Origin of the sequence: Campylobacter concisus (genome assembly GCF_003048985.1) — a bacterium.
Classification (GTDB): Bacteria; Campylobacterota; Campylobacteria; order Campylobacterales; family Campylobacteraceae; genus Campylobacter_A; species Campylobacter_A concisus_AY.
Map to the genome: position 1 here is coordinate 57,672 of NZ_PIRS01000001.1, position 115,343 is coordinate 173,014.

At 39.6% G+C, this 115,343-nt stretch carries 116 protein-coding genes, 1 other RNA gene and 4 pseudogenes (2 of these 121 cut by a window edge); 86 read left to right on the forward strand and 35 right to left on the reverse strand.

What is annotated here, in order from left to right:
* From CVS91_RS00275 to CVS91_RS00315, 9 genes are all read left to right on the forward strand, one after another.
* Nucleotides 1-1,569, forward strand: the 3' portion of a protein-coding gene (locus CVS91_RS00275) for a BCCT family transporter (protein ID WP_107829463.1). 372 nt of this gene lie to the left of the window's left edge; the window shows 1,569 of its 1,941 coding nt (coding positions 373-1,941); the start codon falls outside the window, past its left edge; the stop codon is at nt 1,567-1,569.
* 336 nt (nt 1,570-1,905) lie between these two features.
* Nucleotides 1,906-3,279 carry a sodium-dependent transporter gene (locus CVS91_RS00280; protein ID WP_107829465.1) on the forward strand — a complete coding sequence of 458 codons (1,374 nt, stop codon included), beginning with the start codon at nt 1,906-1,908 and terminating at the stop codon, nt 3,277-3,279.
* Nucleotides 3,280-3,282: 3 nt separating this feature from the next.
* Nucleotides 3,283-4,401 (forward strand): hypothetical protein, encoded by a 1,119-nt coding sequence (locus CVS91_RS00285; RefSeq protein ID WP_107829467.1) that lies wholly within the window; start codon nt 3,283-3,285, stop codon nt 4,399-4,401.
* Between the two features lie 8 nt (nt 4,402-4,409).
* Nucleotides 4,410-5,612 (forward strand): M48 family metallopeptidase, encoded by a 1,203-nt coding sequence (locus tag CVS91_RS00290; RefSeq protein WP_107829469.1) that lies wholly within the window; start codon nt 4,410-4,412, stop codon nt 5,610-5,612.
* Nucleotides 5,602-6,414: a peptide chain release factor N(5)-glutamine methyltransferase gene (gene prmC, locus CVS91_RS00295; protein ID WP_107829471.1), complete on the forward strand. Its 813-nt coding sequence runs from the start codon at nt 5,602-5,604 to the stop codon at nt 6,412-6,414. The genes CVS91_RS00290 and prmC overlap by 11 nt, the downstream gene beginning before the upstream one ends.
* 10 nt (nt 6,415-6,424) lie before the next feature.
* Nucleotides 6,425-6,904, forward strand: coding sequence for a DUF4149 domain-containing protein (locus CVS91_RS00300; protein ID WP_103632502.1), 480 nt, complete (start codon nt 6,425-6,427; stop codon nt 6,902-6,904).
* Entirely contained in the window at nt 6,888-7,670 is a 783-nt protein-coding gene (locus tag CVS91_RS00305) for a threonine/serine exporter family protein (protein ID WP_107829473.1), read from the forward strand. The genes CVS91_RS00300 and CVS91_RS00305 overlap by 17 nt, the downstream gene beginning before the upstream one ends.
* Nucleotides 7,663-8,178 carry a threonine/serine exporter family protein gene (locus CVS91_RS00310; protein WP_103598396.1) on the forward strand — a complete coding sequence of 172 codons (516 nt, stop codon included), beginning with the start codon at nt 7,663-7,665 and terminating at the stop codon, nt 8,176-8,178. Before CVS91_RS00305 ends, CVS91_RS00310 begins: the two co-directional genes overlap by 8 nt.
* Before the next feature lie 20 nt (nt 8,179-8,198).
* Nucleotides 8,199-8,588 (forward strand): YbgC/FadM family acyl-CoA thioesterase, encoded by a 390-nt coding sequence (locus tag CVS91_RS00315; protein ID WP_107829475.1) that lies wholly within the window; start codon nt 8,199-8,201, stop codon nt 8,586-8,588.
* Nucleotides 8,589-8,600: 12 nt separating this feature from the next.
* Here the strand turns inward: CVS91_RS00315 and CVS91_RS00320 are convergent, their stop codons facing one another.
* Both CVS91_RS00320 and CVS91_RS00325 read right to left on the reverse strand, forming a co-directional pair.
* Nucleotides 8,601-9,881: a hypothetical protein gene (locus tag CVS91_RS00320; protein WP_107829477.1), complete on the reverse strand. Its 1,281-nt coding sequence runs from the start codon at nt 9,879-9,881 to the stop codon at nt 8,601-8,603.
* Nucleotides 9,878-10,531, reverse strand: coding sequence for a uracil-DNA glycosylase family protein (locus tag CVS91_RS00325; RefSeq protein ID WP_087581858.1), 654 nt, complete (start codon nt 10,529-10,531; stop codon nt 9,878-9,880). The genes CVS91_RS00320 and CVS91_RS00325 overlap by 4 nt, the downstream gene beginning before the upstream one ends.
* Nucleotides 10,532-10,654: 123 nt before the next feature.
* Between CVS91_RS00325 and rpmH the strand changes: the two genes are divergently transcribed.
* The 17 genes from rpmH to CVS91_RS00410 all read left to right on the forward strand — a co-directional run bounded on the left by rpmH (nt 10,655) and on the right by CVS91_RS00410 (nt 25,994).
* Complete coding sequence (gene rpmH / locus CVS91_RS00330) at nt 10,655-10,789, forward strand: 50S ribosomal protein L34 (RefSeq protein WP_002940373.1); 135 nt, start codon at nt 10,655-10,657, stop codon at nt 10,787-10,789.
* The gene (rnpA, locus tag CVS91_RS00335) at nt 10,777-11,112 is read left to right on the forward strand and encodes a ribonuclease P protein component (RefSeq protein WP_035142427.1); all 336 of its coding nucleotides are present in this window, start codon (nt 10,777-10,779) and stop codon (nt 11,110-11,112) included. Before rpmH ends, rnpA begins: the two co-directional genes overlap by 13 nt.
* Nucleotides 11,109-11,450, forward strand: a complete 342-nt coding sequence (yidD, locus tag CVS91_RS00340; protein ID WP_002940252.1) for a membrane protein insertion efficiency factor YidD — start codon at nt 11,109-11,111, stop codon at nt 11,448-11,450. The genes rnpA and yidD overlap by 4 nt, the downstream gene beginning before the upstream one ends.
* Nucleotides 11,451-13,007: a membrane protein insertase YidC gene (gene yidC, locus CVS91_RS00345; RefSeq protein WP_107829479.1), complete on the forward strand. Its 1,557-nt coding sequence runs from the start codon at nt 11,451-11,453 to the stop codon at nt 13,005-13,007. It begins immediately after the preceding gene.
* Nucleotides 13,004-14,086 (forward strand): Jag N-terminal domain-containing protein, encoded by a 1,083-nt coding sequence (locus CVS91_RS00350; protein ID WP_107829481.1) that lies wholly within the window; start codon nt 13,004-13,006, stop codon nt 14,084-14,086. Before yidC ends, CVS91_RS00350 begins: the two co-directional genes overlap by 4 nt.
* Nucleotides 14,083-15,408 (forward strand): tRNA uridine-5-carboxymethylaminomethyl(34) synthesis GTPase MnmE, encoded by a 1,326-nt coding sequence (mnmE, locus tag CVS91_RS00355; RefSeq protein ID WP_107829483.1) that lies wholly within the window; start codon nt 14,083-14,085, stop codon nt 15,406-15,408. The genes CVS91_RS00350 and mnmE overlap by 4 nt, the downstream gene beginning before the upstream one ends.
* A gap of 42 nt (nt 15,409-15,450) precedes the next feature.
* Nucleotides 15,451-16,032 (forward strand): NAD(P)H-dependent oxidoreductase, encoded by a 582-nt coding sequence (locus CVS91_RS00360; protein WP_107829485.1) that lies wholly within the window; start codon nt 15,451-15,453, stop codon nt 16,030-16,032.
* Nucleotides 16,033-16,101: 69 nt separating this feature from the next.
* Entirely contained in the window at nt 16,102-16,821 is a 720-nt protein-coding gene (locus tag CVS91_RS00365) for a hypothetical protein (protein ID WP_107829487.1), read from the forward strand.
* 56 nt (nt 16,822-16,877) lie between these two features.
* A complete protein-coding gene (gene purL, locus CVS91_RS00370) occupies nt 16,878-19,067 on the forward strand; it encodes a phosphoribosylformylglycinamidine synthase subunit PurL (RefSeq protein ID WP_107829489.1) in 2,190 nt (729 codons plus the stop codon).
* A 3-nt stretch (nt 19,068-19,070) separates the two neighbouring features.
* Nucleotides 19,071-20,120 (forward strand): SDH family Clp fold serine proteinase, encoded by a 1,050-nt coding sequence (locus CVS91_RS00375; protein ID WP_107829491.1) that lies wholly within the window; start codon nt 19,071-19,073, stop codon nt 20,118-20,120.
* A gap of 1 nt (nt 20,121) precedes the next feature.
* Entirely contained in the window at nt 20,122-20,844 is a 723-nt protein-coding gene (locus tag CVS91_RS00380; protein WP_107829493.1) for a TerB family tellurite resistance protein, read from the forward strand.
* On the forward strand, nt 20,845-21,408 hold the full coding sequence (locus tag CVS91_RS00385; RefSeq protein WP_107829495.1) for a hypothetical protein: 564 nt from the start codon (nt 20,845-20,847) through the stop codon (nt 21,406-21,408).
* A 30-nt stretch (nt 21,409-21,438) separates the two neighbouring features.
* Nucleotides 21,439-22,971 carry a bifunctional phosphoribosylaminoimidazolecarboxamide formyltransferase/IMP cyclohydrolase gene (gene purH, locus CVS91_RS00390; RefSeq protein ID WP_107829497.1) on the forward strand — a complete coding sequence of 511 codons (1,533 nt, stop codon included), beginning with the start codon at nt 21,439-21,441 and terminating at the stop codon, nt 22,969-22,971.
* Between the two features lie 78 nt (nt 22,972-23,049).
* A complete protein-coding gene (msrB, locus tag CVS91_RS00395) occupies nt 23,050-24,090 on the forward strand; it encodes a peptide-methionine (R)-S-oxide reductase MsrB (protein ID WP_107829499.1) in 1,041 nt (346 codons plus the stop codon).
* 73 nt (nt 24,091-24,163) lie between these two features.
* A complete protein-coding gene (locus CVS91_RS00400; RefSeq protein WP_107829501.1) occupies nt 24,164-24,502 on the forward strand; it encodes a hypothetical protein in 339 nt (112 codons plus the stop codon).
* Nucleotide 24,503: 1 nt separating this feature from the next.
* On the forward strand, nt 24,504-25,694 hold the full coding sequence (locus tag CVS91_RS00405) for a peptidase M50 (protein WP_107829503.1): 1,191 nt from the start codon (nt 24,504-24,506) through the stop codon (nt 25,692-25,694).
* Nucleotides 25,695-25,697: 3 nt separating this feature from the next.
* Nucleotides 25,698-25,994, forward strand: coding sequence for a metal-sulfur cluster assembly factor (locus CVS91_RS00410; protein WP_107829505.1), 297 nt, complete (start codon nt 25,698-25,700; stop codon nt 25,992-25,994).
* Nucleotides 25,995-26,275: 281 nt separating this feature from the next.
* On the opposite strand, the gene ftsZ is transcribed toward CVS91_RS00410, so the two are convergent.
* The 4 genes from ftsZ to CVS91_RS00430 all read right to left on the reverse strand — a co-directional run bounded on the left by ftsZ (nt 26,276) and on the right by CVS91_RS00430 (nt 31,038).
* Nucleotides 26,276-27,415, reverse strand: coding sequence for a cell division protein FtsZ (gene ftsZ / locus CVS91_RS00415; RefSeq protein WP_012001610.1), 1,140 nt, complete (start codon nt 27,413-27,415; stop codon nt 26,276-26,278).
* Nucleotides 27,416-27,429: 14 nt separating this feature from the next.
* Complete coding sequence (ftsA, locus tag CVS91_RS00420; RefSeq protein WP_107829507.1) at nt 27,430-28,848, reverse strand: cell division protein FtsA; 1,419 nt, start codon at nt 28,846-28,848, stop codon at nt 27,430-27,432.
* Nucleotides 28,849-28,853: 5 nt separating this feature from the next.
* Nucleotides 28,854-30,311 (reverse strand): peptidylprolyl isomerase, encoded by a 1,458-nt coding sequence (locus tag CVS91_RS00425; RefSeq protein ID WP_107829509.1) that lies wholly within the window; start codon nt 30,309-30,311, stop codon nt 28,854-28,856.
* Nucleotides 30,312-30,450: 139 nt separating this feature from the next.
* On the reverse strand, nt 30,451-31,038 hold the full coding sequence (locus tag CVS91_RS00430) for a class II aldolase and adducin N-terminal domain-containing protein (RefSeq protein ID WP_107829511.1): 588 nt from the start codon (nt 31,036-31,038) through the stop codon (nt 30,451-30,453).
* A 126-nt stretch (nt 31,039-31,164) separates the two neighbouring features.
* On the opposite strand from CVS91_RS00430, the gene rsmH reads away from it, so the two are divergent.
* Genes rsmH through CVS91_RS00445 form a run of 3 tightly spaced genes read left to right on the forward strand, consistent with a single transcriptional unit; the run spans nt 31,165 to nt 34,324 of the window.
* Complete coding sequence (gene rsmH / locus CVS91_RS00435) at nt 31,165-32,088, forward strand: 16S rRNA (cytosine(1402)-N(4))-methyltransferase RsmH (RefSeq protein ID WP_107829513.1); 924 nt, start codon at nt 31,165-31,167, stop codon at nt 32,086-32,088.
* Nucleotides 32,089-32,090: 2 nt separating this feature from the next.
* Nucleotides 32,091-32,384 (forward strand): hypothetical protein, encoded by a 294-nt coding sequence (locus tag CVS91_RS00440; RefSeq protein ID WP_002940285.1) that lies wholly within the window; start codon nt 32,091-32,093, stop codon nt 32,382-32,384.
* A complete protein-coding gene (locus tag CVS91_RS00445; RefSeq protein ID WP_107829515.1) occupies nt 32,375-34,324 on the forward strand; it encodes an FUSC family protein in 1,950 nt (649 codons plus the stop codon). Before CVS91_RS00440 ends, CVS91_RS00445 begins: the two co-directional genes overlap by 10 nt.
* Here the strand turns inward: CVS91_RS00445 and CVS91_RS00450 are convergent.
* Nucleotides 34,303-34,809, reverse strand: a complete 507-nt coding sequence (locus CVS91_RS00450) for a hypothetical protein (protein WP_002940170.1) — start codon at nt 34,807-34,809, stop codon at nt 34,303-34,305. The genes CVS91_RS00445 and CVS91_RS00450 overlap by 22 nt on opposite strands.
* 103 nt (nt 34,810-34,912) lie before the next feature.
* Here CVS91_RS00450 and CVS91_RS00455 point away from each other — a divergent pair, with 103 nt between their 5' ends.
* Genes CVS91_RS00455 through CVS91_RS00480 form a run of 6 tightly spaced genes read left to right on the forward strand, consistent with a single transcriptional unit; the run spans nt 34,913 to nt 40,574 of the window.
* Nucleotides 34,913-35,779, forward strand: a complete 867-nt coding sequence (locus CVS91_RS00455; protein ID WP_107829517.1) for a D-amino acid aminotransferase — start codon at nt 34,913-34,915, stop codon at nt 35,777-35,779.
* Entirely contained in the window at nt 35,776-36,219 is a 444-nt protein-coding gene (locus tag CVS91_RS00460; protein WP_107829519.1) for a DUF523 domain-containing protein, read from the forward strand. Before CVS91_RS00455 ends, CVS91_RS00460 begins: the two co-directional genes overlap by 4 nt.
* Nucleotides 36,212-36,706, forward strand: coding sequence for a chemotaxis protein (locus CVS91_RS00465; protein ID WP_107829521.1), 495 nt, complete (start codon nt 36,212-36,214; stop codon nt 36,704-36,706). The genes CVS91_RS00460 and CVS91_RS00465 overlap by 8 nt, the downstream gene beginning before the upstream one ends.
* A complete protein-coding gene (locus CVS91_RS00470) occupies nt 36,703-38,718 on the forward strand; it encodes an SH3 domain-containing protein (protein WP_107829523.1) in 2,016 nt (671 codons plus the stop codon). The genes CVS91_RS00465 and CVS91_RS00470 overlap by 4 nt, the downstream gene beginning before the upstream one ends.
* Entirely contained in the window at nt 38,719-40,038 is a 1,320-nt protein-coding gene (locus CVS91_RS00475) for an ATP-dependent DNA helicase (protein ID WP_107829525.1), read from the forward strand.
* Nucleotides 40,035-40,574, forward strand: a complete 540-nt coding sequence (locus CVS91_RS00480) for a hypothetical protein (RefSeq protein ID WP_087583125.1) — start codon at nt 40,035-40,037, stop codon at nt 40,572-40,574. Before CVS91_RS00475 ends, CVS91_RS00480 begins: the two co-directional genes overlap by 4 nt.
* A 32-nt stretch (nt 40,575-40,606) precedes the next feature.
* Here the strand turns inward: CVS91_RS00480 and lolA are convergent, their stop codons facing one another.
* Complete coding sequence (lolA, locus tag CVS91_RS00485; protein WP_002940204.1) at nt 40,607-41,119, reverse strand: LolA-like outer membrane lipoprotein chaperone; 513 nt, start codon at nt 41,117-41,119, stop codon at nt 40,607-40,609.
* A gap of 97 nt (nt 41,120-41,216) precedes the next feature.
* Here lolA and secA point away from each other — a divergent pair.
* The 3 genes and pseudogenes from secA to CVS91_RS00495 form a co-directional block, all read left to right on the forward strand.
* A pseudogene (secA, locus tag CVS91_RS00490) lies at nt 41,217-43,613 on the forward strand (preprotein translocase subunit SecA); the annotation flags it as partial.
* A 108-nt stretch (nt 43,614-43,721) separates the two neighbouring features.
* Nucleotides 43,722-43,823, forward strand: a pseudogene (locus CVS91_RS10605) (SEC-C metal-binding domain-containing protein); the annotation flags it as partial.
* Nucleotides 43,824-43,874: 51 nt separating this feature from the next.
* Nucleotides 43,875-45,074: an ABC transporter permease gene (locus CVS91_RS00495; RefSeq protein WP_107829529.1), complete on the forward strand. Its 1,200-nt coding sequence runs from the start codon at nt 43,875-43,877 to the stop codon at nt 45,072-45,074.
* A 262-nt stretch (nt 45,075-45,336) separates the two neighbouring features.
* Here the strand turns inward: CVS91_RS00495 and CVS91_RS00500 are convergent, their stop codons facing one another.
* The 3 genes from CVS91_RS00500 to CVS91_RS00510 are packed head-to-tail and all read right to left on the reverse strand — an operon-like array spanning nt 45,337 to nt 48,240.
* Nucleotides 45,337-46,962 (reverse strand): cation:proton antiporter, encoded by a 1,626-nt coding sequence (locus CVS91_RS00500; RefSeq protein ID WP_107829531.1) that lies wholly within the window; start codon nt 46,960-46,962, stop codon nt 45,337-45,339.
* 3 nt (nt 46,963-46,965) lie between these two features.
* Nucleotides 46,966-47,340 carry a heat shock protein transcriptional repressor HspR gene (locus CVS91_RS00505; RefSeq protein WP_107791571.1) on the reverse strand — a complete coding sequence of 125 codons (375 nt, stop codon included), beginning with the start codon at nt 47,338-47,340 and terminating at the stop codon, nt 46,966-46,968.
* 3 nt (nt 47,341-47,343) lie between these two features.
* Nucleotides 47,344-48,240: a DnaJ family protein gene (locus tag CVS91_RS00510; RefSeq protein ID WP_009293707.1), complete on the reverse strand. Its 897-nt coding sequence runs from the start codon at nt 48,238-48,240 to the stop codon at nt 47,344-47,346.
* Between the two features lie 155 nt (nt 48,241-48,395).
* On the opposite strand from CVS91_RS00510, the gene CVS91_RS00515 reads away from it, so the two are divergent.
* The 6 genes from CVS91_RS00515 to CVS91_RS00540 all read left to right on the forward strand — a co-directional run bounded on the left by CVS91_RS00515 (nt 48,396) and on the right by CVS91_RS00540 (nt 54,394).
* Nucleotides 48,396-49,799, forward strand: coding sequence for a Do family serine endopeptidase (locus CVS91_RS00515; RefSeq protein WP_103639701.1), 1,404 nt, complete (start codon nt 48,396-48,398; stop codon nt 49,797-49,799).
* Between the two features lie 97 nt (nt 49,800-49,896).
* Nucleotides 49,897-50,574, forward strand: a complete 678-nt coding sequence (locus tag CVS91_RS00520; protein ID WP_002940190.1) for a response regulator transcription factor — start codon at nt 49,897-49,899, stop codon at nt 50,572-50,574.
* Nucleotides 50,574-51,815 (forward strand): ArsS family sensor histidine kinase, encoded by a 1,242-nt coding sequence (locus CVS91_RS00525; RefSeq protein ID WP_107829534.1) that lies wholly within the window; start codon nt 50,574-50,576, stop codon nt 51,813-51,815. The genes CVS91_RS00520 and CVS91_RS00525 overlap by 1 nt, the downstream gene beginning before the upstream one ends.
* Before the next feature lie 30 nt (nt 51,816-51,845).
* Complete coding sequence (locus tag CVS91_RS00530; RefSeq protein WP_107829536.1) at nt 51,846-52,283, forward strand: pyridoxal-5'-phosphate-dependent protein; 438 nt, start codon at nt 51,846-51,848, stop codon at nt 52,281-52,283.
* Between the two features lie 18 nt (nt 52,284-52,301).
* Nucleotides 52,302-53,744 carry a potassium/proton antiporter gene (locus CVS91_RS00535; RefSeq protein WP_107829538.1) on the forward strand — a complete coding sequence of 481 codons (1,443 nt, stop codon included), beginning with the start codon at nt 52,302-52,304 and terminating at the stop codon, nt 53,742-53,744.
* A 473-nt stretch (nt 53,745-54,217) separates the two neighbouring features.
* Complete coding sequence (locus CVS91_RS00540; protein ID WP_107829540.1) at nt 54,218-54,394, forward strand: transformation system protein; 177 nt, start codon at nt 54,218-54,220, stop codon at nt 54,392-54,394.
* 50 nt (nt 54,395-54,444) lie between these two features.
* Here the strand turns inward: CVS91_RS00540 and CVS91_RS00545 are convergent, their stop codons facing one another.
* Nucleotides 54,445-55,716, reverse strand: coding sequence for an O-acetylhomoserine aminocarboxypropyltransferase/cysteine synthase family protein (locus CVS91_RS00545; RefSeq protein WP_107829541.1), 1,272 nt, complete (start codon nt 55,714-55,716; stop codon nt 54,445-54,447).
* A 106-nt stretch (nt 55,717-55,822) separates the two neighbouring features.
* Here CVS91_RS00545 and CVS91_RS00550 point away from each other — a divergent pair, with 106 nt between their 5' ends.
* The 11 genes from CVS91_RS00550 (at nt 55,823) to CVS91_RS00600 (ending at nt 65,083) form a co-directional block, all read left to right on the forward strand.
* The gene (locus CVS91_RS00550) at nt 55,823-56,155 is read left to right on the forward strand and encodes a hypothetical protein (RefSeq protein WP_009293722.1); all 333 of its coding nucleotides are present in this window, start codon (nt 55,823-55,825) and stop codon (nt 56,153-56,155) included.
* Nucleotides 56,152-56,775: an HAD family hydrolase gene (locus tag CVS91_RS00555; protein WP_107829543.1), complete on the forward strand. Its 624-nt coding sequence runs from the start codon at nt 56,152-56,154 to the stop codon at nt 56,773-56,775. Before CVS91_RS00550 ends, CVS91_RS00555 begins: the two co-directional genes overlap by 4 nt.
* Before the next feature lie 48 nt (nt 56,776-56,823).
* Nucleotides 56,824-57,078 carry a DUF2018 family protein gene (locus CVS91_RS00560; RefSeq protein WP_103595433.1) on the forward strand — a complete coding sequence of 85 codons (255 nt, stop codon included), beginning with the start codon at nt 56,824-56,826 and terminating at the stop codon, nt 57,076-57,078.
* Nucleotides 57,071-57,502 (forward strand): hypothetical protein, encoded by a 432-nt coding sequence (locus tag CVS91_RS00565; RefSeq protein ID WP_107829545.1) that lies wholly within the window; start codon nt 57,071-57,073, stop codon nt 57,500-57,502. The genes CVS91_RS00560 and CVS91_RS00565 overlap by 8 nt, the downstream gene beginning before the upstream one ends.
* 10 nt (nt 57,503-57,512) lie before the next feature.
* Entirely contained in the window at nt 57,513-58,406 is an 894-nt protein-coding gene (locus CVS91_RS00570) for a polyprenyl synthetase family protein (RefSeq protein ID WP_107829547.1), read from the forward strand.
* Nucleotides 58,406-59,689: a glutamyl-tRNA reductase gene (hemA, locus tag CVS91_RS00575; RefSeq protein ID WP_103631231.1), complete on the forward strand. Its 1,284-nt coding sequence runs from the start codon at nt 58,406-58,408 to the stop codon at nt 59,687-59,689. The genes CVS91_RS00570 and hemA overlap by 1 nt, the downstream gene beginning before the upstream one ends.
* Nucleotides 59,679-61,379: a proline--tRNA ligase gene (locus tag CVS91_RS00580; protein WP_107829549.1), complete on the forward strand. Its 1,701-nt coding sequence runs from the start codon at nt 59,679-59,681 to the stop codon at nt 61,377-61,379. The genes hemA and CVS91_RS00580 overlap by 11 nt, the downstream gene beginning before the upstream one ends.
* Entirely contained in the window at nt 61,376-61,807 is a 432-nt protein-coding gene (locus tag CVS91_RS00585; protein WP_107829551.1) for an FxsA family protein, read from the forward strand. The genes CVS91_RS00580 and CVS91_RS00585 overlap by 4 nt, the downstream gene beginning before the upstream one ends.
* An 8-nt stretch (nt 61,808-61,815) precedes the next feature.
* On the forward strand, nt 61,816-62,745 hold the full coding sequence (gene hemC / locus CVS91_RS00590; protein ID WP_107829553.1) for a hydroxymethylbilane synthase: 930 nt from the start codon (nt 61,816-61,818) through the stop codon (nt 62,743-62,745).
* A 2-nt stretch (nt 62,746-62,747) separates the two neighbouring features.
* The gene (locus CVS91_RS00595) at nt 62,748-63,098 is read left to right on the forward strand and encodes an Imm10 family immunity protein (protein WP_107829554.1); all 351 of its coding nucleotides are present in this window, start codon (nt 62,748-62,750) and stop codon (nt 63,096-63,098) included.
* Nucleotides 63,099-63,274: 176 nt separating this feature from the next.
* Complete coding sequence (locus CVS91_RS00600; protein ID WP_107829556.1) at nt 63,275-65,083, forward strand: menaquinone biosynthesis decarboxylase; 1,809 nt, start codon at nt 63,275-63,277, stop codon at nt 65,081-65,083.
* A 451-nt stretch (nt 65,084-65,534) separates the two neighbouring features.
* Here the strand turns inward: CVS91_RS00600 and CVS91_RS00605 are convergent, their stop codons facing one another.
* Nucleotides 65,535-66,554 (reverse strand): hypothetical protein, encoded by a 1,020-nt coding sequence (locus CVS91_RS00605; RefSeq protein WP_107829558.1) that lies wholly within the window; start codon nt 66,552-66,554, stop codon nt 65,535-65,537.
* A 63-nt stretch (nt 66,555-66,617) separates the two neighbouring features.
* Between CVS91_RS00605 and CVS91_RS00610 the strand changes: the two genes are divergently transcribed.
* The gene (locus tag CVS91_RS00610; protein WP_107829560.1) at nt 66,618-67,439 is read left to right on the forward strand and encodes a thiamine-phosphate kinase; all 822 of its coding nucleotides are present in this window, start codon (nt 66,618-66,620) and stop codon (nt 67,437-67,439) included.
* Nucleotides 67,417-68,541, forward strand: coding sequence for a tRNA pseudouridine(13) synthase TruD (gene truD, locus CVS91_RS00615; protein ID WP_107829562.1), 1,125 nt, complete (start codon nt 67,417-67,419; stop codon nt 68,539-68,541). Before CVS91_RS00610 ends, truD begins: the two co-directional genes overlap by 23 nt.
* A 112-nt stretch (nt 68,542-68,653) precedes the next feature.
* Here truD and CVS91_RS10610 read toward each other — a convergent pair.
* Nucleotides 68,654-69,709: pseudogene (locus CVS91_RS10610) on the reverse strand (methyl-accepting chemotaxis protein); the annotation flags it as partial.
* 24 nt (nt 69,710-69,733) lie between these two features.
* Nucleotides 69,734-70,624 (reverse strand): annotated as a pseudogene (locus CVS91_RS10615) (Cache 3/Cache 2 fusion domain-containing protein); the annotation flags it as partial.
* Between the two features lie 506 nt (nt 70,625-71,130).
* Here CVS91_RS10615 and rnpB point away from each other — a divergent pair.
* Nucleotides 71,131-71,457, forward strand: an RNA gene (gene rnpB / locus CVS91_RS00625) — RNase P RNA component class A.
* A gap of 101 nt (nt 71,458-71,558) precedes the next feature.
* Here the strand turns inward: rnpB and CVS91_RS00630 are convergent.
* From CVS91_RS00630 to CVS91_RS00645, 4 genes are read right to left on the reverse strand one after another with little or no spacing between them, the layout of a single operon-like run.
* The gene (locus CVS91_RS00630; RefSeq protein ID WP_021085119.1) at nt 71,559-71,786 is read right to left on the reverse strand and encodes a hypothetical protein; all 228 of its coding nucleotides are present in this window, start codon (nt 71,784-71,786) and stop codon (nt 71,559-71,561) included.
* A complete protein-coding gene (gene fliS, locus CVS91_RS00635; RefSeq protein ID WP_009293744.1) occupies nt 71,779-72,150 on the reverse strand; it encodes a flagellar export chaperone FliS in 372 nt (123 codons plus the stop codon). Before fliS ends, CVS91_RS00630 begins: the two co-directional genes overlap by 8 nt.
* 9 nt (nt 72,151-72,159) lie before the next feature.
* Complete coding sequence (gene fliD / locus CVS91_RS00640) at nt 72,160-73,920, reverse strand: flagellar filament capping protein FliD (RefSeq protein WP_107829566.1); 1,761 nt, start codon at nt 73,918-73,920, stop codon at nt 72,160-72,162.
* A 2-nt stretch (nt 73,921-73,922) separates the two neighbouring features.
* Complete coding sequence (locus CVS91_RS00645) at nt 73,923-74,318, reverse strand: FlaG family protein (RefSeq protein ID WP_107829568.1); 396 nt, start codon at nt 74,316-74,318, stop codon at nt 73,923-73,925.
* 119 nt (nt 74,319-74,437) lie between these two features.
* Between CVS91_RS00645 and CVS91_RS00650 the strand changes: the two genes are divergently transcribed.
* The 14 genes from CVS91_RS00650 to CVS91_RS00715 all read left to right on the forward strand — a co-directional run bounded on the left by CVS91_RS00650 (nt 74,438) and on the right by CVS91_RS00715 (nt 85,900).
* On the forward strand, nt 74,438-74,782 hold the full coding sequence (locus CVS91_RS00650) for a hypothetical protein (protein ID WP_012001654.1): 345 nt from the start codon (nt 74,438-74,440) through the stop codon (nt 74,780-74,782).
* Entirely contained in the window at nt 74,779-75,345 is a 567-nt protein-coding gene (gene rsmD / locus CVS91_RS00655; RefSeq protein WP_012001655.1) for a 16S rRNA (guanine(966)-N(2))-methyltransferase RsmD, read from the forward strand. Before CVS91_RS00650 ends, rsmD begins: the two co-directional genes overlap by 4 nt.
* A gap of 56 nt (nt 75,346-75,401) precedes the next feature.
* On the forward strand, nt 75,402-76,454 hold the full coding sequence (locus CVS91_RS00660; RefSeq protein ID WP_107829570.1) for a flagellar basal body P-ring protein FlgI: 1,053 nt from the start codon (nt 75,402-75,404) through the stop codon (nt 76,452-76,454).
* Nucleotides 76,454-76,753, forward strand: coding sequence for a rod-binding protein (locus CVS91_RS00665; protein ID WP_002942304.1), 300 nt, complete (start codon nt 76,454-76,456; stop codon nt 76,751-76,753). The genes CVS91_RS00660 and CVS91_RS00665 overlap by 1 nt, the downstream gene beginning before the upstream one ends.
* Before the next feature lie 58 nt (nt 76,754-76,811).
* Nucleotides 76,812-77,015 carry a flagellar biosynthesis anti-sigma factor FlgM gene (locus CVS91_RS00670; protein WP_199906211.1) on the forward strand — a complete coding sequence of 68 codons (204 nt, stop codon included), beginning with the start codon at nt 76,812-76,814 and terminating at the stop codon, nt 77,013-77,015.
* Nucleotides 77,016-77,031: 16 nt separating this feature from the next.
* The gene (locus tag CVS91_RS00675; RefSeq protein ID WP_002942314.1) at nt 77,032-77,463 is read left to right on the forward strand and encodes a flagellar export chaperone FlgN; all 432 of its coding nucleotides are present in this window, start codon (nt 77,032-77,034) and stop codon (nt 77,461-77,463) included.
* A 3-nt stretch (nt 77,464-77,466) separates the two neighbouring features.
* Nucleotides 77,467-79,338, forward strand: a complete 1,872-nt coding sequence (gene flgK, locus CVS91_RS00680; RefSeq protein WP_002942291.1) for a flagellar hook-associated protein FlgK — start codon at nt 77,467-77,469, stop codon at nt 79,336-79,338.
* On the forward strand, nt 79,335-80,102 hold the full coding sequence (locus tag CVS91_RS00685; RefSeq protein WP_107829572.1) for a TIGR02757 family protein: 768 nt from the start codon (nt 79,335-79,337) through the stop codon (nt 80,100-80,102). Before flgK ends, CVS91_RS00685 begins: the two co-directional genes overlap by 4 nt.
* A gap of 66 nt (nt 80,103-80,168) precedes the next feature.
* Nucleotides 80,169-80,705 (forward strand): superoxide dismutase family protein, encoded by a 537-nt coding sequence (locus tag CVS91_RS00690; protein ID WP_107829574.1) that lies wholly within the window; start codon nt 80,169-80,171, stop codon nt 80,703-80,705.
* A 144-nt stretch (nt 80,706-80,849) separates the two neighbouring features.
* Nucleotides 80,850-81,611: a TSUP family transporter gene (locus tag CVS91_RS00695; protein ID WP_107829576.1), complete on the forward strand. Its 762-nt coding sequence runs from the start codon at nt 80,850-80,852 to the stop codon at nt 81,609-81,611.
* 65 nt (nt 81,612-81,676) lie between these two features.
* Entirely contained in the window at nt 81,677-82,360 is a 684-nt protein-coding gene (locus CVS91_RS00700) for a F0F1 ATP synthase subunit A (protein WP_002942300.1), read from the forward strand.
* Between the two features lie 163 nt (nt 82,361-82,523).
* Nucleotides 82,524-83,945, forward strand: a complete 1,422-nt coding sequence (gene gatB / locus CVS91_RS00705; protein WP_107829578.1) for an Asp-tRNA(Asn)/Glu-tRNA(Gln) amidotransferase subunit GatB — start codon at nt 82,524-82,526, stop codon at nt 83,943-83,945.
* A gap of 12 nt (nt 83,946-83,957) precedes the next feature.
* On the forward strand, nt 83,958-84,848 hold the full coding sequence (locus CVS91_RS00710) for an NAD(P)H-dependent glycerol-3-phosphate dehydrogenase (RefSeq protein ID WP_103607466.1): 891 nt from the start codon (nt 83,958-83,960) through the stop codon (nt 84,846-84,848).
* Nucleotides 84,845-85,900 (forward strand): glycoside hydrolase family 3 N-terminal domain-containing protein, encoded by a 1,056-nt coding sequence (locus CVS91_RS00715; RefSeq protein WP_107829580.1) that lies wholly within the window; start codon nt 84,845-84,847, stop codon nt 85,898-85,900. The genes CVS91_RS00710 and CVS91_RS00715 overlap by 4 nt, the downstream gene beginning before the upstream one ends.
* A 109-nt stretch (nt 85,901-86,009) precedes the next feature.
* On the opposite strand, the gene CVS91_RS00720 is transcribed toward CVS91_RS00715, so the two are convergent.
* The 3 genes from CVS91_RS00720 to rarD (CVS91_RS00730) are packed head-to-tail and all read right to left on the reverse strand — an operon-like array spanning nt 86,010 to nt 88,213.
* The gene (locus CVS91_RS00720; RefSeq protein WP_107829582.1) at nt 86,010-86,462 is read right to left on the reverse strand and encodes an aryl-sulfate sulfotransferase; all 453 of its coding nucleotides are present in this window, start codon (nt 86,460-86,462) and stop codon (nt 86,010-86,012) included.
* Nucleotides 86,455-87,342, reverse strand: coding sequence for an EamA family transporter RarD (gene rarD, locus CVS91_RS00725; RefSeq protein WP_103574178.1), 888 nt, complete (start codon nt 87,340-87,342; stop codon nt 86,455-86,457). The genes CVS91_RS00720 and rarD (CVS91_RS00725) overlap by 8 nt, the downstream gene beginning before the upstream one ends.
* A complete protein-coding gene (rarD, locus tag CVS91_RS00730) occupies nt 87,326-88,213 on the reverse strand; it encodes an EamA family transporter RarD (protein ID WP_009293763.1) in 888 nt (295 codons plus the stop codon). The genes rarD (CVS91_RS00725) and rarD (CVS91_RS00730) overlap by 17 nt, the downstream gene beginning before the upstream one ends.
* A 141-nt stretch (nt 88,214-88,354) precedes the next feature.
* Between rarD (CVS91_RS00730) and CVS91_RS00735 the strand changes: the two genes are divergently transcribed.
* From CVS91_RS00735 to mnmH, 9 genes are read left to right on the forward strand one after another with little or no spacing between them, the layout of a single operon-like run.
* On the forward strand, nt 88,355-89,695 hold the full coding sequence (locus CVS91_RS00735; RefSeq protein WP_107829584.1) for a class II 3-deoxy-7-phosphoheptulonate synthase: 1,341 nt from the start codon (nt 88,355-88,357) through the stop codon (nt 89,693-89,695).
* Between the two features lie 24 nt (nt 89,696-89,719).
* On the forward strand, nt 89,720-90,682 hold the full coding sequence (locus CVS91_RS00740) for an NAD(P)/FAD-dependent oxidoreductase (protein WP_002942343.1): 963 nt from the start codon (nt 89,720-89,722) through the stop codon (nt 90,680-90,682).
* On the forward strand, nt 90,679-92,931 hold the full coding sequence (locus tag CVS91_RS00745) for a vesicular transport factor Uso1p (protein WP_107829586.1): 2,253 nt from the start codon (nt 90,679-90,681) through the stop codon (nt 92,929-92,931). The genes CVS91_RS00740 and CVS91_RS00745 overlap by 4 nt, the downstream gene beginning before the upstream one ends.
* The gene (locus CVS91_RS00750) at nt 92,928-93,635 is read left to right on the forward strand and encodes a tRNA1(Val) (adenine(37)-N6)-methyltransferase (protein WP_107829588.1); all 708 of its coding nucleotides are present in this window, start codon (nt 92,928-92,930) and stop codon (nt 93,633-93,635) included. The genes CVS91_RS00745 and CVS91_RS00750 overlap by 4 nt, the downstream gene beginning before the upstream one ends.
* Entirely contained in the window at nt 93,632-93,997 is a 366-nt protein-coding gene (locus tag CVS91_RS00755; RefSeq protein ID WP_107829590.1) for a YkgJ family cysteine cluster protein, read from the forward strand. Before CVS91_RS00750 ends, CVS91_RS00755 begins: the two co-directional genes overlap by 4 nt.
* Complete coding sequence (locus CVS91_RS00760; protein WP_107829592.1) at nt 93,976-95,238, forward strand: tetratricopeptide repeat protein; 1,263 nt, start codon at nt 93,976-93,978, stop codon at nt 95,236-95,238. The genes CVS91_RS00755 and CVS91_RS00760 overlap by 22 nt, the downstream gene beginning before the upstream one ends.
* Entirely contained in the window at nt 95,235-96,020 is a 786-nt protein-coding gene (gene trpC / locus CVS91_RS00765) for an indole-3-glycerol phosphate synthase TrpC (protein WP_107829593.1), read from the forward strand. Before CVS91_RS00760 ends, trpC begins: the two co-directional genes overlap by 4 nt.
* Nucleotides 96,020-96,505: an HIT family protein gene (locus tag CVS91_RS00770; protein ID WP_002942290.1), complete on the forward strand. Its 486-nt coding sequence runs from the start codon at nt 96,020-96,022 to the stop codon at nt 96,503-96,505. Before trpC ends, CVS91_RS00770 begins: the two co-directional genes overlap by 1 nt.
* A complete protein-coding gene (gene mnmH, locus CVS91_RS00775; RefSeq protein ID WP_107829595.1) occupies nt 96,492-97,499 on the forward strand; it encodes a tRNA 2-selenouridine(34) synthase MnmH in 1,008 nt (335 codons plus the stop codon). Before CVS91_RS00770 ends, mnmH begins: the two co-directional genes overlap by 14 nt.
* A 107-nt stretch (nt 97,500-97,606) precedes the next feature.
* Here the strand turns inward: mnmH and CVS91_RS10545 are convergent, their stop codons facing one another.
* The gene (locus CVS91_RS10545; RefSeq protein ID WP_107829597.1) at nt 97,607-97,936 is read right to left on the reverse strand and encodes a PT domain-containing protein; all 330 of its coding nucleotides are present in this window, start codon (nt 97,934-97,936) and stop codon (nt 97,607-97,609) included.
* 156 nt (nt 97,937-98,092) lie between these two features.
* Between CVS91_RS10545 and CVS91_RS00785 the strand changes: the two genes are divergently transcribed.
* From CVS91_RS00785 to lpxD, 3 genes are read left to right on the forward strand one after another with little or no spacing between them, the layout of a single operon-like run.
* Nucleotides 98,093-99,787: an acetolactate synthase large subunit gene (locus CVS91_RS00785; protein WP_234409642.1), complete on the forward strand. Its 1,695-nt coding sequence runs from the start codon at nt 98,093-98,095 to the stop codon at nt 99,785-99,787.
* Nucleotides 99,788-99,792: 5 nt separating this feature from the next.
* On the forward strand, nt 99,793-100,254 hold the full coding sequence (gene ilvN / locus CVS91_RS00790; RefSeq protein ID WP_223227413.1) for an acetolactate synthase small subunit: 462 nt from the start codon (nt 99,793-99,795) through the stop codon (nt 100,252-100,254).
* Complete coding sequence (lpxD, locus tag CVS91_RS00795) at nt 100,254-101,207, forward strand: UDP-3-O-(3-hydroxymyristoyl)glucosamine N-acyltransferase (protein ID WP_107829602.1); 954 nt, start codon at nt 100,254-100,256, stop codon at nt 101,205-101,207. Before ilvN ends, lpxD begins: the two co-directional genes overlap by 1 nt.
* Nucleotides 101,208-101,354: 147 nt before the next feature.
* On the opposite strand, the gene CVS91_RS00800 is transcribed toward lpxD, so the two are convergent.
* Nucleotides 101,355-102,893 carry an inorganic phosphate transporter gene (locus CVS91_RS00800; RefSeq protein WP_021086805.1) on the reverse strand — a complete coding sequence of 513 codons (1,539 nt, stop codon included), beginning with the start codon at nt 102,891-102,893 and terminating at the stop codon, nt 101,355-101,357.
* 130 nt (nt 102,894-103,023) lie between these two features.
* Between CVS91_RS00800 and CVS91_RS00805 the strand changes: the two genes are divergently transcribed.
* Both CVS91_RS00805 and CVS91_RS00810 read left to right on the forward strand, forming a co-directional pair.
* On the forward strand, nt 103,024-103,926 hold the full coding sequence (locus CVS91_RS00805) for a disulfide bond formation protein DsbA (protein WP_107829604.1): 903 nt from the start codon (nt 103,024-103,026) through the stop codon (nt 103,924-103,926).
* A gap of 30 nt (nt 103,927-103,956) precedes the next feature.
* On the forward strand, nt 103,957-104,388 hold the full coding sequence (locus CVS91_RS00810; RefSeq protein ID WP_009293851.1) for a GatB/YqeY domain-containing protein: 432 nt from the start codon (nt 103,957-103,959) through the stop codon (nt 104,386-104,388).
* 779 nt (nt 104,389-105,167) lie between these two features.
* On the opposite strand, the gene CVS91_RS00815 is transcribed toward CVS91_RS00810, so the two are convergent.
* The 11 genes in view from CVS91_RS00815 to CVS91_RS00865 are tightly spaced (at most 27 nt apart) and all read right to left on the reverse strand, a layout consistent with a single transcriptional unit that may run on beyond the window.
* Complete coding sequence (locus tag CVS91_RS00815; RefSeq protein ID WP_103597589.1) at nt 105,168-106,424, reverse strand: methyl-accepting chemotaxis protein; 1,257 nt, start codon at nt 106,422-106,424, stop codon at nt 105,168-105,170.
* A 1-nt stretch (nt 106,425) separates the two neighbouring features.
* Entirely contained in the window at nt 106,426-106,926 is a 501-nt protein-coding gene (locus CVS91_RS00820) for a PAS domain-containing protein (RefSeq protein WP_107829606.1), read from the reverse strand.
* A gap of 27 nt (nt 106,927-106,953) precedes the next feature.
* Nucleotides 106,954-108,189: a type II secretion system F family protein gene (locus CVS91_RS00825; RefSeq protein WP_107829608.1), complete on the reverse strand. Its 1,236-nt coding sequence runs from the start codon at nt 108,187-108,189 to the stop codon at nt 106,954-106,956.
* Nucleotides 108,186-109,937 carry a GspE/PulE family protein gene (locus CVS91_RS00830; RefSeq protein WP_107829610.1) on the reverse strand — a complete coding sequence of 584 codons (1,752 nt, stop codon included), beginning with the start codon at nt 109,935-109,937 and terminating at the stop codon, nt 108,186-108,188. Before CVS91_RS00830 ends, CVS91_RS00825 begins: the two co-directional genes overlap by 4 nt.
* On the reverse strand, nt 109,937-110,476 hold the full coding sequence (locus CVS91_RS00835) for a hypothetical protein (protein WP_012001749.1): 540 nt from the start codon (nt 110,474-110,476) through the stop codon (nt 109,937-109,939). Before CVS91_RS00835 ends, CVS91_RS00830 begins: the two co-directional genes overlap by 1 nt.
* On the reverse strand, nt 110,473-111,339 hold the full coding sequence (locus CVS91_RS00840; RefSeq protein WP_107829612.1) for a CDC27 family protein: 867 nt from the start codon (nt 111,337-111,339) through the stop codon (nt 110,473-110,475). Before CVS91_RS00840 ends, CVS91_RS00835 begins: the two co-directional genes overlap by 4 nt.
* A complete protein-coding gene (locus tag CVS91_RS00845; RefSeq protein WP_002940497.1) occupies nt 111,332-112,159 on the reverse strand; it encodes an ATP-binding protein in 828 nt (275 codons plus the stop codon). Before CVS91_RS00845 ends, CVS91_RS00840 begins: the two co-directional genes overlap by 8 nt.
* Nucleotides 112,152-113,681 carry a pilus (MSHA type) biogenesis protein MshL gene (mshL, locus tag CVS91_RS00850; RefSeq protein ID WP_107829614.1) on the reverse strand — a complete coding sequence of 510 codons (1,530 nt, stop codon included), beginning with the start codon at nt 113,679-113,681 and terminating at the stop codon, nt 112,152-112,154. The genes CVS91_RS00845 and mshL overlap by 8 nt, the downstream gene beginning before the upstream one ends.
* Nucleotides 113,659-114,069 carry a hypothetical protein gene (locus CVS91_RS00855; RefSeq protein WP_107829616.1) on the reverse strand — a complete coding sequence of 137 codons (411 nt, stop codon included), beginning with the start codon at nt 114,067-114,069 and terminating at the stop codon, nt 113,659-113,661. The genes mshL and CVS91_RS00855 overlap by 23 nt, the downstream gene beginning before the upstream one ends.
* The gene (locus tag CVS91_RS00860; protein ID WP_012001744.1) at nt 114,069-114,716 is read right to left on the reverse strand and encodes a hypothetical protein; all 648 of its coding nucleotides are present in this window, start codon (nt 114,714-114,716) and stop codon (nt 114,069-114,071) included. The genes CVS91_RS00855 and CVS91_RS00860 overlap by 1 nt, the downstream gene beginning before the upstream one ends.
* Nucleotides 114,713-115,343 carry the end of a C4-dicarboxylate ABC transporter gene (locus CVS91_RS00865; RefSeq protein WP_107829618.1) on the reverse strand. 893 nt of this gene lie beyond the right edge of the window, so the window shows 631 of its 1,524 coding nt (coding positions 894-1,524); the start codon falls outside the window, past its right edge — the gene reads right to left on this strand; the stop codon is at nt 114,713-114,715. The genes CVS91_RS00860 and CVS91_RS00865 overlap by 4 nt, the downstream gene beginning before the upstream one ends.

Sequence of the window (115,343 nt, forward strand, 5' to 3'; positions counted from 1 at the left end):
GCGCAAACTATCGCAGCGCAAAAGCTTGCGTTGAATATCACATTTTTTCACTGGGGCATGGGCGCATGGTCAGTTTATGCTATCGTAGCGCTAATTCTAGCCTTTTTCTCGTATAGACACGGCTTGCCACTAACGCTTAGATCGGCGTTTTATCCGATCATCGGAGATAAAATTTACGGCAAGATAGGTAGCGCCATCGATACATTTGCCGTCGTGGCGACGCTTTTTGGCGTGGCGACGTCGCTGGGATACGGCGTACTTCAGGTAAATGCCGGACTTACACACGTTTTTGGCCTGCCAACTATGCACATCACGCTTTTAATAGTGCTTTGCCTAGCTGCGACCATCTCAGCGGCAAGTGGCGTAGATAAGGGTATCAAAATCTTATCAAACGCAAATATCGCGCTAGCTATATGTTTTATGTTTTTGATACTATTTTTGGGCGATACGACGCAGCTTTTAAAGTCGTTTGTGCAAAACAGTGGCGACTACGTCTCTACGCTCATTTCAAACACTTTTAACCTCTACGCCTATGAGAGGCAAAACGAGAGCTGGCTTGGCGGCTGGACGCTGCTATACTGGGCTTGGTGGCTATCTTGGTCGCCGTTTGTGGGGCTATTTATCGCTAAAATTTCAAAGGGCAGGACGATAAGAGAATTTGTGATCGGCGTGCTTTTAGTGCCAACTGGCTTTACTTTTGCCTGGATGAGCTTTTTTGGTAACTCAGCGATTGCGCTTGTTCAAAATGGCTTTAGCGAGCTAGCGACCACGGTAAATTCTGACTCAGCCTCAGCACTTTTTATGTTTTTAGAAAAATTTAGCTTCTCAGGCGTGCTAAGCACCATCGCAGTCTTTATGATCGTCATATTTTTTGTCACTTCCGCCGACTCTGCGGCGATCGTTATGAACATGCTTTGCTCAAATGGCAAGGATGATACACCAGTTTGGCAAAAGGTCTTTTGGGGCGTTACAGTGGGCGTCGTGGCGGCATTTTTGATGCTAGCTGGTGGTCTTGGCTCACTTCAGGCACTTACGATTACGACAGCACTGCCATTTTCCATAGTGCTACTTGGCGCCATTTACGGGCTATTTAAGGCGTTACGTGTGGATCTAACCAAAAAAGAGACAAATAACTTTAGCAACATGCCCATTAGTGATCTTTCAAAGCCGTGGCAAGAACGTCTAAGTGCGATCATTACGCTACCAGGCAAGAAAGATGGCAAGAAATTTTTAAATGAAGTCGTGCTAAAAGCTTTTAATGAGCTAAAAGAGGAATTTGCCAAAAACGGCCTTGAAGCAAAGGTCACAAATGGCGAAAATTTTGTAAATTTAAATGTCGGACTTGGCGACGAGATGGACTTTAGATATGGCGTCTATCTCACCAAGAGCCAGAGCCCAGACTACACCAGGGAGCTTGAGGGCGACGATCTTTACTATAGGGCTGAAGTCTATCTAAAAGAGGGCGGTCAGGACTACGACGTGCTTGGCTGGAGCGAAGCTACGCTGATAAACGACGTCATCGAGCAATACCGCAAACACATGCAGTTTTTACACGTTGTTAGAGAGTAAATTTGAGTGAAATTTGATTGATTTTCAACAAAACGCATGCGGCACGATAGTGCTATCGCATGCACCTCTAACGTTGTCGGGGGTTAGGGGATTGTTAAAGGGGGAAGGGAGCTCTTTTGCTTCGCGAGCTCGCAACTGCAAGCAGACCGTAACCCAAGTCCCCTTGTCTCCCTTTTGAATAAAAAGAATTTTACCCATAAAAATAAAAATAAATTCCGTCCAAAAAAGTCCTAAAATTTAGCAAAAAAGTCAAATTTACACGCAAGCATCGCCTTTTGCTAGCAAAATTTAATCATTTTTTTTATATAATCCAAATTTTTCACAAAGGTAGATAATATGGATAGAAAATCGTGGAGTTCGAGACTTACATACATTTTAGCTGTTGCAGGGGCTACGGTCGGCTTTGGCGCGACGTGGCGGTTTCCTTACTTGGTCGGTCAAAACGGCGGTGGGGCCTATGTTTTGGTATTTTGCATAGCGATGATAGTCATTGGTATTCCTATGATTTTGGTTGAAAATGCCATCGGCAGGCGTCTAAAATGCAACGCCGTTGATGCATTTGGTGGCACAGTAAATGGCAAAAAGATCAGCAAAAAGTGGCAGATAGTGGGCTGGATGGGGCTTGTTGGCGCATTTGGCATCATGGCTTATTATATGGTTATCGGAGGCTGGGTCTTAAACTATATCGCTCAAATTTCATTTGGCTTGCTTGATCTCTCGCACATCGTGAGCTTTGAGCAAACTAGCGCATTTTACGAGCAAAATATCGTTAGCAATCCGCTAGCCATCAGCTTTGCGACTCTTGTTTTTGTTCTGGTTAATTACGCTATCTTGGTGCAAGGTGCAGTTGGCGGTATCGAGCGTTCGGCAAAATATCTAATGCCGCTTCTTTTTATCCTAATGCTCGTCATGATCGCTAAAAACATCACGCTTGAAGGTGCTATGGAGGGTGTGAAATTTTATCTAACGCCTGATTTTTCAAAGATAAGCTTAAAGCTTTTTGTCGAGGTTTTGGGGCAGGTTTTCTTTGCGCTTTCGCTTGGATTTGGCGTGATGATAACGCTCTCAAGCTTTGTTAAAAAGGACGAAGGGCTGGTTAAAATTTCTATCATCACAGGCATCTTAAACACCGTCATAGCCGTGCTTGCTGGCTTTATGATATTCCCGTCGCTCTTTAGCTACGGCGTCTCACCAGATAGTGGTCCTAGCCTAGTTTTCAAGTCGCTTCCGATCGTCTTTTCGCACATGCCGTTTGGCGGATTTTTCGCGGTGGCGTTTTTCGCGCTTCTTATGATCGCTGCGCTTACGACGTCGTTACCGATATATGAAGTGATCATTACTACGCTACAAGAAAAATTTAAGATAAAGCGCAAAAAAGCGATATTTTTAGTGCTTAGCGTCATTTTCGTGCTAGGTAATTTACCATCACTAATGGCTACAAATTTACTAAGCCACGTCACAGTTTTTGGTAAAAATATCTTTGACGCATACGACGCGATAAGTGCTACGATATTTTTCGTGCTAACCTCACTTGGATGCGCGATATTTGTCGGCTGGGTGCTAAAAGATGAAGCGAAAAAAGAGATATTGCAAGGCAGTGAAAAGTATGCAAAACTTATAAACATTTGGTTTTTCTACATCAAATTTATCGTGCCTTTTGTCATTTTGGTGCTATTTATCAGTAGCTTTTACGACAACTTTTTGAAGTGAAATATGCGCGAGCTTGTAAATTTTAATAGCACTGAGCGCCTAAGACTTAGCGTAGAGGATAAAGCTTTGGTTAGCGTGAGTCTAAAAGGCGCTAAAACAAAGCAGAGCAAGAAAGAATTTGCAAGCGAGCAAGAGGCTAAAAAAGCCTGCGTAAAAAAAGAGTGGGAGAGCCTAAAAAAAGGCTTTGTTCTGAAAGATAGCGAGGCAAAAACAGGTGAAGCGTGCTTGCACGTTTATATCGGTGGTGGATATACTGGAGCGCTCTCGTTTGCCAGCTTAAGAGATGAAATTTATGTTTATAAAAGTGGTGGTCAAAAAGATGGCGGCAAGCCTAGTGATCTTTTAGTAAGACTAGATAAAAGCGGTGCTATAAAAGAGCAGATCGCCTTGCCAAAGCCACTTGTGTGGGACGCCCACTGCGTAGGTGAAAATTTACTCTTAGACCTTGATCATGAAATTTACATTTTTGAGCCAAATGGAGCTAAATTTCGTGAAATTTTAGCCGAGCAAAATGTTAAGAAAAATAGCGAGATAGCGAGCTTTATCTGTGCTTCAAATAATATGGCTATTTTTGGTATGTTTGGGCAAATTTTTGCCTTTAAAAATGGCGAAATTTCAAAGATCGGTGAGTATAAATGTAGCGAAAAAAGCCACGTGCCGATACTTTGCGCAGCTCTTAGTATTGACGCTAGCGTGCTTGCGCTTTGCACCAAAGAAAATGAGCTGCAAATTTTAAACGCAAAAAATGGTGAAATTTTAAGCGAGCTAAGAGCCGAATTTGGCGCGCTTGATAAAATTTGCTTTTTGGACGAAAAGATACTTTTGGTTAGGCAGTATCTTGAAAACAAGCTATTTTGCCTTGATATAAAGAGCGCAAAAGTGACAAAACAGCCTTGGATAAAGGACGAGTATCTAAGAGCGAGCGAGTTTTGCATTGACGCCGTAGCTGACAAGCTTGTGGTGATAGATCAAAGCAGAGCCTACGCCGTCGATCTACAAAGTGGCGATGTGATGGCGGAATTTACGCTAGATCATGTCGTAAAGAGCTGTGAGGCTAAATTTATAGATGGCAAGCTCGCAGTTAGAACGGACTATGGCTGCTTTAGTCTTTATGAAATTTAAGGGAGAATATGTTTTATACACTTTTATTTATCTATATTTTTTATGTGATTATTAAGCTTTTTTTGGCGAATTTACAGATCAGCTTTGTAAGAGTTGAAGCTAAAAAAGAGCCTGTTGTGCTTGAGGCGAGCGAGTACAAAAACGCCGCAGTTGCCGCCGTGACAAATCAAAAATTTGAAATTTTTAGCCTCATCTATCACGCCGTCATTTTCTTTGTGTGGATCAGCTTTGGGCTAAAAATGCTCTCAGACGCTTGCCTAAAAGAGGGCAGCACATCTGAAAACATCCTCTTTGTGATGAGCTTTTTGCTGATCTCGTCGCTGCTTGATCTGCCGCTAAGCATCTATGAAAGCTTTGTCAAAGATAAAAAGCTTGGCTTTTCAAACATGAGCGCAAAGATATTTTTGGTTGATACTATAAAGTCGCTGGCTCTTATGCTCATTTTTGGCTCGGCCTTCGTCTGGCTCGTGCTTTTATGTATAAATTTTCTTGGAAATTTTTGGTGGTTTTGGGCGTTTTTGCTAAGTTTTGGCATCGCAATAATTATAAATTTGATATATCCAACGCTCATCGCGCCTATTTTTAATAAGATGTCGCCGCTTGAAGACGGCGAGCTAAAGGGCAAGATAGAGGGTCTGCTTAAAAAATGTGGCTTTAAAAGTAGCGGTGTCTTTACGATAGACGCTAGCAAGCGAGACAACCGCTTAAACGCCTATTTTGGCGGGCTTGGAGCGACAAAGCGAGTGGTGCTTTTTGACACACTCATAAAAAAGCTAAGCACCGAGGAGATCGTGGCTGTTTTAGGTCACGAGCTTGGGCACTTTAAGCATAAAGATATCCTAAAAATGATAGCGCTAAGTGCGGTCATGCTCTTTTGTCTATTTTTCATCTTTGGAAACGTTGGCGCAAGCGCTTATGAGGCGATAGGACTAGGGCAAAATGGCGCTAGTATCATCATCTTTTTGGTGCTTTTCTCGCCTATTTTTAGTTTTCTTTTCTCGCCGATCATCTCGCACTTTAGCCGTAAAAATGAATTTGGCGCAGATAGATTTTCAAAAGAAATTTCAAACAAAACCGACATGATAAACGCCCTAACCAAGCTTGGCAGCGAAAACAAAGCGTTTCCAAAGTCACACTGGCTTTACTCATTTGTCTATCACTCGCACCCAAGCCTTTTTGAGCGGATAAATGAGCTAGAAAATGAGAGTTGAAGAGGCTTTAAAGCAGGCAAATTTAAGGCTAAAGCCACTTTGCGAGAATCCAAGCAGGGTGGCTAAAATTTTGCTCATGAGCTACCTTGATGTGAGCATCGAGTGGATATTTTTAAACCAAAAGAGCGAATTTGACGAGAGCGGCTACTTTGCCCTTGTAGAGCGCTTTGAAAACTATGAGCCACTTGAGTACATTACCGGCAAGGCTGGCTTTTATGGGCTGGAGTTTGAGGTAGAAAGCGGGGTTTTGATACCGCGCCCAGAGACTGAAAATTTAGTTGATAAAGTGCTTGAGATTGCAAGCAGCTATAAAGCGCCAAAGATCGCTGAGATCGGCACTGGCAGCGGGATAATAAGTGTCATGCTAGCCCTTAAAACAAACGCTAAAATAGTAGCCACCGATATAAATGAAAGGGCTCTAAATTTGGCTAAAAAAAATGCGCTTAAATTTAATGTAAGCGAGAAGATCGACTTTGTAAAGTGCTCTTACATAGATGAAATTTCAGGTGATATCGACATCTTGGTCTCAAACCCGCCTTATATCGCGCGAGACTATAAACTTGATAAATTTGTGATAAACGAGCCGCATGAGGCACTATTTGGCGGCGAGATCGGAGATGAAATTTTAAAAAACATCATCCTTATCGCTAGAAATCGCAGCATAAAAAATATCGCCTGCGAAATGGGCTATGATCAAAGAGCGAGCATGGAGATGGCGCTAAAATTTAATGGCTATAAAAGCGCTTTTTACAAGGATTTAGCGGGCTTTGACAGGGGCTTTTGCGCGAGATTAAAACTATAAAGGAGAGAGGTTGAGAAGTATCTATTTTTTACTATTAGCAGCGGTGATCGGCACTGAACTAACGCTTGGCATTTTGGTCGCACCAGTCATATTTTTCCCGCAAAACATCATAGGCGAAGGGGTGCTCACGCATTTTATGAGCGGGCAGATGATGACAAAGATATTTTTAAAATTTAACTATGTTTTGCTATTTGTAAGCGCATTTATGGCAGTTAGCGAGCTCTTTGATCTAAGAAAAAAGATTGCATTTTCACTAAAATTTAGCACATTTATGCTCTCGTTTTTAAACTTAGCCCTAGCGCTAAGCTTTGTCTTTATCTTCACGCCTTTTATCGTGCAGGCTCAGGGCCTTGGCGCAGAGGCGACGCAGACGGCGGAGTTTGCCAAGATGCACAGCACAAGCGAATATGTGATGAAAGTGATGCTTGTTTTGCAGCTCATTTTGTTTTTTGTGAAATTTAAGATCAGTCAAAATGAACGCCAAGCCTAATATCCAAATCTTAACGAATTTTTTAGCCGAATATACGACAGCTATGGTGAGTGCTGGCACATACACTGCGCGCGTAGAAAAGTGCGTAGACCGCATAGCCAATCACTACGGATACGACGTTAGCGTGACCATTTTCGTAAAGTATTTTACTATTAGTGTGATGGACTCGGTTGATAACTCCCTGCGCCGAACTTATGTGAGAAAGATCCCTCTAGGGCACGTTAGTTTTAACAGAATTTCCGAACTATCATCGCTTAGCTGGCAAATTTTAGATGAGGGCTTGAGCTTAGATGAAGCTAAAGAGAGTTTTGATAGTGTGATGAGTGTTGGTGCAAATAAATTTGCTAGCTCGCTTATCTTAATAAGCCTTGCAAATGCGGCATTTTGCAGACTTTTTGGAGGCGATGCTGGCTCAGTTGTTTGTATATTTTTTGCAACGCTTGTTGGCTACACTCTTAAATTTGCCCTTGCAAAAATGGGCGTAAATTTAAAAATCCAATACGTCCTGACATCCTTTGTCGTCTCATTTATAGCCTATCTTGGCGTATCTTACGGACTTACGCACACAAGCGACGTGGCGATAGGCTCGTCTGTGCTCTTTATGATGCCTGGCGTTTTTCTCATAAATTCAGTCTTTGACATCCTAAACGACAACACCCTTGTTGGCATCAGTAGAGCCATAAGCACGGGCATCCTCATACTTTGCATGGCTGTTGGCGTCTATATCACGCTAACGCTTAGCAGCGCGGAGATATTAAATGTTTGAGCTTTTAAGTGAAACGCTTGTAGATGCTGGCTTTGCTGCGGTGGCTGGACTTGGCTTTGCCTATGCTAGCTCGCCTCCAAAAAGAACTCTCATATTTTGTGCCTTGCTTGCTGCATTTGCGCATGCTAGCCGCTTTTGGATCATGCAGATGGGATTTTTTAACATCAGTGTCGCAACGCTCATCGTCTCTTTTATGAGTGGAATTTTAGGCATGCTCTTTGCCAAACGGCTCAAGGTGCCAGCTGAGATCATCGCATTTCCAGCGCTTTTGCCGATGGTGCCAGGAGTTTTTGCATATAAAGGGATATTGGCTCTTTTTTCATTTTTAAATGAGACAAGCATCGCTAAGAAAAATGAGTATTTGATCATATTTTTTGATAATGCTATCACGACTACGACAGTCTCGCTAGCACTAGGTGTGGGCGTTTCGGTGGTGCTTACCTTGTTTTATGATCAATCACTTATGATAACTAGAGGGGCTAAACGAGAGCCTAGCAAGAGCAAATGAAAATTTAAAGGAGCTTTGCAGTGAAGATAAGAATTTATTACGAAGATACCGATGCAGGCGGCATCGTCTATCATACAAATTATATTAAATATTGCGAGCGAGCCAGAAGCGAAGCGTTTTTTGAAGCTGGGCTAAATTTCACAAAAGAGGGCGGATACTTTGTCGTTTTGGCACTTGAAGCTAAATTTCTCGCTTCAGCAGTGCTTGGCGATGAGGTTTTTGTGAGGACAAAACTCATAGAACTTAAAAAAGCAAGCCTTGTTTTAGAGCAAGAAATTTATAAATTTGAAGAAAAAGATGCCGAAAAAGTGCTCTTTAAAGCGACTATCACGCTAGCTTTTATGAAAGAGGGCAGGCTAGCAAAGATAGATGAGAGCATGAAAACTTTTATAAATGAGGTTAAATTCTAGCAAGCAAAACTGCTAAATCCCGCTTGTGCTGTTTTGCTCCTGCGAATTTACCTCATTAAAGTGATCGCTTTTTGTATCATAAATTTTCACATCATATAAAACTTGCGCGCCTTCAACTCTCTCAGCAAAAATTTTGCTGGCACTTTTGTTTATGAAATTTGTATAGATATACTCCACTCCCAAGGCACTTGAGTAGCCGATCTGTGAGTATCTAAAATCAACTCCAAAAAGATCTCCAAGACCTAAAAAACTCTCATCAAGCGAGTTTAGCGAATTTGCCACAAAGAGGTTTTGTCTATCTCTTTGCGTGATAGTGCTAAAGATATTTGGCAAGAAATTTATCTGCGTGCTTAAAAGCGCGTAAGGCTTTATCTCAAAGCCTCTCATCTGCGTTGCCACAAGGGAGGCTTTGACGATAGGGATGTTTAAAAAGACGCTTGCGTTATCAAATTTAGACTTTTTGCTTAAAGTGTTGTTTAAATTTATATCTTTGCCAGTGATCGAGCTCTCGTAGTAGTCGCTACTTTGCATGCGCACATACTCGTTTAGCTTTTGTGCTAGCGCGCTGCCATCGTCAAAGGCGACTATTTTTTCGTTGGCAAAAGCGAGCAGGGCTGAAATTTGCGCTTTGTAATCAACTCCGCCAAAGATCAAATTTGGCTTTGGAGCTGCCACAAAAGAGCTATGAACGCTAGGGATGTAGATGAGCTCGTTTGGCAATATTAGAGAATTTACTATGTTCGCGCCATTTTGAGTAAGGGCTGCTATGAAGTAGATAAAGCCCTCGTTTCTAGCGTTTTGAAGCGCGTTTTGAAGGCTAGGCAAACTCTCGTCGCTACTATTTATAAATTTCACTTCGACATTTGCATCTTGCTTTAAGATATAGCTTAGAATCGCGTTTGATACGACATTTGCGTATGATTTTATAACCTTTTGAGGGATGATGACTGCTATCTTGTCGCTTTGCGCAAGCTTTAAAACCATCTCTCCGCCAAGCGAAGCGTAAAGGTCTAAAAGTGCCTTGTCATCTATCTTTGCTGGCTCAAATCTCGCCATAAAACTAGCTAGCATATCGCTCTTAATAAGCTCATTTAGGCAAGAACTATCACAAAATTCTGGCTCTAAATTTATGTAAGCGATCTTTGCTGGCGGTATGCTTGAGAGGCTTTGATTTTTAGTGATGTTGCTTTCAAATTTTGCCTCGGTGATCTCGTCTTGCATCTCGCTTAATGCTTCATTTTGCGCTGCAAAAAGGCTTACAAATATAACTAAAAAAAGAAAAATTCTTTTCATATCACTCCCTTGATTTTTTTCAAATCATCTATAAAATTTTCTTCAAAACTTGGATTTTTACTGATCCACTCTGGTGAAAAGGTTGGCATTATAAACCTATCATCATCTTTTAAAATGCTCCCTCTTATGCTTGAAAATCCGCCCTTTGAGAGCAAATTTGGATAAAGATGCATGAAAGCTTCCTCTCCTAAAGTGATGATAATTTTTGGCTTAATAAGTCTTATCTCTTCTAAAAGATATGGCCTACAAAGCTCAAACGAGCTCTTTAACGCTGGATTTTTCGCGTCACTATTTGAAATTTCACAGCGCAAAAGCAAGCTTATATAGACACTATCTTTTTCTAAATTTAAGCCATTATTTATAGCATTTTCTAAAATTTTGCCACTTGCGCCTTCAAAATAATCATCTTTTTTGCAAAGCGATACGAACATTATCTTGCTATTTTTATCGCCAAAGCCAGTAAAAACGCACTTTGAGCTATTTCTTAAAAAGCAAAGAGAACACTTTTTTATCTCACTATTTAGCTCGTCTATGCTGTTATAATCTTGATATTTACTTAAATTAAGAAAATTTTCATCTATAAAATTGTAACCGATCGCTTTTAAAAAAAGTAATTTTTCTAAGAGATCTTTATTTTTATGAAATTTCATTTTTGGATTATAACTTGATTTACTTAAAGTTTAAATTATAGTTTTTTCGGGCTGATTTATTCAAAGGAATTTAAGTATTGCTTTGATAAAATCCCACTTTTTATATTAACTTTAAGGATAGAAATGAAAAGGACTTATCAACCTCATAAAACCCCTAAAAAACGCACTCACGGCTTTCGTTTAAGAATGAAAACTAAAAATGGCCGTAAGGTTATCAACGCTAGACGTGCTAAAGGTAGAAAAAGATTGGCTGCTTAGCTGGTTTTGAGTCACTAAGTGACTCGAGAGAATTTTCTCAGGTTTATAAGGAGGCCAGCAAATGGCACTGCGACGCTTGCGTAGTTTTTTATAAACCTACAATTGAAAAAAAATTAGCAGTTGTTGCTAGCAAAAAAGTAGGAAAAGCAGTAGTTAGAAATAGAGCAAAGAGACTTTTAAGAGCTGCTTTTTTTTCTATTTCTAATGAGCTAAAAGATGGCACTTACATTATGGTCGCAAAAAATGGAATTACAGAAATTTCATTTGACAAAATTTGTAAAAATTTGAGCTGGTCTACAAAAAAAATGGGATGTCTAAAATGAAAAAATTTGCGATTAAATTTATCGCTTTTTATCAAAAATATATTTCCATACTTCTGCCAAAAAGCTGTCGCTACTATCCGACTTGCTCACAATACGCCATTTGGGAATTTCAAACAAACAGCTTTTTCTCTGCTTTTTTTGCAACATTCATGCGAATTTTAAGATGCAATCAACTTTTCAAAGGCGGTATCAACTACCCAATCATCCGCAAAAAATTTAACTCATGTTTTATATTTCAAAAAAGCGATACCAAAAATGTAAATTTCTGGTTTATCCCTTGCCAAAATAGTAAATTTTATGTCGTAAAAGTATTAGATAAATTAAAGGAAAAAAATTAAATGGAACAGATGTCTATGCAAAAAAGGTTGCTTCTTGCAGCACTTTTGTCAATCGTATTTTTCATAGTATATGACTTTTTTATGCCAAAAAGAGCTCCACTAGAGCAAAACCAGACAACGATCTCTCAAACAATGGATCAAAGCAAAGCCCCAGCCTCTACTAACGATACTCCAAAATCAAATGAAAATTTAGCTTCAAACGAAATAATCGCTACCATCAAAGGTCAAAGCTACGAAGCAAAGATAGATAAGCTAGGTAGGATTGCAAAATTTTATTTAACCGAAGATAAGTACAAAACAGAAGATGGCAACAAAATCGAGCTTGTTTCACAAAATCCACTGCCGCTTGAGCTTAGATTTAACGATAGCACTTTGAATGCTGATGCTTTTAAGGTTGCATATAGCAGTGACGCTAGCGAGGTAGATGCTAGCAGCGAGCCTAAAACTATAAAACTCACTCAAAATTTAGATGGTGTTACAGTCACAAAAAATATCAAATTTTATCCAAATGGTCGTTACGAGGTTGAAGTAAATTTAAGTAAAAGTGTTGATTATTTCATCACTCCTGGCTTTAGACCAAATATCGCGATAGATAGCTACACAGTTCATGGTGTTATGCTTAGAAATACAGACGATAGCCTAAATATCATAGAAGATGGCGATGCAAAAGAGGTTAAAAACTATGCAAACACAACTATAGCGGCTGCATCTGATAGATACTACACAGCGCTATTTTACTCATTTAACAAGCCGTTTGAAGCTATTGTGGATAAAGATGCAAATAACAATCCTATCGTCTTTGTAAAGACAAACGATAGTCTAAAATTAGGCGCTTACATCGGACCAAAAGAGCATAAAATTTTAAGCTCGATGGACGAGAGGCTAAATGACGTTATCGAGTATGGTTGGTTTACATTTATAGCAAAGCCGATGTTTGCATTCTTAAATTTCTTACATAACTACATTGGCAACTGGGGTTGGGCGATAGTTGTGCTAACGCTTGTCATAAGGATAGTTTTATTCCCACTTACATATAAGGGTATGCTATCGATGAATAAGCTAAAAGAGCTTGCTCCAAAGGTAAAAGAGATCCAAACAAAATATAAAGACGATAAGCAAAAGATGCAAGTCCATATGATGGAGCTATACAAAAAACATGGCGCAAACCCGATGGGTGGCTGCTTGCCGATCTTGCTTCAAATTCCGGTATTTTTTGCGATCTACCGCGTTTTACTAAATGCGATCGAGCTAAAAGGTGCTCCTTGGATACTTTGGATACACGATCTTTCGGTAATGGATCCATACTTTGTATTGCCTATCTTGATGGGTCTAACGATGTTTTTACAACAAAAACTTACACCAACGACATTTACTGATCCTATGCAAGAAAAGGTTATGAAATTCTTGCCTTTGATCTTTACATTTTTCTTTGTGACATTCCCAGCAGGTCTTACGCTTTACTGGTTTGTAAATAATGTTTGTTCAGTCGTTCAACAAGTTTTTGTAAATAAACTTTTTGAAAAACATAAAAAAGCTGCGGAGGTAAAGGCTCAATGAAGATAGAAGCAAATACCCTCCAAGAGGCATTTCAAAAGGCAGCCGAGCAGCTTAACTGTTCAGTTACTGAGCTTGATATAAAGGTCTTGCAGCATCCAAGTAGCGGATTTTTTGGATTTTTCAAAAAGACTGCGATCATTGAGGCAAATTTAGAAAATCAGTCAAAACCACAGCATAAACCAAAAAATGATAGAAATTTTGCTAAAAAAAGTGATGAAAGTGAGCCTGTAAAAGAGGAGAAAAAACAGAGTAAAAAACACGATCATAATGATAAAAAGCGAAATCCTAAAAAGCATAAAGATGAGAAAAATGAGGCTAAGTCTGAGCAAAAAGAGCATAAAAATGAAAAGCCAAATTTGAGTGAAAAAAACTCAGCTCTTGCTAAAGATGCCTTTGCTGAAAAGGGCGAAAAAGAGGCAGATGAGCCAGGATATGTTATAAAAAGACTTGATGAGCCAAAAGAGCCAAAAGAGACTAAAGTGGCAAAAGAGCCACAAGCTAGCAAAAGTGCTCCTAAAAATATCCTAGATACCTCAATCATCGAAAATTTCAACCAAACTGATGAAGAGAGCGCGCCTCAAGCTTTGCCAAAAGAGAAAAAAGAGAAGGTTGTAATCGATTTCGATAAAATTTTGCCTGAGATAAAAGAGGGTATGACACGTCTCTTTAAAGCAAGCTGCTTTGAGATAGACAAGGTAGAAGTTAGCAAATTTAACGATGAGACCGTGCTTATAGAGCTAGACGGTGCTGATGCGGCACTGCTTATAGGCAAAGAGGGTTATAGATATAAAGCGATCTCTTATATGCTCTATAACTGGTTAAATTCAAAATACAACCTCGCTATCCGCCTAGAGATCGCGCAATTTTTGCAAAATCAAGAAGCGATGATGGATCAATATCTAAATGGTGTGATCGAGCGTGTGCAAAATAGCGGTAGAGCCCAAACAAAGCCACTTGATGGAGTTTTGGTCAAGATCGCGCTTGAGAAACTTCGCGAGAAATTCCCAGATAAATATGTCGGCATAAAAAGCGGCAATGACGGCAAATTTGTCGTTGTAAATGACTTTTTTAAAAAATGAGTGAAACTATCGCAGCCCTTGCCACAGCTTATGGCATCGGCTCAGTTTCTATCGTAAGGCTTAGCGGCAAGGACGCCCTGGCCACCTCTTTAAAACTACTTAAACTTTCAAATTTAGAGCCAAGATACGCAAAACTAGCCAAAATTTACTCCCTTGATGATGAAATTTTAGACGAGGGCATCGTTATATATTTTAAGGCTCCTGCAAGCTTTACTGGCGAAGATATCGTCGAGTTTCAAACTCATGGCGGCGTGATGGTGAGCGAGAGAATTTTAAATGAGCTAATAAGAGCTGGCGCTAGGCTGGCAATGCCTGGTGAGTTTAGCAAGCGAGCATTTTTAAATGGCAAAATGGATCTAGCCAAGGCCGAGGCGATGCAAGGGCTCATCACTTCAAAAAGTGAGATCGCTGCTAAAATTTTGACCCGCCAAATGCAAGGTGATCTTAGTAAATTTGTAGGCGAGATCAGGGGTGAAGTGGTCAAAACTCTTGCCTTTGTTGAGACGATGATTGACTATGCTGATGATGATCTGCCAGCAAATTTGCTAGAGCAGACTAAGCAGATGCTTTTAAAAAATAGCGAGAAGCTAGAGCGTATAGCAACTCTTAGCGAGCAAAGAAGGGGACTGATCGATGGCTTTAAGATCGCTATCGTTGGTAAGCCAAATGTTGGCAAAAGCTCCATTTTAAACTCGTTTTTGGCATACGAAAGAGCGATCGTTAGCGATGAGGCTGGCACAACTAGAGATAGGATAGAAGAAAATTTCAAGATCGGCTCGCATCTAGTTCGCATAATAGACACCGCAGGCATTAGAAAAGATGCCGGAAAGATCGAGCAAATCGGCATAAACTACTCGATCTCTGCCATAAACGAGGCCGACATTATCCTAGCTGTCTTTGACGGCTCATCTTTAAGCGACGAGCAAGACAAAGAGATAATCAGGCTCGTCTCTAACTCAAACAAAAAAGCCTTTTTTATCTTAAACAAAAGCGATCTTGCGTTTAAATTTGACATAGAGTTAGAAGGCGCTATCAAAATTTCTGCAAAAACCGATACAAGCGTAGTTTTAAAAGAGCTTGAGGGCTATCTTAAGACACAAGACACCGACGAGATCATGCTAAGCTCAAACCGCCAAATTTTAAGCTGCAAAGAGGCGAGCGAGGCTTTAAAAAGAGCGTTTTTAAGGCTAAATGAAGAGGAGCTAGAAATTTTTGCTTACGAGCTAAATACCGCGATAAAGGCGCTTGCAAGTATCACAAAGCCATTTGAGAGAAGCGAAATTTTAGATGAGATGTTTAGCCATTTTTGTTTAGGAAAATGATACTTTTTTTGGTTAAAATTTGCGCTTTTTAAAGGAGAAAAAATGAAAATTTTACTTATAAATGGTGGCAAAAAATTTGGCCATTCAGATGGCAGGCTCAATCAAACACTTCACGATCTTGCGTGCGAAAAACTAGCAAAAATGGGTCACGAGGTAAAGCAAACCGTGATAGATCAAGGCTATGACATCGAGGCTGAAGTTGAGAAATTTCTCTGGATGGATGCGGTAGTTTGGCAGATGCCAGCTTGGTGGATGGGCGAGCCTTGGATAGTGAAAAAGTATATCGACGAGGTCTTTACAGCAGGTCATAGCAAGCTTTATACGAGTGATGGCAGGCATAGGGTGGATCCAACTAAAAACTACGGTAAAGGCGGCTTACTAAATGAAAAGAAATTTATGCTAAGTCTTACTTGGAATGCCCCAGCCGAGGCATTTAGCGATCCAAACGAGTTTTTTGAAGCGCGTGGGATTGATGGAGTTTATTTTCATTTTAGAAAGGCAAATGAATTTATGGGCTTAAAGTCGCTTCCGCACTTTATCTGCTGCGATGTTATCAAGATGCCAGACGTGCCAAGATACCTAAAAGAGTATGAGGCGCATCTTGAAAAAGTTTTTAAAGCGTAAAATACTTCTACCGCCCTCTAGCCTTTTGCGCTAGGGGGCATCTAAATTTATATCTTTTGTGTGGGGAAAATGAGGACAAAATTTCTATTTTTAGCTGCTACTATCTTATTTGCAGGGTGCGCTGGCAAGCAAATTTTAAAGCCAAGCGAAAAGTCAAATTTGCTCTACCTTGAAAATAATGAAACCCTGCACGAAATGAAATTTTATAAGCTTCAAAATAGCCTAGATGACTTTAATAAATTTGCAAACATTGTCGGCAAGGCTGAGATAAAAGTAGCCAGCGCAAATGCAGGATTTAGCGCTCTTGGTGATCTTATGCAAGGCAGCGCGGCAGACAAAATGGTGCTTGTTAAAAATTTTGGCACAAATCATGAGCTCATCTTATCAAATGCTAGTGACATAGAGGAGCTAGTAAATGCAAAAAATATCAAATTTTATGAAATCTCAAATGGCGCTATCAAAAGCGTGGTTTATAACACAAAGAGCATGCCAGTTTGCGAAGCTTTTGTGAGCGGCAAAGAGGCGATAAAAGTAAAAAGCGTAACAAATCACCCTTTGAAAAATGGCTTTTTTGCAGTGATCTTAAACTCAGATATATCTAATGAACAAGGCTTTTTTCTAAGAGAGACGAGATATTATTTCAACCTTTCAAGCGAAGATGAAGAGAAGATTAAGGCTGAGACGCTAACGCAAAATTTTTATAAAACATTTATCGAAAGTGACCTTGTAAAACAAGGCGAAATTCTCTCAAATGTGCTTTGTTTTAGTAAATTCCAAAAGGCTTTTTAGTAACTTTTTATAAGCAAGGTTGTAAAATAGCTTAAAATTCTTAAAAGGTTACATCAATGGATAAAGCTACCATACAAGCACATAAAATCAGCGACGAAGAGTATGAGGAGATCTTAAAAATTTTAGGCCGTGAGCCAAATTTACTAGAGCTTGGCATATTTTCAGCTATGTGGAGCGAGCACTGCAGCTACAAATCAAGCAAAAAATACCTAAACGGCTTTCCGACAAAGGCACCTTGGGTCATCCAAGGACCTGGTGAAAATGCTGGCGTCATCGACGTTGGCGACGGGGTTGCAGCTGTGTTTAAGATGGAGAGTCACAACCACCCAAGCTTTATCGAGCCGTTTCAGGGCGCTGCAACTGGCGTTGGTGGAATTTTAAGAGACGTCTTTACGATGGGCGCAAGAGTCGTTGCGAACATGAACTCGCTTCGTTTTGGCGAGATAAGAGGCGAGGGCGAGCTAGCTAAAAAACATAGATATTTGCTAAAAGGAAGTGTTGCTGGCATAGGGCATTACGGCAACTGCATGGGTATCCCAACGATCGGCGGCGAAACTACCTTTGATCCTAGCTTTAATGGCAATATCCTAATCAACGCCTTCGCGCTTGGCCTTTGCAAAAGTGATGAAATTTTCTACGGTAAGGCTGAAGGCGTGGGCAACCCAGTCATTTACGTGGGCTCAAAGACCGGTAGAGACGGACTTGGCGGCGCTGTTATGGCGAGCGATAGCTTTAACGATGAAAATAAATCACTTCGTCCAACGGTGCAAGTAGGCGACCCATTTGCTGAGAAGCTGCTCATGGAGGCGTGCCTAGAGCTCTTTAAAAAAGACTACATCATCGGTATCCAAGATATGGGCGCAGCAGGACTTACAAGCTCTAGCTTTGAGATGGCAGGCAGAAGTGGCAGCGGCATGAAGATGTATCTAGACCGCGTGCCGATGCGCGAAGTTGGCATGACGCCTTATGAGCTAATGTTAAGCGAGTCTCAAGAGCGTATGCTAATATGCGCCAAAAAAGGCTATGAGCAAAAGGTTCTTGAAATTTTTAGAAAGTGGGACCTTGACGCCGAGATCATCGGTGAGGTCACAAGTAGTGGTGTGATGCAGCTTTACTGGCATGGTGAGCTTGCAGGCGAAATCCCTATCGGCCCACTTAGCGAAGCAGCTCCAGTGCTTGATCGTCCAGTCGCACGTCCAAAATACCTTGATGAGATAGCAAATTTAGAAATTCCAAATAATGTTGATAACAAAACTGCATTTTTCAAGCTTTTAAAAGAGCCAGAGGTGCTAAATAAAAGCTTCATCTACGACCAATACGACGCAAATATCCAGACAAACACGATAAAACAGCCAGGTCACTTAGGTGCTGCAAGTATCAGAGTAAAAGGCACTAAAAAGGCCGTCTCTATGGCTGCTCAGTGCGATCCTAGAGCAAATTTCGTTGATCCAAAAGTTGGTGCTGCAAGAGCAGTTGCTGCAGCTGGTAGAAAGGTAGCGATGAGCGGCGCTGTGCCACTTGCGATCACTGACTGCTTAAACTACGGCAACCCGCAAAATCCAGAGGTTATGTGGCAGTTCAAAGAGGGATGTGAAGGCATAAAAGAGGCTTGCCGTGAGCTAAATACGCCAGTTGTGAGCGGCAACGTGAGCCTTTATAACGACACTGACGGCGTTAGCGTCTATCCAACGCCAGCCATCGTCACGGTTGGTGTAAATGAAGATGCAAATTTAAATCTAAAAAGCACATTTTTAAGCGAGGGCAGGGCGATTTACTTGCTTGGCGAGACAAGTGGAGAATTTGCAGCTTCGCTTTACGCAAAGGCGCTATTTGACGTGGTTGGCGGTAAGCTAAAAGAGGTTGATTATAAAGCTGAGCGAGCCCTTTGGGACCTAGTGATAGAGGCAAATAAAGAGCAAATTTTAGAGTTTGCAAATAGCGTGGGTGTGGGCGGTCTTGCTATCACGCTGGCAAAAATGGCTAGCATCTCAAACATCGGCGTAAATTGTGAAGTTAAATTTAAAGAGCCAAATTCCATCTTTGATGAGAGCTTTTCAAGAGCGGTTGTGGGTGTGAAAGACGAGGCTAAATTTGAAGCGCTTGCGACTAAATTTGGTGTGAAATTTGAAAAGATCGGCGTTAGCGGAGGCAAGAGATTTAAGCTAAATGAGATAGATGAGAGCTTAGAGGACGTAAGAGAAATTTATCTAAATGAGTTTGCGAAAATCGTAAAAAAGGAGGACTAAGAGATGTTTTCTAAAAAGGAAAAAACAAGCGGGGAAAAGGAAGTAGAGCAAAACGAGAAAAAGGGCGTGGCGAAACCGCCAGTGCTCTTTAGCGATACTCAAAATTTGATAAGTACGATAGAAAAAAGGCTAAATGCCCCTTTGATAACCTACTATAACTCAAACGCTGGTAATGTCTGCGGCAACGATGCAAGCGCTATGTATGAAATTTTAAAGGGTAAAAAGATAGACACTGCCTATCTTTTCATAAAAAGTGATGGTGGAAGCGGTATAGCTGCACTTAGGATCATTAGCACGCTTAGAAACTACTGCAAAAATTTAATAGCACTGATCCCATCAAACTGCGCTTCAGCTGCTACGATGATGGCGCTTGGCGCAAACGAGATCGTGATGGGTCCGCTTGCCTATCTAACTCCAGTTGATACCTCTTTAAAACACGAGCTAAGCCCTACAAACAAGGGCAACGAGCTTGTTAGCGTCTCTATGGACGAGCTTAGCCGTGTAGTCAAGCTTTGGAAAGAGCAGGACAAAGATAGACCAAACGACACAAACCCATATAACTCGCTATATGAGTATATCCACCCGCTAGTTTTTGGTGCGGTTGATCGCGCTAGTTCGCTCTCTCTTAAAATTTGCTCTGAGCTACTTAGATATCACATTGAAGATGATAAAAAGATCGTTGAAATTTCAGAGCGACTAAACGCAGACTACCCAGCACATGAGTATCCGATACTTTTTCGTGAGGCGCAGGAGATCGGCCTGCATGTCAAAAAAATGGACGATGATCTAAACGAGATGCTTCAGGAGCTTACGCTGCTTTACTCAGAGATGGGACAGCGAGCCTTTACCGACTACGATGAGAACAGCTATCATGATAACAACATCGCAAATATCATCGAGACAAATGGCAAGCAAATTTACTATCAGATCGATAAAGACTGGTTTTATCGCCCTGAGGAGCGCCGCTGGAACGTGATGAATGACGAGAGCTCATGGCGCAAAAATGAGCTGGTAAATGGCAAGATAAAAAATACAATCTATCACTTGTGGTAATATGTCTGGAGTCCTGTTTTTACTGATATTAGGCGGTGCGATATTTTTATTTATGAATGTCCAAAGTAGTAACCGCAAGAAACAAGCAAATGTAGATGAGGCTAAATTTCTAGTCTCACTGCTTGCAAAAGTCGCTAAAAGTGACGGCAGAGTTAGCGAGCTAGAGGCTAGGCTGATCACTCAAGTGCTTGATGATCTAAGCCAGAAAGTTAGCGGCGTACGTGAGTATCTAAAAGAGGTTTATAACAGCCAAAAAGAAAATGTAGATAACGCCTATGAAACCGCCAGAAACTACAAGCGCGCGTTTAATCTAAACTACGATACCTGCGTGGCTAGGCTCACTTTTTTTCTAAATTTAGCCTATATAGACGGAGAATTTAACAAAAGCGAGCAAGACGTCATAAGAAATATCGCTTATGGATTTGGCATCGATAAAGAGACGCTTGATGAGATAATCTTTAAATTTGATAGCTTTTATGGCTCGAGGTTTGGGGCAAATCACGATGAGATAAGCCAAGAAAACGATGCATTTGAGGTTTTAGGACTTAGTAAAAATGCAAGCCTCGATGAGGTAAAAGCTCGCTACAAAGAGCTTGTGAGGCAGTATCACCCTGACATTTTGATGGGCAGAGGCGAGAGTAAAGAGGTGATAGAGCGCTCTACTAAGAAGCTTCAGGAGATAAATGAGGCTTATGGGAGATTAAAAGAGAAATTTGGAGTTTAGATGAAGAAATTTGTGATTTTACTTTTGGCTGTGGCTGGCTTTTGCAGAGAGCTAAACGTGAGCGATCTTGATGGAAATGAGATCAAATTTGAGCTAAAAGATAGCACGCTTTTTGAAAATGGCAAAAAGATCGGCGAATACAATAAGACAAGCGCTAGCATCATCCTAGCTGGCAGTGATGGCGTAGAGGGTGATTTTAAGGCAGTTAGAGCTAAAAATTTAAATGAGTTTAAAGAGTATATATTTTCAGATGAGGGCGGCATAAAGGTGGTGAAATTTAGCGCTAAAAACCCAATCTGCGAGGCATTTAGTAAAAAAGAGCCTGTAAATTTAAGCGTGCTAAGTTCAAGTTATTTTAGTGGCAAGCAAATTTCAAACTATGCTTTTAGTGTGGATATCGCAGGCGGCGAGTTTCAAAATTTAGTTAAAAAGAGCCACTTTGCAGTAAATGCTAGCGGCAAAAGTTTAGAAAAACTAGAAAATTTAACAGAAGAAAATATCAAAAAAGACACAGCCATGGGGCTACTTGTGCTTGAAAAAGCGATGTGTTTGGCGGAGAAGTAAAATAAATTTAATCAATCTAAAGGAGAAAAAATGAGAGCGTTGCTTAGCGTTAGCGATAAAGAGGGCATTGTAGAGTTTGCAAAGGGGCTAGAAGAGCTTGGCTGGCAGATACTTTCAACTGGTGGCACCTACAAACTTTTAAAGGCTGAGGGTGTCAAAGCCACTGAGGTTAGCGAATTTACGGGCTCACCTGAGATGTTTGAAGGCAGGGTAAAGACGCTTCATCCAAAGATCCATGGTGGCATCTTGCACAAGCGCGATGACGCTACACACGTGGCTCAGGCAAAAGAGCATGGCATCGAGGGCATCGACCTAGTTTGCGTAAATTTATATCCATTTAAAGAGACTACCATCAGGACTGATGACTTTGCCGAGATCATCGAAAATATCGACATCGGCGGCCCAGCTATGGTAAGAAGCGCTGCTAAAAACTTTAAAGATGTGCTTATAGTCACAAGCGTGCTTGACTACGATGAAATTTTAAAGCGCCTAAAAGAGAAAAGCGATGATTACGAGTTTAGAAGATCGCTGATGATAAAGGCGTTCGAGCACACAGCAGCCTATGACAGCATGATCGCAAACTATATGAATGATAGATTTAATGGCGGTTTTGGCGATGCTAGATTTATCGTGGGAAGCAAGGTTTTTGACACTAGATACGGCGAAAATCCACACCAAAAAGGCGCACTTTACGAGTTTGATTATTTCTTTTCAAACAACTTTAGAGCGCTAAAAGGCGAGGCAAGTTTCAATAATATGACCGATATAAATGGCGCTTTAATGCTTGCAACTAGCTTTGATGACGCTCCGGCAGTGGCTATCATCAAGCACGCTAACCCTTGCGGCTTTGCGGTAAAAGATACGCTGCTTGAGAGCTACGTGGCAGCGCTTAAGTGCGACCCGATATCAGCATACGGCGGCGTGGTGGCGATAAATGGCACGCTTGATGAGGAGCTAGCTAAAAAGATAAATGAAATTTACGTTGAAGTAATCATCGCTGCAAATGTCGATGATGCCGCGCTTAAAGTGTTTGAGAGCAAAAAACGCATCAAAATTTTCACTCAGGATAATAAATTTTTAGTCCGCGCAAATGATAAATTTGACTTTAAGCACATTGATGGTGGATTTGTATTTCAAGAAAGAGACTTCGTAAAAGACGAAGAGCTTGAAAATATGAAGCAAATGAGCAAGAAATTTGCAACTGGTAGCGAGCTAAAAGACGCTCAGATAGCGTGGAAGGTGGCTGCACTAACAAAGAGTAACTGCGTGGTTTATGTAAAAGATGGCGCGATGGTGGCCATTGGCATGGGTATGACTAGCCGTGTGGATGCTGCTCGTGCGGCCGTGGCAAAGGCAAAAGAGCTAAAGATCGATCTAAGTGGCTGCGTGCTTGCAAGCGAAGCGTTCTTTCCGTTTAGAGACAGCATCGACATCGCTAGCAAAGTGGGCGTAAAATGCGTCATCGAGCCAGGCGGCAGCATCAGAGATGATGAGGTGATAGAGGCTGCCGATGAGCACGGCATGTCGCTATACTTTACTGGCGTTAGACACTTCTTGCACTAAAATTTAGGGGCACTTTGCCCCTTACTTCACACTTTATAACTTTAAATTTTATATAATCCTTCAAAAAAAGGAGCTCACATGAAAAAAGTCTTAAATTTTCTCTTGGTTTTGGCGGTATTTTTGGGTGTAAATTTGATGGCAAAAGATGAGTTTTTAAAGGAGCGGACAATGGCAGGGCAAAATTTGAAAGAAATTTATTTAGCAGGTGGCTGCTTTTGGGGCATGCAGGGATATTTTAAAAAGATATTTGGCGTGGTGGATACAAAAGTGGGCTACGCAAATGGCAAGAGCGAGAGCACGAGCTACCGTGAGCTTCATGAGAGCGATCACGCCGAGACACTTTATGTGAAATTTGATGAAAACAGGGTCGCTTTAGCTGAAATTTTGGCTCATTTTTTTAGGGTGATCGACCCGACCTCGCTAAATAAACAGGGCAATGATGTCGGCAGGCAGTATAGAAGCGGGATTTACTATGTTAGCAAGGACGATCTACCAGTTATTGAGAGCTTTATAAAGATAGAGCAAAAGAAATTTAAAGATAAGATTGTAGTCGAGGTGGCGCCACTTAAGAATTTCGTCATTGCCGAGGAGTATCACCAAGACTATCTTGATAAAAACCCTTTTGGATACTGCCACATCGATCTAAATTTGGCGAGCAAGCCACTTTACGATGAGGCTAAATTTAAGCCGCTTAGCAAAGAGGAGCTAAAGAGAAATTTAAGCAGCGAGCAGTATGCCGTGACGCAGGAGGCGGCGACTGAGAGGCCATTTAGTAGCGAGTATGATAAATTTGACAAAAAGGGCATCTACGTCGATATCACCAGTGGCAAGCCACTCTTTTCAAGCGCAGATAAATTTGACGCAGGGTGTGGCTGGCCAAGCTTCACAAAGCCTATCACGACAACGGCGCTTACCTATAAAGAAGACAACTCATTTATGATGATAAGGGTCGAGGTGAAGTCGCAAAACAGCGATGCGCACCTTGGGCATGTATTTGACGATGGGCCAAGCGATAAGGGCGGGCTAAGGTATTGCATAAACGGAGCTAGCCTTAAATTTATACCGCTTGAGGATATGGCTAGGCTTGGATATGAGGAGTTTATCCCCTATGTAAAATAGCTTTTGTTGAAGCAAATCAATGTTTTGAGAAGTTTAATCAGAGTATAATTCTCCAAAATCAAAAGGAGAAAAAATGAGTGAATTTTTCAAAAATGCAGAGCAGTTTAACGTAGAGGGCGCGACGGTGCCATTTTATAAATTTAGTGAAAATGGAGTAAACTTTGTGGGCTTTGACTCACGTCCTTGCGTGCCGCCCGAGCCTATGATGAATGCGCTTTTGGCGATAAAATTTGCTGATAAAAACACAAAGATCGTGATGGTAAATCACAAATTTCCAGCTGGACTCATCCCAAAGATAGAAAATAGCTTTGACATTAAGCGCGAGGACCTTGAAGGCGGAGCTGTAAAGATGACTTTTAGCCTAAAAGAGGGTGCAAGTATCGAAAACATAGACAACAGCCTTTGCCACTAAGATGCTTTTAAACACCTATGCGCCGCCATTTAAGCTAGTTGGCGGCTACTTTATCGCTGGCATTTTTTTCTTAGCGCTTAGCCTTGGGGCTTTTTTTTACGCTGATTTTGAGGCGATTAGCTCGCTAAACACGGCTGGCTTTTTGCATATATTTTTCGTGGGCTTTGTGATGAGTATCATCATCGGAGCTCTCTATCAGCTAACTTCGGTCATCTTAGAAAAGCCATTTTTCACGGTAAAAGGGGCTATTTTAAATTTAGCCATTTTTTGTTTGTCGCTACTTGCTATGAGCTATGCGATGATATTTGGCGAGGCCAAAATTTTGCAAATCAGCGGAGTTTTTCTCTTTGGCACACTTCTCTTTTTTGGCTCGACCTATGCGCTAAGCTTTATGGGTAATGAAAAAAGAAGCTTTGCGGCCTTTGCGCTCTTTGCCTCGGCGATATTTTTGCTAGTTGGTATAACGCTTGGATTTTGCTTGGTGATGATACTTGGCGGCACGCTTATGCTTGATTTTATGATGACGCTAAAATTTCACGTATATTTCGTGCTGGGTTTTGTATTTTTAGTGATACTTGGGGCTGCAAGCGTGCTTTTACCGATGTTTGCTTTGGCTCATGATCTTAAATTTACGCTTAGCAAGGCTTCGCTTGCCTGCTATATTTTGGCTGGCGTTTTGCTAATGATTAATGAAAATTTAGCTATTTTTGCAGTGGTTGTGGCGCTTTTACTTTTTATGGCTCAGGGCTTTTATATCTTAAAAAAGCGCGTGAGAAAGGCGTATGATTACTGGAATGTTAATATCGCTCTTTCGCTGCTTGCCTTGTTTGTGGCTACTATATTTATGTTTTTTGAAAAGCTAAATTTGGCCGCATTTTTTATGATATATGGCTTTTTGTTTGCCTTTATCGTGGCTCATCTATATAAGATCGCGCCATTTCTCATCTGGTATCACTATGTAGCACCATTTGTTGGCAAGGCAAAAGTGCCACTACTTGATGCAATGATACTAAAAAAGGCGGCTTATTACGCCATAGCTTTTAATGCCATTTCACTTGCGTGCTACTTTTTGGCAGTTAGCTTTGAGATGAGAAATTTGGTCTATGCAAGTATGATTTTTATGGCTTTAAGCATCATTTTACTTGCTGTAAATATGATAAATGTTTTTAAATTTACTGGTTTTAAAGGATAAAAAATGAAAGAAAAAATTTATGATGCTCTGTCAAATATCGTCGATCCCGAGGTTGGCTTTGATATTGTTTCGCTTGGGTTGATATACGACGTAAATTGCGATGAAAACGGTAAAACAAAGGTGACGATGACGCTTTCAACCAAGTCTTGTCCGCTTCATGAGATGATACTTGGCTGGGTTGAAACGGCTGTGCTTGGTGTAGAGGGTGTAAAAGAGTGTGAGATCGACCTAGTTTGGGAGCCTGAGTGGAATATCCAAATGGCAAGTGACTTTGTAAAAGCACAACTTGGAGTGCAATAATAAATTTGGCTAGAAATTTAGCTTAGCCAGCAAATTTCTAGCTTTTCTTCTTAAATTTCTACTTTAAATTTTAAAAATATCATAAAGCGTAGTTAAATTTGTTTTGGAGCGCTTAAATTCTTGAATAAATTTACAAATAAATTTATGTAAGTAAAAACTAAAAATGCGAGTTATAGAATATAATTTTAGGTATTTGCTAGATAATGGTTAAAATTTGAATATATAAAAAGGTAAATTGCAAGATGAACTTGCAATTTAACAGGAGAATTTTTAGTTAGGACTTAGTCCATTTGGTGGCGAAGATATGATGGGATATCTAGCTGAGAGATATACTCATCACTGTTATATCCACCGCTTACTCTTCTTTTTAAAACGATATTTTTATTTAGAAGATCGTTTTCAGGCTCTTGGGCTATTTTTTTTTCTTCGCTTTCTTTTTCTGCACCTTTAAAACCTGTTGCGATGATAGTAACTTCGACTTTATTGTCTTCTATGTTTTCATCAGTTGTTGTACCAAAGATTACATCAGCATCATCATCAGAAGCCTCTTCAATCATTGACATCGCACTATGAAGATCATCAAGTGAGCAGTTTGGATGCATTTTAAAATGAACTAAAACGCCAAGCGCTCCGTTTATGTTCATGTTGTCAAGTAGTGGAGATTGGATAGCATTTTTTATAGCTTCTTGAGCTGCACCCTCGCCATAAGCCTCGCCAACGCCCATTAAAGCGTGACCTCTGTGGCTCATAACTGTTTTTACGTCAGCAAAGTCAAGGTTGATATCGCTAACACCAGAGTCAAGCACGATAGAGCACATACCATTTACCGCTCTTGCAAGCACTTCATCAACCATTTTAAAGCTCTCTTTGATGCCTGATTTTTTATCTATCAAAGTTAAAAGTCTGTCGTTTGGTATGATAACGATAGAGTCGCTCTCTTTTCTAAGCTCGCTTAGACCTATATCTGCTAGCTTGCTACGTTTTTTACCCTCAAATGAAAAAGGCATAGTCACAACAGCAACTGTTAGCGCACCTATCTCTTTTGCTGCTTGTGCAACAACTGGAGCAGCACCTGTACCTGTACCACCGCCAAGGCCTGAAGCGATAAACACAACATCAGAAGTCTCAAGAGCACTTTTTATCTCTTCGTAGCTCTCTTGTGCAGCTTCTTTGCCAACTTCTGGTCTCATACCAGCGCCAAGACCTTTTGTCTTTTTCTCACCAAGCTGTATCTTTGTGTGCGCAGGAGAATTATCAAGTGCCTTAGCATCTGTGTTTGCTATCATTAGATCGATGTCTAAATTTGGATTCTCTCTGATGATGTGGTTTATCATATTACCACCGCCACCACCTACGCCTACTACCTTTATCTTTGCGCTATATAGGCTTTTGTTCTCTTCGATTGTGAAACTGTTGCTCATTGTAAAAATTCTCCTCAAAATAGTTGCGTCATGCTGTGCCAAAATTTCTTTAAAGCACTTGGTTTTTTTTCTTGCTTACTTATATCAGCGATATTTGCAAGCTCATTTTTGTTGTTTGTTTGCTCTAAATTTATATCCATATTTACAAGCTCAATACCCTCTTCAAAATCATCTTTATCCTGTTTTTTTGCTTCAAATTTCTCTTTTTTCTCTTCTTCAAAAATGTTGAAATTTGTTTTTGGCTTTGATCTTAACTCACCTTTATATCTCATCTTTTTTTCTGAGTCTATCTCATAAGGTGTAAATTCACCAGCGCCATACATGCAAAGTCCTATGGCACAAGAATTTGCTGGATCTCTTAAAATCTCATATAAACCATCCATCTCTTTTGGCCTAGCGATCCTGACTGGCATGTTGTCAAATATCGCAGAAGCTAGATCTTTTAGTCCATCAAGCTTTGTCATGCCGCCGGTTAGTACTATGCCAGCGCCAACTAGATCTTTATATCCACTATCTTCAAGCATATTTGCAAGCACCATCACAGTCTCTTCTGCTCTAGCTGAGATGACATTTGATATAACATCAAGTGAAACTTCGTGAGTTTTTTGCTCATCGCCAAGTCTTGGAAGCTCAATAAGATCTACTGATTTATTTACTAGCTTGCCATATTCTAGTTTTATCTCTTCAGCTTTTGGCAAAGGAGTATGAAGCGCCATTGAAAGATCTATAGTTATATTTGCAGAGCCAACGTGTAGATATGAGTTATATCTTAGTGAATTTCCAGCGTGCACTACCATATTACATGTCTCACCGCCCATATCTATAAGTGCAACACCAAGTTCTTTTTCGTCTTTTGTTAGTGTTGCTATGGCTGAAGCGTAACCAGAAAGAACTACATTATCAACCTGCACACCTGCTAAATTTATAGCTTTTCTTAGATTGCTTAGTTGTGATTTTTGAATACTTATGATATGCGTTTGCACTTCAAGTCTAGTGCCATTCATGCCAATAGGATCTTCTATAAATTCTTGTCCATCCACCTTAAAGTTGTAAGGTAAGACATGAAGTTTTTCATATTCTGGGGAAGTCTCGGCATTGTGATCTGCCATCTGCATGGCACGCTCTATCTCTTTTATGCCTATTTCATGATTTGGTATATTTACTACGCCACTACTATTTACACTTTTAGTATATTTTCCAGATATCGAAACTACTACTCTTTCGTAGTGTGTGCCCGCAACTTTTTGTGCTTCTATGAGTGCATTTTTTATAGATTTTGCAGCTAGTTCAATGTTGTTTATAGCACCCTTTTTTATACCTTGTGCTTTTTCTGTGCCTATTCCTATTATTTTTATGCCATCATCATTGTGCTCTGCTATAACAGCGCAAATTTGAAATGATCCGACATCTATGCCTAAAATTCTAGTACTCAAAATTTTTACCTTTTGACATATTCTTTAACTTCATAATATTTTAGAAGTTTGTTTGTTAAATCTTTTATCAACTCGTTGTTTTTAAGCATTGCAACATTTTGTTGTGTTATTTGCTTATAGTTGTTATTTATATTGTTAGTAAGCAATCTTTGTTCCAAAATATCGTACACTACGGCTTTGTCATCTAATATAACATAACCTTTTGTGTTGTTAGTGTCAAAAAGTTGAGATATAAAAGCTCTTGTGTCACTCTCGTTTAAGCCCGCAATAGAGCCATTTACCTCTCTGCTAACAAAGCCAACATCTGTGCCTTTGAAGTTTTGTAGAGTATCTTTTGCTTTTGCTGTTAAAATTTCTTTTTCTTTTTTGCTTTTATAAATTTCAAGTACATTAGCTCTTGCTTGTTCAAAGCTCATAGGTTGTGGAGGAGTTATACTTTTTATTCTAGCTATCAAATAGCCATCTTTATAGATAAATGGTTTTATCACTTCACCAACTTTTGCGCCCTTTATCTCATCAAGTGAAAAAGTAGCGTTGTCCTCATTTACACTTATAAAACCATTAGTTGCAAGTTCAGCTTTTTTAACAGCGACATACTTTTCTAAAGCATTAGTTTTACTTTGCTCTATGTTGTAGTCTTTATTAACTTCAGCTTTTACCTCGCTAAAAGGTTTTATCTTGTCATCAGAACCCTTATATTTATCTTGGTTCTCGTTATAGTAAGATTTTAAAACGCTTTCGTTTGCGTCACTTTTTTCTGAGTCGACAAAGTATGTATCTATACCATAAAGTGTCTTTGTCATATAGTTATTTTTATTTATCTCCCAAAGATCTTTTAGCTCTTTCTCATCTACTTTGATATCGTTTTGATCAGCATTTACTACTTGCACAGCTAATTTATCTTGCATGAAAAAGCTAGCTTCCATCATGGCGATATCTTCTTTACTTGCAGGTAAATTTAAAATAGTTCTAAGTTTATCTAGTAAGATAGTTAGTTTTAGATTGTCTTCAAAATCAGTTGGGTTTATCCTAGCTCTTCTTAGCACATCGTAGTATAAATTTTTGTCAAAAACGCCGTCTTTTTGAAATGTTGGATCGACGATTATATATTTTAAAACATCGTCTTTATTAACGCTAAGACCGATGTCATCTGCAAAATTTAAAAGTAAATTTTCTTGAATAGCAGCTTGAAGTGCAGCATTTTCTAAGCCTAACTCTTCAGCTTTCTCTTGAGTTAATTTGCCTTCAAATACGTTGTTGTAGTACTGATATAACCTATCATATTTTTGTTGCAACTCTTGAACGCTTATATTTCTATGTCCTACTTTGGCTACCGAAGTAGCTCTGTTGCTGTTTAGATCGTATGCGCCCCAGCCGACAAAACCAGCACCGACGAAAGCTATCGTGCTTACCCAAATTGTCACGACTAGGTATTTTTTATGTTTTTGCATCCAAGATAACATTAAGTTCTTCCTTTAAAATACTAACAAAGCTTGTGCGATATTTTATAGAAATTTGGCTTAAATAAGCTTAAAATGGGGCTTTATAAAAACGTTTCTTGCTAAATTTTTACTAACATTTTTTATCTTTGTTAGCAAAAATTTAAATGCTAAAATCGCTGTAACCACCAGTAAAATGAAGCAGTTTGCAGCTATTTTCTAACAAAGCTATATCTTTTGCAAGTAGCTGAGGGCTCCTGCTATACGCGTAAACGCCGTATCCTTTGATCACGACAACGTTAGTATTTTTCTCTATCATCGCTCTATAAATTTCTGTCTCAGCACGCTCATACCAGTCGTCAAACTGCTTTGGATCATAGACTAAAATTTCATTAAATCTCATGCACCCAAAATAGTCTTTTGGTGCGATCTTTTCATGTTTCATTGCATAAGCTGTCACGTATGGAGGCATGGTATAGCAGACAAATTTTGCTTCATTTATGTTTTTGTAGATATTTAAGTGTATATCAGCATCTAAACTCGCATCATTCCATCGGTAGTCCTTTTTTGATGAAAGAAGCGTTAGATCACTATCTTGCAAGTCGTCAAAAATGGCACTTTGCTTGTTGATGATGAATTGATTTTTTTCTACCCTCGCTGAGATAGAACCATGAAAAACACCAAAAAAATTCTTTCTAAACATCGAAAGAGATATCTTTTTTATCTCATTTGTTGAGTGCAATAAGTCCATTTTTTCTCCTATGTTTGGGTGATTATATTTAAGCTATCTTAAAATTTGTGTAAAATTTTATGTAATGATAGCTTTTTAAGTAAAATTTCGATAAATTTTCACACTAATTTCATTAAAGAGGCAGTGTTGCAAAGTCCGCATATTAGCGTTTTACTTGACGAAGTTTTATCTTTTTTTAAAGACATGCGTGGAAATTTTATAGATTGCACGCTTGGATATGCTGGACATTCTAGTGCTATTTTGTCTCAAAATGAAAATTTAAATTTGATCGCTTGCGATAGAGACAATGAAGCTATAAATTTCTCGCTCAAAAAACTTGAGCCATTTGGCAGCAGAGTGAAAATTTATAAGAGCAATTTTTCTGAGCTTATTAGCAAACTTAGCAGCGATGAAATTTCAAACGTTAGAGGAATTTTAGCCGACATTGGCGTTAGTTCACTTCAGATAGACAAAGATGATAGGGGCTTTAGTATAGGCTCAAACACGCTTGATATGCGTATGGATAAAGAGCGAGGTTTTAGCGCCTATGAGGTGGTAAATGGCTACTCATTTGATGAGCTTGTTAGGATATTTAGGGATTACGGCGAGCTAAAAAATGCCACTGGGGTCGCAAATAAGATAATAAATGCTAGAAATTTAGGCAAGATAACAAGCGCAAAAGAGCTTGCAAATATAATAGGCACAGCTCAGATAAAAGGGCGCGGCGTTAGCCCTGCGATCCTTGCCTTTCAGGCGATCAGGATAGAAGTAAATGGCGAGCTAGATGAGCTAACAAATTTGCTTGATAGTATAGAAAAGGGCGGGTTTAAAGATTGCTTGGTGGCGATTATAACATTTCACTCGCTTGAAGATAGGATCGTAAAAGAGCGCTTCAAAAAGTGGGCAAATAGCTGTATCTGTCCGCCTGGCATCTACCGATGTGAGTGCGGAAACAACCACGAACTGGGCGAAATTTTAACCAAAAAACCACTAACAGCAAGCCAAAGTGAGCTAGCGCAAAACTCACGAAGCAGAAGCGCAAAACTGCGTGTTTTTAAGATAAAAGGATGAAGATGCAAGAAAAAGAAGAGCTGCTAACACTTCACGACGAGGAGCAAAAACGTGAGGTAAATTTAAGCTTTAAGACGCTAGTGATGGTCTATCTGGCGGTTTTTATAGCGCTGGCTCTATTTTTGCCAAAAATTTATATAGCAAATCAAATTTATTATATAAGTAGAGATATCGCCGACATCAGCGGCAAACGAGATATGCTCCTTGAAGAAAACAGAGCTCTTAGCATAAAGCTTGAAAATTTGCGTTATAAAAATCAAATTTTAAACAATATGCAAGAGCGTCAATGGAAATAATTAAGAAATTTAAAAGCTTTATCCGCTACTACGACCCTGCAAATTTCCAGCTCATCTACTCGCTAAAAGCTGCCACAACCATCGCTTTTAACTGCTTTTTGTGCTTTTACTTCTTTCATCTAAGCGGCGCTATCATGGCTGTAAATATCACGATGGGTATCTTCTTTCTTGGAGAGCTTGAGTGCAAAGATAGGAGCAAATTTGCATTTTTACTACTTTACATCGCGCTTTCTTGTGCTTTTATGCCCTTTGTTGATCCATTTATCAGCCTTGGCGTTTGGCTCTCGCTTATCGTATTTGTCTGGATATTTGTGGTAGGCATTAGCCAAATTTATAGCTCAAATTTAAACAAAATTTTACTCGCTGTAAATGCAACAGGGCTAGTTGCCTTTGTGACAAAGGCCGCAGTTGGGCTAAATGTGGTTGAAAGCATCGGCGGTCTGGTGCTCGCTGGCGTGCTAAGCATCATCATAAAATTTGAAAATTTTGGCAAATACGGAAAATTTACTAAAAAGAGCATCAGCTTTTTACTAGACAGCTCCATCTTATCGAGCAAGGCGCTTGGCACGAGCCATTTTTACGCAAGTATTGCAGATTTGATGAGCTTGATTGATAAATCAAAAGAAATTTTTGCAAACAAAAGCCTAAAGATAAAAGATGTTAAGCTAGTTAGAAATCAAGCCAAAGCGCTATTTTATTTTTATAAAGTTGAAGAGATAGCTCTTTTGCTTCGAACATTGGGCGCTTCGTTTGAAAGGATCGAGGACAAAGCGCTTTTAAATGAGGTAAAAAATGAGATCGCTTACAACCTTTTTGAGCTTAAAAAAATTTTCAAAAATCAAACTCCAAAACTAAAATTTGATGCGCTAAATTTAGCTAAAAACTCAAATTTTAAAATTTTTGCAAGCTCGCTTGGCGTGCTTTATGATAAATTTTTGCTTATAAAAGAGGGCGGCGAGGACAAACTCTCGTTTAATAACACAAAAAAGATCACGCTAAAAGAGGCGTTTAAAAAGCTAAATTTAAAAAATGAAATATTAAAAGAGTCTTTAAGGCTTGCCATTTGCATGTCGCTAGCCATTTTTATAGCGCAGGCGATGCATATAAATCATGGAATTTGGATCGCCATAGCGGTGATGAGCCTAAACAAAAACGACGAAGATGCTTTGAAAAATGCTGGCAGAGATAGTCTTCTTGGCGGAGTTATCGGCTTTTTTATCGCGCTTGTTTTTGTGAAATTTATGGGTGAGTCATACGCATTTTACGTGGTTGTCTTTATCGGTATGTTTTTGGTTTATTATCTTAAATCTTACAAACAAATCGTCTTTGCAACGGCTTTTATGTTTGAATTTACAGCCATTTTTTCGCTTATAAAAAGAGACTTTTTGGCTCTTATGGTCGATAGATTGCTTGACGTGGCAGCTGGCTTTTTGATAGTTTTTCTCACTTACTTGCTAACTAGGAAAAATGACTATACAGCGATAAAAGATAGCTTAAGCAGTGCCTTGATAGGTTTTAGAAATTTAGTGCAAATTTCTCTAAATGAGTCAAACAAAGATGCTTTTAGCACGGATGAAAAAAGGGTTTTAGGCTCGCTAAATGAGCTAAACTACGCTATAAAAGTTAGTAAAAATTTAGACGATGATAATATGAAAAATGCAAAATTTATAGCTAGCAAGCTTGATGATATAAATAGCGATCTGGTTAAGCTTAGAAATTATCTGAATTTAGATGAGTTAAAAGAGAAAAACGCCTTGCAAAATGATGTAAAAATCATCTCAGATAGGTTTTTGATGTTAGATAAAAAGATCAAAAAACTTCCATATTATTTCATAAACGAGATAGAAGCGAAGCTGCTTTGCAAAGACGAAAACGTTAAAAAGCTAATTTTACGAGTTGCTTTAAAACAAAATGAAATTTACTCAGCGCTCTCTTTTTGAGAGATTAGCTTTTCATATATATATTGTTCTAAATCTTTTTTTGAAACATCATTTTTAAGAGCGGTGTTGTAAATTTCTTCAACCTTGCTTGAATACTTTTCATATCCAAAATATGGAAAATGCACGCTCCAAGCCTTTTTTATAAGATCCAAGCTTATCTCTCTTCTTGCCCAAACCTTAAACATATCAAAGCCGATAAAAACAGCTGAAGTGACGATGGTAGTTGCTATTATCGAGATGTGCGCGTCAGCCTTTGCTAAAAAGTGGTGCGTGATGATAAGAAGCGGAAACAAGACTACAAAGCAGATAAGTGCGTAAATTTGATAGAGCTTCACGTGGTTAAATCTAAAATTTAGCTTTGCGCCATCAACTAGCATACCTTCGTTAAAAAGGGCATTTGCTTCAAGTAAATCTCTAAATAAAACTGGCTGTTTTGAGACGAAAAAAATATTTTTAATGATAGTGTTTCTTAGATTTTCTTTCATTTTTTATAGACTTTTTACCTTAAAAATTTCAGCTCATTGTATCTAAAAATCTATAAATTCAAACAAAATTAGATACAATTTGCACAAACTTAAGGAGCTAAAAATGGCAGATAAAGCTTTAGAAACGGTCTTTTTAAATGGCGAGTTTTTGCCAAAAGATGAGGCAAAAGTTAGTGCATTTGATAGAGGATTTATATTTGGCGATGGAATTTATGAAGTGGTGCCTGTGATAAATTCAAAAATGGTTGATAAAGAGGGCTTTTGGGCGAGGTTTGAGAGAAGCTTAAACGAGATATATATAAGCCTGCCTTACGAAAAAGATAAATTTGAAGCGATCTTAAATGAGATGATCGCCAAAAATGCCTTAAAAGAGGGTGGAATTTACATGCAAGTAACAAGAGGCGTGGCGTTTAGAAATTTCTATTTTATGGAAAATTTAACCCCAAGCGTCTTCATCTTTTGCTACGAGAGTGAAATTTTAAACAACCCAGCTGCAAAAACTGGCATAAAAGTGGTAAGCGTCGAGGACATCAGGTGGAAGAGGCGCGACATAAAGTCGATCTCTCTTCTAGCTCAGTGCTACGCTAAAAATGAGGCTCACAAAAAGGGCGCAGACGAGGGCTTTATGGTGGAAAACGGCTTTGTCACAGAGGGCTGTAGCTCGAGCGCTTTTATCATCAAGGATAAAGCTCTCATCACCAAGCCACTTTCAAATGAAATTTTGCCAGGGATCCGCCGTATGAGGCTTTTAAGGATCGCTAAAGATATCGGACTAAAGATAGAGGAGCGTAAATTTAGCATGGACGAGGTTTACGCGGCTGATGAAGTCTTTATCTCGGCTGCTACGCTCATACTTTTGCCAGTCATCTATGCTGACGGCAAGGCGATAAACGGCGCAAAAGTGGGCGAAATCTCAAGCAAACTTCGTGAAATTTATGCTAGCGAGCTTTTAAAAGAAGCCGGACTTTGAGAGAAAAGGTCTTAATAAGCGCTTGTCTTGCTGGTATAAACTGCAAATTTAACGGCGAAAATAACATTTTGGATAGAGACGTTTTAGATGAAATTTCGAAAAAATATCATTTGCTTTTTGTCTGTCCAGAGGTCTTTGGCGGACTTAGCACGCCAAGAGAGCCAGCTGAGATGAAAGGTGGCTTAGTCGTTACAAAAACAGCTAAAGATGTGAGCGAAAATTTTAAATTTGGGGCTGAGATTTGCCTAAAGATAGCTAAGCTAAATGGCTGCAAAAAGGCTATTTTAAAAGCTAGAAGTCCAAGCTGCGGGAGCGGGCAAATTTATGATGGAAGCTTCACTAAAAAGCTAATCTTTGGTGACGGCGTAGCGGCAAAACTGCTAAAAGAAAATGAAATTTTAGTTTTTAGCGAAGATGAGATAGGGCGGCTTGATGTTTGAGAAGCTAAAAGAGAACATCTTGCTCGAGGTGATCTTTAAATACATCATCTTGCTGCTACTTTTTGCCTGCGTGGTGGGGCTTTTTGCGAGCGGCGTGCTCTTTTTAAAGGGAGAGATGAGCGAGTTTTCGCTAAATTTGCACATTTTCTTTGGCTTTAGCTTGGTTGTCCTCACCATAATCCACAGCTACGTCAAGAAGAAAAAACTAAAAAAGCTAAGCCTTGAGTTTAAAAATATCTTAAAGCATAAGCCAGTGCAGATGGACTGCAACACGACAAGGTTTTTAAACGCACTAAATGATGTCAAAGTTGGGGAAATTTCAAAGAAATTTGGCTCAGATATTGTAGAAATTTTAAGATCAAACGATATAAAGGTCAAGGATCAAAACGAGACGATGAAACAAATTTGCAAAAACAACGATGAAAAGATGTTTTATATCTTTGTTTTGATCGTCGAAGCTATATTTAAGGATAAGGAAGAAATTTGAAAAAAGGTATATTTTTAGCACTTAGTGTTGCTTTGTTTTTGGGTTGTTCGCAGACAACAAAGCCAGAGCCAAACAAGCAGCAAAATGCTCTGCCAGACGAAAATGTCTATAAGCCAAATGAACGCATCAGCTTGCTTGAATTTGAAGTAAAACAAGACGCCTCGTCGCTACCTCAAAATATGCAAAGTGCGAGTTTTGCTCAAGATGAAATTTTAAAAAGAAGATTTAAGGTTTTTACTCTAAGAGGCGTGAAATTTAACCCAAACGACGCTTTTTGGGCGTTTAATGTATATAAACCAAGCGAGAAGAGAAAGTATTTTGGCTCAAATTTTAGGCAGATACCTCAAAGCTGGTTTGACGCACAAAAGGAGAATGCAAATTTCGCTGGCTTTTTGCAAATTTCAGCTTACGCTCTAACTTCAGCAAACACAGCTGTAAGAAATTTCCCAACCGACGAGCCGATATTTTTAAATCCGCAAACTCCAGGTGAGGGCTATCCGTTTGACTATCTGCAAGAATCAACCCTAAGCATCGCTCATCCGCTCTTTGTATCGCACCTCTCAAAGGATAGGGCATGGGCGTTTGTGAGTGATGATGCGGTTTGGGGCTGGGTGAAGGTTGAAGATATCAAATTTATAAGCGACGAAGAGGCGCTTGCCTATCAAAAATCAAGCTTTGTAACGATAAAAACCGACAAGATGCCAGTTTATGACAAGGGCGGAAACTTTTTATTTTACTCACGTGTTGGCGCGATACTGCCAGTTTTGGCGCAAGATGACAAAAACTACTACGGCAAAATTTATGTAAGAAATATGCTTAGGGAGTTTGTCCTCCCAAAGTCTTTTAGCGCCCTTTTTCCACTTAAATTTAACGATTCAAATTTAAAGACGATTCTTAGCTCGCTTCTTACTCAGCCTTATGGCTGGGGCGGGGTGGATAAGCTAAGAGACTGCTCGCTTTTTACAAAAGACTTGCTAGCAAGCTTTGGCGTGTGGTTGCCAAGAAATTCAAGGGCGCAGGCAAATATGGGAGAAAAGATCAATCTAAAAGGCCTTAGCAACGCTGCAAAGAGCAAAGAGATAAAAGAAAAGGGCGTGCCATATCTCACGCTCGTGCATCTACCAGGTCACATCATGCTCTATGCTGGATACAAGGGCGATGATATCTACGTCGTGCATGATGCTTGGGGACTAAAGACTGCAAATAATGGCCGTGCGCTAATTGGAGCGACCGCGATAACTACGCTAAACATCGGACAAAACAGAAGCGACATACAAAGTGCAAATTTGCTAATTTCTAAGGTTGATTCTATAAATGTGATGAGACCTGAGCAAGGGATGCTAGATAAGGCTAGAAAGATCTCAGCTTTACAGCGAGCTTATGGCGTAAAGATCGAAGAAAATTTGGTTAAATTTAGTGATGGCACGAGTTTGGTCTATGATGATTTTAAACAAAAAGATGAAGAGTGCAGCACTGGGGCTGACATAGAGGATATGAACGCGCTTGATTACGCTGCGTTTTCGCCACTTAGCGCAGCTCTAAGTGATGCTGGCAGATGCAGAAACTACGAGCTTCTAGGCAAAATTTATGGCTCAAGTGAGAGCGCAGTAAGGGCAAATTTGGTTGATGTCATCTGGCTAAAGGATTTTTTAAATTTGCCTTTAAAATTTAACTCTAAAAATGGCGCCGCAGCTGCCTTGCAGGATGTGAGCAACGAGCTAAACGAAATGGCAAAGAGCGATCCAAATTTACTTGAGTACCTAAAAGATCCAGGCGGGACATTTAAGTGGCGCATCATCGCTGGCACAAACCGCCTAAGCGCGCACAGCTACGGCATCGCGATCGATATAAATGTAAAAAAGAGCCACTACTGGCAGTGGAGCAAGGGCTATGAGAATTTGATCCCTGAAAAGATCGTGCGAGTTTTCGAGAAGCATAAATTTATCTGGGGCGGACGCTGGAAGCACTTTGATACGATGCATTTTGAGTATCGCCCAGAGATGTTTGAGTAGATGAAAGATCAAATTTTAGAAATTTTATCTCGCTCAAATGTCTTTTTAACAGGCGGTGGCGGTGTTGGCAAGAGCTATCTGACCGCCTCCATCATCAGACACTACAAAGAAAATTTCAAAAACGTCATCATCCTTGGCTCAACTGGCATAAGCGCTGTTAGTCTTGGGGGCGTGAGCTTGCATAGCTTTTTTAAATTTGGCTACTGCAAGGACTACGAGGAGCTAAGACGGCTTGACTACCGCCAAAAAGATAAGCTAAGCAAGCTACGAAATATGCTAGATGCTTGCGATCTGCTTGTAATAGACGAAATTTCGATGGTTAGCTCAAACGTGATGGAGATGATAAGATACCGCTTGCTTACATCTAAATTTAAAGGCAGGGTGCTCATAGTGGGCGACTTTTATCAGCTACCACCCGTGCAAAAAGAGCAAAATGAGAGCAAGCTTTTTAACTTTTTATACGCCTTTAACTCCAGTGCGTGGGAGGATATGAAATTTACAAATGTCGAGCTTTTGCTCTCAAAACGCACAAATGATCTTAAATTTTATGAAATTCTCTCTCGTCTTAGAGTTGGTGAGCTAGATGATGAGATGATGGCCTACATCGAGAGCTTGCGAGTGGATGCCATAGAGCCAGATAGCGAGACTAGCGTGCTTTTTGGCAGAAACGCCGAGGCTGAGATGCTAAATCAAAAGAGGCTTCTTGCGCTTAATGCACCGCTTGAAATTTCAAACTCGGACGTGCTTGTTATGGATGAAAATTTAGATAAAAAAGAGTTTGAAAAGTGGGCAAATACGCTAAATATCTCGCGAAATTTAGAGATGAAGATAGGCGCAAAAATCATCTTTACTTCAAATAAATGGGGCGAGTACTATAACGGTGAGCAGGGCAAGATCATGCAAATTTTAAAAGAAAATGGCGCCATATCAAGCGTGATCGTGCAAAAAGATAGTGGCGAGATCTGCGAGATAGAAAAGTGCGCTTATAACTTTTGCGCGCTAAATTTAAACGAAGACGAGATCGAGGAGAACGTGCAGGCTTCGCTTTATCAGTTTCCATTTAAACTCGCCTATGCGCTAACTATCCACAAGTCTCAAGGCATGAGCATAAATTCGCTCATTTGCAACATCAACCACATCTTTGCCAAAGGACAGCTCTACGTCGCACTTTCTCGCGCGGTAAATCCTAAAAATTTAAAACTTTTTTATGATAAGAAAAGTGATTTTAGGCAGCATTTAAGAAAAGTGGTTAAAATTGACGACGAAGTTAAGAAATTTTACCAAGAAAACGTATTTTTGCATATTAAGGAGAGTTTATGAAAAAGCTATTTTTAAGCCTTGTTTTTGGCGTTTTTGCATTTGCAGACGTGCTAAAAGTGAGTGACTTTCAAACAGATATCTACTCAAAAGCTGGACAAAATTTAACAAAAAAGATAAGCATGAACCTTGAAGTTGTCGGACGTGATGTGGAGGAGAATGAAGCCTACGTGCTTGATGCGCTAAACGTCGTTGTTGGTAGTTTTTACGTGGAGGATATCCTAACCTCAATGGGAAAAGAGAAATTTAAAGAGCTCTTTATGAAATACGCAGCCAAAAAGCACTCACTTGATATCGATGACGTGCTTATTTTAAATATCAAAGTGATAAATAATCTAGAGCTAAGCGAGATCATAAAAGCGATAAAAAGCCAAAATTTGTGCTCTGATTCAAGCGTAAATGAAGATGTGATGACAAAGCCAGAAAAGAAGAAAAAAGGCAATGAGATCATCGTCGCACCTGATCCAAATGACGTGGTGCAAAAGCCGATCGATCTAAATAATGTGCAAGAATTTGGAAAAGACTTCGGAGAGAAATAAAAAAGATAAATTTGGCTAAAAGCTAGCCAAATTTATTGATTTACGATGTCGTAACCTTGTGGGATGACTGGAGTTAGCGTCTCTTTTGGTATGAGCGCGTCTTTTACTGGGTTGCTTAGAGTGATTTTTATCTTATTTGAGAGCTTGTCTTTATAATCAATCGTCGTTGGAAGCGTGTTTTTGATCGTTATAAAGTACTCAACCCCGTCATATATCGCCTTATAAAGTGTCGGCTGAATTTGCTCTGCATGAGCTAAGACCTGCGTCAAATTTGGCGTGTCATCTAGTCTTGAAATGATGGCTTGCTCAAGCTCATCCTCGATCACGACCACCTTGTCTTTGTCAAAGTAAATTCTCTTTGGTGTTGGACTTTCATATATCCAAAGTGCGGTGTTGTCGCTTTTAGCGTAAAATCTACCTTTATAATTTACACTCTTGCCCTCGCTAAAGACAGTTTGCGTAAAGTCACTTTGCAGGCTTTTAAAATTTAAGCCAGCGCCAAATGAGCAAACTGCAACAAGAGAAGCTATCAAAAATTTTCTCATTTTTTATCCTTTTTTGGCGTATTCTAGCCCAGTTTAATTAAATAAATAGTTAAACTATGCTAAGATCCAAAGTTTAAAAATTTAGGAAGGTAAAGTAATGATTTCATCGGTATTTAGAAAGATTTTTGGCACGAAAAACGATAGAGAAGTCAAAAAATACATAAAACGTGTGGCGCAGATAAACGCGCTAGAGCCTACTTATGAGAAGATGAGCGACGATGAGCTTAAGATCAAATTTAACGAGCTAAAAGCCCAAGTCGTAGAAGAGAAAGTCACTTTAGATCAAATTTTAAATGATGTCTTTGCGTTAGTTAGAGAGGCTAGCAAAAGGGTGCTTAAGATGCGCCATTTTGACGTGCAGCTAATTGGCGGCATGGTGCTAAACGATGGCAGGATCGCTGAGATGAAGACAGGCGAGGGTAAGACTTTGGTTGCGACTTTGCCAGTTATATTAAATGCGATGAGCGGCAAGGGCGTGCACGTTGTAACTGTAAATGACTACCTTGCAAAGCGTGACGCGACGCAAATGGGCGAGCTTTATAACTTTTTAGGCTTAAGTGTTGATGTGATACTAAGTGGCGGATACGACGATGAAGTAAGACAAGCTGCCTATAACGCCGACATAACATACGGCACAAACTCAGAATTTGGCTTTGACTATCTGCGTGATAATATGAAATTTGAAGCTGGTCAAAAGGTGCAAAGAGGCCATAACTTCGTTATTGTCGATGAGGTCGATAGTATCTTGATAGATGAGGCTAGAACACCGCTTATAATCTCTGGTCCAACAAACCGCACGCTTGATGGCTACATAAGAGCTGATCAAGTCGCAAAACAGCTTACCAGAGGCACTCCAGCTGATCCAAACGTGCCAGGCTCAAAGCCAACGGGGGATTTTATAGTAGATGAAAAAAATAGAACGATAATGATCACAGAAGCTGGCATAAGCAAGGCCGAAAAGCTCTTTGGAGTTGAAAATTTATATAACCTTGAAAACGCCGTGCTAAGCCACCACCTAGATCAAGCTCTAAAAGCACACAACCTTTTTGAAAAAGACGTTCATTATGTCGTAAAAGATGGTGAGGTCGTTATAGTTGATGAATTTACAGGACGTCTAAGTGAGGGTAGGCGCTTTAGCGAGGGGCTTCACCAAGCGCTCGAGGCAAAAGAGGGTGTGAAAATTCAAGAAGAGAGCCAAACGCTAGCTGATACAACCTACCAAAACTACTTTAGGATGTATAAAAAGCTTGCAGGTATGACTGGTACAGCTCAGACAGAGGCTACCGAGTTTTCTCAAATTTATAATCTTGAAGTTATCTCGATCCCGACAAACGTGCTAGTTAAGAGGATCGATCAAAACGATCTTATCTATAAAACTCAAAACGAGAAATTTAAAGCAGTTATCGATGAAGTCAAAAAAGCTCACGAGAAAGGTCAGCCAGTGCTTGTAGGAACTGCAAGTATCGAGCGTAGTGAGGTGCTTCATGAGATGCTTAAAAAAGCTGGCATCCCACACTCTGTGCTAAATGCTAAAAACCATGAAAAAGAGGCCGAGATCATCGCGCAAGCTGGTGTAAAAGGCGCTGTGACTATCGCTACAAACATGGCTGGACGTGGTGTTGATATTAGGATCGATGATGAGGTTAGAAATTTAGGCGGTCTATATATCATCGGCACCGAAAGGCACGAAAGTAGAAGGATAGATAATCAGCTTCGTGGCCGTGCTGGACGTCAGGGCGATCCTGGCATGAGTAGATTTTACCTAAGCTTAGAGGACAATCTTTTAAGGATTTTTGGTAGCGACCGCATAAAAGCGATCATGGATAGGCTTGGTATCGACGAGGGCGAAAGCATCGAGAGCCGCATGGTGACAAGAGCTGTTGAAAATGCTCAAAAGAAAGTCGAGAGCTTGCACTTTGAGGCTAGAAAACACTTGCTCGAGTATGATGACGTGGCAAATGAGCAAAGAAAGACTATCTATAAATATCGCGATGAGCTACTTGATAAAAACTACGATATGAGCGAGAAGATAGCTCAAAATAGAGTTGAATACGCTACAAATTTACTTGATACGGCTGAAATTTTCCATGGCGGCTTGAAAGATGACTATGACATTAAAAATTTATGCTCTATTATCCTTGCGGATTGTGGCGAAGAGATCGACGAGAGCGAGCTAAAAGGGCTAGAGTATAACGAACTAGTAGAAAAAATAGCGCAAATTTTAGAGGTTAGATATAACGAAAAGATGAGCGTGCTAAATGAAGAGCAAAGAAAAGATATAGAGAAAATTTTATACCTTCAAGTGCTTGATAATGCGTGGAGAGAGCACCTCTATCAGATGGATATCCTAAAAACTGGCATCGGCCTAAGAGGGTATAATCAAAAAGATCCGCTAGTTGAATATAAAAAAGAGAGCTACAACCTCTTTATGGAGCTAGTTGGCAGACTAAAAACTGAGAGCGTTAAAACGCTTCAAATCGTTAGATTTAAGAGCCGTGAGGAGCAAGAAGAGCAAGCTAGGATGATGCTTGAAGCTAGTCAAAATGCTGAAAATGAGCCTCTAAATTACAACAACCAAGGCGAAGATGAAAATTTCACGCCAGAAAAAAAGATACCAAGAAACGCTCCATGCCCTTGCGGAAGCGGTAAAAAATATAAAGATTGCCACGGCAAAAGTGGCCCTAAAAAAGGCATATTTGCTTAAAATTTCTACTTTTAAGGCGCCAAAGCGCCTTAATCTTTTAAAGGCTATTTAATGACAAGCTTACCAAAGTATCTACTTTTTAAATATTTAAGATTTGATAAAACTCAGCCATTTATCGCTCTAAGTGCGTTGCTTGCCTTTCTTGGTGTTAGCATCGGTCTTATGGTTTTGATCGTTGCGATGGCTATTATGAACGGATTTGACAAAGAATTTGAGCGCAAACTTTTTACGATGAACTATCCTATAACCGTTCAAAGCGCCTTTAAAGGATCGATCGATGATGGCTTTGTAGATGAGCTAAAGGCTAAATTTAGCGACCTTAAATTTAGTCCATATATCAGCACGCAGGTCATCTACCGCTCGGCAAATGCGCTTGAAGGCGGACTAATTTATGGCGTAAATTTTAAAGATGAAAAGCAAATAAACTCAGTCGTAAATGAAGCTTTAAAAGACAAAGAGCTAGATGGTTTTGAGATACTTGTGGGAAGCGGCATAACGAGCGAGTTTAGACTAAGAAACGATGAAAAACTAACGCTTATCTTTACAAAGGCTGATCCAGCCGGCTTTTCGCTAACGCCAAAGATGAAGCGCTTTGACATAGGCGGCTCATTTACATCTGGGCTAATCGCCTACGATAAGGCGTTTTCATATACTTCAGTTGATGCATTAAGGAAAATTTTGGACTATCCAAAGGGCGTTTATGATGGAATTCACATCTTTTCAAACAAGCCATTTGATGATATAAAAAGGGTGCGCGAGGGGCTTCCAGCAGGCACGGTTGCCATTGGCTGGTGGGAGCAAAATGGTAACTTTTTCTCAGCGCTCGCACTTGAAAAAAGAGCACTTTTTATAGTTTTGATGCTTATTATCCTTGTAGCGTCGCTAAATATCATAAGCTCACTGCTAATGACCGTGATGAACCGCAGGCAGGAGATCGCCTTACTTTTAGCACTTGGAGCTAGCAAAGGCGAGATAAAAAGAAGCTTCTTTTATCAAGGGCTAGTTATCGGCGGAGGTGGCATTATATTTGGCCTAGTGCTTGGCTTTTTGGGGCTATTTTTACTTGGAAATTTCAACATCATAGACCTGCCAGCTGACGTTTATGGCTCAAGCAAACTACCACTTGAACTCTCAACTATTGATCTTGTGCTTATCGTAGTTGGCGCTGTGTTTATCGTGGCTATCTCGTCTTACTATCCAGCCAAAAAAGCCACAGAGGTAAATGTCCTTCAAACTTTAAGAAATGAGTAAAGTCTGGCAAAGCTAGGCTTTAAATTTGATTTTTAAAAGCATATTATTGTCTAATATGCTTTTATTTTAATTTGCAATAAATTCTATTTTTATCTTTTAATAGCTCATCAATTTTTAATTCTTTGCCATTTATGTCTAAATGATACTGCGGCTAGACAAATTTTTAGCTTCTTTTTTTCTTATATAATCAACAATATTGCTAATAGTTTTATCAATTTATTTAAACGAACTTAAAAAAGCGTGTTTTAAGAAGCTAAATTTACTACGCTCTTACGTCGTGATCGATCTTGCACTGAAGGGCTTCATGAACAAGGGTTTTTGCCATGACGCGCTCTTCGCTTATAAGGTGGAAATTCTCGCCTAGCTCGCCAAAGATATCTTTGTTGCCCTCGCCATTTGCTTTGATGATAGTCTGGATATTTGCGCCGTAGTCTTTGATCTTTTGCGCGATTAGCTCAACTCTTTGCTCGTTGCTAACTGTTATGATAACGGCCGCTGCGTCGTTTAGGCAGGCATTTTCAAGAGTGTTGCTTTGAAGCACGTTTCCTAAAAATACATTTTCCCCGCGGCTCCTACCAAGCTCAACTAGGCTGATGTCATTATCAAGCACGATGTATAAAAGCTTTGTCTCTTTTAGTCTTAAAACTACCTCTTGACCGAGCCTATCGTAGCCAAAGACTACGATGTGATTTTTTAGTTTTTGTGGCTTTAAGGTCTCGTTTAACTCAACTACCACCTCACGCTCTACAAGATCAGCTAAGACGTCAAGCTTTTTAAGTATAAAAGGTGTCGCAAACATCGATATGACAGAGGCTGCGATGAAAATTTGAGCAGTTTGGATATCTAGTAAATTTCTTGTAGTCATCAGACCAAAAACAGCCAGTGCAAATTCGCCTATCTGACAGACGCTAAGTGCGGTCTTAGCAGCGACCCTGCGTTTTAAGTAGATATTTAAAACGGTAAAAACGACGATGGCTTTTACGACCATTATGCTAAAGACTAGCCCTAGAACTAGCCAGATATTTGAAAGCACGACTACAAAATTTATCTGCATGCCAACGGTTATGAAAAATAGTCCAAGAAGTAGATCTCTAAAAGGTATGAGATCGACCTCGATCTGGTGCTTATACTGCGTCTCCGCCATCATCATACCAGCTAAGAATGCGCCAAGCGAGTATGAAAAGCCAAAGAGGTGAGCCAGTGTACTAGAGCCAACAACCATGAAGAGAATGGTAGCTATGAAAACCTCTTGCGAATTTGTCTGAACGACCTTATAAAATATCCAGTTGATGACATATTTGCCGAGCAAAAATAGCACAACTATAAGTATAACCGCACTCGTAAATGTCTTTAGTAAAAGCTCATTTATCGAGGCATCTTGCGAGCTAAACATATCTATCATAAGCAAGATCGGGATGACGGCGATATCTTGAAATAGCAAAATTCCAAGTGCCTTTCTACCATAAATTTTACTCACATCGCCGTTGTCATTTAGGGTTTTTAGCACGATCGCAGTTGAAGATAGAGCAAAGGCAAGACCTGCGATAAGCGCTGTTTCGTCCTTTAGATGAAGCGCGTAGTAGAGCATCACGCCCATCACAAAGCCACTTAGGCAAACTTGCAGACCGCCATTTAGAAAGACCTCTTTTTTCATGCTCATCAGGTGTTTAAAGCTAAACTCAAGTCCGATCGTAAACATCAAAAATGCGATACCAAATTCCGCGATATGAGAAATTTCATCGTTGCTTTTTAGGTTGAAAAATTCTGATATAAGCGTGCCGGTTACGATGTAGCCGATGATGGTTGGTATCTGAAATTTCTTAAAAATGACATTTAACGCGACTGAGATCGCAGCGACAAGCAAGAAGCCTTCTAAAATTTGTTCCATATATTATTTTTTGCCTTCGTAAAATACAAGATCAAAGCTATTTTTTCTCTTTACCAGCGATCTTTTGGTGCTAGTTTGACTGGTAGCTTCGTGTAATTTTTTATTTAACTCATCAATAGTTGCTTCTAAATCGTCAATTTTCTCTTTTAACTGAAGTATCACATCAACACCTGCTAAATTTACGCCAAGCTCACGGGTCAAATTTAGTATCGTTTTTACACGATCAACGTCTTTTTGCGAGTAGAGCCTCATCTTGCCATCTGTTCTTGAGGGTTCAACTAGTCCCTCTCTTTCGTATTGTCTTAAAGTTTGTGGATGTATGCTTAAAACCTTTGCTACAACGCTTATTAAAAAAAGTGGTTCTTCGTAATTTTGCATTTTTTACTCCGGTAATTTTTCTTTTAACTCTTTTACTAAGCCCTCGTCAAGCTCACTGATATTTGGAAGTTTTACCCTAGCTTTTAAGTAAAGATCGCCATAAATTCCGCTCTTTCTGTTTTGCACGCCGTATCCTTTTAGACGGATCTTCGTGCCTGTTTTTGAGTTTTCAGCGATCTTAATGGTTACATCTTTTTTATATGTATGCACATTTATCTTACCGCCAAAGAGCATAGTTTTTAGTGGAATTTCTACATCTTTATAAAGATCATCGCCAACTCTTTCATACTCGTCGCTTGGTTCAACGCTAATGGCAAGTATAAGATCGCCAGTTTGACCGCCAGCACTCTTGCCTTTGCCTTTTATGCGAAGTTTTTCGCCGCCTTCTATACCGCTTGGGATCTTTATCTTGATGCTTTCGCCATTAAAATTTATCTTATGTTCGCCGCCAGTTACAGCCACGTCAAATGGTATAGAAATTTTAGCATTTACATCTAGATCAGCTCCGCCAAAGCCAAATCCGCCTCCACCAAAGCCTTCAAATCCTTCAAAACCTCCGCCAAAGCCACCGCTAAATTTAGCGCCACCTCCGCCAAATCCGCCTGAGAAGATATTTTTCAAGATATCGTTTAGATCGCCCATATCGGCTGAACCTCTGGCAAAGTCGTGGAAATTTTGACCGCCAAACATATTATCGCCGTATTGATCATACTGGGCACGTTTTTTCTCGTCACTTAAAATTTCATAAGCAGCGTTTATCTCTTTAAATTTATCCTCTGCTCCAGGGTCTTTGTTGATGTCTGGGTGGTACTTTCTAGCAAGTTTTCTATAAGCTTTTTTTATCTCGTCGCTTGATGCGCCTTTTGAAACTCCTAAAGTTTCATATAAGCTTTCGCTCATATATTCTCCTTATGTTTTTTGACATGGATTATATCACAAAACTTTAGTCTATGCAAGTCAAGTTTATTTTTATTTACAAAGGAGAAAAAAGCGTTAAGATTTTATTTTTAAGCTCTATTTATAATTTCAAGATATTTTCAATTTAAAGGAAAAAAATGAAAAAATTTATGCTAATTTCATTAGCAGCGGCTTCTTTGCTAATGGGAGCTGATATTAAATTTAACGAAGCAAACCAAGATGTAACTAGAGTTTCGCCGTTAAGTGATAAAAATAGTGTGCTTTCATACTATGACTCTATCGCTCAGGCAAAACTTTCAGTTGTAAATATCTCAACTACAAAAACAGTAAGCAACGCTGGCATCGAGCAGATGTTTAACGACCCGTTTTTTAATGAATTTTTTGGATTTAACTTTGCAAAACCAAAAGAGAAAGAAAAGACAACCTCTCTTGGCTCTGGCGTCATCATCTCAAATGACGGCTACATCGTTACAAACAACCACGTCATCGAAGATAGCGACCAGATCGTTGTGACCTTGGCAAAGGGTGGCAAGGAGTATAAAGCGAAGCTAATAGGCAGCGATCCAAAGACCGATCTAGCCGTTATAAAGATAGAGGCAAATGGGCTAAATGCGATCACATTTGCTGACTCGTCAAAGCTACTTGACGCGGATGTCGTCTTTGCCATAGGCAATCCTTTTGGCGTAGGCGAGAGCATCACTCAAGGCATCGTCTCAGGGCTAAACAAAGATGATATCGGGCTTAATCAATATGAAAATTTCATCCAAACAGACGCCTCTATAAACCCTGGTAACTCAGGTGGCGCTTTGGTTGATAGCAGGGGCTATTTAGTCGGTATAAACTCAGCCATACTTTCAAAAAGTGGTGGCAACAACGGCATAGGCTTTGCGATCCCATCAAATATGGTAAAAGATATCGCTAAAAAGCTAATAACTGACGGTAAGATCGAGCGTGGATTTATCGGCGTTACGATAGCAAATTTAACCGATGAGCAAAAAGAGCTTTATACAAATAAAGAGGGTGCGCTAATAAGCGGCGTAGAGCAGGGCATGCCAGCAGATGAAGCAGGGCTAAAAAGAGGCGACTTGGTTATTTCAGCAAACGGCAAAGCTATCAAAAATGCAAATGATCTTAAAAATTTCATCGGCTCACTAACCCCAAATAGCAGCGTTGATATAACTTACGAGCGATCAAATAAAATCATGAATACAAAAATCAAGCTTGTAAATATGGATCACAACGCAAAAGATGCGACAAAAAGCGTCATCATCGAAGGTCTTAGCGTTAGTAATCTAAGCGATGAGATAAGATTTAAGTATAAGATCAGCCCAGATACTCAAGGCGTGCTTGTAACTGACGTAAAATCTGGCTCAAAAGCTGAAGACTTTGGCTTTGAAAGAGGCGACGTGATCGTTCAAGTTGGCGAAGAGAGCATAAAAGATATTCAAACATTTGCAAGCACTGTTAAAAATGCAAAAGGCAAAAAGACGCTAGTGTGGATAAACCGCGGTGGCATCATGCAAGGTCTTGTTATAAAATAACTACTTAAGAGCTGAAATTTCAGCTCTTAACTCTTTTAAATTTTTAAAACCTTTATCTGCTATAATCCTTAAAAATAAATTTACAACAGGAAAGATCATGACTAGAATTTTAATGATAGAAGATGATATGGAGCTTGCTGAAATTTTAACTGAATACCTAGAAAACTACGACATAAAAGTAACGACGGCCGAGGAGCCATATATCGGACTATCTACTTTAAATACAAGTGAATTTGACCTAGTTATCCTTGATCTTACGCTCCCTGGCATGGACGGACTAGAGGTGTGCAAAGAGATAAGAAAAAAGCACAACATCCCTATAATCATCTCAAGCGCAAGGCACGATATAACGGACAAAGTAAATGCCCTAGATAACGGCGCGGATGACTATCTACCAAAGCCTTATGACCCACAAGAGCTTCTTGCTCGCATAAAAAGCCATCTAAGAAGGCAGAGCATAGCTCCTGCAAATGAGGCAAGAAATTTAAATAAAGACTTGGTTTTAAAAGAATTTGAGCGAGAAATTTTATTTAAAGGCAGCGTTTTAAATTTAACCGCAGCGGAGTATGACATCTTAAAATATCTGCTTCAAAAAGAGGGTGGGGCGGTCACTAGAGAGGAGCTCATCTACAACTGCGAGAGCATAAATGAAGATAGCTCAAACAAAAGTATCGACGTTATCATCGGCAGAATTCGCCAAAAACTAAATGAAAATCCAAAAGAGCCAAAATACATCCATGCGATCCGCGGCATCGGCTATAAGTTGGTCCTTTGATGCCAAGATCTTCTATATTTATCACGATAACGTTTATCTTTGGACTCGCGCTCGTTTCGATATTTCTAGCCTTTTTGTGGCTCATGAGCTTTGATAAACAAAACTACACAAGGGAGCTAAATAACAAATACTCAAACGTCGCTAGGACAAATTTGCTCTACATGGGTGGCATCATAAATAAAGCTCAGTACGACCGTCAGCTCTCAAACATCGACATGCCAGAGATCACAGCTAAAAATGAAAAAGAAGAAATTTTAAAAAATGCAGCCGTTTTAGAAGAAATTTCAAGCGATCTAGGATCAAGTGCGATCTTACTTTATGATAAGCATCACTACCTAAAGATCGAGCATTTAGATGAGCTAAAGCTTTTGATGGATAAAGAATTTCAACCTTACAGATACGAGGTGATAAAGGCTGTGTTTGCCGTAGTTGCAGTCATCTTGCTGGCTGCTTATATCTTTGTCATCTATAAGATAAAACCGCTAAGAAAGCTAAAGCGTCAGATCGTGAAATTTGCAAATGGCGAGCTAAACGGCGTGCAAAATGTCGGCAACGGCAAGGATGAAATTTCTGAGGTTTCAGAGGCATTTTATGAGGCTGTTTGTCAGATCAAGGCACTAAATGACTCAAGGCATCTTTTCTTAAGAAATATCATGCACGAGCTAAAAACGCCTATCACAAAGGGGCTGATCGCTGCTCAAATGATAGAAAAAAGTAAAAATCAAGAGAGGCTCATCTCAGTTTTTCATAAGCTTGAAAATTTGATAAATGAGCTTGCGGCGATCGAGCAGATCACTTCAAAGATAGGACTTACCAATAAAACGCCTTGCCTTATGAGGGATCTCATCGATGAGGCTATCGATATAGCGATGGTTGAAAAGGAGCATGTTGGCATTAGCGAGCTTGATGAGGTTAGGGTGATGGTTGATTTTAAGCTATTTTCAGTCGCTATAAAAAATATGATAGATAATGGCATAAAGTACTCAACCGATAAGCACGTAAATATCATGGTTAGCAAGGATCATATGAAATTTATAACTCAAGGCGAGAAGCTAAAAAACGATCTTGACTTTTACATCCAGCCATTTATCAAGGGCGAGGATGCGCAAAAGAGCTTTGGTCTAGGTTTATATATAGTTAGCAACATCCTTGAGGCTCATGGACTAAAATTTGGCTATGAATACAAAAATGGAATGAATGTCTTTATTTTTGAAAATTTACAAGATATAATAGCGGCGTAAAATCAAAACCGCAAAAAAAGGAGTGTAAAAATGGCGGCAAAAATCTTCTCAGCAGTTGATATTTTATCAATAATCGATCTTGAGATAGCAATAATCAAACGCTACAAAAACGTAAAGGACTATGCGAAAAATTTATCTTTGATATATTTTTCTTTGCCAAATAGTAAAGAATATGGCGAAATTTTTGAGAAAATTTTAAGACAAACTGACGTCGTTATAAGAGAAAATGAGCACTATGTAGTCGTGCTTCACGGCACAAACGAGAGAGGTGCTAGCGAGCTACTAACTGGCATACAAGAGTTTTTAAACGCTGAGCCGATCGATCTAGTAGTTACCTATCCAAAAGATGGCAAAGATGCAAAAGAGCTTGCTATAAAACTTCAAGATGAGATAAAAGATAACTACGGTGTCTTGCTTGAGATGCTTGTAAATCAAGATAAATTTGAAGTTTTTGAAGACATCGTTTGATCTAAATTTGGAGGATGAATGGAAAATTTACTACTGTTTTTTGCAGTTTTGCTTATAACTAGCATTTTATTTAGCAAAATCTCTGATAAATTTGGAATTCCTTCTTTAATAATATTTCTGGGTGTCGGCATGCTAGCAGGCTCAGACGGCCTGCTGGGTGTAAATTTTGATGATCAGGTGGTTGCTCAAAATGTCGGCATGCTAGCACTCATCTTTATACTCTACGCTGGCGGGCTTGACACTGACTTTGCAGCGATAAAGCCAGTCTTTGGCAGAGGTCTAACCCTAGCCACACTTGGTGTTTTTCTAACAGCACTTGCGATCGCTCCAGTTGCAAAATATCTGCTTGATTTTACATGGGCAGAGGCTTTTTTGCTAGGCTCCATCATCTCATCAACCGACGCAGCAGCAGTCTTTGCCATACTAAGAGCGAAGAAAATTTCACTAAAAAATGGCATAGCACCGCTTCTTGAGCTAGAGTCTGGCTCAAACGATCCGATGGCGATATTTTTAACTATGACGATCATTCAGATGATCTCGCTAAATAGCACGCCAACAGCGACTGAGTGGGCAATCACGCTGGTTAAGCAGTTTGGCATCGGCATAAGCATGGGCTATCTTTTTGGCGTTGCTTTGCCAGCCATCTTTAATAGACTTCGCCTAAAAAGCTGGGGACTTTATCCAGTTTTTTCTATCGCTTGGATACTACTTTTATACACGATTTGTTTCAAGATCGGTGGAAACGGCTATCTGGCTGTTTATATAGCGGGAATTTTTATAAATAAAAAAGAGTTTTCGCATAAGAAAAATTTGATCGGCTTTCACGACGGTATCGCTTGGATGATGCAGATAGTTGTCTTTTTGACGCTTGGCCTTTTGGTAAATCCTTCACAACTTCCTGCAACTGCGCTGTTAGCGCTTGTTTTGGCCTTGTGGCTTATGTTTTTTGCAAGACCACTTGGTGTTTTTGCCTCGCTTGCCTTTTCTAAATTTAAGATAAATGAACAAATTTTCATCTCATGGGTTGGGCTAAGAGGCGTCGTGCCTATCGTGCTTGCGACCTATGTTTATGTAGATGGTATTCCAGACTCGGGTATGATTTTTAACATTATATTTTTCATGGTTCTGATTTCGATTTTGATACAGGGCATGTCGCTTGGCTTTGCAGCTGATAAATTTAAGGTCAAAGAGAGCGAGCAAGAGGATGTTAAAACAGTAGAAAACTCTCCGATCTTAAGCTACACACTTCACCAGCACACCATTCACGATGGCTCAAAACTAATTGGCAAAGATTTGGCTCAGCTTGAGCTTCCAACTGAGTTTTTAATAATCCTAATAAAGCGTAAAAACGAGTATCAAAAGCCAACTGGCTCAACAATCTTTGAAGAAAATGATCTGTTGCTGATACAATGCGAAAATCAAGTGCTTTATCAAGATACGATTAAGTATTTAACCTATTAAAATTTTGATAAAACTTGCCACATTTCATTTCTCTTTGTAAATTTTAAAACTTTACTCACTCGCCTTAGCAGACTACTAAATTTAGGCTACACTTCGTTTAGCACTAAATTTAGAGCCGTGATATGCTCGCTCATAAATTTTAAAATTTGCCAGAGTTTTTAATAGCATGAGGTGCGTTAGCACCTTTGTGTGCTACCTCTAACGTGTGAGGGGTTTTGGGGATTTAAAAAGGTGGATAAGAGGACGGCCTCGTAACTTGAGTCCCCTTGTCTCCCTTTTGAATAGAAGTATCACAAATGGGATTTTATTTTTTTACAAATTTTTGAAATTCCATTCACTCGCAAGAGTTGGCTACTAAAATTTGACTTCGCTTGCAACTTAGCTCAAATTTTAGAGCCAAAACAAATCCGTTCAGTATCATTTTATTTCGCTTTTTATAAAATCACCAAAACACTAGCAAAATGGGAGGCAAAATGCTTGATGATATCATCCTTGCTGTCTTAGTATATTTTGCAACATTCTTATTTATGCTTTTTATGCTCGCCTTTTTTGCATTTTGGTATATAAGCGTGCCGCTACTTGTCATCTACATCGTTATAAAATTTATAAGGCAAGCAAAAGAGTGCGAGAGGATATACGGCAAGCTTTGAGTAAATTTTAAATTTCTAGCCCAAAATGAGCTAGAAAAAAATAGAAAATTCTATTCTAAGGCTTGAGCCAGATCAGCTATCAGATCCTCGGCGTTTTCAAGACCTATGCTAACTCTTATCAGCTCTTTTGTGATGCCAGCTTTGATGAGCTCTTCGCTGCTTAGTTGCTGGTGAGTTGTCGAGGCTGGATGCGTGATGAGCGACTTTGTATCGCCGATATTTACCACGATCTTAAAGAGTTTTACGCGCTCTAGCATCTTTTTTGCACGCTCAAAGCTATCAGTCTCAAAGCAAAATAGCCCATTAGCCATGCCATCTTTAAAGTATCTTTGCGCCTTTGCGTGATCTACGTTGTCGGCAAGCCCTGGATAAGCCACGCTTTTTATATGTTTGTGAGAGTTTAGAAATTTAGCCACTTTTAGCGCGTTTTGCGAGTGTCTTTCAACCCTAACGGCAAGCGTTTCAAGCCCTTGTATGAGCTGCCAAGAGTTAAACGGAGAGATCACAGCGCCGATGTCGCGCACGATAGCAAGCCTCATTCTTAGCGTGTAGATGTCAAAACGATCCGTCATATCAGCATATACGATGTCGTGATAGCTCGCATCTGGCACGTTAAAGTGCTCATATCGTTTGTTGCCTTTTAGTTTTTCGTTTAGGTGATTTGCACTGACGACCACACCTGCTAGGCTAAGGCCCTGACCGCTCATATATTTGCTAGCGCTATGCACGCAAACATCGACGCCGTGGCGAAGTGGCTGAAAGATGATAGGCGTTGGCACGGTGTTATCAGTGATGCTGATGATGCCATATTTGTTTGCGATTTCTACGATTTTTTCGATGTTTGGGATAGAAATTTGCGGATTTGAAAGCGTTTCAAAAAATATAGCCCTAGTTTTTTCGTCTATCAGACTCTCCAGATCATCAGCTGTGTCGCTGTCAAAGACTCTAGCCTCTATGCCAAATCTTTTCAGCGTGTGCGTAAAAAGCACCGTCGTGCCACCATAAATTTTCTTAGCGATGATGATATTATCGCCAGCTTGGGCTAAATTTATGATGCTGTAAAACAAAGCTGACTGACCGCTTGCAGTCGCTATCGCAGCGGCTCCGCCCTCAAGTGCAGCGACCCTTTTTTCAAAGATATCTGTCGTTGGGTTGCTAAGTCTTGTGTAGATGTAGCCACTATCTTTTAGATCAAACCTAGCAGCGGCTGTCTCAGCACTTCCAAAGTCATAAGCCGTGCTTTGAAAAATAGGCACAGCCATCGTGCCAAAGCCCTCGTTTGTATCGTAGCCTACGTGGATCGCAGCGGTTTCTTGCTTCATTTTTGCTCCTTGTTTAAGTAATTTTGGCGTAAATTATACATTAGCAAAGCCAAAATTTAGGGGATAAAATCAAATTTTGATATAATTTGCCAAAAAAAGGAAAAATTTGAACCAAGTCACGGACAAATTTAAACGTGTAAAATATCTTCGCGCGCTAGAAAAATTTGCAAAATCAGCGATAAATGGACTAAAAAGAGATGACTTTGATGAGACTGAGTTTCGCCAAAGAGTTGAGAAAAACGCGAAAGTCATCGAAAAAGTCGAGGCTGTTTATCTTGATCAGCCATACTCAAAGGCGCTAGAAAATTTTATAAATTTGCTTATCAAAAATGCCCCAAAAGATGAGCTTTTAAAGGCGGCAAATCTACTTGATAAGCTAAAAAATCAAAAGACATATAAAAAAGAAAAGCATAAAAATAAATTTAAGGATGAGGATTGAAAGTAGTTATTTTTGATATGGACGGCACGGTGATCGATAGCGGCGAGGCGATATATAAAACGGTAAATGAAGTAAGGGGCGAGCTAAATTTATCGCCACTTGAAAAGGAATTTATCATAAAAGCGATCAACGAACCAGGTAGAAATTTAGCCCTTGAGTTTTACGGCATCGACACGCCAAGCAGGAGCTTAAAAGAGGGCTTTGAAGAGAAATTTAAGAAATTTTACGATGAGTGTGCGAGCACGTATGATGGCGTAAAAGAGCTTTTGCAAAAGTGTAGAGATGCTCACTACAAGGTCGTTTTAGCAAGCAACGCACCACATGATACGCTAGAGAAAATTTTAAAGAAAAATGAAATTTATGAGCTATTTGACGAGGTCATCGGCGCTAGCAAGGAGATACCGCAAAAGCCAGATCCTGCGATGCTTCACCTAGCTGTTAGTAAAACTGGAGCCGATAAAGCGATCTTTATAGGAGATAGCCTAAAAGACGAGCTAGCCGCCAAAAATGCAAATATACCTTACGTGCAAGTTTGCTGGGGATTTGGCGAGGAGAGCAAAACTGCGACCTATAACGCTAAAAATGTTGGCGAGGCTTGGGAGATAATATTAAATTTTTAACTTAGTTTTAATTGGCTATAATCTTAAGAAATTTTCAAAGAAACAGCGATGATAGATATATTTGAGGGCAGTGCGAGAGATAAATTTTATGACATTTTGTTTAACGCAAATGCCGTTTTGGTTAAAAACGAGATAGATAAAATTTTTGAGAAATTTGTGGCTATGAGCGAGCTTTGCGAAAAGCATGGCGTTAATGAGGATGAGATCAGAAATTTTATAGCCTCAGAGCAAGATAAAATTTATAACGGAGTAAATGACCTATATATCGAGCTTAGCGGAGAAATTTTAAGCCAAAATGAGTAAGATTTTTGCACTCATTGCTTTGCTAGTCGCTCTTGTCTTTGCAAAAGAGCCAAATTTTGACCCAAATTCGGTGCATACATTTGAGCTTAAAAAAGATGAGTGGGCACGCGTCTTTATAACCGAGAAAAAAACTCAAAGAGTTGAGACGTTTGACTTTCGTTGGACGCTATTTGATAGCACAAATATCACTGTGCAAAGCTTTTTTAGGCGCTATCCAAGGCAGATGGTCTTTTCGCTAAGACAAGGACAAAACACCTACATGCAGCGAGTTTTGCCTGATTTTGTGATGCCGCCAAACGAGAGCGTGAGCCTTTATATATCATTTATTGATTTTAGGGATAAAAAGGCGCATTTTAGGGTGGCGCTGCTAGATGAGAGCAAGCGTGTGGATGTGGGTTTTAGAGATCCGCACGAGGATAAATAGAAGGATAAAAATGGATAAAATCGATGAAATAATGAGCAAATTTATAAGCGAGCTTGGCTACAAAGAGGCGTTTGAGATGTTTTTAAAGATAAGCTCAGGCAAGAAGCTACGCTCAAAACTTCTTTTAAAGATCGCAGGCGAGAGTGAAATTTCGCTCAAACTTTGCGCTATCATCGAGCTCATCCACCTTGCAAGCTTATTGCACGACGACGTCATAGACGAGGCAAATATAAGGCGTGGCAAACCAAGCATAAACGCACTTTTTGGCAGTAAAAACTCAGTCATGCTAGGCGACATCCTCTACTCAAAGGCCTATTTTGAGCTTACAAAATTTGATCCAAGCATCGCAGCTGTCATCTCAGATGCAGTCAGTAAGCTAAGCATCGGCGAGATGATGGATGTGAAAATGGCTGAAAATTTTAACGAAAACGAGCAAGAATATTTAAAAATGATCTATTATAAAACAGCTGTTTTGATAGAAGCCACGGCTATTTGTGGGGCAAAGCTAGCTGGCAAAGATAGCGAGAAATTTGGCATTTATGGCAAAAATTTAGGTCTTGCATTTCAGATCGTTGATGATATATTAGACATCACTCAAGATGAAAAAACGCTTGGCAAACCAGCACTTAACGACTTTGTCGAGGGCAAAACGACGCTTCCTTACATATATCTTTATAAGAGCCTGGACGAGGCTGGTAAAGCAAAGCTTAGATCGCTTTGGGCAAAGAAGTTAAATTCGGACGAAATTTCATGGCTAAAAGAAAATTTTGATAAAACTAGCTCGCTTAGTAAAGCTATAAATGAAGCCAAAAGGCTTGGAAGTGAGGCGATAGAAGCGATAAAAGAGTATAAAAACGCCGAGCTTGAAGGGATCATAAAAAGCATGATAGAGAGGGAATTTTGATGCACTATTTAGACATAAGTTTTACATATAAAAATACTGATATTTCGGTCAGAGAGAAGCTTGCATTTGATAGTGACGAGAAAAAAGAGCAAATTTTAAAGCTGATAAACTCAAACAAAAACATAAAAGAGAGCATGGTGCTAAACACCTGCAACCGCGTCGAGATCATAGCTAGCGTAGAGGATGTAAAGGCCGCTACCGCTCACATAATCAGGTGTATGTCGATATTTTCAGGCGTTTTTGAAGATGAGCTTTATGAGAGAGCTGACATCTATGAAAACAGCGGTGCTGCACACCACCTATTTGCCGTGGCAAGCTCGCTTGATAGCCTAGTCGTTGGCGAAACGCAGATCGTTGGCCAACTAAAAAATGCCTTTAAATTTGCCTATGACAACAACTCATGTGGCGAAGATATCAGCAAGATCATACACTACGCATGTAAGTGCGCTGCTAAGGTTAGAAACGAAACTCAAATTTCTAAAAACCCGATCTCAGTTTCAAGCGTCGCCGTAGCAAAAGCAAAAGAAATTTTTGGCACGCTTGAGGGCAAAACGGCTATCGTCGTGGGCGCTGGCGAGATGGGCGAGCTAGCAGCAAAGCACCTCATATCAAGTGGCGCAGAGGTGATCATTATAAACAGAAGCTCCGAGCGCGTTGAGCAGTTAGTTGATAGCTTAGGAGATAGCGCGAGCTGGGATAGCATTTTAAAACTAAAAGAGTATGTAAATAGCTACGATCTCATCTTCTCAAGCACTGCAGCCCCACACGCCATCATCACAGGAGAGATCATCGAGCCAAGAGAATTTCACAGATACTTTTTTGATATCGCCGTGCCAAGAGACATCGATCTTTTAAACACAGAGCTTATCAGCGTCTATACGGTCGATAGCTTAGAGGAGATCGTGCGTAAAAATTTAGCTCTAAGAGAGGAGCAGGCACAAAAGGCCTACTCGATCGTCGGTCAAGATACGAGCGAGTTTTTAAAGACTTTAAAAGAAGATATGAGCGTGCCTCTTATAAAATCAATCCGCAAGCAGGCTGAAATTTGCGCAAAAAATGAGCTAGAAAAGGCGATGAAAAAGGGCTATTTAAAACATAGCGATTACGATGAGGCGCAAAAGCTCATTCATCAAGTCTTTAAAGCCTTTTTGCACCAGCCAACGATGAAGCTAAAAGGGCTTGCAGACGAGGAGAGAGCGAGTGAGCTTTCAAACGGAGTTAAATTTTTATTTGACATAAAAGATGAACAAAATTTTCAAGCAGGAGATATAGATGAGATTTAGTAAATTTTACGCCCCAACGACCAAAGAAGCGCCAAAAGATGCATCTTTACCAAGTCATCAGTTTTTGATAAGAGGCGGCTTTGTCGAGCAGATCGGCTCTGGACTTTACAACTATCTACCGCTTGGAAAGATCATGCATGATAAAATTTCACGCGTGGTGAAAGAGGAGATGAACGAGGCTGGAGCGCTAGAGGTGAGCTTTAGCGTGGTCACTTCAGGCGAGCTTTGGAAGCAAAGTGGCCGCTACAACGTCTTTGGCAAGGAGCTTTTGCGCTTTAAAGATAGAAAAGATAATGACTTTGTCATAAGTCCGACAAACGAAGAGGCAGCCGTTGCTTTGGTGCGTGGCAAGGTGACTAGCTACAAGCAGCTACCACTAAATTTATACCAGATAAACACCAAATTTCGTGACGAGGCAAGACCACGCTTTGGCTTGCTAAGAGGGCGCGAATTTACGATGAAAGATGGTTATAGCTTTCACTCTAGCAAAGAGGATCTAAAACGCGAATTTGACCTTATGGAGGCAACTTACAGCAAAATTTTTACTCGTCTAGGACTAAATTTTAGAGCTGTTGAGGCTGATAGCGGAGCCATAGGAGGAAGTGGCAGTAAAGAATTTATGGTGCTTGCAAGTAACGGAGAGGACGACATACTTTGCTGCGAGGCTTGCAGATACGCTGCAAACGTTGAGGCTGCAAGGCGCAAACCAAGAGTTAGCGATGCCGAGGCGCCAGAGGCAGACGCGGCTAAATTTCTAACGCCAAATGCAAAAACTATAAAAGATGTGGCGGAATTTTTCAAAGTTAGCGAGTTTTACTGCATAAAAGCTGTTATGAAAAAGGCGATCTATGAGGATAAAGAGGAGGTCGTGGTCTTTTTTGTAAGGGGTGATGATGAGCTTCAAGAGACAAAGGCGCAAAACGCTTGCAAGGCGCTTGAGCTTGTAGATGCTAGCGAGGCTGACGTGGCTAAAGCTGGATTATCTGCTGGATTTTGCGGGCCAGTTGGGCTAAAAGATGTGAAATTTTTTATAGATAACGAGCTAAGGGGCGCAAATAACATGATATGCGGCGCTAACGAGAAGGACTATCACTTTGTTGGCGTTAGTGTTAGCGGATTTAACGAAGAGAGATTTAAAGACCTTGTAAAGGTAAAAGAGGGCGATAAATGCCCAGTTTGTGGCGGAAATTTAAAACTTAGCAAAGGCATAGAAGTCGGTCATATCTTTCAGCTAGGCGATAAATATTCAGCTGCGATGAATGCGACATACCTTGATGAAAACGGCAAGGCAAAGCCATTTTTGATGGGCTGCTACGGCATTGGCATAAGCAGGCTTATCGCTGTGATGATAGAGGCTAGCCACGATGAGAAGGGCTGCATCTGGAAAAAAGAGTGCGCGCCATTTGATGTGGAGATCATCATCTCAAATTTAAAAGATGAGGCTGGTGTGAAATTTGCGTTTGAGCTTTATGAGAGCCTTAAAAAAGCTGGCGTTAGCGTCATAATTGATGATAGAAACGAGAGATTTGGCGTTAAGATGAATGATTTTGAACTTATCGGCTTCCCTTATGCGCTGCTTGTGGGTAAAGAATTTGCAAATGGCAAGGTCGAGTTTATTACAAGAGATGGGCTAAGCAAAGAGACGATAGAGGCAAACGACGCCTTTAGAAAGATAAAAGAAAGCTTATGAGATTTTTTGCATTTTTGTTTTTTTTGATAGAAGTGGTATTTATCTATCTTTTTGTTGATAAATTTGGCTTTTTGAACTACTTTCTTGAGGTGCTAGTCTCTGGATTTGTGGGTATCGCACTTCTTTTAAATAGTGGATTTTCTAGCTTAAATTCGCCACAAACGGCATTTGCTAGCTTTCTTGGTGGAAATTTATTTAGCCAGCTAGGGCTTGGCTTTGGCGGAGCGCTGCTATTTTTGCCAGGAATTTTAACGGATATTTTTGGCATAGCCGTGGTCGTTTTTTCTTTAGTGTTTAAGAAAAATGCAGCGAAAAATGAGAGCTATCAGGAGTTTAAATTTCAAAACTTTAGCGAGCAGCGCAGTAAAAAAGATGAGGGCGAGATCATCGACGTTGAGGTCATCGAAGAGCCAAAAAGAGTAAATTAGGAGAGATGATGAAAGAGATAAAAATAGCAACTAGAAAGAGCATCTTAGCGCTTTGGCAAAGCGAGCATATCAAGGCTAGGATCGAGGCGCAGCACAAGGGCATTAAGGTCGTGCTTGAGGGCATGAAGACAAAGGGCGACGTGATACTTGACACACCACTTGCAAAGATCGGCGGCAAAGGGCTTTTTACAAAAGAGCTTGAAGATAGCATGCTAAAAGGCGAGACTGACATCGCCGTGCATAGCCTAAAAGACGTGCCAGTAGTCTTTCCGGAAGGGCTTAAACTAGCGGCCATTTGCTCACGCGAGGACACGAGAGATGCGATGATAAGTGAGAAATTTGCTAAATTTAGCGACCTACCGCACGGCGCAAAAGTTGGCACAACGAGCCTACGCCGCAAGATGCAGCTACTTATCATGAGGCCTGATCTTGAGATCATCTCGCTTCGTGGAAACGTGCAAACACGCCTACGCAAGCTAAAAGATGGCGAATTTGACGCGATCATTTTGGCGATGGCTGGCATAAACCGCCTAAATATCAAGGCTGAAGTGGCACACATCTACACATTTGGCTTTGATGAGATGATACCTGCGATGGGTCAGGGTGCTCTTGGCGTCGAGGCTAGGGACGAGAAGCAAATTTTAGAGCAGATTGACTTTCTAAATGACGAAAATGCGGTCATCGAAACGACCATAGAGCGTGACTTCATAAGTGTTTTAGAGGGCGGCTGCCAAGTGCCAATAGGCATAAGCGCAAGGCTAAAGGGCGATGAAATTTCTATCGATGCGATCGTTGGTCTGCCTGATGGAAGCGAGTTTATAAAAGATAGCTTAAAGACTAGCAAGGATAAATTTCAAAGTGTCGGCAAGGAGCTAGCGCATAAATTTATAGAAAAAGGGGCTAAAAAGCTACTAAAACGCGCTGAAGAGATGGCGTAAGCGTGTTTGAGCTAAACTTTAAAGCAAAAGCCATAAGTGCTACCAAAAATAGCAAAGATAACTACTATATGATCGGTCTTGCAGACGACAAATATAACTACAAAAACTACATAATCTTTCAAAGACCGATCAAGCTAAAAAAGGGCGACGACGAAAACGCCGACATAAATGGCCTATATGCAGAGTGCAATGGCGACATTTGCTACAACGCTTGCAAACGAGTAAAGATCACTGATAAGAGCATCATTTTTGAGGTGCAAGATAGTCTCATTTGCGTAGATACCGAGGGCGTAAAGCTTAATGAGCGCTTTATGAAATATAGCAAAGAGATATTTGGCGAGCTGCTAGAGTAGTCCTAAATTTAATCATTCGCCTGCTTTGCCACCATTTTTTAGCCGAGATGATAAGAGTTGCCTTTGCGATAAAAAAACAGACACACACAAACTGCCTTTGCGTGCAATAACAAAATATTAGCATCGCCTTTTTTATCAAATTTTAGCTATCATCCTTAAAAATTTAAGGGAAAAATATGGACTACATCAAGCTTTTAAAAGATAACGGCCTACTTAGGGTGATCGAGGAGCCAGTAGATATCGACCTAGAGATCGCACACGCTAGCTACATCGAGGTCAAGCGTGAAGGCTCACAAGCGCTTCTTTTTACAAACCCAGTCTGCAAAAAAACTGGACGTAAATTTGCCCCAGTGCTTACAAATATCTACGGCTCAAAAAGGGCGCTTGAGTTGATATTTGGCGTGCAGCCCGATGAGGTCGCAGCTGAGATAGAGAAGCTTTTAAAACCCAAAAAACCTGAAAATTTCAAAGAGAAGCTTGACTTTTTGGCCTATCTTTTTAGCATGAGAAAAATTTTTACCAAAAGGCTAAAAGGTGAGGGTGAGTGCCAGCAGGTCAAATTTATGGGCGAGCAGGCTGATCTTTTGAGCCTGCCTGCGCTAAAAACATGGCCGCATGACGGAGGTGCTTTTATCACGATGGGGCAGGTCTATACGCAAAGTTTAGATGGTGCGCTGCAAAATTTAGGCATGTATAGACTGCAAATTTATGATAAAAATCGCCTTGGCATGCACTGGCAGATCCACAAAGACGGCGCAAATTTCTTTCACGAGTATAAGCGCGCAGGCCGTAAGATGCCAGTCTCTGTGGCAATAGGCGGCGATCCACTCTACATCTGGTGCGGTCAAGCGCCACTGCCAAAGGGCGTCTTTGAGCTGCTGCTTTACGGCTTTATCCGCAAAGAGCCAGCCAAGCTTGTAAAGTCGCTAACTAATGAAATTTACGTCCCGCACGACGCCGACTACGTGATCGAGGGTTTTGTGGATACGACTAAGAGCGAGCTTGAGGGGCCATTTGGCGATCACACTGGTTTTTACACGCCGGTTGAGCCGTTTCCAGTGATGGAGGTCACGGCGATAACGAGCAAGCAAGACCCTGTCTTTCATGCGACCGTGGTTGGCAAGCCGCCGCTTGAGGATAAGTATATGGGCTGGGCGACTGAGCGCATATTCTTGCCACTTTTGCGAACGACCGTGCCAGAGCTACTAGACTACAATATGCCTGAAAATGGCGTCTTTCACAATCTTATCTTAGCCAAGATCAACGCCCTTTATCCAGCTCACGCAAAGCAGGCGATGCACGCATTTTGGGGAGTTGGGCAGATGAGCTTTGTAAAGCACGCGATCTTTGTGGGTAGCGATGCACCAGAGCTAGCAGAATACGACAAATTTGCGGACTTTGTGCTTGATAAATTTGGCAGTGAGAGTGTACTGATAAGCCAAGGCGTGTGCGACCAGCTCGATCACGCCAGTCCAAACTCGTGCTTTGGCGGTAAGCTAGGCATCGACGCGACGCAGGATTTTTGTAAATTTAGCCCTGCGGTCTTAAGCGATGATGAGCTTTTGGCCAAATTTCAAAGCGTTTCGCCAAATATTAAGGAGCTTAGGCAGTTTAAAAAGCAGAGTAAAACGCCTATTTGTGTGATTAAATTTGAAAAAGATCGCCCTGTAAAAGAGCTATTTTCTAAGCTTTTGGTATTTAGGGAGTTTTTCAAGCTTCTAGTCGTAGTGGATATGCAAAACTACCTAGAAAACCCATATATGCTGCTTTGGCGTGTGACAAATAATATAGATGCCTTGCGTGATATCTACATAGATGGCGAAAATTTCTGCGTGGATGCGACGAGCAAGAGTGAGCTTGAGGGCTACACACGTGGCTGGCCTATGCAAACTGACTGTGAGCGTGAAGTAGTGGCTGATCTTGTGAAGCGTGGTGTGGTAAAAGATGAGCCAGAGCTATTTCATAAATTTGAGATATTTAGGTAGGGTTGTTTTAAATTTACCCAGCTTTTGGCTAGCTCAAATTTGCTTGAAAATTTAAAAGATTAGTTTTTGCACTTAAAAATAACTTAGTTTAAGGTTACCCTTATATCCCAAGATAAATTTTCTTGCCATTTTATGAAAATTTCTAGTTAAATTTATCTGTTTTATCTGGGGTTTTGGTTGGCTTAAAACTCTTAAATTTTAGATTTATCTAAAATTAGATCGTAAAACTGCTATCTGATTTTAAAATACTTCTTGATTTGAGCGCTCTTAGTTTTTGTTGCTTTAGTGGCAAATTTATGGTGTATTTTAGCTAGCCATTAAAACATCGCCTAATATTACAAGCGTTTAAAATAGCTTATTTTTGTTTTTTAGAAAAATTATAAATCCTAAATACAAGATTTAAAATCGCACGAGTGCCATAAAAATTTAAATTTGACGTAGTAAATTTAGCTCATAAATTTACCAAACCGACCTTTAAAGCATGCTCTTTTAGCCCACTTGGTATCTCGCCATTTTCAAGTGCCATTAGCTCGCTTACTCTTAGGACATAAAAGTCTTGCAAGCTTCTGTTGGCACTTTTCTCAAGCTTTTTTGCTAGCGTGTCAAAGATATAAAACTCCGCCTCATTGCTAGCTAGCAAAAAGTCAGCCCCACTATCAAATGCAGCAAAAACTATCTTGCTAGCAAGTTTGCAAGCTAGCTCTTCATCGGCCTTTAAAAGATCATATCCACAAGGCGTTTTAGCGTTTAGCTCTATAAAATTTGCCTTGTATGCGCTTAAATTTTCAGGCAGTTTATCTTTTATGGCTATCTTAAATTCTTTAAATTTGCTAAGTTTTTCTATCTTTTTAAGCTCGTTTTCATATTTTGGCGCAGCTTTTACGCCTAAAATTTCTTTGAAAAAATTAATCGCCTCGCTATAAATTTCGCTTTCTTCAAAGAGTAAATCATCAAGCTCGCAGGCTATCAAAATGCCGTTTTTACCGCCAACTAGCTTTAAAATTTCATCGTTTTTTTCGTTTTTATAAAGATGATGAGCTAGTATTATCGCGGCAGCTCCTATAAAATTTGGCTCGTAGTCTTTTACAAAATCAGCGTAAAAATAGGGCTTAAAGTTAGCGTAAAGCTCTTTGTCGGCTCTTTTACAAAAGCTAGCAAATGGCTCAAATTTCGCCCAAAAGTCATCATCATTTATGGCTAGATCTAAAACCGCTCTTTTTTCATCAAGCGGGGCTATGCAAAGCTCGCTACCAAATTTTTGAGCTAAATTTGCAAGTGGCTGGGCGGTGCTAACTACGACGTCATTTACCTTGACAAAGCCCTCAAATGGGCTAAAGTAGGGGTCTATGCTCTTTACGTGGGCAAAAAGCTCGTTTAAGTTTGCAAAGTCTGAAATCTCTAAAAAATAGGGCTTAAAATATGCCAAAACATCTCTTTTCGCGTCAAATCTAAAAATCTCAACTCTTTGCATCTCTATCCTTTTTTTGGGCTTATTTTATCCTAAATTTAAAAGGAGTTTCATTATAATAGCTCAATGGATAAAGAAAATTTTACGATTGCATGCTTTAGTAACGAATATATCGGCGATGATGCGGCGGTTGCCGGCAAAATGGTCTTTAGCAAGGACATTTTTGCGCAAAATTCGCACTTTAAGCTTGGCTGGCTAAGCCTTGCAGAGATCGGCTACAAGGCGATGATCGTAAATTTTTCAGATACGATCGTGATGAACGCAAAGCCTAAATTTGCCCTTCTTGGGCTTAGTCTGCCAAAGAGCTTCACGCCGCGCCAGATCAGCGAGCTAAGTAGGGGCATAAATAGGGCGTGCGAAGAGTTTGGCGTAAAGATAATAGGCGGCGACACGATAAGTAGCTCCATTTTAAACATAAGCGTCAGCGTGATCGGCGAGCTAAAGGGCAGGGCTGTGCTTAGAAAAAATGCTAAATTTGGCGATCTTATTGCATTTACAGGCAAGCTTGGAGGCAGCCAAAAGGGGTTAAACTCGCTTTTAAGACTGGCTCAAATTTCTAAAAACTCACGCTTTAAAAAGCCTGTTTTAAGAGATAAATTTTTTTATAAAGCAGCTCATCTTATAAACTCCGCCATGGATATCTCAGATGGGCTAAAAACCGACCTTGGCAAGCTTTTAAAGGCTAGCAAAAAGGGCGCTAAATTTACAAAAAAACTAAGCAAATTTGAGCTTAGTAGCGGCGAGGAGTACGAGGTTTTATTTACCTTTAGCCATAAAAATTTAAGCGCCATTAAAAGGATCGCCGCAAAAACTAGGACAAAGATCAACATCTTTGCAAAAATTTCACACAAAAGGTTAAGACAAAATGCAAGAAGCCACCACTTTTAAGCCGCTCTATGCGCTTACTCATGCGCCCATCGAGGCATATTTTTCTAAAAATTCAGATGATTTTGTCGTGCGCGAGATACCACTTTATGAATTTAGCGGTGACGGCGAGCACTTGATCGTTGAAATTTCTAAAAAAGATATGACGACAAGCGACGCTTTGCACGCCTTAAGCGAGGTTACAGGGGCTAAGATGCGCGACTTTGGCTATGCTGGACTAAAGGACAAGCAGGGCATGACGACGCAGTTTATCTCGATGCCTCGTAAATTTGAGAGCGCGCTTGCAAACTTTAGCCATGAAAAGATGAAAATTTTAAATTTAAACGTGCATAAAAATAAGCTTCGCATCGGACATCTAAAGGGCAATAGCTTTTTCATCCGCCTAAAAAAGGTGCTGCCAAGTAGTGCTAAAAAGCTTGAGCAGGCATTTACAAATATCGATAAAATGGGCTATGCAAACTACTTTGGCTACCAGCGCTTTGGTAAATTTGGCGACAATGCTGCAACTGGGCTGGAGCTACTTAAAAATGGCACGATAAATGGCAAAAAGAGCAAAAATGTAAAGCTAAATGACTTTTTGATCTCAGCCTATCAAAGCGATCTTTTTAACCGCTATCTTAGCAAAAGGGTCGAAATTTCAAGGTTTGTAAGCGACTTTAGCCTAAGTGAGCTAGGTGAAATTTATAAAAACTTTAGCAAAGATGAACTAAAAGCGATGAAAGCGCAGGAGAGCTTTTTTAAGCTGCTTCCTGGAGAGGTTTTGGGGCACTATCCATTTGGCAAGCTCTTTTTGTGTGAAAATTTAGATCAAGAGGCGCAAAGATTTGCTAAGCGCGATATCACAAGCCTTGGACTTATAGTCGGCGCAAAGGCCTATGAGGCAAGTGGCGTGGCAAAAGAGCTTGAGGATGAAATTTTCGCTGAGGCGTTTTCGCTTACTTCAAAGATCGCTGGTTCAAGGCGCTTTAACTGGGCGTATCTTGAAAATACAAGCTACAAATACAACGAAGAAAACGCTCATTTTAGCTTAAATTTCACACTTCAAAAGGGCTCATACGCCACGGTTGTGTTAGAAGAAATTTTGCATAAAAATATATTCGAATAGGGTAATTTTAAAGATAGATTTAAAAGGCTGGCTAGCTAAATTTAGCTAGTTTAAATTTAAAAAGGTCTAGCCAAAGCTAGACCTAAAAACATTAAATTTAAGAGGTAAAAACTTAAGTTCTAAATACGCTTAGTTTTGTATTTAGCGCATCTGTCATCTTATTTAGATGCTCAGCTGCAGAAGCTATCTCTTCGACGCTTCTAGCATTTTCAGATGAAATTTGATTGATCTCTGAGATGCCATCCATGATCTCATTTACGTTTTTACCTGTTGCGATGTAGTCTTGCATAGTCTTATCAGACATCGCTATGGCGTTATTCATCGTTGCGCTCATATTATTTATAGTCTTTTCAACGTCGCTTGCCACATGGGTTAGCTCTTGAATTTGTTTAGAGTTGATGCCCATTTGCTCGCTGCTATCATTGATCGCTTGAACGATAACGTTGATAGTTGCATTTATCTCTGTTAGAGACTTTTGAGTTCTCTCAGCTAGCTGTCTAACTTCATCAGCAACGACTGCAAAGCCACGTCCATGCTCGCCAGCACGAGCTGCTTCGATGGCTGCGTTAAGTGCAAGTAAATTTGTCTGATCAGCGATGTCATTTATAACAACAAGCACTGATTTTACCTGCTCAGCGTCACGGCTAAGCTGTTCGATCTTGCCAGCCATTTGATTTTCAACATTAGCAGAATCAACAATCTGAGATGATAGAGATCTGATAGCCTCAGTAGCTGTTTTTATATGAGTGCTTGCCTTTTGAAGGTCATCTTTGCCAGCTTGAGCAATTGAAAGTGACTCTTTCATGCTTTCTTGCATAGACTTGCATCTTTGATTTGTCTCTTCAACGATCTGGGTTGATTCTTCTACGCGTTTGCCTGTTTGAAGTGAGGTAGAGCTTAGCTCATTTGCGACTGAGCTGTTTTCGCTTGAAAGGTTTTTAGTGTCGCTTATAAGCACTCTTATGCGCTCTATGAAGTTATTTATATCATTACTTATTTTAGCTATCTCATCTTTGCCGTAGATTGGGATTTTAAGAGTAAAGTCAGATGTTATAGCATTTAAATTTGCTCCTAGTCTATCGATAGGATTTGCAACTAGCTTTTTAAGCAAGAAGATAGATACTATGATAAGAAGCAATGTAACTATAATGCTTGCTATGATGAAGTTTTTACTAACCACTTTTAGAGGTGTTAAAAAGTCATCAGTAACAGCTGAGCCAAGCACTATCCAGTTTAGCTTATCAAATGGCTCAAAAGCAACTATTCGTTCAACACCACCAGTATTAGCGAATTCAACACCTTCTTTTTGTTTCGCTATTTTTTCCATAGCAGCTTTAACATCACTGCTTAGCTCTTTACCAGCTTGAGTTGGGTGGATCTCAAATTTATTAGTTTTTGTGTTGTAGATAGAGAAATACCCATGCTCGCCTAACTTCATTTGTGCCATTGTTTTTTCAAGATCCTCTAGACCTTCAGTGAAGTCGTAACCTATAAATAAAACCGCTACAACCTCGCCGTTTTGAACGACTGGCTCATAAACACACATATAGTTTCTACCAAAAATATTTAAAGCACCCACATATGTTTCTTTGTTCATCATCTTTGGATATATTGTTTTGTTTAGCATACCAAGTGCTCTACTGCCATCATCTAGTAAAAGTGAGGTAGATACAGCAGCAAATTCATTGCCTGATTTTGCAAAGATGGTTGGGATGCCACCGTTTGTTAGCTTTTTGATCTTATCAGATATCTCGTGGTTGTTATTTAACACGCCCATTTTATCCGAGATAAGCTCTAAAGCATCGTCATTTTCTGTTTTTATGGTTTGGCTAGTGGCTCTTATATTGCCTAAAGCTTCTTTTAGGACATGCATATATAGTTTTGCATTATCTTCGTTATCTTCATCAAATAGCTCAACTGTATCCATCGCAAGCGCAACGTTTTGTTTAACTGTAGTTACAACTCCATCCTTTATCTCACGCTCTAAGACATGTGATATAAAAAATACAAAGCAAGCCATGCAAATGGCAAGAACTAAAGCGATGATCGCTGAGACCTTGACTAAGATGCTACGCAAATTCATCTATATCCTCCTTGGTTTAGATTTTTGAGCTTATTATACAAATTTTTTCTCGTAAAACATATAGAATTTTAAGGAAAAATAACGAATTTTAAATTTTTGTTTGCTTTATATTTGTAATTATAACTTTTATGAAACTGGAGTAAAAATTTATAAAAAATTGCTATTTAAATTTAGCTTTTTAAGCAAAATTTATAGTTTGGCAAAAGCAAGAAATTTGCGCTTTTGAGGGATTAAAATTTAAATTTTTATCGTTTTATTGATTTGTTGTCTATTTTATTAGATTGGTTTAAGCTTCAAAGCAAAATAACAAAAAAGTGAAATTTGGAGCGTTTTACTCTTGTTTTTGTAAAGAAATTTTAAAAAGATTAAATAAAAAAATTAATTTCATACCAAGTTGTGACAAAATTTATGCTCAAAAATCAAAAAAATTCCTAGATAAATTTGCAAAATTTAATGAAAAATTTGGTCGCAGGGTAAATTTATATATTTTTAAATATAATCACGCTCTGGCACGGTAAGCGGTCGCTTTTGCATCTTGCAAAAGAGGAAAGTCCGAGCTGCGATAAGACAAAGTTCCATCTAACGGATGGCTAGGGAAACCTAAGGGATAGTGTAACAGAAAGCAAACTTCCGCCTTGGCGGTAAAGGTGAAACGGCGGGGTAAGAGCCCACCGGCGCGCTTGGTAACTTGCGTGACTATATAAACCCAACTTGCAGTAAGAAGGGATGGTTTTGGTCTTATATTAAAACCCTTCGCTAGAGCTTGTTTGTAAAAGCAAGCGTAGATAAATGATCGCTCAAGACAGAACTCGGCTTAACGCCGTGCCTTTGCTTAAATTTAGAGTAAATTTCAAGTAGCAAGCAGTTGGTAAATTTAAAAGATTTTCAAGACAAAACCGGCAAATTTGCCGTGCCTTGAAAGTTTGAGATTAGATTAATTTTTTACGTATTTTTGAGCTTTTTGTAGTTTTGTAAGCTCGTTTTGGATGTGTGAAGATTTAGTTTTAAAAAGCTCTATCGCACCGCCTATTAGCGCTTGTGCTTCTTGAGCCGAAGCTAAGCTTTTAAACATATCTTCGCTAAAGCTTTGTGATAGTGCAGCTAGCTTTCTTGTATCTTCGTTTATTAATGCTAGCTTAAATTCATTGATCCAGCTATTCACCTGATGTTACCTCCCTCCATGCTTCTGATAACTGCTTTACGACATTTGTTACTTCATTTAGCGCATTAATATCGTTTTGGATATTTGCCATAGCAAGAAGCTGCATCTGCCTTGTATAAAGTCCGCTAAGATAGTGAGCCACGTCGCCTTGAGAATAATCAAGCGAGTTTAAAAGCTCGACAAAGATAGCGTTTGCTCTGTTTATATAATAGACTTTTTTCTCTATATCTCCAGCTTCGATCGCTTTTTTTGTGCGAAATATAAATTTCAAAATTCCGTCATAAAGCATTTCTATTAATTTAGTCGGGGACTCGATGCCCCCGAAACTCGACTGTGCGTATGCACTATATGCACTTTGATTCATTTTTCTCTCTTATTTTCTACTGTTTATCTCAGCATCTATCATTGATTTTAGAGTTGAGAACTGATTTTCTAAACTTGCGATGATAGAGTTATACTTGATGAAGCGCTCTTGCATCGTTGTATACTTCTCATCTAAAAGCTTTTGTGTAGCCTCTTTGTTGTCTGCAATTGATTTGTTTTCATCTCTTAGCTGATTTTGCATAGCAATCATTGTGCCATCTTTGCCAACGACACCATCAAGCATCTTATTAAGTCTTGTAAATAGACCATCTGTCTTTTTGGTCACTGGATTTACAGTTGCTTCGCTCATGCCTAGGCTTGCAAGGGCTGTGCTGTTGCCTTTTATCTCCAAACTTTGACCGTCATTTCTTTTTAGGATTATTCTCTTGCCACTTTGATCAAGGCTAGCTGTGACACCCTCAATACCTGCGTCATTTATAGCTTGTTGAAGCTTTAGAGCATTGTCCTCAGCTGATGAGCCAGCTGCGGTAGAGAAAATAACTGACTTGCCATTTATCGTAAGATCGTCAGCTGCTATGTTTAGAGCACCAGCACTAACTAGTGAATTTCCCATGTGAGTTATCGGCTCAGTCTTGTTTGATCCCATGAAAAATTTCTGAATTTCTTCAGGGTCTTTGCTAAGAGCAGCGTTAAATTTATTTAGATCAAGCTGAAGCTGACCGTCTTTATCTGGCACTATACCAAATTTACTTAGCGCTTTGCCTTCGCTATCTTGACCATTTACTAGACGTCCGATGTTCGATCTAAGGCTTGAAATTTCACTCACACCTTGGAAAGTGCCAGCGCCTTTTTCTTCGTCATATTTTGTAGCGATCTCAAGGTTCATGGTCATTAGGTTGTAGTCTTTTATAAACTCTTCAACCGCTTTTATGACTTCGTCCGTATTTTGTGAAATGCTTACATTTGTCTTGCCAGTCTCATTTAGCGTGATATTTACGCCCGGTCTTAGATCATCAAAGCTATTTTTGCTTCTTTTGATATTTACGCCATTATATGTAAATTCCGCATCTTGCGCTTTTAGAATTCTATTTTTCTCCAAATTTGATGTCATCTTTGGCGAGCCATCAGGATTTGTTAGCGCTGTGCCGTGCTCGTCTGTGTCTTGAAACTGCGTATCATCCCAGCCAAGCTTGTCTAAGATGCCAGCAGTGTCGTTTGAAAATTTGATAGTCTGCGTAGCGCCAGTGCTGCCTGATTGAAGCATTATTTGATTTGGTTTATCGCCACCAACATTTAAAATTCTAGCTTGCAATTTACCGCCACTTACGTCATTTATCTTATCAACGATATCTTGATATGTTGTCGATCTTGTCACGCCGATAGAGAATTTTTGTCCGTCTATCTCAACGTCAAACGAGCCAGTATTTGTCGCACCCACCATGCTTGAAGAATTTTTGAAATTCTTGCTTTGAAATGTATCTTTTTGAGCAAGTTTTTGCACATCGATACTAAAACTTTGCACGCTAACGCCGTTTGCTGCAGAAGCAGTGACGCTTTTGCCAGCGTTATTTGTATTTCTTTTTAGATAAAGTGCTTCGCCGCCAAGTGTCTTGCCACTAACATTTACGTTGCTAACAAGAGTTTTTAGCGCCGCAAGATCCTTTTGCTTAAGCTCATTTTTCTCTAGCCTTGTTGTAAGTGGCTTGATCTGTCCAGCCTCATCAGCCTCTTTTAGTTTCTTGATAAGCTCATCGTTTAGGCCGCTATTTTTTGTACCGATGCCTAAATTTGTTACGTTACCTACTGCCATTTTTAACTCTCCTTGTCAAAAAGTATTCCGATACTTTCTTTGAAATACTCGCTGATTTTTATAGCTTCTTTGCTCGGAAGCTGTGTTATCTCTTCGCCTGTTTTGGCGTCTTTTACTTGCACTACCATTAAATTTAACTTCTCGTTGTAAGCAAATCTTACATTAGTATCGAGCTGCTGCATCTGATAGTTTAGCCTATCAGTGACCTCTCTTGTCTTTCTAGCAAGATCCTCGTTGCTAAGTCCGTCAAGCTCGTTAGCCTCCTTTGACTTGCCGTTTTTATCTGCATTTACTTTGACATCAGAGTGCTCGATAGGTCTGCTATCAATTTGACGCTGAGCCGATGTACTCATGCTTGCATCAAGTGTTTGATTTGCCGCTGCTTTGAAAATTTCCATAGTTTTACTCCTTAAAACTTACGCTAGCTTCTACATCGGTAAAATTTTAAATTCCTTTAGTATTTATATAAATTTTTGATTATTTAGGTTAAAATCGAGCAAAATTTATAGGACGGGATATGAAAATTTCATTTGAATGCGACTGCATTTTGCTGCAAAAGACCTTGCTGCTTTTTTGTGGAAATTTAGCCGCTCATCATAAGGATTGTGATTTTGTAGTAAGTGACCGCGAGATCGTCACAAAAAAACCGCTATTTATAATAGGTAAGAACGCTCATCTTTCTCATCCATTTACAAGAGCCACTCTTCTTGATACGCTTGAGGAGTTTTACTCAGCCACGCAAATTTCAAAGGCAAAAGAGCCAGATCAGATAGTAAATGAAAAGAGTTTGGAGCAAAAAGTATCACTTTTAATCGATAAATTTAAAGCTGATCTGCTTGAAATTTTAAGGGCAAATCAGTGAAACTTTATACCAAAATTTCAAGTGGTAAATTTAAAGGCAAAAGACTTGAGCTACCAAGTCTAAGTACGACTAGAAGCACAAAAAGCATCGTAAAAGAGTCCTTTTTTAACGTCATCAGAGATGAAATTTACTCGCTTACATTTATAGAGGGCTTTGGCGGAAGCGGCGTGATGGCAAGCGAGGCTGTTAGTAACGGAGCGCGCGAGGCTATCGCTATCGAAAAAGATAGAGCCGCTTTTAAGATCACGCAAAGCAACCTTGCAAGCCTGCAAAGTCCAAATTTAAAAGCTATAAATGGCGATAGTTTTGCGCTTTTGCCTGATCTTGTAAATTCGCAAAATGGCAAGGTTTTACTCTATCTTGATCCACCATTTGACATAAGGGCTGGCTTTGATGATATCTACGAAAAGCTTGTAAATTTGATCTCGCAGCTAAAAAAAGAGAAAATTTATATGATAGTTTTTGAGCATAACAGCGACTTTAAATTTGGCGATGAAATTTCTGCGTATAAGCTCGTTAAATTTAAAAAATTTGGAGCCACTTCTCTCTCTTATTTTCAGTAAATTTTGGAACATCTTTTGCTTTAAAAACCTAAAATAGCTAAATTTTAGGAAAAAATATGAATAAATTTTTATCTTTTGTAGCAGCTTCAGTGATAGCTACTTCAGCTTTTGCTACGCAGATAAAAGAGCTTGCAAACATCGTTGGCGTAAGGGACAACCAGCTAATAGGCTATGGTTTAGTCGTCGGACTAAACGGCACAGGGGATGGCTCAACGTCAAAATTTACGATCCAGTCGCTATCAAACATGCTTCAAGGTGTAAATGTCAAGATAAATCCAGATGATATCAAGTCTAAAAACGCAGCTGCTGTTATGGTGACAGCAAAATTGCCTGCATTTGCAAGGCATGGCGACAAGCTTGATATTGAGATCTCATCTATTGGCGATGCAAAAAGCTTGCAAGGTGGCACACTTCTTATGACTCCACTAAAAGGCGTTGATGGCGATATCTACGCTTTGGCTCAAGGACCTCTAAGTATCGGTGGCAAGAGCGCAGGCAGAACTGGCGGCAATCACCCAACCGTTGGCACTATCTTAAATGGCGCCCTTGTGGAGCGCGAGGTCACTTACGATATCTACAACCAAGACAGCATAAAACTAAGCCTAAAAGATACAAATTTTAAAACCGCTCTTGATATCCAAAACGCCATAAACGCAAACATTTCAGACGATACTGCAAAGGCGATCGATCCAAGAACGGTCATCGTTAAAAAGCCAGATGACGTTAGCATCATCGAGCTTGCAAGCGCTGTGCTTGATCTTGATGTGGAGTATAAGCCAGATGAGAAGATCGTAGTTGATGAGAGAACTGGCACGATAGTTAGCGGTATAAACGCGGTAGTTAGTCCTGTCGTGATAACTCATGGCGCCATAACTATAAAGATAGAGCCAAACAGCTACGAAGAGGCGGCGCAAAATGATGTAAATATAGGTAGTGACACCTCGGTGGCTCCTAGTCAAAATTTACTTAAAATTTCAGGCGATAAAACAACCGTTGCAAACGTAACAAGAGCGTTAAACAAGCTTGGAGCAACACCAAGTGACATCATCTCGATACTTGAAAATTTAAAACGAGTTGGCGCGATACAAGTCGATCTGGAGATAATATAATGCAAATAGACAACACCCTAGCACTAAATTCATATAACGACATCTCGGCAAACAAGATAAAAAATGCAAATGCCAAACAAGATGCACTTTTGAAAGAGCAAACTGATGCTTTTGAAGCATTTATGGTAAAAGCTGTTCTTGATATCGCTTTAAAAGAAGATGACAAGAACTCACTCTATCCAAAAGCCGCTGGCAGCGACATTTACAGGTCTATGTATAACGACGCTATGAGCAAAGCTTTGAGTGGAAATTTAGGTTTTTCAGAACTTTTATACGATTTTTTGAAGAGAGACTCTTAAGTAAATTTATATTTTGCCGATGTAGTGATATAAACATTTTATTTTAAGAGGTATGGATATGATAACTCCTTTGAACCAAAGACCAAACTACCAGGCAAATACGCTAAATAAAAATAGCGATGCTAGAGTTGAAAATGAAAACAAAGAAGTAAAAACAAACGAAAACGCAAGAGTAAAAGAGATAGCTGATGCAATAGCAAGTGGCACCTATCAGGTAGATATCTCTAAAACAGCAAAAGCTGTTGCTGATGCGTTGCTCTAAATTTAAAGGAATTTAAATGATAAAGAAGCTTTTGGACGAGGCCATAGGCGAGCTAGACGAGCTTATAAATTTAACGATGCAAGATATCGCCAATATAAAAGAGGCGAAACACTCAAGCGTTGATGAGAGCGTGAAGAAGAAAAATGCTCTCGTGCGTGCTTTTGAAGATACCAAAAGAGCTTTGGATAAAGAACTGCTAAGGGTCTCAAAAGAGAGTGGCACTACGACACTTGCAAGCGTTTTAGATGATGAAGTGAAGTCAAAGCTAGTGCTTATGCGTTCAAAGCTTGAAATTTTACATAAAGTAAATAAAGAATATGCAAGACACGTCGTTGTTGTTAAGGAGTTTTTCGACTCACTTAGCAAAAAAGTCTTTGGTACTCAGACTAATGAATACGGACAAGACGGCAGCGGCACAGATAATAATTTTTACAAATCAAGGGTTTAAAAAATGGCTAATATCTTTATGTCATTAGGCACAGGCGTTTCAGGGCTAAATGCAGCCCAAGTGCAAATAAGCACAACTGGAAACAACATCACAAACGCCGATAGTAACTACTATACAAGACAGCGTGTGGTCCAGTCAGCATCTCCAGCGATGAACACTGTCCCTGGTGGCGTTGGCACAGGCACACAAGTAGATACTGTGACAAGACTTCACGATGAGTTTGCCTATTCAAGACTAAAATATTCATCATCAAATTTAGAAAATACAGGCTACAAACAGAGAATTTTACAAGAGGCGACAAAATACTTCCCAGATCTAAAAGATAACGGCATGGTAAAAGATATACAGGAGTATTTTGCTGCGTGGAACAACTTTGCTTCAAACCCAGACGAGGGCGCTCAAAAGGTAAATTTGATAAACAAAGCTAGCGTTTTAACAGCTAGCATCAACCGCTCATCAAAGATGCTTTATGATATGCACACGCAGATAGATGAGACTATAAAGATAAATATAAACGAGATAAACTCACTTGGCAAGCAAATAGCAAATATCAATAAACAAATTCAAAGAGTTGAATCTGGTGCAGACGCTGGCATCAAGATAAATGCAAATGACCTTCGTGACAAGCGCGATGAGCTCGAGCTTGCTATGTCAAAGCTAGTAAATACAGCTGTTTATAAAAGCGATCTAAAAAGCGAGTCAAGGATAGATACTGGCATAAGCGATCAAGGAAGATACTACAACCTAAATATCGGCGGTGTGAGCATCGTTGATGGTGTAAATTTCCATGAAATTTCTATGAGCTCAACCGAGAGTGGGCAATACACGAAAATTTATTATGAAAGAGAAGATGGCAGACGCATCCCTATGGAGGAGAAGATCACAAATGGCAAAATAGGCGCTGCACTTGATCTTAGAGGCCGTAACTACGAGCCAGACAATGATAAATTTAGTGATGGTATCATCCAAAAATATATCGACAACCTAAATACATTTTCAAAAACTTTAATAACTAGCACAAACAACGTCTATGCCGAGTCTGCGGTTGAAATTTCAAACTCAGATCCGATCAGCTACCTAGAAAACGACAAGACGCTGATGAACCACGACAACAGCATAAGAAATGGCAGTTTTGATGCTATCGTTTATGACAACAAGGGTAACGTCGTAGCCAAAAAGACCATCGAGATAAACGGCACAACGACGATGAATGATACAAAATACGGCAACTCTGTTGTGCAGGATTTTAACTCAAATTCAGACGATAACAACGACAACAACATGCTAAATGACGTCGATGACTTTTTTGAAGCGTCGTATTTTTATGATAAAAACACGCATCAAGGCACATTTGCGCTCATACCAAAGCAAGCTCAAGGGCTTTATAGCATCTCAATAGTCGATCACGGCACAAATTTCCCAGGCGTTGTTGGTATCAATAGATTTTTCTCTGGTACAAACTCAAATACAATAGGCATCAATCAAAATTTCACCCAAGATCATACAAAGCTTCGTGCTTACTCAAAGCCAGTCGTGGGAAACAACGAAGTCGCAAACAAGATGATACAGCTTCAGTACCAAAAGCAGACATTTTACTCAAGTGGCACTGCGCTTGATAGAGATGAGACGATCGAGGGATATTACCGATATTTTACAACCGATATGGCGAGCGATACCGAGGCGAACAACACTATCCACGACACAAACACATCTTTGCAAAGGACTGCTGAAGAGGAATTTCAATCAACAAGCGGCGTAGATACCAACGAAGAGCTTACAAACTTAATCCGCTTTCAAGCAAGCTACGGCGCAGCTGCAAAGATCATCACGACCGTTGATCAGATGCTTGACACTCTTCTTTCACTAAAACAATGAGCGAACTAAAGAGCCTTTTAGACGCACACGTACTTAGTAAAAATACAAATTCGGGGCTATTTGACGCCCCAGATCCTCTTCAAGTAGCTACTAAATTTAAAGAGCCAAACATAGCGCTCATTTGCGCGTTATTTGCCTATGGCAACGCAAAAATGATAGTGAAATTTCTAAATTCGCTTGATTTTAACCTGCTTGATGAGAGCGAGCAAAATATCAAGAAAAATCTGTCAAATTTCAAATACCGCTTTCAAAATGAAAATGATGTGAGAGAAATTTTTATCACGCTCTCACGCCTGAAAAAAGAGGCTGACATAGAAGAAATTTTGCGCCAAGGTCTTGCAAAAAACGGCGAGATAATAGAGGGCGTAAATGAGCTTATTAAATTTATTTATGGGCTAAATTCTTACCGCTCAGACGGATATGAGTTTTTCTTTGGCAAGAGCTTTAGCAAAGAGCCACAAAGTCCATATAAGCGCTACAATATGTATCTTCGCTGGATGGTGCGAGATAGCGACATCGACCTTGGGCTATTTAAAAATTTGCCAAAAGATAGACTTTTGATGCCACTTGACGTGCATACGCATAGGGTTTCGTTAAATTTAGGACTTATAAACAGAAAGAGCTACGACTTCAAAGCGGTGATGGAGCTTACAAAAAAACTTAGAGAATTTGACGAGCTAGATCCGATAAAATACGACTTTGCGCTTTACAGGATAGGGCAGAGCAAAGAGCTAGAAACCATCGTAAAAAATCTTAAAAAATAAAAATTATTGCTAAATTTTTAAATTTAGGATAGACTTACCATACAATTTTATCCATAAGGAGTGTGTATGAAAAAAATCGTTTTACTAAGTGCTGTTCTAGGAACACTACTTTTTGCTCACGAGGGTCATCACTTTGATCCAAAGGCTGGCGAACATCTTGTGATCCCAGTTAGCGAACTAAGCGAAAAAGGCGATAAGAGCGTTGGCGAAGTAGTAGCTGTTAAGACAAACTACGGCGTTGCGTTTTTTCCAAATTTAAAAGGTCTTCCTGCAGGACTTCACGGCTTCCATGTTCATCAAAATGCTGATTGCGGCGCGACTGAAAAAGGTCTTGGCATGAAAGCAGGCGGTCACTGGGATCCAGCTGAAACAAAGATGCACTCATTTGCATGGGACGATAAGGGTCACAAGGGCGATCTACCAGCGCTTTACGTAGATGCTGAGGGCAATGCAAACTACCCAGTGCTAGCTCCAAAGATAAAAAATCTTGACGAGCTAAAAGGTCACTCACTGATGGTTCACGTCGGTGGTGACAACCACAGCGACCAGCCAAAAGCACTTGGCGGTGGCGGCGCTAGAATGCTTTGCGGCGTTATTAAATAATAAAGTCTCACAAAAAGCCTTTAAATTTATATGTTTAAAGGCTTTTTTAAATTTCGCGCTCAAATTTAACCCCAGTTTCTAAGATGAAATTTCAAAATTTTAAACTACAATCCGCTTTTTAACTTAAATTTACAAAGAACAAAAATGGAATTTGACCTACTTAGCTACACTGTCTTTTTTGTCGCCGCGTTTTTGGGTGGTTTTATCGACGCGATCGCAGGAGGCGGCGGACTGATCACTTTGCCAGCCATCATGGCTATTGGTGTGCCACCTCATCTTGCCCTTGGCACAAACAAGCTTCAAGGCGTATTTGGCAGCTTCACAGCAACGCTAAATTTCACTAAAAAAGGGCTGATTAATTACAAAGAGTGCTTTGTTGGCATAGTTTTTACATTTATCGGAGCCCTCATCGGCGCAACGCTCATCTTATTTTTAAATGCAAATTTCTTAAAAATAATCATCCCATTTTTACTAATCGCCATCTTCATCTACACGCTTTTTATGCCAAAAATAGGCGAGAGCGACAGGGCTGCAAAGATGAATGAGAGGCTATTTTACGTCGTTTTTGGACTAATTCTTGGCTTTTATGATGGCTTTTTTGGCCCAGGAGCAGGCTCGTTTTGGATGTTTGCGATGGTGGCGTTAATTGGGCTAAATTTAAAAAAGGCGGTCGCTCACACAAAGGCTTTAAATTTCACCAGCAACATCGTAGCACTTGGCGTTTTTATAGTTGGCGGGCAGATACTTTGGCTAGTTGGCTTTTTGATGGCTGTGGGGCAAATTTTAGGAGCATATTTTGGCTCAAATTTAGTCATCAAAAAAGAGGTCAAATTTATTAGAACGATGTTTTTGATAGTTGTCGCAGCGACCATTTGCAAACTACTTTTTGACTACTTCAAGGCTTAAAATTAAAAATGTTTTAACAATAATTTTGTTACAATCACGCAAAATTCTAAATCTAAGGTAAATCAATGAAAGATTTGTTTCTATTCTCAAATTTGCTAAACCATTCACATGCCTTTGTCTATGCGTTTCACTTTTGCCTTGTAGCTTTGATCATCCTCATCGTTGCCTACATCGCAAGAAGCAAAATGCAGCTTGTGCCAAGGGGCCTTCAAAACATAGTTGAGGCTTATTTAGAGGGTGTTATCTCTATGGGCAAGGATACTTTAGGTAGCGAAAAGCTAGCTAGAAAATACCTCCCACTTGTCGCAACTATCGGCTTTATCGTATTTTTCTCAAACGTCATTGGTATCATCCCTGGCTTTGAGTCACCAAGCTCAAGCTTAAATTTAACTCTAGTTTTGGCTTTGGTTGTATTTATTTATTACAACTTTGAGGGCATTAGAGAAAATGGCTTTTTCAAATACTTTGGACACTTCATGGGGCCAAATAAATTTCTAGCTCCTATAATGTTTCCAGTTGAAGTCATCTCACATCTTTCACGTGTAGTTTCGCTATCTTTCCGTCTTTTTGGTAACATCAAGGGCGATGACTTATTTTTGCTTGCGATGCTTACACTTGCGCCTTGGTTTGCTCCACTTCCAGCCTTTGCACTTCTAACACTTATGGCTGTTTTGCAAACATTTATCTTCATGATGCTAACTTACGTTTATCTAGCTGGTGCAGTCGCTATTAGCGAGCACGAGCATTAAAATTTAAAGCCATATTTTTATATGGCTTTTCTCTTTTAAATTTATTCTCCAAAAACATTTTTAACCTATATAAATAAATCACAAAAGCTCTCCTTTAGATATTTTAAAAGAAAGTATCGCTAAAATACGCACTAAAAATTTGCATAAATTTAAAGGTAAAAACATGTTTGAAGTCGTTATCGGTTTAGAAGTTCATACTCAGCTTAATACAAAAACTAAAATTTTCTGCTCTTGCTCGACTAGCTTTGGCGACGAGGCAAACACTCACGTTTGTCCGACCTGCCTAGCTTTGCCTGGAGCGCTACCTGTGCTAAACAAAGAGGCTGTCAAAAAGGCGATCAGCTTTGGCACAGCGATAAACGCTAAGATAAATAAAAAATCAGTCTTTAATAGAAAAAACTACTTCTACCCAGACCTTCCAAAGGCATATCAAATTTCACAGTTTGAGATACCTATCGTTGAAGGCGGCGAGCTCATCATCGACGTAAACGGCACTAAAAAACGCATCGGCGTAACAAGAGCGCACCTTGAAGAGGACGCTGGCAAGAACATCCACGAAGAAAACGAGAGCTTGGTCGATCTAAACAGGGCAGGTACGCCGCTTCTTGAGATAGTTAGCGAGCCAGACCTTAGAAGTAGCGACGAGGCGGTAGCTTATCTTAAAAAACTACACTCGATCCTTCGCTTTTTAAACATCAGCGACGCAAATATGCAAGAAGGTAGCTTCCGCTGCGACGCAAACGTCTCTATCCGTCCAAAAGGTGACACAAAGCTCTACACAAGGGTTGAGATAAAAAACCTAAACTCATTTAAATTTATCCAAAAAGCGATTGATTACGAAGTAGAGCGTCAAAGTGTAGCGTGGGAAGATGGCAAATATGACGAAGAGGTCTATCAAGAGACAAGGCTGTTTGACACGACAAATTTAGTGACAAGATCGATGCGTGGCAAAGAGGATAGCGCGGAGTATAGGTATTTCCCTGACCCTGACTTGCTGCCTGTTGAAGTGCCAGAAGAGATGTATAACGAAGCGATCAAAATTCCAGAGCTTGCCGAGCAAAAGGTCGCAAGATATGTTAGCGAGCTAGGCGTAAAAGAGAGCGATGCGCTAAATTTAACCCAAAGCGTTGAGATGGCTAGATATTTTGAAGAGCTGATCGCCGCTGGAATTCAGCCAAAGCTTGCTACTACGTGGCTCATAGTCGAGCTTCTTGGCCGCTTAAATAACGGCGTAACGATCGAGACAAGCCCAGTTAGCAGCGCTAAGATGATAAATTTACTAAAACGCATAGAAGATGGCACGATAAGCGGTAAAGCTGCAAAAGAGGTGCTAGACTATCTAATGGAGCATGACGCGGACGTCGATAGCGTCATCGAAAAGCTTGGCTTGAAACAAGTGAGCGACGACTCAGCGATCATCGCGATCATAGATCAAATTTTAGCTGCAAATGCCGACAAAGTCGAAGAGTATAAAAACGGCAAAGATAAGATGTTTGGCTTCTTTGTTGGTCAGGTGATGAAAGAGGGCAAAGGTGCCTTTAATCCGGGCAAGGTCAATGAGCTTTTAAAGGCCAAAATAGGCTAACAAAGGGCTAAAATGAGCATAGCAGTTATCGGAGCTGGCAAGTGGGGCAGTGCGCTATTTCACGCATTTAGTGAAAATAACGAGTGCGTCATCAGCTCAAGAACGCCAAGAGATATGCCAAATTTTGTAAGCTTAGAAAAGGCTTTGGAGTGCGAATATCTAGTCTGCACGATCCCAACGCAAGCTACAAATTTATGGCTAAAGCAAAACTACAAAAACAAAGGTCAAAAGATACTAGTCGCCAGCAAGGGCATAGACACGGCAAACCTTAAATTTCTAAATGAAATTTACGAGGATTTTGTTGATAGAGAAAATTTGGCCTTTCTTTCAGGGCCGACCTTTGCAAAAGAGATCATGCAAAAGCTGCCTTGCGCCTTGGTGGTAAATTCTAAAAATCAAAATTTAGCTTTAAAATTTGCCTCATTTTTCCCAAGCTATATGAAAGCCTACACCTCAGATGACGTGATCGGCGCTGAGGTGTGCGGAGCCTATAAAAACGTGATCGCCATAGCTGGTGGCATCTGCGACGGCCTTGGTCTTGGCAACAACGCAAGGGCGAGCCTCATTTCGAGGGGGCTTGTCGAGATGGCTAGATTTGGCAAATTTTTTGGCGCAAAAGATGAGACATTTATGGGGCTAAGCGGCGCAGGTGATCTTTTCTTAACCGCTTCGTCGATACTTTCACGCAACTACCGCGTAGGTCTTGGCATCGCAAGGCACGAGAGATTAGAGAAAATTTTAAATGAGCTTGGCGAGGTGGCAGAGGGTGTGGATACTGCAAGGGCTATTAGCAAGATCGCTAAAGAAAAGGGCATATATGTGCCTATCGCTAGTGAGGTTGAAAATATGCTAAATGGCAAAGACGTTTTTGAGAGTGTAAAATCGCTTTTGGGAAGAAGATGAGAGCTTTTAAATTTATACTTTTTGTGGCTATTTTTGCTCTGGGGTTAAACGGCGCAGAGGTGAGCCTAAGGGCCAAGGTCTCGCAGATGATAATGGTTGGCTTTAATGGAGCTAGCACAAAAGATGCTGCGTTTCGTGCGATGTTAAGCGACGCTGGATACGAGAGATTTGGCGGTGTGATGCTACTTGGCAGAAATGTCACCAGCAAAGCCCAACTAAAAGCTAGCATAAAAGCGATCAAAGAGAAAAGTCCTAAAATTTTTATCGCTATCGACGAAGAGGGCGGTAATGTGAGCCGCATGAAGGATAAGAGCTTTGACGGTCCATATCCTAGCGCATACGAGGTCGCAAGCACGCTTGATATCAAAAGTGCATACGATCTCTACTCAAAAATGGCTATAAATTTAAAAGAGTGCGGCATAAATTTAAATTTCGCCCCAGTGGTTGATCTGCATGATGAAAACTCACCGATCATCGCTGCTAAACAAAGGGCGTTTAGCGAGTATGCAAGCAAGGTGGTGATCTACGCTGATGCCTTTATGGATGCATTTAAAGAGCAGGGCATCCTAACGACACTTAAGCACTTCCCGGGACATGGCAGCTCAAAAGAGGACTCACATAAAAATAAGAGCGAAGTCACGCTAAGCAAAGATGCGCTACTGCCATACAAAGACGCTATAAGCACAGGTAGAGCGCAGATCATCATGGTCGGACACCTTTTTGTAAAGGGCATCGACGAGGACAATCCAGCCACACTTTCTAAAAAAATAATAACCGATCTCTTGCGAAATGAGCTTAAATTTAATGGCGTGGTTATCAGCGATGATATGCTGATGAAAGGCGTTGGCGACGAGACATTGGCTCAAAAAGTGGTGAAATTTATAAACGCTGGTGGCGACATCTTGCTCTTTAGCGAGTTTAAGATAAATAACCAAAGAACGGCCGATCTAGTAACTCAGATCATAATCGATGCTGTAAATGAGAAAAAGATCAGCAAAGAGCGAATCGACGCTTCATACAAGAGGATAATGGCTCTAAAAGCGAAGCTTTAAATTTGGCTCTAATGAGTTTAAATTTACTTAATTAGTAAATGTAAATTTGAGTAAAAATCAATATTCTAGATGTAAAATTTAGAGCTTGCCTAAAATGCCTGAGCCACTTTCACAACCCATCAAATTCTTTTTTTAGTTCGTCTCTTAGCTCCTCGGCTCTATCTTCGCCGTTTTTGAAATTTGCCTTCACAAAGCCATCGATCTCGTCTAAAATTTCAACTAGTTCGCTCTCCCAGTTTGCGTTTTCTTTTTTCAAAAGCACCTCGACCTTATCTCTTATCTGCTCGAGCTGATCCAATGCTTTGTCCTTGTCGCCAGCCTCATTTAGCGCATCTTCAAAGAGTATGTCTTGCCTTAGAGCGTTTATCTTTTTTTGTATGACATTGCAAAATTTAGGGTATTTCTCAGCGTTGTTTAAATTTTGTAAAACCTCTTGCGCAGCTTTTTGATATGCAGGCACCGCTCCTTCATCGTCAAGTTTTTTGGTTAGTTTTTGTATCTGAAAATATAAAATAAGCGCTGCAAAAAATGCAAGCAGCAAATAAATCGTAACGCTACTCATTTTTACTCCTTTTTCTAAATTTATCCACGCTAATTATCGCAAGCGCCAGCCAGATCATACAAAATGAGATGACTTTGTAGCCATCTAAAATTTCGCCATAAATGAAGACTGCGCAAAGGATCGCGATAGTTGGTGATATGTATTGCAAGTATCCGATAGTCGTTAAATTTATCCTTGTCGTAGCTGCGTTAAATGCGACAAGTGGCACGATGGTTACGATGCTTGAAGCGATCATTAAAAGTGAGTCCTCGTTTAGTCCAAAGTGGCTTTGCGAGTGAAAAACCAGCCATAAAACGTAGCCAAGCGCAAATGGAAACATAAAAAATGTTTCGATAAAAAGCCCGTTAAATGCGCTAATCTTCGCCATCTTTCTAACCATCGCGTAAAATCCAAACGAAAGTGGCAAGATGATAGAGACAAGTGGCAGGCCACCTTTGGCATAAATTTGCACGCAAACGGCTGCGATGACGATGCAAACGGCTATGGCGCTAGCTTTGCTTAGGCGCTCTTTAAAGATGATGACGCCAAGAAGCATGCTTATCAAGGGATTTATAAAATATCCCAAACTCGTGTCTAAAATTTTGCCACTACCCACCGCATAGACATAAACGCCCCAGTTTATGGTGATAAAAATACCACTTAAAAATAGAGCCTTTAGCGAGCGGATATCTTTAAGAAGCGCAAAAATTTCGCCCATTTTGCCATTAATGCAAAGCACTGCTGCCATCAAGAAAAATGACCAGATGATCCTGTGGGCTAAAATTTCATAAGCATCGACATCTTTGCTAAATAGGTTGAAATAAACCGCCAAAAATCCCCACATAAAAAAGGCGCTAAGCGCGAGAATAACGCCTTTTTGGCTCTCATTTAGTCTTGGTATTTTTGTCGCCTTTTATAGAATTTATACTATCTATCATCAAAAGCGTGACAGAGATGGCTAGGCAGATCATCAAAAAGTATGAGCTTTTCTCCAGTCTCTCGCCGATGGCAAATGAGACAAAAAGCATCATTATAGGCTCAAAATATGTAAGCAAACCTAGTACATTTATCGGCACGAGCGTGCTTGAGAGGATCTGGGCGATGAGGGCTATGCCGCTGATAGCACCAAGCAAGATGAGCAGATAGTAGATGTTTGGATTTTGGCTCATTACGTAGTCCATATCGGCTGTGAGCGCAAAATAAAATGAGAATAAAAACATAAAAATTATCTCGATAACAAAGCTTGAGAAATTTGCAAGGTTGTAGTACTTTCTAATGGTAAAATAGACTGGATAAAGGCAAAAAACTACAGCGCTCTCCCACGAGATGCCACCGCTTATGACCGCTGTGCTAAAGACGCCAATGGCAGCGAAAAATATCGATGCTAACTTTGTTTTTGAGAGGTGCTCTTTGAAAAATATCCGTCCAAAAAGGACCATGACTATTGGCATGATGAGGTAGCCTATCGAGACTTTTAGCGCTGCGCCGTTACTTGGAGCCCAGAGATAGAGCCACATCTGAAATGAGACGATGAGCGAGGTAGCAAGCAAAACTAGTAAAATTTTAGGTTTTAGCTTTATTTTTAGAAGTAAAAATTTGAAATTTCGCTGCTGTTTTAACAAAAAAATGGCGGCGATGACAAAAGGCATGGCAAAGATCATGCGGTATCCAATAAGAGCTTGCGTGCTGATGGGGTTCATGAGCACTGACATGTAGTAGATGCAGTTAAATAAAACTGAGGCTAAAAGCGAATAAAATATGCCTTTTATCATGAAAAATTTATGCTCTTTTTTGGGTAAATTTAAAGTAGCGATTGTATGCAAAATATCTTTAATATCCCATTAATGGCTTTTATTTTTTAAGTTTTGCGTGATATAATCAGCGCTAAATTAAGGTAAAAGATAGGAAAATTTATGACTTGGAACAGAGATAGTTGGAGAGAATTTAACATCTTGCAACAACCAACTTATCCAAATTTAAAAGAGCTAAAAGAGGCTGAAGAAAAACTAAAAGCACTTCCGCCTTTGGTATTTGCTGGTGAGGCTAGAAGTCTTAAAAATGAGCTTGCAAAAGTTTGCAATGGCGAGGCCTTTTTGCTTCAAGGTGGCGACTGCGCTGAGAGCTTTACAAATTTTAACGCAAACAACATCAGAGATATGTTTAAGGTCTTACTTCAAATGGCGATAGTTTTAACCTTTGGCGGTGGCTGTCCAGTGGTCAAAGTAGGCCGCGTGGCAGGGCAGTTTGCAAAGCCTAGAAGTAGCGATTTTGAAGAGGTAAATGGCGTTAAATTGCCAAGCTATAGAGGTGACATCATAAATGGCTTTGAATTTGACGAGCAGGCAAGAATCCCTGACCCAAAACGCATGATCGAGGCTTACTATCAAAGTGCTTCTACGATGAACCTCTTAAGAGCTTTTTCAAGAGGAGGTTTGGCTGATCTCCATCAGGTGCATAAGTGGAATTTAGGCTTTGTGAAAAAGCCAGAGATCGGCGAGAAATACGCAAAACTAGCTGATGATCTAACAAAAACTCTATCTTTTATGGCAGCTTGTGGCATCACTTCAGCAAATACCCCAGCGATAAATCAAACCGCAGTCTATACATCTCACGAGGCACTGCTTTTGCCTTATGAAGAGGCTCTAACTAGGATTGATAGCCTTAGTGGCGAGTGGTATGACTGCTCGGCTCACATGCTTTGGATAGGCGAGAGAACGCGCGGTATAAACGACGCTCACGTGCATTTTTTAAGCGGTGTGAAAAATCCTATCGGTGTAAAGATTGGACCAAGCGCAAAAGCTGAAGACGTCGTCGCGCTTGCAAATAAGCTAAATCCAGAAAATGAAGCTGGCAGACTAAATGTGATAATCAGAATGGGCGCTGATAAGATCGGCGAAAATTTACCAAAAATTTTAAGAGAGCTAAAGCGCGAGGGGCTAAATATCGTTTATAGCATCGATCCGATGCATGGCAATACTGTTAAGACCTCAAATAACTACAAAACTCGTGAATTTAGTAAAATTCTAAGCGAGGTTAGAAGCTTTTTTGAAATTCATAAAGCTGAGGGCACAAGAGCAGGTGGTGTGCATCTTGAGATGACTGGCAAAGATGTGACAGAATGCACCGGCGGCGCGCTAAACATCACTGAAAGCTCGCTAAAAGAGAGATACGAGACGCAGTGTGATCCAAGACTAAATGCTGATCAGGCTTTAGAGCTTGCATTTTTGATGGCTGATCTAGTTAAAAAAGCTTAAAATTTATAAAATTTGGAGAAAAATATGGCAAATATTTATGATCTAATAGTAGTTGGCGGCGGACCTTGTGGTATAGCTAGCGTAGTAGAGGCTAAAAGAAATGGTTTAAGTAATGTTTTGCTCCTTGAAAAGGGCGACAACCACAGCCAAACGATCAGAAAATTTTATAAAGACAATAAACGCGTTGATAAAGAGTATAAAGGGCAAGATAGCACGATACATGGGCTAGTTTCGTTTGAAGATGGCACAAAAGAGAGCACGCTTGATTATTTTGACAAACTACTTGACTCTGAGAATATCGAGGCGTTTTTTAACTCTGAGGTCGAAAGCGTAAAAAAAGAGGGAGAAATTTTTAAAGTAACTACCTCAAAAGCTGTCTATGAAGCCAAAAACGTGATGGTCTCGATCGGCAAAATGGGACGACCAAACAAACCTGACTATAAGATCCCGCCATCACTAAATTCAGTTGTAAATTTTAACCTTGATAACTGCACAAACGGCGAAAAAGTGCTAGTTGTGGGCGGTGGCAACTCCGCGGTTGAGTATGCTATCGAGCTTTGTCAGTATAACAAAACTACGATCGCTTACAGAAAAGATAAATTTAGCCGTGTAAATGAGACAAATTTAAGCGCTCTTTGGGAGCTTGAGAAGCACAATAAGATAAAAGTAAGGCTAAATCACGATATAACCGAGATCGATAATGAATCAGGCAAGGTAAGAGTGCATTATGAAAATGGCAAAATTCGTGTCTATGACAGGGTTGTCTATGCGATCGGTGGCTCAAGTCCGGTTGATTTTTTACAAAAATGTCAGATAAAAACTGATGAAAAAGGCACTCCGATAGTTGATAGCAATTACCAAAGTAGCGTGCCAGGACTATATGTGGGAGGCGACATCGTTTTAAAAAATGGTGGCTCGATAGTAGTCGGACTAAATCACGCTCATAGCGTTATCAAAGATATCTTAAAAGGCAAGGCACAAGCTTGATAAATAAAATCGCACTAGCTATTGTTTGTCTGATAGCTGGCTTTTCTCTCTCGTTCTTGAAATTTCAAAAAGAGGACGAGGCGCCAAAAGATACTAATCAAACGATTTATTCTATAAATTTTGATGATCTCCCTGAAGAAGAGAAGCAAAGATATGTAAGCAAAGACGATCTTTACGAGTATGGCGGTTACATCACGCCAAAGAGCTACATGCAAAATTTTGTTGATGACAAGGATCTAAATTTATCAGACAATGTAAAAGAGCTTCAAGAGCAAGTGCGTGAGCTAAGCAAAAAAAATGAAATTTTAGCCGCTGATAATGTCGATATGAGCGAGAAAAATTTAGACTTCATAAGCAAAATTTCAGAGATGAAAAGAAATATCGAAAATGAAAAAAACGAGATAGTTGAAAAAAATCAAAAGGCTCTTGGCGAGCTTGAGGCGCAACACTTTGAAAATATCCAAGCTTTGACAAAGCGCCTAAATGAAGCGCAAGCTGATATGATAGAGAGTTCAAAGGCCTACGAGAAAAAGATAATCGACCTTGAAAATGCGATAAATGACGCTAGAAATGGCGATGAGAGCAAACTTAAAGATGCCAAGGCCAGCTTTAATAAATTTAAAGAGAGTTTTGAGGCAAACTACACTGCTTTAAAAGAGCAAAATAACGAGCTAAACGCGACGCTTGCGCAAAAAGAAGCTCTTATAAAAGAGTATGAAAAAGCTCAAAGCGAAAAAGATAGAGGCGAGAAAAAAGAAATTTTGCTTTTAAAAGAGGAGATCGAGCGAGTTAAAAATGACGCCGACACTCAAAAATTTAGCTACGAAAAAGAGATAAATGCGCTAAATGATGGCTTTGAGACGCAAAAGAGCGTTATGGAGGATGAGCTTTCTAAAAAGGCAAATAAGATAATTGACCTGCAGGAGGCTCTTGAATCAAACAAGACCGCACTAAAAGATAGAATTTACGAGCTTGAAGAGATCAAGAAAAACCTAAACTCAAAAGATCTAATGGCGCAAAGCTATAATGGCAAAAATTTAGAGCTAAATGCCTCGCTTGCAGCACTTCATAAAAGCTTTGATGATCTAAAGCAAAAGAGTTTAAAAAGCGAGCAAGAGAACAAGCTTGCAAATGAAAATATAAGCTCGCTTAAAAAAGAGCTTGAGAGGGCAAATGCTCTAAATAAAAAGCTTGAAAAGCAAAATTTAGATGCAAACTCAACTCTAAATGAGCTAAGTAAAAAGCTAAGTTTGAGCGAAGAGAGCTTTAAAAAGAGCCAAGAGGAGCTAAAAGCACTCGATACAAAGACAACTAAATTTATAAAAACGCTATTTGATCAAAACCAAACCATCTCTTTGCAGTCACAAAAACTTGGCTCAAACGAGGGCGAGCTAAAGAATTTAAGCGCTAAGCTTGATCTAAAAGACGCGAAGATAAAAGAGCTTGAAGAAAATGTCACAAAGACAAGCCAGATGCTAATCGCCAAGCAAAATGAACTAGAAACGCAAAAAAGAACGCTAAAGATCGATATGCAAAACTATGAAATTTTGCGCCAGCAGATAAATATGCTACAAAAAAAGATAGTTGATACCTCAACCTTTTTAACCGACAACAACAAAAGTGGTGGCAAAAATTTACTAAGCTTGCAAAACGAACTAGAAAATGCAAAGCAAAAGCTAAACGAGAGCAACAAGACGATCGAACGGCTAAATTCAAAGATAAGTGAGCTAAGCTCAAGCGGTCATAAAGGCGGAGCTGTAAATGCCCAGATCATCGAGCTTCAAAAAGATATCGAGCAAAATTTAAACAGACAAGACGAGCTTGAAAATGAAAATGTAAATTTAAAAAATATCTTACAAGCTACGACAAAGCCTGAAACCCCAACAAAGCTCGTCCTCATCTCTAGCATCGAGTGCGACGATATGGACTCAAAAGACAAGGTGAGCATAATGTGCAAAAACAGAGTGAGTGAGTTTTTGCAGAGATTTAACTCAAACTACATGTATGAGATCATCCCGATCGTGGATAAGAAAAATTTTGTCATCCCATCAAATGTCGCTCAAAATATCAAAAAAGATGACCTTGGCAAGCTAAATAACTACGTAAATTACGGCGTTGGCAAGGAGCGTGCAAAGGCTGCGGCTGAGCTTATCAAAGAGGAATTTGGCGACTTTGCAAGGATCAGCTTTAGCTCCGAAGTGATCGTAAAAGATGTGACACGCGGCTTTATCATCAAGGTTTATAGATGATCTTAGCTCAGCTTGAAAATGGCTATCGCTACAACAGCGATACGCTCGTTCTTTATGATTTTATCTGCTCTGGCGTAGGCGAAATTTCTGGTAGAGTTTTGGACGTTGGAGCAGGGTGTGGGATACTTGGACTTTTGCTTAAGCGTGACTTTAAAAAGATAGATCTAAGCATGCTTGATCTTTTGGAGCTAAATAGCGAAATTTCAAGTTTTAACGCAAAGAGCAACTGCCTAGAGGCTAGAGCCATAACGGCTGATTTTGCAAATTTTAAAGATAGTGAGAAATTTGATCTAATCATCTCAAATCCACCCTTTTATCATGACGGTGTTACAAAAAGCCAAAATGAACACATAAAAGTTAGCAGATATGCAAGCTCGCTAAATTTAAAGGATTTTATAAGAGGCATAAGCGTAAATTTAAAGCCACATAAAAGGGCGTTTTTTTGCTATGCACCAGATGATCTTAGCGAGATAGCGGCATGCTTAAAAGAGTATAAGCTAAATTTGGTGAGCTTAAAATTTATCCATACCAAAAAGGATAAGCCAGCAAATTTGGCCTTACTTGAAGTGCGAAACAACTCAAACTCAAAGCTAAAAGTCCTGCCGCCTCTTGTGATGAGCGAAGATGGCGCGCACACGAAAGAGGCAAGTGAGATCTTTAAAAAAGCAGATACAAACAGCGTCTCTTACAAGGAGATAGCGTGAGGGCTGATGGTTTTAGCTATGAGTTTGATCCTAGCTTTTGCGAAAGTTGCGGAGGCAAATGCTGCACTGGCGAGAGCGGCTATATCTGGATAGATGAGGGCGAAATTTCAAAATTTTGCGCCGCTTTTGATATGCCAAAAGATGAGTTTGAGAGCAAATTTCTAATAAAAGTGGGCGTAAGGCGAAGCATCAAAGAAAAGCCTTATGATGACGGTTTTGCTTGCATATTTTTTGACGAGAAAAATAAAAACTGCTCGGTCTATGAGCTAAGACCTAAACAGTGCAGGACATTTCCGTTTTGGGATTATTTTAAAAAAAATTTAAAGGAGCTAAGAGCAGAATGCATTGGCGTAAAATTTTAATAATTTTTATAAGCGTATTTTTTAGCACGCATCTACTTGCAGATGATAACAAAAGTGTAAATTTACGCCTAATGCAAGCTCTCATCTCGCAAGATAGTGGCGACGTAAATGCTAGTATCCAGACCTATCTAGGGCTTTTTAAAGAGACAAATCAAAAGACCTATCTAAAAGAGGCGATCAAGCTAGCTTTTGCTACAAAAAATGAAAATTTAGATAGCCTCATGAGTGATGGCGAGAAGAGTTTAAAAGATGATAGCGATTTTATCAGGATCAAGGTTGCAAATTTAGTCAATCTCTCCAAGCTAAACGAGGCAAAAGAGCTGATGCAAGAGCTTGCCACTAAAGAGCCAAACGCTCAAAATTTGCTCATGCTTGGCACCATTTGCATGATGCAAAATGATACGGTAACGGCGCTAAAATACTTTGAAGAGGCATACTCACTAAAGCCTGAAGAGGAGAATTTACTCCGCATAGTTGATATCCTTTTAAACCGCATGGATAATGTAAATGATGCGACAAAGTACCTCGAGAAATTTCGCGAGGAGCAGGGCTGCACTCAAAAAACATGCGAGCTTTTAGCTGAAATTTACTCTCAGCAAAGAAATTTCCCAAAGGTGATAGAGCTTTTTGAAGAGATCTATGACATCACTCACGATACCACTTATCTTGATAAGATCGTGCAGTATTTTATCTATGATAAAAATTACAAAGCGGCTATTGAAATTTTGAAAAAATATGGCTACAACGACGCCACGCTTATGGATCTTTACGCTGCGACTGGCAATTTTGGCGATGCATACGTTTTGGCGGTTAAAATTTATAACGATAGCAGGGATCTAAATTTCTTAGCAAAGGCCGCCATCTACGAGTACGAGATGAACAAAGATAGTCTAGATGAAAAAAAGATCGCTGATATCTTAGATAAATTTGAAGCAAGCGTTCCAAAGCTTAATAACGATATGTTTTTTAACTACTACGGCTATTTGCTAATTGATCATGAGATAGACCCAAGAAAGGGCGTAGAGATGGTGCAAAAAGCGCTTGAGATCTCGCCAGACTCGCCTTACTATGAGGACTCGCTAGCGTGGGGTTATTTCAAGCTTGGCGAGTGCAAAAAGGCAAAGGGCATAATGATGCACGCGATGAAAGATGTTGATTTTAAAGCTTCAAAAGAGGCAAAAGAGCACTTGCACCTCATCGAGCGCTGCATAATAAATTTAAACAAAAGGCTTAAAAAATGATACTTGATGAGATCATAAAAAAGACAAAAGAGGATCTAAAAAAGCGCAAGGCTGACTTTCCTATGGAGTGGCTAGGTCGCTCTCTAGCATACAACCCATACGTACCAAGAGACGTTTTGGGCGCACTTAGATCAAGTAAAGATGAGCCTATAAAGATCATAGCCGAGATAAAAAAAGCAAGCCCAAGCAAAGGCGTGATAAGAGAGGACTTCGAGCCGATAAAAATAGCGCAGGAGTACGAGCAGCACGCAAATGCTTTTAGCATCCTAACCGAGCCTCACTGGTTTAAGGGCGACATAGAGTACATCACGCAAGTTCGCCGCTACGCCTCAAGGCCGATCCTGCGAAAAGACTTTATCGTTGATAAGTATCAAATTTTAGAAGCACTTGTTTATGGAGCGGACTTTATCCTGCTCATCGCCAAGGCGCTAACTCAAGGCGAGCTAAAAGAGCTACTTGAGTACGCGCACCACCTAGGGCTTGAGGCCTTAGTAGAGACCCATGACGCGAGCGATGTGAAAAAAGCGATCTTTGCAGGAGCAAATATAATAGGGATAAATCATAGAAATTTAGATGATTTTACGATGGATATGAGCCTTTGCGAGAAGCTCGTGCCGCTTTTGCCAAATGGCAAGATAATAGTCGCAGAAAGCGGACTTTACGAGCATGAGCAGCTTCGCGAGCTAAGTAAGATCGGAGTTGATGCTTTCTTGATCGGAGAGCATTTTATGAGGCAAGATGATATAAAAAATGCCGTTAAAAAGATAAAGGAGGGCGAGTGATGCAGCACCTTTGTGCCCCTTGGAGAAGCGAGTATTTCAGCGCAAAAAAAGATAGTTGTGTCTTTTGCGAGGTCATAAACTCAAAAGAGGACGACGAGAAAAATGGCGTGCTTTTTCGTGCTAAGCACTGCTTTGGGATCATGAATTTATATCCGTATTCGCCTGGACACTTTATGATCATACCAAACCACCACACCGACAAGATCGAGGAGCTTGACGAGCAGACGTGGTTTGAGATGAGTAAATTTGTAAGGCTTGGGGTTGAAATTTTAAAGCGTGAGCTTCACGCTCAAGGCGTAAATATCGGTATGAATTTAGGCAAGGCAGCAGGCGCTGGCATAGCTGAGCACGTGCATTATCACCTTGTGCCAAGGTGGAGCGGGGATACAAATTTCATCACAACGATCGCCGATGTGAGAGTAAATGGCACGCCGTTTCATCCGCTTTATCAAAAGCTAAAAAAGGCTTTTAGTGGCGTTATTTGAGATTGACATAGAGCAGTGGCTTGAAAAAAGAGGCGAGTTTGAGCTCTTAATAGACGCTAGATCGCCGCATGAGTATGCCTACTCGCACATAAAAGATGCTCTAAATTTATACGCGCTTGATGATGCTGAGCACAAAGAGGTAGGCACGATCTACAAAAGCGACAGAGCCCTAGCAAAGAGCCTTGGTGCAAAATACATCTGCAAAAATTTGCAAAATATCATCGACGAGGTCTATAAAAGGGCTAAGGTTGGCTCAGCTATTGGTATCTACTGCGCAAAGGGCGGACTTAGATCAAGCTCGGTTGCCTATGTGCTAAGCATGATCGGATATAGAATTTATAGACTAAATGGCGGCTATAAGGCTTATAGAAATCACGTTTTGGAGTTTTTAGAGCGTCCTTTAAGCACGAAATTTATCACTCTTTTTGGCAACACTGGCTGCTATAAAAGTAAGCTAATAAGGGCACTCTCGCCGTCAATCGACCTTGAAGCGATGGCAAATCACTTAGGCTCAGTCTTTGGCGCGATAAACGGCGCGCAGCCTAGTCAAAAAAGCTTTGAGGATGCGCTCTTTGAAGAGCTCATCACGCTAAAAGATCAAATTTGCTTTATCGAGGGCGAGAGCAGAAGGATCGGCTCGCTAACACTTCCAAAAAGCCTTTATGAGGCGATGCGTTGCGGCATCTGTGTTGAGGTTAGCGCAAGTTTAGAAAATAGAATTTCTTGCATAACAAGCGACTATAAAAGTGTGGATAAAGCCTTTTTTGATGAGTGCATAAAGAAAATTTCACCCTTCATCGACAAAGAGGCTAGAGATGAGGCGGTGGCTAAATTTAACGAAAACGACATCGCCAAAGTGGCTGAAATTTTACTCACAAAATACTACGACAAGGTCTATAAGAAAAATGAAAATATCGATGTTTTTGTAAGTTCTGATGATCTTGACGAGGCTATTAAAAAGCTAAATTTGATAAGAGCCGAGGCTAAATTTTAAATCCTTTTGACGCTTTATTTGGGGTAAATTTTATCTCTAAAATTAAATTTGCTCTCTTTGATTAGGTCAAATTTACTTTTAAATTTAAAATAGATCGTTTTTTGCGCTTAAAAATGGCTTAGCTTAAGGCTGTTTTTATACTTTTGCATAAATTTCTTGCCATTTTTGTGAAAATTTCTAGATAAATTTTCTTGGTTTCTTGGTTTCTTGGTTTCTTGGTTTCTTGGTTTCTTGGCTGGTTGGCTGGTTGGCTGGTTGGCTGGTTGGCTGGTTGGCTGGTTGGCTGGTTGGCTGGTTGGCTGGTTGGCTGGTTGGCTGGTTGGCTGGTTGGCTGGTTGGCTGGTTGGCTGGTTGGCTGGTTGGCTATCGCCCCTCTGCTTTTTTAAATTTTTCTCTAAATTTGCCAAATTTATCAAAATACTAAAAATAATATGCATAAATATATGTAAAATATTTTGTATTTTTCGCTTTTTTAATTCAAATTTTTTTCAAAAAATTTAAGATAACGCCCAAATTTCGCTAAAAAGTTAAAATGGATTTAAAATGCTTTGGGATATAATTTGCGATAAATTTATCAAAAGGCTAAAGTGATGATAAAACAAATTTCTGGTTCACAGATGATAAGCGAAGCCTTGCACGAAGAGGGCGTTGAGATAGTTTTTGGCTATCCTGGCGGTGCAGCTTTAAATATCTACGACGAGACATATAAACAAACTTATTTTAAACACGTCTTGGTTCGCCACGAGCAAGCAGCCGTTCACGCAGCAGACGGATACGCTAGGGTTAGTGGCAAAGTTGGCGTGGCTTTTGTGACAAGCGGTCCTGGCTTTACAAACGCAGTCACAGGCCTTGCCACAGCCTACAGCGACAGCATACCGATCGTGCTTATAAGCGGTCAGGTGCCGACATTTATGATCGGCACAGACGCCTTTCAAGAGATCGACGCAGTCGGCATTTCGCGCCCATGTGTCAAACACAACTTTTTAGTAAATAGCGTCGAGGAGCTGCCTCGCATCATAAAAGAGGCCTTTTATATCGCAAGATCAGGCCGCCCAGGACCAGTTCACATCGACATCCCAAAAAATATCACATCAAAGCTTGGCGACTTTGTATATCCAAAAGAAATTTCCATCCCAAGCTACAAGCCAACCTACAAAGGCAACTCTAAGCAGATAAAAAAGGCGGCAGCTGCGATAAATGAGGCTAAAAGACCGCTTCTTTATATAGGCGGCGGTGCAGTCGCATCAAATGCTAGCGAGATCATCCGTAAATTTATGCAAAAAACAGGTATCCCAGCAGTCGAGACACTTATGGCTCTTGGCGTGCTTGACGCAAAAGATGAGCTAAATTTAGGCATGGCGGGCATGCACGGCAGCTACGCTTCAAACATGGCTTTAAGTGAGTGCGACCTTCTCATATCACTTGGCGCTAGATTTTGCGATAGGGTCACAGGCAGGACAGATGAGTTTGCTAAACATGCTAAGATCATCCACATCGACATCGATCCAAGCTCTATCTCAAAGATCATAAACGCGCACTATCCGATAGTTGGCGACCTTACAAACGTGCTAAGCGAGCTTTATGAAGAGGTGAAAGGTGAGCCTAAAAACTATGCGCCTTGGAGAGAAATTTTAGATAGATATCAAAAGCTAAATCCACTTAGCTACACAGACAGCGACACTGTGCTAAAACCACAATGGGTCGTCGAGGAGACCGCAAAGATAGCAGGCCCTGAGGCTATCATCGCAACGGACGTTGGTCAGCACCAGATGTGGGTGGCACAGTTTTATCCATTTAACCGCGCAAGGCAGCTTGTCACAAGTGGTGGCCTTGGCACGATGGGATACGGCCTCCCTGCAGCGATCGGCGCAAAGTGCGCGAAGCCTGAGCATTTGGTTGTAAATTTCACAGGCGATGGCTCGATACTTATGAATATCCAAGAGCTAATGACTGCTTATGAGACAAATGTCCCTGTCATAAACATCATCTTAAACAACAACTTCCTAGGCATGGTGCGCCAGTGGCAGACATTTTTCTATGAAAAGCGCTACTCATCAACTGATCTTAGCTTGCAGCCTGATTTTGTAAAGATCGCTGAGGGATTTGGTGGCGTTGGCTTTGTTTGCAAGAGCAAAGATGAGTTTAAAAAGGCTTTAAAAGAGGCGATCAAGAGTAGAAAATCAGCACTTATTGACGTGAGGATAGACCGCTTTGAAGACGTGCTTCCTATGGTTCCAGCTGGGGCTGCGATTTATAATATGATATTAAAGAGCAAGGAAGAAAAATGAGCAGTATAAGAAGAACGATATCGGTTATAGTTTTAAATGAACATGGTGTTTTGGCTAGAATTTCTGGGCTTTTTGCGGGCAGGGGCTACAACATCGACACGCTCACGGTCGCTCCGATACCTGAGAGCAACTTCTCAAGGCTAAGCATCGTCACAAGCGGCGATGAGAGGGTTTTAGAGCAGATCGTAAAACAGCTTCACAAGCTAATCCCAACATACAAAGTCATAGAAAGTGGCGAATTTGTCGAAAAAGAGATGGCTCTTGTGAAAATCCCACTTGGCGAAAATTTTGCCGGCCTTGAGGCGATACTAAAGACATACAATGGCATCGTCACAAACACAAACGAAAACTACATCGTCGTCATGGTGGCTGATGATGCGAGCAGAGTAGAGAGCTTTTTAAAATCGATAAAGAAATTTAACCCAGTTGATGTCGTGCGCGGCGGATCTGTGATAATGGATATATGATGAAACTAAGCGAAATAGCCTTAAAAGTAGATGCTACTTTTAGCGGAGAAGATCTTGAAATTTTTGCTCTAAATTCTTTAAAAAATGCAAATAAAGCTGAGCTAACATACTGCGATGGCGAGAAAAATGCTAAATTTATAAGCACTTCAAATGCTGGAGCTATCTTGGTGACAAAATCGCTTTTGGACTTAGTGCCGGCTGGCATGGTAGCGCTTGTGTGTGACAACCCGCACCTTGCTTTTGCCATCCTTAGTAAAATTTACGCTAAGCCGCTTTTTTGCGAGCCAAAACCATCAAATATCGCCGAAAGCGCCACTATAATGCCAAATGTCTATATCGGCTCAAACGTGAGTGTTGGCGAAAATACGATAGTGATGGCTGGAGCTTTTTTGGGCGATAACGTAACTATCGGCAAAAACTGCATCATCCACCCAAACGTCGTCATCTACAATGACTGCGTCATCGGCAATGAGTGCCACCTGCTAGCAAACTGCGTCATCGGCAGCGACGGCTTTGGCTATGCGCATACAAAAACTGGCGAGCATGTGAAAATTTATCATAATGGTAACGTTGTTTTGGGCGATTTTGTCGAGATCGGCGCTTGCACGACGATAGATCGTGGCGTTTTTGAAAGCACGATGATCGCAAACTATACAAAGATAGACAATCTCGTTCAAATAGGCCACAACTGCGAGCTTGGAAATGGCTGCCTTATCGTCTCACAAACTGGACTTGCTGGCTCAACAGTGCTAGGCAGAAATGTCGTCATGGGCGGACAAAGTGGCTCAGCTGGTCACGTAAGCGTTGGAGACTTTGCTCAGATCGCTGCACGCGGTGGTGTTAGTAAAGACCTGCCTGGCGGCAAAAAATACGCTGGAGCTTATCCTATAATGGAGCTTTCAGAGATGTTTAAAATCCAGGCTAAGATGATTAGATTTTTTAGAAAAAACTAAAAATTGCAATAACGTAGCTAGAAGATCATCATTAAGAAAAAATAACTTCAAATTTACTTGGCAGGTTGGATCAACTTGCCAAGTTTTCATATAAATTTATACAAAAAATATCTAGAAATAGGGCGGTTTAGCTATTTAAAAATATGACTAAACGCCTAAAAATTTAGCAAGGGCAAAATAAAATATAGCCGATGAGATAGCAGCTGCAGGCAGTGTGATGAGCCAAGCTAGGATGATAGGTCTTACCATTTTCCAGTTTGCGTTTTTATTTACGATGCCGATACCCAAAACCGCGCCTATTAGGATATGCGTTGAGCTAACTGGTATGCCAAGCTTTGTAGCTAGAAGTATGACGATACTTGAGGCAAGCTCCGCGCTAAAGCCAGTCGTAGGTAAAATTTCAGCTAGTTTTGAGCCGATAGTAGTGATCACCTCTTTGCCTAAAAACCAAAGTCCAACGACAAGCGAGATACCAAAGGTTACCATTGCGATACTTGGTATGGGTGAGCTTTCGTTTATAGAGCCAGTTTTTAGCACATCAAGCACAGCAGCAAATGGTCCAACTGCATTTGCTATGTCGTTTGCGCCGTGCGAAAATGCAAAAGATGAAGCGGTAAAAATTTGAAACCATGAGAAAATTCTATTGATGCTCTTTTCGCTATCGTTTTTACTCATGACGTTTATGATAGCAAGGCTTGCAAGATACGCTAGAGCGCCGATGACGAAGATGATCCAGACTGTTTGGATGATGCTAAAGGCTAAATTTATATGCTCAAGCCCTTTAAAAAGCATCATTGATGAGATGACCATCGCGGCAAATCCAGCGATGATCGGGATGTGCTTTTTCATCGCCTTAAAGGTATCTATCTCTTTTTCGCTATCTTTCATGATGCGAATTTTTGAGCGGTACTCGCTGTATTCAGTGGTTTCGATCTCGTCCTCATCGATAACTGCGATCTTTGAAAGAGTGGCTATCTGCTCCTCAGCTGGCTTTGTTTTGAGTGCTTTTATAAAGCTTTCTTTATAGGCTTTTCTCTCAGCTTTTAGCGCTTTTAAATTTGTCTTTAACTCGTGCGTTGGCTCGATTATTTTGCTTTTTACATAGCCAAATATAATGTAAGACATCACGCCGCCAAGCAGTGGCGAGATGACCCAGCTAACGGCGATCCTGCCGATCTCGCCCCAAGAGACCATATTAAATGGTTCAGGATCTTTTATCATAAATCCCATAGCAAGTCCTGCGCCAACGATGCCACCAACTATCGAGTGAGTGGTCGAGACTGGCAGACCTTTTTTGGATGCGTAAAATAGCCAAAGACCAGAGCTTAGAAGGGCTGAGATCATGATGATGACAAATTTCATCGGGTTTAGATCGCTTGGAAATTTCACGATCTCGTTTCTAATGGTATTTGTAACCTCAGATCCTGCAAATATCGCGCCGCTAAGTTCAAAAATGGCGGCTATTACAAGAGCTTGTTTTAGTGTGAGTGTTTTTGCGCCGACGCTTGTGCCAAAGCTGTTTGCAACGTCATTTCCGCCGATATTAAATGCCATAAAAAGACCAAACATACCAGCGATCAAGAATAAAAAGTAGTTATTTGTCGGGATGTATTGATAGCCCCAAACGAAAAATCCAACGCTGCAAATCGCAAAAATAACTAACGCCAAGAAGTTATCTCGAAGCAATCAAGCCCCCTTGTAAGAGTTTTTGACAAAATTATATCTTGAAAATTATTAAAGTTTTTAGAATTTTCTCACTTTAAATGATACTAAATTATTATATGTTAGAATTTGGCAAAAATATTAAGGATAAATTTTGGTTATAGCGATCGATCTTGGCTCAAACACCTTTCGTATGGCACTTATAAAAAAGGTGCAAAATGGCTTTAGCAACGAGCAAATTTATGAAAAAATAGTTGGAGCTGCAAGGGGCTTAAACGAAAGTGGCAAGATAGGTTTGGAGGCTAAAAATAGGCTTTTTGAAGCGATAGTGGAGGCTAAAAGCAAATTTGACTTTACTAAATTTAAATGCGTGGCGGTTGCGACCGAGGCATTTAGAGTGGCATCAAATAGCGAAGAAATTTTTGGCGAGATAAGAGAGAAATTTGGCATAAATTTTCATATCATTGACGGGCAAGCTGAAGCAAAACTTACATTTTTAGGCGTGCAAAATGCCTTAAAAAAGCTTGGCATAAATGATAAATTTAGCATCATCGACATCGGCGGTGCAAGCTCAGAGATAGGCGACGATGGCAAATTTATAAGCTTTAAATTTGGCATCATCACCTTTTACGAGAGATTTAAGACGCTTGATCTGATGCAAGAAAATGCAAAAATTTATACAAAAGAGGCAAGGGAATTTTTAACAAGCCTTGACAATAGACTTATCGTGCTAACTTCTGGTGTGCCGACCACTATCGCAGCGCTAAAGCTTGGGCTAAACTACGAAAGCTATGATCCAAAAAAAGTGAGCGGATATGAGCTTAAAAATGACGATCTTGCTTGGTTTATAAATGAGCTTTTAAAGATGGATGACAAAAGCGCTGACGTGGCGGTTGGAAGAAGTAGAAAGTATCCGCTCATCGCTGGAACGCTGCTTTTAAAAGAGCTTTTAAACGGACAAAATGCGAAATTTATAGTTATCGACGATGGGCTTAGAGAGGGCGTTGGAGCGGCTTATTTAAAAGGTATATTTCAAGAAATTATCACAAAATTTTAGTTATGATTTCAAAAATTTAAAGGAGAGAAAATGAGTATAAGAGAGCAAATTTTGGCCGACATAAAAGAGGCTATGAAGGCAAAAGATGAGTTTAAAAGAGATACTTTAAGGACGCTAAATGCAGCACTTAAGCAAGTCGAAGTTGATCAAAGGATCGAGATGACCGACGAGGTCGTGCTACCTCTACTTCAAAAAGAGATCAAAAAAAGGGCTGACTCAGTTGAGCTCTATCTAAAGGGAGCAAGAGAGGACCTAGCTAAAAAAGAGCAGAGCGAGATCGAGCTAATCAAGGCATATCTGCCAGCACAGCTAAGTGATGATGAGCTAAAAGAGAAGATCAAAAGCATCATTGAAAAGGTCGGTAAAAATTTAGGTGCTGTGATGAAAATGGCAAAAGATGAGATCGGAGCGAGCGCTGAAGCAAAACGCATAAGCATGATCGCAAAAGAGCTTTTGGCGTAAATTTAATATACACTTTCTCAAAGCCTGTGCGTTAAATTTAGTGTGCAGGCTTTAAAAATACTTCATCTTACATCAAATATTAATTTTGAGAGCGATGAATTTCTAAATTTAGGCTAGGGCGGTTTGCTAAATTTAAATTTATATTTTAAAGCAGGGGTTTAAAATTTGATTGTTTTACTTTGAGGTTGGCAAACCTTTAAATTTATAAACATTTTAGCTTTAGCGGCACAAAAGAAGCAAAAAACAAAAACAAACTTGGCTAAACTTAACTTTACTTTATAGCGGTATCTAGTGAATTTATAAATTTTATACTAAGCAGTTGTCAAATTTTTTAAACATGGAGTTAAATTTAACACTTTTGCTTTAAAACTAGCTTTGGTTTGCTGGTGCATTATGTGTTAAAGAAGTAAAAATTTAAAGTGGTGGGTTGCTAAATTTAGGCTTTGTTTTGCTGTAATTATCTCGTCCTAAGAAATAAATCTACAATTCTCTCACACGCCTTAAATTTCTAGAGGCTGCTATAACGTGCCTGCTGTTATGGGATGATAAAAGACAGAAAGCTTTACTGTGAGAAATGAATAAGTTTAAAAAGCAGAATTTGATATATATAAGCAGAGTATAACTAAATTTTAGCCTTGTTTTATGGCAACATTCTTGCTAAAAGAGGCAATTTTTAAAAATCATTAATTTTTCAAAATACCCTTAAAAGCACAATAAAAAAAGAATTTGATATATAAATTTAAAAAGCTAGACCCAAAGCGAGTCTAGCAAATTTGAAGTTATTTTGAAGCGACCATTTCGTTGTATGAGTTAAATATCTCTCTACTAAGATCTTCGAGCTTTCTAAACTCAGTGACAAAATGTTTTAAATTTTTCTCGTTATAGCCCTTGCCAGCTTCTGTCAAGATGGCTTTGATGTTTTTGTTAAACTCATCTACCAAATGGCGTGATTTCTCATAAGTTTTAGTGTGGCTAAAGCTCTTTGCGCACTCATTTTCATACCACGCTACAAGATCGTCTGCGTCTTTTGCTATATCATCGCCGTAGCCTTGCTCATTTACAGTGTCTGAATAAACGCCTACTTTATAGACGATGATAGCTATCTTAGCGATGATGCCAAAGGTCTTGTCTTCTACATATTTTGATCTTTGGGCTGTCTCTTTTGCATTTTGGTTAAAGCTAGCTAAAGTTTGTTTGAAATTTTCGACATTTGCTGTGGCGATCTTTGAAATTTCATCTATCTTTTTAGAGTTTTCATCGATATCTTTGGCTTCTTGCTGAAGTGTTTGGATATTTACGCCGATCTCGTGTGTCGCTTTTTGAGTGTTTTCAGCTAGTTTTCTAACCTCATCAGCGACAACTGCAAAGCCGCGTCCATGCTCGCCTGCTCGTGCTGCTTCGATAGCTGCGTTTAGAGCTAGCAAATTTGTCTGCTCAGCTATATCTTTTATCAAATTTACAACCGAAGTGATGTCGTCTGTTCTGCTATTTAGCGTGCTTATAGCGTGGCTTGAGCCCTCTATCAGCTCTTCAAGTGAGCTCATATTTACGCTTAGCTCATTGATGCTTTGCGTCGTATCCTCGGCGATTCTAGCCGTATCTTTTGCCATGAGTGCCATTTGGCTAAGGTTTTTGATACTCTCATTTAGATCGTTTCTAACATCTTCTATGCCGTCGTTGCCATTGCCAAGTGTGTCAAGTTCTTTTGAAAGTAGGCCTCTTACTTTACTTTTGTGACTATCTTTTATGCCAGTTACGCCGTTGCTCATAGAGATGGCATTTTGTTTAAATATACCGCGAAATCCCTCTGTAAAGATATTTCTATATGTTAGTCCGCTTTGAGCAGCGTCTATTGAGGTTGAAATTTCTCTTTGGAGCGCCTCAACTTGATCAAGCAAGTCATTTATACCAAGTGCTACTTCATAAAGAGGGTCATTTTCTTTTACATTTACTATCCTAGGCTCTAAGATACCGTTTCTAGCTGAGCCTACTACGCTTAAAATTTCATTTATAGAGTCAAGTTTTTTTCCAAACATATTATAGCCTTTGAAGGTTATTTACAAATTCATCATAACTTATATTTTTTTCTTTTAAAAAATCAGTTAAAAATTTCATCGAAGCATCCATGCCACCGCTCTTTTCTACCGATAATAACTTTTGATATATAGGCTCTATCACTTCAATCGCCTTTGGATTTGGCTTGCGTCTAACTGAGTAGTAGCCAACTGGATTATTTTGCACATCAAGCGAAGTTGTGATATTTGCAAAGACCCAGTAGTATCCACCATCAAAGCTTTTGTTTTTTACATAAGCAAAAATTTCTTCTCTATTTTTTATACGCTCCCAAAGCAGCTTGAAAACAGCTCTTGGCATATCTGGGTGTCTTATGATGTTGTGAGGCTTACCCAAGACTTCAGCTTGCTTTGCTCCAACTATCTTTAAAAATGGCTCGTTACAATACGTAATACGTCCTTTTAAGTCGGTCTTTGAGACCAAAAAGGCGCTCTCTTCGACCATGTGTTCTTTGTTTTCAGACATCTTCTCTCCTTTAAGATTTTAATTATTTTAGTTTTTAACGGCTTTTGATAGATCCCACATCGGCAAAAATATACCAAGAGCTAGTAAAAGCACCATACCTGCTATAAAAACGAGCAAGATAGGCTCGATATAGTTTGAGATGTTATCAATAATATCGTTAAATTTCATCCTGTAATAGTCAGTAACTTTTCCGGTCATATCATCCAAGCTACCGCTTTGCTCGCCAGCGCTTATCATCTGTATGAGCATATTTTCATATAAATTTGTATCTCTAAAGGCCTCCGTTAGGCTAACACCCCTACCAACAAGTATCTTAACGCCGCTTAGCTTCTTTTTGATATCTTTGTTTGAGACCGTTATCACAGCCGTATCAAGGGCATCTGCTATAGGCAAACCAGCTCGAACAAGCTCTGTAAAGATGAGGTTAAATCTACTCATATTCGAATAAAATATGATCTTGCCGATGAGATAGACTTTCAAAAGGTATTTATCGACCTTATCTTGAAATTCTTCACTCTCAAGGTAGTATTTTCTAAGCAAATATCCGATAAATGCAAGTGCTCCAAGGATATAAAAGCCGTAGTTTGTCATGACGTATTCGATATTTAGCAAAATTTTAGTTGGCAGTGGTAGCTCTGCATTTAACTGCTCGAAAATTTCTCTAAACTGCGGCACAACAAGTATCATGAGGATGACAAAGGCTATAATGATCGTGCAGATGACTGTTATCGGATATCGGATAGCTTTTTTAAATTTTTGCTGATTGTCCCAGACCTCTTGCAAGATAGAGGCGAGCTTTGCAAGCGCGTCAGCCATATTACCAGTGCTTTCCCCTAGTCTTATCATCGCAAGCGTCACATCGCCTAGCTCTTCTTTGAAATTTTCTATGCTATTTGTGAGGCTTGAGCCTTGATTTAGCTCCTCATCTATAGTTTGAAATATAAATTTAAGGCGCTTATCCTCGGTGGAGTTTGCAACCTCTTTAATGCTATCGTGGATAGAAATTCCAGCATTTGTCATAACGCTAAGCTGCCTTATGGTGGCTACTAAATTTGGAATTTTCACCTTTGGATTAGTAAAAGCTTTTGCGATCACATTTTGTAAATTTTCAAAGTTATTTATGCTAGAAGTTTGCGTCTCTTTGATCTTTACGATCATGCCAGTAACATTTGCTTTGTCTTTGATCTCACTTTTATTGTTCGCTCTTAGGCTCATCTTATGGCGTTTGCCGTTTTGGATGTACTCAACCTCAAAGTATTTCATATCTTAGCAACCCTATAAACTTCTTCAAGCGTGGTTATGCCATTTGCTGCCCTTACGACACCATCATGAAACATATCTATAAAGCCCTCTTTGTAAGCTACGCTTTTAAGCTCATCTTTAGAAGCATCATTTGCAACCATGCTTGCTATATGGTCACTAATAGGTAAAATTTCACTTATCATCTCACGTCCTAGATACCCAGTTTGTGAGCATTGCGGACATCCGACGCTTTTATAAAACTGGTAGTTTTCAGGGACAAATTTCTTAACCTCGTCAAATGCCTTTTGAGATAGTGTGATCTTTTGTTTGCAGTGTGGGCAGAGCTTTCTAACAAGCCTTTGAGCCTCTATGCAAACGAGCGCGCCACTTACTAGATAAGGCTCGATGCCCATATCTATCATACGAGGAAGTGCACTTATGGCATCATTTGTGTGAAGCGTAGAAAAGACAAGGTGACCAGTAAGTGCTGCTTGTATCGCTATGCGAAGCGTCTCTTGATCCCTGATCTCGCCTATCATTATGACATCTGGATCTTGTCTTAAGATAGAGCGAAGGGCTGAGACAAAGGTAAGTCCAGCTTTTTCATTTACATGCACTTGTTGGATCATATTTAGCTGGTATTCGACTGGATCTTCAACTGTGATGATCTTAGTTTTTACGCTTTTTATATCATTTAGAGCGCCATAAAGTGTCGTAGTCTTACCTGAGCCTGTTGGGCCAGTAACAAGGATGATGCCATAAGGCGCTTTCATGCTCTTTTTAAATTTAGCGAAATTATCTGGATGCATGCCAAGATCTTCTAAATTTATAATAACCTTTGACTTATCCAAAATTCTTAAAACTATACTTTCGCCATTTAAGATAGGTAGCGTCGAGATACGAAAATCATACTCTTTGTCTAAAATTTGAGCTGAAAATCTACCATCTTGTGGGCGGCGGCGCTCTGCGATGTCCATGTTTGAAAGTAGCTTCATACGGCTAACCATCGGCGGATAGATATCTTTATCAAATATAAATGTCTCACTTAGCATGCCATCGATCCTGCTTCTTACGATGCAGTTTGTCTCGGTTGGCTCGATGTGGATGTCGCTGGCTCTGCTTTGGATAGATGTTTTTAAGATGATCTCGATTAGCTTTAAAATTCCAGAGTTTTCACTGTTTTGACCTTGGCTAGCCGAGCTTGAAAGCTCTCTTCTGATCTCTGTTATCACATCTTTTATGCTCTCATTTAGTGCTAGCTTGCTTATATATTTTTCTATCTGAGTTGGCTGAGCGATGGCAACTTTTAGTAGTTTTCTATTAAATAAATTTTGCACCTTATCTTGAGCGATAACGTCAAATGGATTTTTAAAAGCGACATATACGCTTATCTCATCTTCTTTTACTGGGATCGCGCTATATGTCTTTAGTTGAGCGGTGCTTAGCTTTTCGCTAATGCGGTAGTCGATGTCGATATCATCAAGATCAAAGTATAAAACCTTAAATTTCTCGCTTATAAATTTAACAAAAGCCTTGATATCAAGTTCAAGGTCGTTTGAAATTTCATCGATATTTACATGCCCTCTTCTATAAATATCAGACAAAATTTCCATAAAGTCTTCATCATTTAGTAAATTTTCATCTCTTAAAATTTTAACAAGACCTTTGCCTTCTTGCTCGCTTATCTGCTTTATCTTTTCTATATCTGATGTGCTTAGTTTGCCGTTTTGTTCTATATTTTTTAAGATTACATTTTCTACATTTTTCATTATCTATACTCTATTTGTGATTTCAGGTCGTTATTTTTAAAAATTTTAAGCACTAACTTTGGTATTTGCCCATTTGTTGGGCTTATCTCATATCTTGTGTCAGAATTTGGCTCTTCAAAGATAAATGTACCAAGCTCTTCAACATACTCTTTTTTTACAAATTTATCAAACAAAAATGAAAGTATATAATCACTCTTTGGAAGCCTGATATAGCTTATATCAACGCCATCTATCATAGCGTGAAATAAGAGCTTTTTCTTAAACAAGATGTCAGCAAAATAGGCAGCATTTTCTCTTGATTTTTCGCTCTTTACTAGCTTATCGATCGGAGTTGCTAGCCTGTTTAGATCGTTCATCTTTATGCAAGCGATGCCAAACATAGAAATTTGTTCTTCGTTATTTTGTGTTTTTAAAAAGTCCTCAACCTTTTGGTTGCAGACTTTTGCATAGTTTGCGCTATTAAAGTCATCTCTTATCTCGGTTAGACTAACAGCAAAAACTTCACAAACAAAAACCAAAAAAATAACAAAAAATTTCATAATGTTCCACTTTTTATCTTATTTATAAGCTCATTTATTGAAGCTTTGTTTAAGTTTTTATTATACTCCCTTAGAGCTTTTATGGCATCATCGCTTTGTTTTAGCTTATATTTCGACTTTGCAAAGATGATCCACGACTCCTCTAAGCTATTATCTATATCGTTTGCAGCAAGCGACCACTTTATAGCTTCTTTGAAATTATTGTTTCTAAAATTTAATCTCGCAAGCTCAAGTGCAATAGTTGGATTATTTGTCTTTAAAAATTGTTCTCTTAGCACGCTCTCTTCATTTGATGCTGAAGTTACTTGTATATTTACACGCTTTCTAGCTGGCTTTGACTCAAGATCTATCACTTCATCTTGTGGCACGCTTATGCCATTTTGTTCGGTAAGTGGCTCTTCATCAGGGATGTTTAGCTTAAGCCAACCTTGTGAGTTTCTTTGCCTTTTTGGGTCGTTTTTTGAAGTATCGTTTGTCTCGTTTATTTTTACAACCTCTTCAAGCTTTTTAGCTATCTTATCAGCTAGCTCATCTTGCTTCTTACCCTCTTCAAATTTAGCCTTAGCAACCTCGCTCTTTTGCTTTAGCTCACTAAGCACGCTTACATTTGTCTCATTTTTTTCTACTATTTTTACAGCTGTTGCGTTTTTGGCTAAAACTTTATCGCTTTTACTAGCAAGACTTGGAGTTTTCTCTATGCTTAGCGCTATCAACGCAGACAGTAAAATGATAATAAGCAAAAGCTCAATGATTAAAATTTTAGAGTTTTTGGCATTAAAAATTTTATGCAAAAAACCGCCATTTTTTTTCTTGTAGCTCTCATAAAGCTTTTCTAGTCTTTGAATTTCTTGTGGTTCAAGCATCGATTAGCCCCGCATCAAGTGCAGCCATGGTAAGTATCATGGTATTTGCCTTATCGCCGCTAAGCTTTGAAGGCTGATACTGCTCGTAGTATTCGCAAATTTCATAGAATTTATACATGATCTTGTTTAGCGTTCTTAAATTTCCACCGCAAAATGAGTAGGCGCACTCGTAATCTTTTTTCTCAAATTTAAGGTATTTATCATAGTTTTTTTGACTAAGCTTTCTTTGTAAGTATATGATGATCTCATTTACATCAGCACTACTTAGCTCGATGCTCTCCCAAATTCTAGTCTGAAAATAATCTTTTGCCAAAATATCTTCATTTTCAGTTTTATGTATTGTAAAGAGAAATTTAAACATCCTAGTATCAGCCATAAGCCTTATTTTCTCAATAAGCTCGGTCGGATAGAGCTGCGCTTCATCTAGGATAACCGTCATTTGATTTTTTAAAATTTCATCTTTACTGCTAAAGTCTTTTGAATAAAATTTTATAAAGCTCTCAAAGTTGTTTATATCTTCAAGCTTTTTTCCATAAATTTGCTCACAAAGTGCCTCGATAAATGTCGCCTCGCTAAAAAATGGATGCGGAAAAAAGATGAGACTTTTATCCTCTTTTAGATCATTTGCGATCTTGTTTAGCAAAAAGGTCTTGCCGCTACCTGGCTTGCCATAAAACAAGATGAGCTTTAGTGGCTTTTTTAGAGCTAAAACTATCTTGTTGTAGCAGCTAATAGAGTTGTCTAAATTTACGAAATTTAAACTCTCGTCTTCATCTATGAAAACATCTTTTATATGCGTATAAATATTTTCGTTACTCATAGATCGATTTAGAAAATCCTAGATCTTTTAGCGACTGCTGAACTGGTTTTGGATCTTCAAGATCAACAACTCTTGGTGTGATGACAAAGATAAGCTCAGTAGTTTTTACGCCATCTCTTGTGCTTTTAAAGACACTTCCTATCAAAGGTATGTCAGCTAGAAGTGGCACAGCTGTATTTTGCTTATTTTTAGTCTGTCCGATAAGTCCGCCAAGTATGATCGTATCGCCACTATTTACCTGAACGACTGTTGAGAGTTTTTTCTGAACTGTATCAGGGGCGATCTCTCTAATGGCTGTATTTTGCGATCTTATGTCATCTTCTGCATACTTAAAGCTGCTTAAGCTTGGGTTGATGCGAAGCATGATCTTATTGTTATCTGAGACTTCTGGGAGTAAATTTAACAAGATACCTATAAATACAGAGTATTGTTTATAAGTTGTTGTAAGCCTGTTGTTATTATTGTTGTTGCTACCATTATCTGTCTCTTCCATTACGCGGTAGTTTATATTATCGCCCACAGAGATTAGCGCTTGTTGGTTGTTTAGAGTGGTTACTTTTGGACTTGAAACGACCTTTGTTTTGCCATTTGTTTCAAGGAAATTTATCATACCATCAAGGCTAAAGTTTAAATTTGCAGCGATATTTAAAGTTTTACCAAAGCTATCTGTTGGACTATTGCCTTTGTTGCCTATCCATTTTGCACCTGAGCTGTCACTAGGATTTGCATTTCCGATATATGTATTAAATCCAAGCTCAAATTTACTCCAATCAACACCTTGTTTATATTCATTATTTAGATCAACTGCGATGATAGAAACGTCGATGATGACTTGTTTTTTAAGTCTTCTTTGCATCTCAGCTATATATTTTTCAACGCGTTTTAGCTGTGACGGGGTAGCTGTAACCGTGATAAGTCCAGCATTTTGGTTTATGATAGGATCTGGCGCTGTGATGTGCTCACTGTTATTGTTTAAGATAGCTTTTAGCTCAGCGTCAAGCTTCTCCCAAAAGTCAAATTTTTCAGTTGTTCTTATCAAGTTGTTTTCATTTTTTATATCGTTTGAGCTAGTGTCACTACTTGAGCTATTGCCTACTTCTGACGGAGAGGCATCAACTGAAGCTTTTGTGATGGCTGTGCCCTCACGGATAGAGGTGATATAGTCTATTTTAAAAATTTTTGTTTGAAGCGATGAGATTTTTAAGACATTATTTGAAAACTCATAGCTTAAATTTTTCTCGTTTAAAAGCAGATCAAAGACCTCGCTTAAGCTCATATTTCTTATATTTACGCCAAAGACTTTATCGTCAAGCTCTTTTTTGCTGTAAGCATCTTTTGCAACGATACTAAAATCACACATTTCAGAGAGCTGATTTAAAACGTCTCCAAGACTTATATCGTCTGTGATCTTCATACTAAAATTTTTACTCAAGCATGTGCTTGGTTTTGCCATTATAGGGGTAGCTAAAAATGAAGCCAACGCCGCAGTTATAATAAATTTACTTAATTTTGATACCAACATTTTTACTTCCATTTTTAAGAGTTAGTTCTTGTTTTTCACCATCTTTTACGATGATAACCTTGCTATTTTGAACACTTGTGATGTTGTAATCATCAACCATATCTCCCACTTTATACCACTTGCCATTTATATTTGCTTTATTTAGCAAAATGGCCTTTAGCACAAACCCCCTTGCAGAAGAGTATTTTGTAGTGTTTTGATCGCCTTTTGGAGCAACTGGCAAATTTAGCTTGAAAGGATCTTGTAAGCTAGAAATTTCACCGCTATTAAGCCCCTTTCTTTGCTCCTTTATCTTAACAAAAACTTCATCATAGTTTTTCATCTCGCCTTCAAACTCATTGCCAAATAGACTTAGAGCTAAAATTAAAAATAAACCAAATTTTTTCATCAGTACTTCATACCCCACACTGAGATAGAGAGCTTAGCTCCTAGATCTTTTTGAGTGGAATTTATATCCATTTTGTGAAGATCTACTACGAGTTTTGACTCTTCAAGTCCGTTTATATAGCTAAGCATATCTTTAAAATTTCCAAGGCAAGTGACATCTATATTTAAAATTTGCTCTATCTTTTGGAAATTTGGCTCTTTTATATCGCTTTTAAGCTCTAAAATTTTTATATTATTTTGTTTTGCCAAAAGCACGATACTATCTATATAGTTTGCCCAGTTTTGATTGTCAAAAAGCAAAAATGAAAGCTCTTTAAGCTTTGAATCAAAATAGGTATTAAATTTCAAAATATTCGTATAGCGAAGTTTTAGATTGCTTAAGTTTCTATTTTCTTCGTTTATCTTAAAATTTCTATCGCCATCAGGGGAGCTAACTGAGGCTAGATAATTTCTAGTGTTTTCTAACTTTGTAGAAATTCTCGTATGTTTATCAAGCTTTTCATCAAAGAAATTTTGTGCAGGATCAAAGCATAGCATATAGACAAGATAAGCTATGATAAGCGCTGAGCCAAGAAAAATAAGGTTTGTTTCGTTTGGCTTTTTGCTATCAAAGTATTGATCTATTTTGCTTAAAATATCTTGTCTCATTGTCTAATCTCTATGCTTATATTACTTTCATACTCGTGTTTAGCGTCATCTGAACGAATTTTTTTAGTATTTACCAAGTATTTTTCATCTTTGCTGATATCTTTGATCAACTGGGTTATCCTTTTTTCATTATCACTAACTGCAGTTATGGTCAAATTTCTATCGTTATTTACGATGTTTGTGATATGAACTGCGTTTAGATTTAAAATATCGGTAATTTTAAAAAGATTTAAACCCTTCATAGCGTAATTATCTTTTTTATTTTCGATCTCAGCAAGCAGACCTTTTCTGAAATTTAGCTTTTCATTCTCTTTTTGAGTCTGTTCTTTTACTGCTTCTTGTTCTCTTGAAATTTTAGCAAGCGTCTCTTTTATCTGCATCTCTTGTGCGTTTAGGACGCTATATTCATCATTTAGTCTTGCGCTGTCTTTTTCTAAAACAAGACCAGCTATGTAGTTATATGCTGGATATAACATACTTAGCGCAAATGCCGCAGCGCAAGTTAGCAAAAATTTACCACTTTTTCTTTTGACAAATGGATCTGGACGGAGCATATTTGAGAGGTTAAAGTTCTCATAAAATGGCTCTTTGGTATAAAATCTACCAAATAAAGCCATAACGTTATAA

Coding starts and splice junctions, on each gene's coding strand:
- CVS91_RS00280 (WP_107829465.1), top strand. CDS start 1,906: ATGGATAGAAAATCGTGGAGTTCGAGACTTACATACATTTTAGCTGTT.
- CVS91_RS00285 (WP_107829467.1), top strand. CDS start 3,283: ATGCGCGAGCTTGTAAATTTTAATAGCACTGAGCGCCTAAGACTTAGC.
- CVS91_RS00290 (WP_107829469.1), top strand. CDS start 4,410: ATGTTTTATACACTTTTATTTATCTATATTTTTTATGTGATTATTAAG.
- prmC (WP_107829471.1), top strand. CDS start 5,602: ATGAGAGTTGAAGAGGCTTTAAAGCAGGCAAATTTAAGGCTAAAGCCA.
- CVS91_RS00305 (WP_107829473.1), top strand. CDS start 6,888: ATGAACGCCAAGCCTAATATCCAAATCTTAACGAATTTTTTAGCCGAA.
- CVS91_RS00310 (WP_103598396.1), top strand. CDS start 7,663: ATGTTTGAGCTTTTAAGTGAAACGCTTGTAGATGCTGGCTTTGCTGCG.
- CVS91_RS00320 (WP_107829477.1), bottom strand. CDS start 9,881: ATGAAAAGAATTTTTCTTTTTTTAGTTATATTTGTAAGCCTTTTTGCA.
- CVS91_RS00325 (WP_087581858.1), bottom strand. CDS start 10,531: ATGAAATTTCATAAAAATAAAGATCTCTTAGAAAAATTACTTTTTTTA.
- rpmH (WP_002940373.1), top strand. CDS start 10,655: ATGAAAAGGACTTATCAACCTCATAAAACCCCTAAAAAACGCACTCAC.
- yidD (WP_002940252.1), top strand. CDS start 11,109: ATGAAAAAATTTGCGATTAAATTTATCGCTTTTTATCAAAAATATATT.
- yidC (WP_107829479.1), top strand. CDS start 11,451: ATGGAACAGATGTCTATGCAAAAAAGGTTGCTTCTTGCAGCACTTTTG.
- CVS91_RS00350 (WP_107829481.1), top strand. CDS start 13,004: ATGAAGATAGAAGCAAATACCCTCCAAGAGGCATTTCAAAAGGCAGCC.
- mnmE (WP_107829483.1), top strand. CDS start 14,083: ATGAGTGAAACTATCGCAGCCCTTGCCACAGCTTATGGCATCGGCTCA.
- CVS91_RS00360 (WP_107829485.1), top strand. CDS start 15,451: ATGAAAATTTTACTTATAAATGGTGGCAAAAAATTTGGCCATTCAGAT.
- CVS91_RS00365 (WP_107829487.1), top strand. CDS start 16,102: ATGAGGACAAAATTTCTATTTTTAGCTGCTACTATCTTATTTGCAGGG.
- purL (WP_107829489.1), top strand. CDS start 16,878: ATGGATAAAGCTACCATACAAGCACATAAAATCAGCGACGAAGAGTAT.
- CVS91_RS00375 (WP_107829491.1), top strand. CDS start 19,071: ATGTTTTCTAAAAAGGAAAAAACAAGCGGGGAAAAGGAAGTAGAGCAA.
- CVS91_RS00380 (WP_107829493.1), top strand. CDS start 20,122: ATGTCTGGAGTCCTGTTTTTACTGATATTAGGCGGTGCGATATTTTTA.
- CVS91_RS00385 (WP_107829495.1), top strand. CDS start 20,845: ATGAAGAAATTTGTGATTTTACTTTTGGCTGTGGCTGGCTTTTGCAGA.
- purH (WP_107829497.1), top strand. CDS start 21,439: ATGAGAGCGTTGCTTAGCGTTAGCGATAAAGAGGGCATTGTAGAGTTT.
- msrB (WP_107829499.1), top strand. CDS start 23,050: ATGAAAAAAGTCTTAAATTTTCTCTTGGTTTTGGCGGTATTTTTGGGT.
- CVS91_RS00400 (WP_107829501.1), top strand. CDS start 24,164: ATGAGTGAATTTTTCAAAAATGCAGAGCAGTTTAACGTAGAGGGCGCG.
- CVS91_RS00405 (WP_107829503.1), top strand. CDS start 24,504: ATGCTTTTAAACACCTATGCGCCGCCATTTAAGCTAGTTGGCGGCTAC.
- CVS91_RS00410 (WP_107829505.1), top strand. CDS start 25,698: ATGAAAGAAAAAATTTATGATGCTCTGTCAAATATCGTCGATCCCGAG.
- ftsZ (WP_012001610.1), bottom strand. CDS start 27,415: ATGAGCAACAGTTTCACAATCGAAGAGAACAAAAGCCTATATAGCGCA.
- CVS91_RS00425 (WP_107829509.1), bottom strand. CDS start 30,311: ATGTTATCTTGGATGCAAAAACATAAAAAATACCTAGTCGTGACAATT.
- CVS91_RS00430 (WP_107829511.1), bottom strand. CDS start 31,038: ATGGACTTATTGCACTCAACAAATGAGATAAAAAAGATATCTCTTTCG.
- CVS91_RS00440 (WP_002940285.1), top strand. CDS start 32,091: ATGCAAGAAAAAGAAGAGCTGCTAACACTTCACGACGAGGAGCAAAAA.
- CVS91_RS00445 (WP_107829515.1), top strand. CDS start 32,375: ATGGAAATAATTAAGAAATTTAAAAGCTTTATCCGCTACTACGACCCT.
- CVS91_RS00450 (WP_002940170.1), bottom strand. CDS start 34,809: ATGAAAGAAAATCTAAGAAACACTATCATTAAAAATATTTTTTTCGTC.
- CVS91_RS00455 (WP_107829517.1), top strand. CDS start 34,913: ATGGCAGATAAAGCTTTAGAAACGGTCTTTTTAAATGGCGAGTTTTTG.
- CVS91_RS00465 (WP_107829521.1), top strand. CDS start 36,212: ATGTTTGAGAAGCTAAAAGAGAACATCTTGCTCGAGGTGATCTTTAAA.
- CVS91_RS00475 (WP_107829525.1), top strand. CDS start 38,719: ATGAAAGATCAAATTTTAGAAATTTTATCTCGCTCAAATGTCTTTTTA.
- CVS91_RS00480 (WP_087583125.1), top strand. CDS start 40,035: ATGAAAAAGCTATTTTTAAGCCTTGTTTTTGGCGTTTTTGCATTTGCA.
- lolA (WP_002940204.1), bottom strand. CDS start 41,119: ATGAGAAAATTTTTGATAGCTTCTCTTGTTGCAGTTTGCTCATTTGGC.
- CVS91_RS00495 (WP_107829529.1), top strand. CDS start 43,875: ATGACAAGCTTACCAAAGTATCTACTTTTTAAATATTTAAGATTTGAT.
- CVS91_RS00500 (WP_107829531.1), bottom strand. CDS start 46,962: ATGGAACAAATTTTAGAAGGCTTCTTGCTTGTCGCTGCGATCTCAGTC.
- CVS91_RS00505 (WP_107791571.1), bottom strand. CDS start 47,340: ATGCAAAATTACGAAGAACCACTTTTTTTAATAAGCGTTGTAGCAAAG.
- CVS91_RS00510 (WP_009293707.1), bottom strand. CDS start 48,240: ATGAGCGAAAGCTTATATGAAACTTTAGGAGTTTCAAAAGGCGCATCA.
- CVS91_RS00515 (WP_103639701.1), top strand. CDS start 48,396: ATGAAAAAATTTATGCTAATTTCATTAGCAGCGGCTTCTTTGCTAATG.
- CVS91_RS00520 (WP_002940190.1), top strand. CDS start 49,897: ATGACTAGAATTTTAATGATAGAAGATGATATGGAGCTTGCTGAAATT.
- CVS91_RS00525 (WP_107829534.1), top strand. CDS start 50,574: ATGCCAAGATCTTCTATATTTATCACGATAACGTTTATCTTTGGACTC.
- CVS91_RS00530 (WP_107829536.1), top strand. CDS start 51,846: ATGGCGGCAAAAATCTTCTCAGCAGTTGATATTTTATCAATAATCGAT.
- CVS91_RS00535 (WP_107829538.1), top strand. CDS start 52,302: ATGGAAAATTTACTACTGTTTTTTGCAGTTTTGCTTATAACTAGCATT.
- CVS91_RS00540 (WP_107829540.1), top strand. CDS start 54,218: ATGCTTGATGATATCATCCTTGCTGTCTTAGTATATTTTGCAACATTC.
- CVS91_RS00545 (WP_107829541.1), bottom strand. CDS start 55,716: ATGAAGCAAGAAACCGCTGCGATCCACGTAGGCTACGATACAAACGAG.
- CVS91_RS00560 (WP_103595433.1), top strand. CDS start 56,824: ATGATAGATATATTTGAGGGCAGTGCGAGAGATAAATTTTATGACATT.
- CVS91_RS00565 (WP_107829545.1), top strand. CDS start 57,071: ATGAGTAAGATTTTTGCACTCATTGCTTTGCTAGTCGCTCTTGTCTTT.
- CVS91_RS00570 (WP_107829547.1), top strand. CDS start 57,513: ATGGATAAAATCGATGAAATAATGAGCAAATTTATAAGCGAGCTTGGC.
- hemA (WP_103631231.1), top strand. CDS start 58,406: ATGCACTATTTAGACATAAGTTTTACATATAAAAATACTGATATTTCG.
- CVS91_RS00580 (WP_107829549.1), top strand. CDS start 59,679: ATGAGATTTAGTAAATTTTACGCCCCAACGACCAAAGAAGCGCCAAAA.
- CVS91_RS00585 (WP_107829551.1), top strand. CDS start 61,376: ATGAGATTTTTTGCATTTTTGTTTTTTTTGATAGAAGTGGTATTTATC.
- hemC (WP_107829553.1), top strand. CDS start 61,816: ATGAAAGAGATAAAAATAGCAACTAGAAAGAGCATCTTAGCGCTTTGG.
- CVS91_RS00600 (WP_107829556.1), top strand. CDS start 63,275: ATGGACTACATCAAGCTTTTAAAAGATAACGGCCTACTTAGGGTGATC.
- CVS91_RS00605 (WP_107829558.1), bottom strand. CDS start 66,554: ATGCAAAGAGTTGAGATTTTTAGATTTGACGCGAAAAGAGATGTTTTG.
- CVS91_RS00610 (WP_107829560.1), top strand. CDS start 66,618: ATGGATAAAGAAAATTTTACGATTGCATGCTTTAGTAACGAATATATC.
- truD (WP_107829562.1), top strand. CDS start 67,417: ATGCAAGAAGCCACCACTTTTAAGCCGCTCTATGCGCTTACTCATGCG.
- fliS (WP_009293744.1), bottom strand. CDS start 72,150: ATGAATCAAAGTGCATATAGTGCATACGCACAGTCGAGTTTCGGGGGC.
- fliD (WP_107829566.1), bottom strand. CDS start 73,920: ATGGCAGTAGGTAACGTAACAAATTTAGGCATCGGTACAAAAAATAGC.
- CVS91_RS00645 (WP_107829568.1), bottom strand. CDS start 74,318: ATGGAAATTTTCAAAGCAGCGGCAAATCAAACACTTGATGCAAGCATG.
- CVS91_RS00650 (WP_012001654.1), top strand. CDS start 74,438: ATGAAAATTTCATTTGAATGCGACTGCATTTTGCTGCAAAAGACCTTG.
- CVS91_RS00660 (WP_107829570.1), top strand. CDS start 75,402: ATGAATAAATTTTTATCTTTTGTAGCAGCTTCAGTGATAGCTACTTCA.
- CVS91_RS00665 (WP_002942304.1), top strand. CDS start 76,454: ATGCAAATAGACAACACCCTAGCACTAAATTCATATAACGACATCTCG.
- CVS91_RS00670 (WP_199906211.1), top strand. CDS start 76,812: ATGATAACTCCTTTGAACCAAAGACCAAACTACCAGGCAAATACGCTA.
- CVS91_RS00675 (WP_002942314.1), top strand. CDS start 77,032: ATGATAAAGAAGCTTTTGGACGAGGCCATAGGCGAGCTAGACGAGCTT.
- flgK (WP_002942291.1), top strand. CDS start 77,467: ATGGCTAATATCTTTATGTCATTAGGCACAGGCGTTTCAGGGCTAAAT.
- CVS91_RS00685 (WP_107829572.1), top strand. CDS start 79,335: ATGAGCGAACTAAAGAGCCTTTTAGACGCACACGTACTTAGTAAAAAT.
- CVS91_RS00690 (WP_107829574.1), top strand. CDS start 80,169: ATGAAAAAAATCGTTTTACTAAGTGCTGTTCTAGGAACACTACTTTTT.
- CVS91_RS00695 (WP_107829576.1), top strand. CDS start 80,850: ATGGAATTTGACCTACTTAGCTACACTGTCTTTTTTGTCGCCGCGTTT.
- CVS91_RS00700 (WP_002942300.1), top strand. CDS start 81,677: ATGAAAGATTTGTTTCTATTCTCAAATTTGCTAAACCATTCACATGCC.
- gatB (WP_107829578.1), top strand. CDS start 82,524: ATGTTTGAAGTCGTTATCGGTTTAGAAGTTCATACTCAGCTTAATACA.
- CVS91_RS00710 (WP_103607466.1), top strand. CDS start 83,958: ATGAGCATAGCAGTTATCGGAGCTGGCAAGTGGGGCAGTGCGCTATTT.
- CVS91_RS00715 (WP_107829580.1), top strand. CDS start 84,845: ATGAGAGCTTTTAAATTTATACTTTTTGTGGCTATTTTTGCTCTGGGG.
- CVS91_RS00720 (WP_107829582.1), bottom strand. CDS start 86,462: ATGAGTAGCGTTACGATTTATTTGCTGCTTGCATTTTTTGCAGCGCTT.
- rarD (WP_009293763.1), bottom strand. CDS start 88,213: ATGATAAAAGGCATATTTTATTCGCTTTTAGCCTCAGTTTTATTTAAC.
- CVS91_RS00735 (WP_107829584.1), top strand. CDS start 88,355: ATGACTTGGAACAGAGATAGTTGGAGAGAATTTAACATCTTGCAACAA.
- CVS91_RS00740 (WP_002942343.1), top strand. CDS start 89,720: ATGGCAAATATTTATGATCTAATAGTAGTTGGCGGCGGACCTTGTGGT.
- CVS91_RS00750 (WP_107829588.1), top strand. CDS start 92,928: ATGATCTTAGCTCAGCTTGAAAATGGCTATCGCTACAACAGCGATACG.
- CVS91_RS00760 (WP_107829592.1), top strand. CDS start 93,976: ATGCATTGGCGTAAAATTTTAATAATTTTTATAAGCGTATTTTTTAGC.
- trpC (WP_107829593.1), top strand. CDS start 95,235: ATGATACTTGATGAGATCATAAAAAAGACAAAAGAGGATCTAAAAAAG.
- CVS91_RS00770 (WP_002942290.1), top strand. CDS start 96,020: ATGCAGCACCTTTGTGCCCCTTGGAGAAGCGAGTATTTCAGCGCAAAA.
- CVS91_RS10545 (WP_107829597.1), bottom strand. CDS start 97,936: ATGCATATTATTTTTAGTATTTTGATAAATTTGGCAAATTTAGAGAAA.
- lpxD (WP_107829602.1), top strand. CDS start 100,254: ATGAAACTAAGCGAAATAGCCTTAAAAGTAGATGCTACTTTTAGCGGA.
- CVS91_RS00810 (WP_009293851.1), top strand. CDS start 103,957: ATGAGTATAAGAGAGCAAATTTTGGCCGACATAAAAGAGGCTATGAAG.
- CVS91_RS00815 (WP_103597589.1), bottom strand. CDS start 106,424: ATGTTTGGAAAAAAACTTGACTCTATAAATGAAATTTTAAGCGTAGTA.
- CVS91_RS00820 (WP_107829606.1), bottom strand. CDS start 106,926: ATGTCTGAAAACAAAGAACACATGGTCGAAGAGAGCGCCTTTTTGGTC.
- CVS91_RS00825 (WP_107829608.1), bottom strand. CDS start 108,189: ATGAAATACTTTGAGGTTGAGTACATCCAAAACGGCAAACGCCATAAG.
- CVS91_RS00830 (WP_107829610.1), bottom strand. CDS start 109,937: ATGAAAAATGTAGAAAATGTAATCTTAAAAAATATAGAACAAAACGGC.
- CVS91_RS00835 (WP_012001749.1), bottom strand. CDS start 110,476: ATGAAATTTTTTGTTATTTTTTTGGTTTTTGTTTGTGAAGTTTTTGCT.
- CVS91_RS00840 (WP_107829612.1), bottom strand. CDS start 111,339: ATGCTTGAACCACAAGAAATTCAAAGACTAGAAAAGCTTTATGAGAGC.
- CVS91_RS00845 (WP_002940497.1), bottom strand. CDS start 112,159: ATGAGTAACGAAAATATTTATACGCATATAAAAGATGTTTTCATAGAT.
- mshL (WP_107829614.1), bottom strand. CDS start 113,681: ATGTTGGTATCAAAATTAAGTAAATTTATTATAACTGCGGCGTTGGCT.
- CVS91_RS00855 (WP_107829616.1), bottom strand. CDS start 114,069: ATGAAAAAATTTGGTTTATTTTTAATTTTAGCTCTAAGTCTATTTGGC.
- CVS91_RS00860 (WP_012001744.1), bottom strand. CDS start 114,716: ATGAGACAAGATATTTTAAGCAAAATAGATCAATACTTTGATAGCAAA.